Annotated in this window: 115 protein-coding genes, 1 tRNA gene, 1 pseudogene and 1 riboswitch (2 of these 118 cut by a window edge); of the genes and pseudogenes, 45 read left to right on the top strand and 72 right to left on the bottom strand. The window is 66.7% G+C overall.

Going from position 1 to position 111,647, the window contains the following annotated elements; genetic code table 11:
- On the top strand, positions 1-105 hold the final stretch of the coding sequence (locus K1T73_RS12280; RefSeq protein WP_220600981.1) for a DUF3726 domain-containing protein. 543 nt of this gene lie to the left of the window's left edge; 105 of the gene's 648 nt are visible here — the last part of the coding sequence; its start codon lies off the left edge, out of view; it ends in the stop codon at positions 103-105.
- A 100-nt stretch (positions 106-205) separates the two neighbouring features.
- Positions 206-1,273, top strand: coding sequence for a phosphatase PAP2 family protein (locus tag K1T73_RS12285; protein WP_220600982.1), 1,068 nt, complete (start codon positions 206-208; stop codon positions 1,271-1,273).
- Positions 1,274-1,281: 8 nt separating this feature from the next.
- Here the strand turns inward: K1T73_RS12285 and K1T73_RS12290 are convergent, their stop codons facing one another.
- Positions 1,282-1,869 (bottom strand): riboflavin synthase, encoded by a 588-nt coding sequence (locus K1T73_RS12290; RefSeq protein WP_220600983.1) that lies wholly within the window; start codon positions 1,867-1,869, stop codon positions 1,282-1,284.
- A 125-nt stretch (positions 1,870-1,994) separates the two neighbouring features.
- Between K1T73_RS12290 and K1T73_RS12295 the strand changes: the two genes are divergently transcribed.
- The 3 genes from K1T73_RS12295 to K1T73_RS12305 all read left to right on the top strand — a co-directional run bounded on the left by K1T73_RS12295 (position 1,995) and on the right by K1T73_RS12305 (position 6,549).
- Positions 1,995-3,287, top strand: coding sequence for a capsule biosynthesis protein (locus K1T73_RS12295; protein WP_220600984.1), 1,293 nt, complete (start codon positions 1,995-1,997; stop codon positions 3,285-3,287).
- A gap of 146 nt (positions 3,288-3,433) precedes the next feature.
- Positions 3,434-4,534: a polysaccharide biosynthesis/export family protein gene (locus K1T73_RS12300; RefSeq protein ID WP_220603731.1), complete on the top strand. Its 1,101-nt coding sequence runs from the start codon at positions 3,434-3,436 to the stop codon at positions 4,532-4,534.
- Complete coding sequence (locus K1T73_RS12305; protein ID WP_259400242.1) at positions 4,531-6,549, top strand: capsular polysaccharide biosynthesis protein; 2,019 nt, start codon at positions 4,531-4,533, stop codon at positions 6,547-6,549. The genes K1T73_RS12300 and K1T73_RS12305 overlap by 4 nt, the downstream gene beginning before the upstream one ends.
- Here K1T73_RS12305 and ribD read toward each other — a convergent pair.
- From ribD to K1T73_RS12325, 4 genes are all read right to left on the bottom strand, one after another.
- On the bottom strand, positions 6,546-7,646 hold the full coding sequence (gene ribD / locus K1T73_RS12310; RefSeq protein WP_409077706.1) for a bifunctional diaminohydroxyphosphoribosylaminopyrimidine deaminase/5-amino-6-(5-phosphoribosylamino)uracil reductase RibD: 1,101 nt from the start codon (positions 7,644-7,646) through the stop codon (positions 6,546-6,548). The two genes, K1T73_RS12305 and ribD, sit on opposite strands and share 4 nt — an antisense overlap.
- Entirely contained in the window at positions 7,643-8,125 is a 483-nt protein-coding gene (gene nrdR / locus K1T73_RS12315; RefSeq protein WP_220600986.1) for a transcriptional regulator NrdR, read from the bottom strand. The genes ribD and nrdR overlap by 4 nt, the downstream gene beginning before the upstream one ends.
- Before the next feature lie 147 nt (positions 8,126-8,272).
- On the bottom strand, positions 8,273-9,823 hold the full coding sequence (locus tag K1T73_RS12320) for an amidohydrolase (RefSeq protein WP_220600987.1): 1,551 nt from the start codon (positions 9,821-9,823) through the stop codon (positions 8,273-8,275).
- The gene (locus tag K1T73_RS12325) at positions 9,820-10,248 is read right to left on the bottom strand and encodes a secondary thiamine-phosphate synthase enzyme YjbQ (protein WP_220603733.1); all 429 of its coding nucleotides are present in this window, start codon (positions 10,246-10,248) and stop codon (positions 9,820-9,822) included. The genes K1T73_RS12320 and K1T73_RS12325 overlap by 4 nt, the downstream gene beginning before the upstream one ends.
- A 185-nt stretch (positions 10,249-10,433) precedes the next feature.
- Between K1T73_RS12325 and K1T73_RS12330 the strand changes: the two genes are divergently transcribed.
- Entirely contained in the window at positions 10,434-12,260 is a 1,827-nt protein-coding gene (locus K1T73_RS12330; protein ID WP_220600988.1) for an aminopeptidase P family protein, read from the top strand.
- A gap of 44 nt (positions 12,261-12,304) precedes the next feature.
- Positions 12,305-12,646: a DUF427 domain-containing protein gene (locus K1T73_RS12335; protein ID WP_220600989.1), complete on the top strand. Its 342-nt coding sequence runs from the start codon at positions 12,305-12,307 to the stop codon at positions 12,644-12,646.
- 95 nt (positions 12,647-12,741) lie between these two features.
- On the opposite strand, the gene K1T73_RS12340 is transcribed toward K1T73_RS12335, so the two are convergent.
- Positions 12,742-14,430 (bottom strand): chloride channel protein, encoded by a 1,689-nt coding sequence (locus K1T73_RS12340; RefSeq protein WP_220600990.1) that lies wholly within the window; start codon positions 14,428-14,430, stop codon positions 12,742-12,744.
- Positions 14,431-14,507: 77 nt separating this feature from the next.
- Between K1T73_RS12340 and K1T73_RS12345 the strand changes: the two genes are divergently transcribed.
- Positions 14,508-15,884: an FAD-binding oxidoreductase gene (locus K1T73_RS12345; RefSeq protein WP_220600991.1), complete on the top strand. Its 1,377-nt coding sequence runs from the start codon at positions 14,508-14,510 to the stop codon at positions 15,882-15,884.
- A 14-nt stretch (positions 15,885-15,898) separates the two neighbouring features.
- Here K1T73_RS12345 and K1T73_RS12350 read toward each other — a convergent pair whose 3' ends face one another.
- Positions 15,899-16,441, bottom strand: coding sequence for a hypothetical protein (locus K1T73_RS12350; RefSeq protein WP_220600992.1), 543 nt, complete (start codon positions 16,439-16,441; stop codon positions 15,899-15,901).
- 145 nt (positions 16,442-16,586) lie between these two features.
- Between K1T73_RS12350 and K1T73_RS12355 the strand changes: the two genes are divergently transcribed.
- The 12 genes from K1T73_RS12355 (at position 16,587) to K1T73_RS12410 (ending at position 27,610) form a co-directional block, all read left to right on the top strand.
- Positions 16,587-17,030, top strand: coding sequence for a TerB family tellurite resistance protein (locus tag K1T73_RS12355; RefSeq protein ID WP_220600993.1), 444 nt, complete (start codon positions 16,587-16,589; stop codon positions 17,028-17,030).
- A complete protein-coding gene (locus tag K1T73_RS12360) occupies positions 17,030-17,473 on the top strand; it encodes a TerB family tellurite resistance protein (protein ID WP_220603734.1) in 444 nt (147 codons plus the stop codon). The genes K1T73_RS12355 and K1T73_RS12360 overlap by 1 nt, the downstream gene beginning before the upstream one ends.
- A complete protein-coding gene (locus K1T73_RS12365) occupies positions 17,470-18,219 on the top strand; it encodes a phosphate/phosphite/phosphonate ABC transporter substrate-binding protein (protein ID WP_220600994.1) in 750 nt (249 codons plus the stop codon). Before K1T73_RS12360 ends, K1T73_RS12365 begins: the two co-directional genes overlap by 4 nt.
- 135 nt (positions 18,220-18,354) lie before the next feature.
- A complete protein-coding gene (locus tag K1T73_RS12370) occupies positions 18,355-19,131 on the top strand; it encodes an ABC transporter ATP-binding protein (protein ID WP_220600995.1) in 777 nt (258 codons plus the stop codon).
- Between the two features lie 44 nt (positions 19,132-19,175).
- Positions 19,176-19,889 (top strand): transporter substrate-binding domain-containing protein, encoded by a 714-nt coding sequence (locus K1T73_RS12375; RefSeq protein ID WP_220600996.1) that lies wholly within the window; start codon positions 19,176-19,178, stop codon positions 19,887-19,889.
- A 56-nt stretch (positions 19,890-19,945) separates the two neighbouring features.
- Positions 19,946-20,830 (top strand): ABC transporter permease, encoded by an 885-nt coding sequence (locus tag K1T73_RS12380; RefSeq protein WP_220600997.1) that lies wholly within the window; start codon positions 19,946-19,948, stop codon positions 20,828-20,830.
- A 1-nt stretch (position 20,831) separates the two neighbouring features.
- On the top strand, positions 20,832-21,638 hold the full coding sequence (locus tag K1T73_RS12385; RefSeq protein WP_220600998.1) for an ABC transporter permease: 807 nt from the start codon (positions 20,832-20,834) through the stop codon (positions 21,636-21,638).
- A 95-nt stretch (positions 21,639-21,733) separates the two neighbouring features.
- A complete protein-coding gene (locus K1T73_RS12390) occupies positions 21,734-23,047 on the top strand; it encodes a glutamine synthetase family protein (protein ID WP_259400243.1) in 1,314 nt (437 codons plus the stop codon).
- Positions 23,048-23,117: 70 nt separating this feature from the next.
- On the top strand, positions 23,118-23,795 hold the full coding sequence (locus K1T73_RS12395; RefSeq protein ID WP_220600999.1) for a type 1 glutamine amidotransferase: 678 nt from the start codon (positions 23,118-23,120) through the stop codon (positions 23,793-23,795).
- A complete protein-coding gene (locus tag K1T73_RS12400) occupies positions 23,795-25,153 on the top strand; it encodes a glutamine synthetase family protein (protein WP_220601000.1) in 1,359 nt (452 codons plus the stop codon). Before K1T73_RS12395 ends, K1T73_RS12400 begins: the two co-directional genes overlap by 1 nt.
- Positions 25,154-25,262: 109 nt before the next feature.
- The gene (locus tag K1T73_RS12405; RefSeq protein ID WP_220601001.1) at positions 25,263-26,309 is read left to right on the top strand and encodes a hypothetical protein; all 1,047 of its coding nucleotides are present in this window, start codon (positions 25,263-25,265) and stop codon (positions 26,307-26,309) included.
- Positions 26,306-27,610 carry an FAD-binding oxidoreductase gene (locus K1T73_RS12410; RefSeq protein WP_220601002.1) on the top strand — a complete coding sequence of 435 codons (1,305 nt, stop codon included), beginning with the start codon at positions 26,306-26,308 and terminating at the stop codon, positions 27,608-27,610. Before K1T73_RS12405 ends, K1T73_RS12410 begins: the two co-directional genes overlap by 4 nt.
- A gap of 9 nt (positions 27,611-27,619) precedes the next feature.
- On the opposite strand, the gene K1T73_RS12415 is transcribed toward K1T73_RS12410, so the two are convergent.
- Positions 27,620-27,940 (bottom strand): antibiotic biosynthesis monooxygenase, encoded by a 321-nt coding sequence (locus tag K1T73_RS12415; RefSeq protein ID WP_220601003.1) that lies wholly within the window; start codon positions 27,938-27,940, stop codon positions 27,620-27,622.
- Between the two features lie 111 nt (positions 27,941-28,051).
- On the opposite strand from K1T73_RS12415, the gene K1T73_RS12420 reads away from it, so the two are divergent.
- Positions 28,052-28,702 (top strand): hypothetical protein, encoded by a 651-nt coding sequence (locus tag K1T73_RS12420; RefSeq protein ID WP_220601004.1) that lies wholly within the window; start codon positions 28,052-28,054, stop codon positions 28,700-28,702.
- Here the strand turns inward: K1T73_RS12420 and K1T73_RS12425 are convergent.
- From K1T73_RS12425 to proS, 7 genes are all read right to left on the bottom strand, one after another.
- Positions 28,699-30,990 carry a glycosyl hydrolase family 28-related protein gene (locus K1T73_RS12425; protein WP_220601005.1) on the bottom strand — a complete coding sequence of 764 codons (2,292 nt, stop codon included), beginning with the start codon at positions 30,988-30,990 and terminating at the stop codon, positions 28,699-28,701. The two genes, K1T73_RS12420 and K1T73_RS12425, sit on opposite strands and share 4 nt — an antisense overlap.
- 117 nt (positions 30,991-31,107) lie before the next feature.
- Positions 31,108-31,512, bottom strand: a complete 405-nt coding sequence (locus tag K1T73_RS12430) for a DUF4864 domain-containing protein (protein ID WP_220601006.1) — start codon at positions 31,510-31,512, stop codon at positions 31,108-31,110.
- A gap of 232 nt (positions 31,513-31,744) precedes the next feature.
- A complete protein-coding gene (locus K1T73_RS12435) occupies positions 31,745-32,722 on the bottom strand; it encodes an Ldh family oxidoreductase (RefSeq protein WP_220601007.1) in 978 nt (325 codons plus the stop codon).
- A gap of 25 nt (positions 32,723-32,747) precedes the next feature.
- Positions 32,748-33,431: an ABC transporter ATP-binding protein gene (locus K1T73_RS12440; protein WP_220601008.1), complete on the bottom strand. Its 684-nt coding sequence runs from the start codon at positions 33,429-33,431 to the stop codon at positions 32,748-32,750.
- Entirely contained in the window at positions 33,424-34,713 is a 1,290-nt protein-coding gene (locus K1T73_RS12445) for a lipoprotein-releasing ABC transporter permease subunit (protein ID WP_409077707.1), read from the bottom strand. The genes K1T73_RS12440 and K1T73_RS12445 overlap by 8 nt, the downstream gene beginning before the upstream one ends.
- A gap of 158 nt (positions 34,714-34,871) precedes the next feature.
- Positions 34,872-35,384, bottom strand: a complete 513-nt coding sequence (locus K1T73_RS12450) for a DUF2937 family protein (protein ID WP_220601009.1) — start codon at positions 35,382-35,384, stop codon at positions 34,872-34,874.
- 100 nt (positions 35,385-35,484) lie between these two features.
- Positions 35,485-36,843: a proline--tRNA ligase gene (proS, locus tag K1T73_RS12455; protein ID WP_220601010.1), complete on the bottom strand. Its 1,359-nt coding sequence runs from the start codon at positions 36,841-36,843 to the stop codon at positions 35,485-35,487.
- 157 nt (positions 36,844-37,000) lie between these two features.
- Between proS and K1T73_RS12460 the strand changes: the two genes are divergently transcribed.
- The 4 genes from K1T73_RS12460 to K1T73_RS12475 are packed head-to-tail and all read left to right on the top strand — an operon-like array spanning position 37,001 to position 42,551.
- Entirely contained in the window at positions 37,001-38,071 is a 1,071-nt protein-coding gene (locus K1T73_RS12460; protein ID WP_220601011.1) for an AI-2E family transporter, read from the top strand.
- On the top strand, positions 38,071-38,745 hold the full coding sequence (locus K1T73_RS12465) for a chromosomal replication initiator DnaA (protein WP_220601012.1): 675 nt from the start codon (positions 38,071-38,073) through the stop codon (positions 38,743-38,745). The genes K1T73_RS12460 and K1T73_RS12465 overlap by 1 nt, the downstream gene beginning before the upstream one ends.
- 49 nt (positions 38,746-38,794) lie before the next feature.
- The gene (locus K1T73_RS12470) at positions 38,795-40,969 is read left to right on the top strand and encodes an RNA degradosome polyphosphate kinase (RefSeq protein WP_220601013.1); all 2,175 of its coding nucleotides are present in this window, start codon (positions 38,795-38,797) and stop codon (positions 40,967-40,969) included.
- A gap of 52 nt (positions 40,970-41,021) precedes the next feature.
- Positions 41,022-42,551 (top strand): Ppx/GppA family phosphatase, encoded by a 1,530-nt coding sequence (locus K1T73_RS12475; protein ID WP_220601014.1) that lies wholly within the window; start codon positions 41,022-41,024, stop codon positions 42,549-42,551.
- A gap of 14 nt (positions 42,552-42,565) precedes the next feature.
- Here K1T73_RS12475 and K1T73_RS12480 read toward each other — a convergent pair whose 3' ends face one another.
- From K1T73_RS12480 to ftsW, 19 genes are all read right to left on the bottom strand, one after another.
- Entirely contained in the window at positions 42,566-42,931 is a 366-nt protein-coding gene (locus K1T73_RS12480; RefSeq protein ID WP_220601015.1) for a hypothetical protein, read from the bottom strand.
- 178 nt (positions 42,932-43,109) lie between these two features.
- A complete protein-coding gene (locus K1T73_RS12485; RefSeq protein WP_220601016.1) occupies positions 43,110-44,114 on the bottom strand; it encodes an endonuclease/exonuclease/phosphatase family protein in 1,005 nt (334 codons plus the stop codon).
- A complete protein-coding gene (locus tag K1T73_RS12490) occupies positions 44,095-44,793 on the bottom strand; it encodes a molecular chaperone DjiA (RefSeq protein ID WP_220601017.1) in 699 nt (232 codons plus the stop codon). The genes K1T73_RS12485 and K1T73_RS12490 overlap by 20 nt, the downstream gene beginning before the upstream one ends.
- A 79-nt stretch (positions 44,794-44,872) precedes the next feature.
- Entirely contained in the window at positions 44,873-45,361 is a 489-nt protein-coding gene (locus K1T73_RS12495; RefSeq protein WP_310794392.1) for a GNAT family N-acetyltransferase, read from the bottom strand.
- Entirely contained in the window at positions 45,358-45,969 is a 612-nt protein-coding gene (locus K1T73_RS12500; protein ID WP_220601018.1) for a VOC family protein, read from the bottom strand. The genes K1T73_RS12495 and K1T73_RS12500 overlap by 4 nt, the downstream gene beginning before the upstream one ends.
- Before the next feature lie 212 nt (positions 45,970-46,181).
- Complete coding sequence (locus K1T73_RS12505) at positions 46,182-46,688, bottom strand: MAPEG family protein (RefSeq protein ID WP_220601019.1); 507 nt, start codon at positions 46,686-46,688, stop codon at positions 46,182-46,184.
- 3 nt (positions 46,689-46,691) lie between these two features.
- A complete protein-coding gene (gene recN, locus K1T73_RS12510) occupies positions 46,692-48,341 on the bottom strand; it encodes a DNA repair protein RecN (protein ID WP_220601020.1) in 1,650 nt (549 codons plus the stop codon).
- 42 nt (positions 48,342-48,383) lie between these two features.
- Entirely contained in the window at positions 48,384-49,235 is an 852-nt protein-coding gene (locus K1T73_RS12515) for an outer membrane protein assembly factor BamD (RefSeq protein WP_220601021.1), read from the bottom strand.
- 215 nt (positions 49,236-49,450) lie between these two features.
- Entirely contained in the window at positions 49,451-50,371 is a 921-nt protein-coding gene (lpxC, locus tag K1T73_RS12520; protein WP_220601022.1) for a UDP-3-O-acyl-N-acetylglucosamine deacetylase, read from the bottom strand.
- A 221-nt stretch (positions 50,372-50,592) separates the two neighbouring features.
- Positions 50,593-52,248, bottom strand: coding sequence for a cell division protein FtsZ (gene ftsZ, locus K1T73_RS12525; RefSeq protein ID WP_220601023.1), 1,656 nt, complete (start codon positions 52,246-52,248; stop codon positions 50,593-50,595).
- 174 nt (positions 52,249-52,422) lie between these two features.
- The gene (ftsA, locus tag K1T73_RS12530) at positions 52,423-53,754 is read right to left on the bottom strand and encodes a cell division protein FtsA (protein WP_220601024.1); all 1,332 of its coding nucleotides are present in this window, start codon (positions 53,752-53,754) and stop codon (positions 52,423-52,425) included.
- Entirely contained in the window at positions 53,751-54,626 is an 876-nt protein-coding gene (locus K1T73_RS12535; protein ID WP_220601025.1) for a cell division protein FtsQ/DivIB, read from the bottom strand. Before K1T73_RS12535 ends, ftsA begins: the two co-directional genes overlap by 4 nt.
- Positions 54,614-55,492 carry a D-alanine--D-alanine ligase gene (locus K1T73_RS12540; RefSeq protein WP_409077708.1) on the bottom strand — a complete coding sequence of 293 codons (879 nt, stop codon included), beginning with the start codon at positions 55,490-55,492 and terminating at the stop codon, positions 54,614-54,616. The genes K1T73_RS12535 and K1T73_RS12540 overlap by 13 nt, the downstream gene beginning before the upstream one ends.
- A 141-nt stretch (positions 55,493-55,633) precedes the next feature.
- Entirely contained in the window at positions 55,634-56,560 is a 927-nt protein-coding gene (murB, locus tag K1T73_RS12545) for a UDP-N-acetylmuramate dehydrogenase (protein WP_220601027.1), read from the bottom strand.
- A gap of 67 nt (positions 56,561-56,627) precedes the next feature.
- Positions 56,628-56,912 (bottom strand): hypothetical protein, encoded by a 285-nt coding sequence (locus K1T73_RS12550; protein WP_220601028.1) that lies wholly within the window; start codon positions 56,910-56,912, stop codon positions 56,628-56,630.
- Between the two features lie 13 nt (positions 56,913-56,925).
- Positions 56,926-57,171, bottom strand: coding sequence for a DUF2484 family protein (locus tag K1T73_RS12555; RefSeq protein ID WP_220601029.1), 246 nt, complete (start codon positions 57,169-57,171; stop codon positions 56,926-56,928).
- Positions 57,168-58,574, bottom strand: coding sequence for a UDP-N-acetylmuramate--L-alanine ligase (gene murC / locus K1T73_RS12560; RefSeq protein ID WP_220601030.1), 1,407 nt, complete (start codon positions 58,572-58,574; stop codon positions 57,168-57,170). Before murC ends, K1T73_RS12555 begins: the two co-directional genes overlap by 4 nt.
- Positions 58,571-59,677, bottom strand: coding sequence for a UDP-N-acetylglucosamine--N-acetylmuramyl-(pentapeptide) pyrophosphoryl-undecaprenol N-acetylglucosamine transferase (locus K1T73_RS12565; protein ID WP_220601031.1), 1,107 nt, complete (start codon positions 59,675-59,677; stop codon positions 58,571-58,573). Before K1T73_RS12565 ends, murC begins: the two co-directional genes overlap by 4 nt.
- Positions 59,674-60,840, bottom strand: a complete 1,167-nt coding sequence (gene ftsW, locus K1T73_RS12570; RefSeq protein WP_220601032.1) for a putative lipid II flippase FtsW — start codon at positions 60,838-60,840, stop codon at positions 59,674-59,676. Before ftsW ends, K1T73_RS12565 begins: the two co-directional genes overlap by 4 nt.
- A 205-nt stretch (positions 60,841-61,045) precedes the next feature.
- On the opposite strand from ftsW, the gene K1T73_RS12575 reads away from it, so the two are divergent.
- Positions 61,046-62,125: a Hint domain-containing protein gene (locus K1T73_RS12575; protein ID WP_220601033.1), complete on the top strand. Its 1,080-nt coding sequence runs from the start codon at positions 61,046-61,048 to the stop codon at positions 62,123-62,125.
- Between the two features lie 31 nt (positions 62,126-62,156).
- A complete protein-coding gene (locus tag K1T73_RS12580; protein ID WP_220601034.1) occupies positions 62,157-63,365 on the top strand; it encodes an NAD(P)/FAD-dependent oxidoreductase in 1,209 nt (402 codons plus the stop codon).
- Positions 63,366-63,384: 19 nt separating this feature from the next.
- On the opposite strand, the gene map is transcribed toward K1T73_RS12580, so the two are convergent.
- On the bottom strand, positions 63,385-64,278 hold the full coding sequence (gene map, locus K1T73_RS12585) for a type I methionyl aminopeptidase (protein ID WP_220601035.1): 894 nt from the start codon (positions 64,276-64,278) through the stop codon (positions 63,385-63,387).
- 155 nt (positions 64,279-64,433) lie between these two features.
- On the opposite strand from map, the gene K1T73_RS12590 reads away from it, so the two are divergent.
- Positions 64,434-65,285, top strand: a complete 852-nt coding sequence (locus tag K1T73_RS12590; protein ID WP_220601036.1) for a mechanosensitive ion channel family protein — start codon at positions 64,434-64,436, stop codon at positions 65,283-65,285.
- A gap of 14 nt (positions 65,286-65,299) precedes the next feature.
- Here the strand turns inward: K1T73_RS12590 and sfsA are convergent, their stop codons facing one another.
- Positions 65,300-66,007, bottom strand: coding sequence for a DNA/RNA nuclease SfsA (gene sfsA, locus K1T73_RS12595; RefSeq protein WP_220601037.1), 708 nt, complete (start codon positions 66,005-66,007; stop codon positions 65,300-65,302).
- A 53-nt stretch (positions 66,008-66,060) separates the two neighbouring features.
- Between sfsA and K1T73_RS12600 the strand changes: the two genes are divergently transcribed.
- Genes K1T73_RS12600 through K1T73_RS12615 form a run of 4 tightly spaced genes read left to right on the top strand, consistent with a single transcriptional unit; the run spans position 66,061 to position 69,090 of the window.
- On the top strand, positions 66,061-66,783 hold the full coding sequence (locus K1T73_RS12600) for a molybdopterin-binding protein (protein WP_220601038.1): 723 nt from the start codon (positions 66,061-66,063) through the stop codon (positions 66,781-66,783).
- A 5-nt stretch (positions 66,784-66,788) separates the two neighbouring features.
- On the top strand, positions 66,789-67,529 hold the full coding sequence (locus K1T73_RS12605; RefSeq protein WP_409077709.1) for a GNAT family N-acetyltransferase: 741 nt from the start codon (positions 66,789-66,791) through the stop codon (positions 67,527-67,529).
- The gene (locus tag K1T73_RS12610) at positions 67,526-68,092 is read left to right on the top strand and encodes a peroxidase-related enzyme (RefSeq protein WP_220601040.1); all 567 of its coding nucleotides are present in this window, start codon (positions 67,526-67,528) and stop codon (positions 68,090-68,092) included. Before K1T73_RS12605 ends, K1T73_RS12610 begins: the two co-directional genes overlap by 4 nt.
- Positions 68,089-69,090, top strand: coding sequence for an OmpA family protein (locus K1T73_RS12615; RefSeq protein ID WP_259400244.1), 1,002 nt, complete (start codon positions 68,089-68,091; stop codon positions 69,088-69,090). The genes K1T73_RS12610 and K1T73_RS12615 overlap by 4 nt, the downstream gene beginning before the upstream one ends.
- 3 nt (positions 69,091-69,093) lie before the next feature.
- Here the strand turns inward: K1T73_RS12615 and K1T73_RS12620 are convergent, their stop codons facing one another.
- The 3 genes from K1T73_RS12620 to K1T73_RS12630 are packed head-to-tail and all read right to left on the bottom strand — an operon-like array spanning position 69,094 to position 71,344.
- On the bottom strand, positions 69,094-69,921 hold the full coding sequence (locus tag K1T73_RS12620) for a substrate-binding domain-containing protein (RefSeq protein WP_220601041.1): 828 nt from the start codon (positions 69,919-69,921) through the stop codon (positions 69,094-69,096).
- Entirely contained in the window at positions 69,918-70,643 is a 726-nt protein-coding gene (locus tag K1T73_RS12625) for an ATP-binding cassette domain-containing protein (RefSeq protein WP_220601042.1), read from the bottom strand. The genes K1T73_RS12620 and K1T73_RS12625 overlap by 4 nt, the downstream gene beginning before the upstream one ends.
- The gene (locus tag K1T73_RS12630; RefSeq protein WP_220601043.1) at positions 70,640-71,344 is read right to left on the bottom strand and encodes an ABC transporter permease; all 705 of its coding nucleotides are present in this window, start codon (positions 71,342-71,344) and stop codon (positions 70,640-70,642) included. Before K1T73_RS12630 ends, K1T73_RS12625 begins: the two co-directional genes overlap by 4 nt.
- A gap of 251 nt (positions 71,345-71,595) precedes the next feature.
- Here K1T73_RS12630 and argE point away from each other — a divergent pair, with 251 nt between their 5' ends.
- Positions 71,596-72,753 carry an acetylornithine deacetylase gene (gene argE / locus K1T73_RS12635; protein WP_220601044.1) on the top strand — a complete coding sequence of 386 codons (1,158 nt, stop codon included), beginning with the start codon at positions 71,596-71,598 and terminating at the stop codon, positions 72,751-72,753.
- 9 nt (positions 72,754-72,762) lie between these two features.
- Here argE and K1T73_RS12640 read toward each other — a convergent pair whose 3' ends face one another.
- From K1T73_RS12640 to miaB, 10 genes are all read right to left on the bottom strand, one after another.
- Positions 72,763-73,488 (bottom strand): tRNA (guanosine(46)-N(7))-methyltransferase TrmB, encoded by a 726-nt coding sequence (locus K1T73_RS12640; RefSeq protein WP_220601045.1) that lies wholly within the window; start codon positions 73,486-73,488, stop codon positions 72,763-72,765.
- Between the two features lie 59 nt (positions 73,489-73,547).
- Complete coding sequence (locus K1T73_RS12645; RefSeq protein ID WP_220601046.1) at positions 73,548-74,378, bottom strand: DUF1353 domain-containing protein; 831 nt, start codon at positions 74,376-74,378, stop codon at positions 73,548-73,550.
- A gap of 103 nt (positions 74,379-74,481) precedes the next feature.
- Positions 74,482-75,648 carry a methionine adenosyltransferase gene (metK, locus tag K1T73_RS12650; protein ID WP_220601047.1) on the bottom strand — a complete coding sequence of 389 codons (1,167 nt, stop codon included), beginning with the start codon at positions 75,646-75,648 and terminating at the stop codon, positions 74,482-74,484.
- A gap of 5 nt (positions 75,649-75,653) precedes the next feature.
- Positions 75,654-75,703: riboswitch (SAM-SAH riboswitch) on the bottom strand.
- A 30-nt stretch (positions 75,704-75,733) separates the two neighbouring features.
- The gene (gene lnt, locus K1T73_RS12655; protein WP_259400245.1) at positions 75,734-77,236 is read right to left on the bottom strand and encodes an apolipoprotein N-acyltransferase; all 1,503 of its coding nucleotides are present in this window, start codon (positions 77,234-77,236) and stop codon (positions 75,734-75,736) included.
- Entirely contained in the window at positions 77,229-78,119 is an 891-nt protein-coding gene (locus tag K1T73_RS12660) for a transporter associated domain-containing protein (RefSeq protein WP_220601048.1), read from the bottom strand. Before K1T73_RS12660 ends, lnt begins: the two co-directional genes overlap by 8 nt.
- Positions 78,120-78,157: 38 nt before the next feature.
- A complete protein-coding gene (gene ybeY, locus K1T73_RS12665) occupies positions 78,158-78,649 on the bottom strand; it encodes an rRNA maturation RNase YbeY (RefSeq protein ID WP_220601049.1) in 492 nt (163 codons plus the stop codon).
- A 24-nt stretch (positions 78,650-78,673) separates the two neighbouring features.
- Positions 78,674-79,687 carry a PhoH family protein gene (locus K1T73_RS12670; RefSeq protein ID WP_220601050.1) on the bottom strand — a complete coding sequence of 338 codons (1,014 nt, stop codon included), beginning with the start codon at positions 79,685-79,687 and terminating at the stop codon, positions 78,674-78,676.
- Positions 79,688-79,834: 147 nt separating this feature from the next.
- Positions 79,835-80,134 carry a hypothetical protein gene (locus tag K1T73_RS12675; protein ID WP_220601051.1) on the bottom strand — a complete coding sequence of 100 codons (300 nt, stop codon included), beginning with the start codon at positions 80,132-80,134 and terminating at the stop codon, positions 79,835-79,837.
- Positions 80,135-80,145: 11 nt separating this feature from the next.
- A complete protein-coding gene (locus K1T73_RS12680) occupies positions 80,146-80,715 on the bottom strand; it encodes an OmpA family protein (RefSeq protein WP_220601052.1) in 570 nt (189 codons plus the stop codon).
- Between the two features lie 221 nt (positions 80,716-80,936).
- Positions 80,937-82,259, bottom strand: a complete 1,323-nt coding sequence (miaB, locus tag K1T73_RS12685) for a tRNA (N6-isopentenyl adenosine(37)-C2)-methylthiotransferase MiaB (protein WP_220601053.1) — start codon at positions 82,257-82,259, stop codon at positions 80,937-80,939.
- Positions 82,260-82,370: 111 nt separating this feature from the next.
- On the opposite strand from miaB, the gene K1T73_RS12690 reads away from it, so the two are divergent.
- The gene (locus tag K1T73_RS12690; protein WP_220601054.1) at positions 82,371-83,240 is read left to right on the top strand and encodes a glycosyltransferase family 2 protein; all 870 of its coding nucleotides are present in this window, start codon (positions 82,371-82,373) and stop codon (positions 83,238-83,240) included.
- Positions 83,241-83,274: 34 nt separating this feature from the next.
- Here the strand turns inward: K1T73_RS12690 and K1T73_RS12695 are convergent, their stop codons facing one another.
- The 5 genes from K1T73_RS12695 to fabA form a co-directional block, all read right to left on the bottom strand.
- Positions 83,275-84,576 carry an aminomethyltransferase family protein gene (locus K1T73_RS12695; RefSeq protein ID WP_259400246.1) on the bottom strand — a complete coding sequence of 434 codons (1,302 nt, stop codon included), beginning with the start codon at positions 84,574-84,576 and terminating at the stop codon, positions 83,275-83,277.
- 26 nt (positions 84,577-84,602) lie between these two features.
- Positions 84,603-85,271, bottom strand: coding sequence for an FAD-binding oxidoreductase (locus K1T73_RS12700; RefSeq protein WP_220601055.1), 669 nt, complete (start codon positions 85,269-85,271; stop codon positions 84,603-84,605).
- A gap of 136 nt (positions 85,272-85,407) precedes the next feature.
- Complete coding sequence (locus tag K1T73_RS12705; RefSeq protein ID WP_220601056.1) at positions 85,408-86,196, bottom strand: enoyl-ACP reductase; 789 nt, start codon at positions 86,194-86,196, stop codon at positions 85,408-85,410.
- A 22-nt stretch (positions 86,197-86,218) separates the two neighbouring features.
- A complete protein-coding gene (fabB, locus tag K1T73_RS12710; protein ID WP_220601057.1) occupies positions 86,219-87,448 on the bottom strand; it encodes a beta-ketoacyl-ACP synthase I in 1,230 nt (409 codons plus the stop codon).
- Positions 87,449-87,614: 166 nt separating this feature from the next.
- Positions 87,615-88,124 carry a bifunctional 3-hydroxydecanoyl-ACP dehydratase/trans-2-decenoyl-ACP isomerase gene (gene fabA, locus K1T73_RS12715; RefSeq protein WP_220601058.1) on the bottom strand — a complete coding sequence of 170 codons (510 nt, stop codon included), beginning with the start codon at positions 88,122-88,124 and terminating at the stop codon, positions 87,615-87,617.
- 157 nt (positions 88,125-88,281) lie between these two features.
- Here fabA and irrA point away from each other — a divergent pair, with 157 nt between their 5' ends.
- Entirely contained in the window at positions 88,282-88,701 is a 420-nt protein-coding gene (gene irrA / locus K1T73_RS12720) for an iron response transcriptional regulator IrrA (RefSeq protein ID WP_220601059.1), read from the top strand.
- Positions 88,702-88,710: 9 nt separating this feature from the next.
- Entirely contained in the window at positions 88,711-89,697 is a 987-nt protein-coding gene (locus tag K1T73_RS12725; protein ID WP_220601060.1) for an NADPH:quinone reductase, read from the top strand.
- Positions 89,698-89,761: 64 nt separating this feature from the next.
- Here K1T73_RS12725 and K1T73_RS12730 read toward each other — a convergent pair whose 3' ends face one another.
- The gene (locus K1T73_RS12730) at positions 89,762-90,190 is read right to left on the bottom strand and encodes a peptidylprolyl isomerase (protein ID WP_220601061.1); all 429 of its coding nucleotides are present in this window, start codon (positions 90,188-90,190) and stop codon (positions 89,762-89,764) included.
- A 215-nt stretch (positions 90,191-90,405) separates the two neighbouring features.
- On the opposite strand from K1T73_RS12730, the gene K1T73_RS12735 reads away from it, so the two are divergent.
- From K1T73_RS12735 to K1T73_RS12755, 5 genes are all read left to right on the top strand, one after another.
- On the top strand, positions 90,406-91,092 hold the full coding sequence (locus tag K1T73_RS12735) for a haloacid dehalogenase type II (protein ID WP_220601062.1): 687 nt from the start codon (positions 90,406-90,408) through the stop codon (positions 91,090-91,092).
- Positions 91,092-91,931 (top strand): alpha/beta fold hydrolase, encoded by an 840-nt coding sequence (locus tag K1T73_RS12740; RefSeq protein ID WP_220601063.1) that lies wholly within the window; start codon positions 91,092-91,094, stop codon positions 91,929-91,931. Before K1T73_RS12735 ends, K1T73_RS12740 begins: the two co-directional genes overlap by 1 nt.
- Positions 91,928-92,905 carry a threonine/serine dehydratase gene (locus K1T73_RS12745; RefSeq protein WP_220601064.1) on the top strand — a complete coding sequence of 326 codons (978 nt, stop codon included), beginning with the start codon at positions 91,928-91,930 and terminating at the stop codon, positions 92,903-92,905. Before K1T73_RS12740 ends, K1T73_RS12745 begins: the two co-directional genes overlap by 4 nt.
- A gap of 107 nt (positions 92,906-93,012) precedes the next feature.
- Positions 93,013-94,095 (top strand): Zn-dependent alcohol dehydrogenase, encoded by a 1,083-nt coding sequence (locus K1T73_RS12750; RefSeq protein ID WP_220601065.1) that lies wholly within the window; start codon positions 93,013-93,015, stop codon positions 94,093-94,095.
- Positions 94,096-94,207: 112 nt separating this feature from the next.
- Complete coding sequence (locus K1T73_RS12755; protein WP_220601066.1) at positions 94,208-95,446, top strand: mandelate racemase/muconate lactonizing enzyme family protein; 1,239 nt, start codon at positions 94,208-94,210, stop codon at positions 95,444-95,446.
- A gap of 142 nt (positions 95,447-95,588) precedes the next feature.
- Here K1T73_RS12755 and K1T73_RS12760 read toward each other — a convergent pair whose 3' ends face one another.
- The 7 genes from K1T73_RS12760 to K1T73_RS12790 all read right to left on the bottom strand — a co-directional run bounded on the left by K1T73_RS12760 (position 95,589) and on the right by K1T73_RS12790 (position 102,134).
- Entirely contained in the window at positions 95,589-96,518 is a 930-nt protein-coding gene (locus K1T73_RS12760) for an AEC family transporter (RefSeq protein ID WP_220601067.1), read from the bottom strand.
- 11 nt (positions 96,519-96,529) lie between these two features.
- A complete protein-coding gene (locus tag K1T73_RS12765; RefSeq protein WP_220601068.1) occupies positions 96,530-97,330 on the bottom strand; it encodes an MBL fold metallo-hydrolase in 801 nt (266 codons plus the stop codon).
- Positions 97,327-98,130, bottom strand: a complete 804-nt coding sequence (locus K1T73_RS12770; protein WP_220601069.1) for a TatD family hydrolase — start codon at positions 98,128-98,130, stop codon at positions 97,327-97,329. The genes K1T73_RS12765 and K1T73_RS12770 overlap by 4 nt, the downstream gene beginning before the upstream one ends.
- 20 nt (positions 98,131-98,150) lie before the next feature.
- Positions 98,151-99,266 (bottom strand): DNA polymerase III subunit delta', encoded by a 1,116-nt coding sequence (locus K1T73_RS12775; RefSeq protein WP_220601070.1) that lies wholly within the window; start codon positions 99,264-99,266, stop codon positions 98,151-98,153.
- On the bottom strand, positions 99,263-99,913 hold the full coding sequence (gene tmk / locus K1T73_RS12780; RefSeq protein ID WP_220601071.1) for a dTMP kinase: 651 nt from the start codon (positions 99,911-99,913) through the stop codon (positions 99,263-99,265). The genes K1T73_RS12775 and tmk overlap by 4 nt, the downstream gene beginning before the upstream one ends.
- Positions 99,910-101,094 carry a D-alanyl-D-alanine carboxypeptidase family protein gene (locus tag K1T73_RS12785; protein WP_220601072.1) on the bottom strand — a complete coding sequence of 395 codons (1,185 nt, stop codon included), beginning with the start codon at positions 101,092-101,094 and terminating at the stop codon, positions 99,910-99,912. Before K1T73_RS12785 ends, tmk begins: the two co-directional genes overlap by 4 nt.
- A 143-nt stretch (positions 101,095-101,237) precedes the next feature.
- On the bottom strand, positions 101,238-102,134 hold the full coding sequence (locus K1T73_RS12790; protein WP_220601073.1) for an SPOR domain-containing protein: 897 nt from the start codon (positions 102,132-102,134) through the stop codon (positions 101,238-101,240).
- Positions 102,135-102,380: 246 nt separating this feature from the next.
- Between K1T73_RS12790 and K1T73_RS12795 the strand changes: the two genes are divergently transcribed.
- From K1T73_RS12795 to K1T73_RS12805, 3 genes are all read left to right on the top strand, one after another.
- Positions 102,381-102,470: transfer RNA gene (locus tag K1T73_RS12795), tRNA-Ser, on the top strand.
- A gap of 535 nt (positions 102,471-103,005) precedes the next feature.
- Positions 103,006-103,296 carry a hypothetical protein gene (locus tag K1T73_RS12800; RefSeq protein WP_220601074.1) on the top strand — a complete coding sequence of 97 codons (291 nt, stop codon included), beginning with the start codon at positions 103,006-103,008 and terminating at the stop codon, positions 103,294-103,296.
- Positions 103,268-103,900, top strand: coding sequence for a hypothetical protein (locus K1T73_RS12805; RefSeq protein WP_220601075.1), 633 nt, complete (start codon positions 103,268-103,270; stop codon positions 103,898-103,900). Before K1T73_RS12800 ends, K1T73_RS12805 begins: the two co-directional genes overlap by 29 nt.
- 175 nt (positions 103,901-104,075) lie before the next feature.
- Here K1T73_RS12805 and K1T73_RS12810 read toward each other — a convergent pair whose 3' ends face one another.
- The 10 genes from K1T73_RS12810 to K1T73_RS18080 form a co-directional block, all read right to left on the bottom strand.
- The gene (locus K1T73_RS12810; RefSeq protein WP_220601076.1) at positions 104,076-104,459 is read right to left on the bottom strand and encodes a hypothetical protein; all 384 of its coding nucleotides are present in this window, start codon (positions 104,457-104,459) and stop codon (positions 104,076-104,078) included.
- Positions 104,459-105,196: a recombinase family protein gene (locus K1T73_RS18020; protein WP_310794393.1), complete on the bottom strand. Its 738-nt coding sequence runs from the start codon at positions 105,194-105,196 to the stop codon at positions 104,459-104,461. The genes K1T73_RS12810 and K1T73_RS18020 overlap by 1 nt, the downstream gene beginning before the upstream one ends.
- A 9-nt stretch (positions 105,197-105,205) precedes the next feature.
- Positions 105,206-105,784, bottom strand: a complete 579-nt coding sequence (locus K1T73_RS18025; protein WP_310794394.1) for a recombinase family protein — start codon at positions 105,782-105,784, stop codon at positions 105,206-105,208.
- Positions 105,781-106,278 carry a DUF2924 domain-containing protein gene (locus tag K1T73_RS12820; protein WP_220601077.1) on the bottom strand — a complete coding sequence of 166 codons (498 nt, stop codon included), beginning with the start codon at positions 106,276-106,278 and terminating at the stop codon, positions 105,781-105,783. Before K1T73_RS12820 ends, K1T73_RS18025 begins: the two co-directional genes overlap by 4 nt.
- Positions 106,275-106,493: a hypothetical protein gene (locus K1T73_RS12825; protein WP_220601078.1), complete on the bottom strand. Its 219-nt coding sequence runs from the start codon at positions 106,491-106,493 to the stop codon at positions 106,275-106,277. Before K1T73_RS12825 ends, K1T73_RS12820 begins: the two co-directional genes overlap by 4 nt.
- A gap of 137 nt (positions 106,494-106,630) precedes the next feature.
- Positions 106,631-107,638, bottom strand: a complete 1,008-nt coding sequence (locus tag K1T73_RS12830) for an O-methyltransferase (protein ID WP_220601079.1) — start codon at positions 107,636-107,638, stop codon at positions 106,631-106,633.
- Positions 107,635-109,044: an ATP-binding protein gene (locus K1T73_RS12835; protein WP_220601080.1), complete on the bottom strand. Its 1,410-nt coding sequence runs from the start codon at positions 109,042-109,044 to the stop codon at positions 107,635-107,637. The genes K1T73_RS12830 and K1T73_RS12835 overlap by 4 nt, the downstream gene beginning before the upstream one ends.
- A complete protein-coding gene (locus K1T73_RS12840; RefSeq protein WP_220601081.1) occupies positions 109,041-109,466 on the bottom strand; it encodes a very short patch repair endonuclease in 426 nt (141 codons plus the stop codon). The genes K1T73_RS12835 and K1T73_RS12840 overlap by 4 nt, the downstream gene beginning before the upstream one ends.
- Before the next feature lies 1 nt (position 109,467).
- Entirely contained in the window at positions 109,468-110,544 is a 1,077-nt protein-coding gene (locus tag K1T73_RS18075; protein WP_220601082.1) for a DNA cytosine methyltransferase, read from the bottom strand.
- A gap of 13 nt (positions 110,545-110,557) precedes the next feature.
- Positions 110,558-110,767 (bottom strand): MerR family transcriptional regulator, encoded by a 210-nt coding sequence (locus tag K1T73_RS18080; RefSeq protein WP_220601083.1) that lies wholly within the window; start codon positions 110,765-110,767, stop codon positions 110,558-110,560.
- 360 nt (positions 110,768-111,127) lie between these two features.
- Between K1T73_RS18080 and K1T73_RS12855 the strand changes: the two are divergent.
- Positions 111,128-111,647: pseudogene (locus K1T73_RS12855) on the top strand (glycoside hydrolase/phage tail family protein); its annotated part runs 1,820 nt beyond the window's last position; the annotation flags it as partial.

Genomic DNA, 111,647 nt, shown 5'->3' on the forward strand with positions numbered 1-111,647 from the left:
GATACCGCCCGGATCCTCGGCGATTTCGCCCGCCGCACCTACGCGCCCGAAACCGACGCGCGCCGCATGGCCGGCGCCGGCGCCGGGCTTACCGACAACGACTGACCGAGGCCGATTTCACCTAATGGAACGCGAATTGCCCTAAAACGGCCCGGTTTCGACGCGATCCCGTCGGAACAAGAACCGAGGAAAAAGGGCAGACAGCATGACCATGCAGGCCGAGCCGCTCTCGCGGGCCGCGCTCTCGACCGAACCGCTTCTCGACGCCCTCCGGGTGAACCGCGTGCTCCTGGTGATCGTGGGCCTGCATGTCGCGGCGGCCCTCGTCGTGTCGCACCTGACCGCCACGCCGTTCCAGTCCACGACGAACGGCATTCTGGTCACCGCGCTCCAGGTGCTCATCCCCGCGTTCCTCGTGGCGCTCTTTCTCATGCGTTTCGTCTGGATGGCGGTCGCGGTGCGCCCGCGCAACCCGACCCGCTGGTTTCTCGCCGATATCCGCGCGATCGTTCTCGATGCCGACCGGCTTCTGACCGGCATCGTCGCCTTCGCGGCCGTCTCGGTCATGTGCGGCACCTTCGCCTATCTCAAGGACATGATCCCCCACCTCCTGCCGTTTGCATGGGACGAAACCTTTGCCGCGTGGGACCGTGCGCTGCATGGCGGGGTCGATCCGTGGCGACTTCTCGTGCCTTTCTTCGGCACCCCCGGCACCACGGCAGGCATCAACCTGGCCTATAACCTGTGGTTCCTGCTGGTCTATTTCTCGGCCTTCTACGCCTGTTTCGACACCCGCAACCGGGCGCGGTCGATGACCTTCCTCATCGCCTTCGTGCTCTGCTGGATCCTGGGCGGGAACCTTCTGGCCACGCTGCTGTCGTCGGTCGGGCCCGCATTCTACGCAGATTTCGGCTATGGCGACCTCTTCGCGCCGCAGATCGCGATGCTGAACGATTTCGCGCAGACCCACGCTGTCTGGGCGCCCGAAACCCAGCGGATGCTGCTCGACGGCTTCCACGGCGGGAGCGAGATCAAGGGCATTTCCGCCATGCCCTCGATGCACGTCACCATCGCGGTCCTCGTCGCGATCTACGGGTTCGCGATCCGGCGCTGGCTCGGGCTCGTCCTCGCGCTCTACGCGGCGGTGATCATGGTGGGTTCCGTGCACCTCGCCTGGCATTACGCGCTCGACGGCTATCTCGGCGCGGTCATCGCCTTCGCCTGCTGGTGGATGGGCGCACGGCTACAGCGTCGGTTCTGCCCCGAAGGCTAGCCCGGGCCTCACCCCCACTCGCGCAACCGCGCGACGTAGCGCGCCAGCGTGTCGATCTCGAGATTGACCCGATCCCCGACCGCGACGCGGCCCCAGGTCGTGACCTCCTTGGTGTGCGGAATGAAGTTGATGCCGAAATCGCACCCATTCACCTCGTTCACCGTCAGCGACGTGCCGTTCAGCGCCACCGACCCCTTGGGCGCCACGAACCGCGCCAGCGCCTCGGGCGCACGCAGGGTGACGCGGGTGCTGTCGCCCTCGTCCTCCACGGCGATCACCTCGGCCACGCCATCGACATGACCCGACACGATGTGCCCGCCCAGCTCGTCCCCGACCTTCAGCGCCCGCTCGAGATTGACCGTCCGGCCCGGCGCCCAGGTGTCGAGATTGGTCTTCGAGACGGTCTCGGCGCTCACATCCACCTCGAACCAGTCCGGCCCGATCTCGACCACGGTGAGACACACGCCATCGCAGGCGATCGACGCGCCCAGTTCGACCGTGCTCATGTCGTAGCCGCACTTGATCCGAACGCGCAGGTCGCCGCGCGTCTCGACGGCCTCGATACGGCCTTGGTCGGTTATGATGCCGGTGAACATTCGCCTCTCCCCTTTACCACTTCTTTGGACTATCCGGCCCATGCTCGCAAGGCGGCGTATATCATGTCTTAATTTCGCCCGAATTTCGCGGTAATTTCAACCGAATGGCTCGGAAGTCCAGGGTGATGTCAGAGGCCGCAGGCAAAACACGGGTGTTCCTGTTTCTCCAGGGACCGCACGGGCCGTTCTTCGGACGGCTCGCGCGGATGTTGCGTCGTGCAGGGGCCGAGGTCTGGCGCGTGGGCTTCAACATGGGCGACCGCGTCTTCTGGCCCGACGGGGCCAGCTACATCGCCTTTCGCGATGCTCCCGACACTTGGCCGGAAACCTTCGCGCGCATCGCCGCGGAAAAAGGCGTGACCGACATCGTCCTCTACGGCGACACCCGCCCCATCCACACCGCCGCCGTCGCCGAGGCGCGCAAGCGCGGGCTGACCGTGCATGTCTTCGAGGAAGGCTATCTTCGCCCCTACTGGGTCACTTACGAACGCGGCGGCTCGAACGGCAATTCGCGTCTGATGGAAATGACGGTCGAGGACATGCGCCGCGATCTCGAGATGTCGGACATGGACACGGCACTGCCCCCGGCCAGCTGGGGCGACATGCGCCAGCATATCTTCTACGGCGCGCTCTATCACTGGTTCGTGCTCTTCCTGAACCGGGGGTATCGCGGGTTCCGACCCCATCGCGCGATTTCCGTCGCCGCCGAGTTCCGGCTGTATCTCAAGCGGCTCGCCTTCATGCCGTTCCAGGCGTTCGAGCGGCGCATCGCCACATGGCGGATCCGGCATGGCGGCTTCCCCTATCACCTCGCGCTCCTGCAGCTCGAGCATGACAGCTCGTTCCAGACCCACTCGCCCTTCTCGACGATGACCGAGTTTCTCGAGATGATCGTCGCCGGCTTCGCGCATGGCGCGCCGACGCATCATCACCTGGTGGTCAAGGCGCACCCGCTCGAGGACGGGCGCGTGCCGGTCCGCCGCACGCTGCGCCGCCTCGCCGAGGCGCACGGGGTGGCCGACCGGGTGCACTACGTGCGCGGCGGCAAGCTCGCGAAGCTTCTCGACGAGGCCCGCAGCGCCGTCACCGTGAACTCCACCGCCGGTCAGCAGGTGCTCTGGCGCGGAATTCCGCTCAAGACATTCGGGGCGGCGGTCTATGCCAAACCCGAATTCGTCTCGACCAAGCCCCTGCGCGACTTCTTCGCCGGGGCCGAACGCCCCGACCGTCGCGCCTATGCGGATTATCGGCGATATCTGCTGGAAACCAGCCAGATCGCGGGCGGTTTCTACTCCGCGCGCGGGCGCCGGCAATTGCTGCGGCAGGCGGTCGACATGATGCTGAGCGGCGATGATCCCTATGACGCGCTCCGCCGCGGCACCGCGGCGCCTCGGCAACAGTTGCGCGCGGTGACATGACGGGCAACGGCCGTAGCGCTGGATTTAGCATATGGATTCAGCTACGTTAGCTGAAAAACCTGAGGCAGAATAATAATACAGGTCGAGGAGACCGGGCAGTGAAACTCAAGACAACTCGATGGGCGAGGTCCGTCGCGCTTCTGGCCATGGTGGGGATGGTATCCTCCTGTGGCCTGCCGCGTGTCGGTCCCAACAAGAAGGAAATCTACGCAGGCTCCGTGCAACGCTCGGGCGACGCCTTCGTGATTTCCGTCAACGATCGCGTGACGCGCGCGACGGCGGTTCAACCCGCGCTCGGCTTCTCCGAGGAATTCCGCAATGCGGGCCGCCTCGGCTCGGACACGATCCGCCCCGGCGACACGCTGGGCCTCACCATCTGGGAAAACGTGGATGACGGGCTTCTCGCGGGCGAGGGCACCAACCAGACCATCCTCGAAGAGGTGCAGGTCGACGGCGCGGGGTTCATCTTCGTGCCCTATGCGGGCCGCATCCGCGCGGCGGGCAACACGCCCGAACGTATCCGGCAGATCATCACCGCCAAGCTCGACGAACAGACGCCCGACCCCCAGGTCCAGGTGCGCCGCCTCGCGGGCGACGGTGCGACCGTCTCGCTCATCGGGGCGATCAACGGGCAGGGCGTCTACCCGATCGAACGTCCGACGCGCACGCTCTCGGCGATGATCTCGGCGGCGGGCGGCATCGGCATCCCGCCCGAGGTGGCCCAGATCACCGTGATCCGCGGCAACATGCGCTCTAAGGTCTGGTTCCAGGATCTCTACAAGCACCCCGAGTTCGACATCGCGCTGCGCGGCGGCGACCGTATCCTCGTCGAACAGGACACCCGCGCCTTCACGGCGCTCGGCGCCACCACCGGCCAGGCCCGCGTCCCGTTCGAGACGCAGACGCTAAGCGCGGTCGAGGCGTTGGCCCAGGTGGGCGGGCTCAACTCCGGCATCGCCGACCCCACGGGCGTGTTCATCCTGCGCAACGAACCCGCCGCCATCGCCAACCAGGTGCTGGGCCGCGACGATCTCGTCGGGGATCAGCGGATGGTCTACGTGCTCGACCTGACCAAGCCCAACGGCATGTTCATGGCGCGCGACTTCTCGGTGCGCGATCAGGACACGCTCTACGTGACCGAGGCGCCCTTCGCACAATGGAGCAAGGTGATCGGCGCGCTGACCGGCACGCTCGGCGTGGTAGGCTCGGTTTCGACCGCCTCGGACACGCTCTCCGGCGGTTCATGACGCCACACGACCGCGACGACAGGCCCGCCGACTCCCACCCGGATCGGCGGGTTCGTTATTTCAACGCCGGATTTCTGCGCCAGCGTCGCGTGCGCCGGATCATGGAACTCGCCGGCTATCCGCTCGCAATGGGACGTCCGCGCGCGGATGACTGGATCGCGGTCTGGGGCCACTCTCCCTATGCCGCGCGGGGCGAGGCGGTCGCGCAACGGACCGGGGCGCCGCTCGTCCGGGTCGAGGACGCCTTTCTGCGGTCGCTGCATCCCGGCCGTGGCGGCGAGCCGCCCCTCGGGCTGGTCATCGACCACACCGGCGCGCATTTCGCCGGCGCCGCGCCGTCTGACCTCGAAACGCTGCTCGCCACGCATCCGCTCGACGATACCGCGCTGCTCGACCGCGCCCGCGCCGCCATCGCCCGCCTGCAAGAGGCGCATCTCACGAAATACACCGGCTTCGACCCCGACACGCCCTGTCCCGATCCGGGCTACGTGCTCGTCATCGACCAGACGCGCGACGATGCCTCCGTGATCCGGGGCGGCGCCGACGCCAACACCTTCCGCGAGGCGCTCTACTACGCGCAGGAGGAAAATCCCGGCGCGCGCATCCTCATCAAAACGCATCCCGAGACCGTCGCGGGCCACCGCGCGGGCTATTTTTCCCCCGCGGACATCTCGGGTCGCATCACGCTCTTCTCCGACGCGGTCAGCCCGTGGCACCTGCTCGAGGGCGCGGTCGCGGTCTATACCGTCTCCTCGCAACTGGGGTTCGAGGCCATCCTCGCCGGCCACCGCCCCCGCGTCTTCGGGCAACCTTTCTATGCCGGCTGGGGCCTGACCGACGACCGCCACCCGCTCGCCCTCTCTCGCCGGGGCCGCGCGCTGACCCGTGCGCAGCTCTTCGCGGCGGCGATGATCCTCTATCCCGTCTGGTACGATCCCTATCGCGACCGCCTGTGCGACCTCGAGGACGCCATCGCGACGCTCGAGGCGCAGACGCGCGCCTGGCGCGAGGATCATCGCGGCTGGTCGGCCCATGCCATGCGCCTCTGGAAACGCAAGCCGCTCCAGGGCTTCTTCGGCCGCCATCGCCGCATGGTCTTCGACCGCGCGGCCCCCGATCGGCGGCACATGGTCTGGGCCGCGCAGGCCGACCGCGCACCCCATGCCGATGTCCGGATCGAGGATGGCTTCCTCCGGTCCCGCGGTCTCGGCGCCGATCTCGTTCCGCCGCTGTCGCTCGTGGTCGACGATCTGGGCATCTACTACGATCCCACCGCCCCCTCGCGGCTCGAGGACTGGATCGCCCGCCGCGCCACCCTGCGCCCCGACCAGGCGCTGCGCGCCGAACGACTCGTCAAGGCGATCACCGATCGGGGGTTGTCGAAATACAATCTCGGGCAGGCAAAGCCCGAACTCCCGGCGGGCCGCCGCATCCTCGTGCCGGGGCAGGTCGAGGACGACGCCTCGATCCGTCTCGGCGCCGGCGAGGTCAGGACCAACCGCGCCCTGCTCGAGGCCGCGCGCGCCGCGAATCCGGACGCGATCGTCCTCTACAAGCCCCACCCCGATGTCGAGGCGGGCCTGCGCGCGGGTGCGGTCCCGGCCGATGTCGTCGCCACGCTGGCCGATGCCGTCCTGTCCCGCACCGACCCCGCGCAGCTCCTGCACGAGGTCGACGAGGTCTGGACCATCACCTCCCTCATGGGGTTCGAAGCGCTCCTGCGCGGGGTCGAGGTCACGACGCTCGGTGCCCCCTTCTACGCGGGCTGGGGTCTCACGACCGATCTCGGCGCGGTCCCCGCCCGCCGCACGGCGCGGCCGACGCTCGACGGTCTGGTGCATGCCACGCTCATCGACTACCCGCGCTACCGCGATCCGGTGACGGGCATGCCCTGCCCGGTCGAGGTGATCGTCGACCGGCTCGCCTCTGGCACGATCCCGCGCCCCGGCCCCGCCAATCGCCTTCTCTCCAAGCTCCAGGGCATCTTCGCGACCCACGCCGCGCTCTGGCGTTAGACCCGGACGCGCTCCCAGCGGTGCATGATGTCCCCGCCGACCGCTTCCGCACTGACAAGCTGGAACCGCGGCGCCGCGCCCAGCCGCTCGAGACCCAGCGCGCCGATGGCGGGCGTGCCTTCCGCGCCGATCACCATGCCCGCGGTGAAGCAGACAAGCTCGTCCACGAGCCCCGCCTGCAAGAGCGACGCGGCCAGCGCGCCACCGCCCTCGCACAGAACCCGCGTCAACCCCTGATCCCCGAGGCTGCGCAAAACGGATGCCATATCCATGTGCTGCCCCCGAAGCCGCGCGGGCAGCAGCGTGGCCCCCAGGCCCTCCCAAGCCTGGCACAGCGCGGCGTCGGCACCGGGGTCGTGACACATCCAGACGGGTACCTCCCGCGCCGTGCGCGCCAGTTGCGACATGAGCGGCACGTCGAGCCTGCGCGACACCACCACGCGCACCGGCTGCCGCGGCACCTCGCGGTCGCGCACGGTAAGCTGCGGATCGTCCGCACGCGCCGTGCCGGCCCCCACCATCACCGCGTCGTGACAGGCGCGCATCCCCTGGACCCGCGCCCGCGCCTCGGGCCCGGTGATCCACCGGCTTTCCCCGGTCGCGGTCGCGATGCGCCCGTCAAGCGACGTGGCAAGCTTCAAGGTGAGCAGCGGCCGCCCCTCCGTCAGCCGCAGGAAGAACCCGGCGTGATCGCGCGCCGCCTCCTCGGAAAGCACGCCCTCGACCACCTCGACACCCGCCGCCCGCAGCATGGCAAGCCCCTTGCCCGAGACACGCGGATCGCTGTCGGGAATGGGCACGACGACACGCGCCACGCCCGCGCGGATCAGCGCCTCGGCACAGGGCGGGGTCTCACCGTGATGCGAACAGGGTTCGAGCGTGACATAGGCCGTCGCGCCTTCCGCCGCGCCCCCGGCCTCGGCCAGCGCCACGGCTTCCGCGTGCGGGCGCCCGCCGGGCCGCGTCCAGCCACGCCCCACCACCCGGTCGCCCTGCACGATGACACAGCCCACCGCGGGGTTGGGCCAGGCGTTGCCCATCGCGCGCCGGCCCAGTTCCAGCGCCTCGCGCATGTATCTGGTATCGGCGTCGCTCACGCGCCGGTCTTGTCATCCGTGACCGCTTCGCCGGGACGAAGCTCGCTCACGAACTTGTCGAAATCATCGGCCGCCTGGAAATTCTTGTAGACGCTGGCAAAGCGCACATACGCGACCGTATCTATCCGGGCGAGGCTTTCCATCACGATCTCGCCCACGGTTTTCGACGGAATATCCGTCTCGCCCATGCTTTCGAGCCGCCGCACGATGCCGGAAATCATCTGCTCGACGCGGTCGGGCTCCACCGGGCGCTTCTGGAGCGCGATGCGGATCGAGCGTTCGAGCTTGTCGCGGTCGAAATCCTCGCGCCGCCCGTTCGACTTCACCACCACGAGATCGCGCAACTGCACGCGCTCATAGGTGGTGAAACGTCCGCCACAGGCGGGGCACAGCCGCCGCCGCCGGATCGAGACATGCTCTTCCGCGGGCCGCGAATCCTTCACCTGCGTTTCGATATTTCCGCAAAACGGACAGCGCATGGGCTTGCCCCCTTCTCTTCTCTGCCTCTCGGGTCGTGGGTCTTTCGCCCCCCGTGTCCACAGCCACTATAGGGCGTCCGCAAAGTTTTGGGTAGCCACGAAAGCCGCGCCCCAGATGATGCGGCCCGAAACCGTTGCAACGCGGACTCAACCCGGCAGATGCCAGTGCCGCCCGCGCACGGTCTCGACATATTCGGGCCATCCGAACCCCGTGGGCGGGTCATAATCGCACAGCGGCGCCATCCATGTCTCGCCGCCCACACCGCCGCCGGTCCGCGCCTCGAACTCCGCGCGCGCGGCCTCCCGCGCGGCGTCGTCCTCAAGCAGCCGCAACGCCGCCCGTGCAAGCACCTTCGCGGCCACCTGCACCATCGGGTCGATCGTCGCCGGAATGCCGCCCAGCGCGTTCATCGCCCAGGGCGGATACGGCCCGCCCCTCAGCGCGGGCCGCGCCACGTAGAACCGGGCGAGCGGCGCGTGCCAGCTCATGTCGGTATAGTCGTCCGAGGTCGAATGCGCCTGCGCCGGCGGCAATGCACGGCGCAGTTCCGCCTCGGCGTCCCGCGGCGCCACGAGACGCGTGCAGGCGTCGATGAGCGGCTCCTCCATCGCCTCTTCTCCACAGGCCCGCTGCACCTTGCGCATGATGTCCCGGGCCGCCTCGTCCCAACGCGGTGCGCCCACCGCCTGCATCTCGCGCCAGACCAGCTCGGCCATCGCGTGATTGGTGAGGCCGGGGCGCGACTTGCTCACCCAGTGCCGCTCCCACGTGCAGCCGGTCAGCGCGGCCGCGGCCTCCGCGATCCGGTCAAGCTGCGCGGTCACCTGCTCGGCCTGCGCCACCTCCGGCACGCGGATCATGTATTGCAGGTCGGCCTGAACCGCCGGCAGGTTGTCCGCCGTCGCCTGCCCCGCGTCCAGGATCGCCTCCGAGATCGACCAGCCCCCCGCATGGGGCAGCATCGCGTCGCGGTGCTGGCGGGCCATCTGGTACATGGTGACGAGCGCGTCATTGGCCCCCGGCGCGCGGATATCGGAATGCGATTGCGGGATCGGCGCCCCGTCCCGCGCCCCCCATGCCTGCGGCGCGTCACAGCGGAAGCGGTAGATCATCGCGTAGGCCGCCCCGCATTGCGTGTCCCAGCGCACCGTGTTGCAAAGTGGCAGCATGTAGAACGGATGGAACGAGAGCATCGCGGCCAGCCCGTCGTAATAGCCCTTCGCCGCGTGCAGGGGCTTCGAGCCGCGGACCTTCTCGGCGGGCTCGCCGGTAAAGCGCAACCCGCCCGCGATCCCGTGCCGCTCCATCGCGGCTTTCGCGGCCAGCACACCGCCGAGCCCGGCCATGCCGAGCGCCGAATGCGGATCCGTGTGCCCTGCCGCGAGAAACCCCAGGCCCTCGCGCGGCGCCCGCTCCGGTGCGGCGGCCTGGCAATTGCCCGGCACCGCGTCGTATTCGGCATACATGCCCACGACCGGCCCCTCACCCTGCCGCCATTCTGCGCAGAAGGCCGTGGGCATCCCGCCCGACCCCTCCTCGACGGTGAACCCCTCAGCGCGCAGCCGCTCCACGTACCACGCCGCCGAGCGGTATTCCCGCCACGCGGGCTCGCCGAAGCCGAAGATCGTCGCGCATCCCTCCGACAACTCGCGCGCATGCGCTGCGACCCACGCCTCCGCCGTGACGACCGCGCTCATGACCGCGCGCCTTGCAGATGTGCCACCACCTCGCGCCGGCGCGGCCGGTCGCGATGCTCGAACACGTAGATGCCCTGCCACGTCCCCAGCATCATCCGCCCCTCCGCCACCGGGACGGACAGCGACACGGGCATCATCGCCGCCTTGATATGGGCGGGCATGTCGTCCGGGCCCTCGTTCGTATGCCGCAGGTATGCCATCCGGGGGGTATCCGAAGGCGGCACCAACCGGCCGAAAAAGGCGTGCAGGTCATGCTGCACGTCGGGGTCGGCATTCTCCTGGATGAGAAGGCTTGCCGAGCTATGGCGGATGAAGAGCGTCAGAAGCCCCGTCTCCACCTTCGCGCGCGACAGCCACGCCGCCACGTCCCGCGTGATTTCGTAAAGGCCCTGGCCCTGCGTCTCGACGGTGATGATCTCCTGCATGCTCCACTGATCCCGCAGGACCGCGCCGCCGTCAAGCGCACCGACGCGATACCGACGTGGATACCGACGTCCGAAATGCCCCCTGCCCGGCTTCCCGAAACCCGGCCGGCGGTTCGGCATTTCGGGGCTTTCCAGCATCTTCCCGCCGTGCCAGTCTCCGCCCGTCGCCACCAAGAAGGGTCCGCATGTTCCAGAGCTTTTCCGAATCTGCCCATCCCGAACAGGGTCCTCCCCGCCTTGCCGCGCTTCGCGAGGTCATGGCCGACGCGCGCCTCGACGGCTTCATCGTCCCGCGCGCCGACGCCTACCAGGGCGAATACGTGGCACCCTGCGACGAGCGGCTGGCCTGGCTCACGGGTTTCACCGGGTCGGCCGGGTTCTGCATCGCGCTTCGCGACAAGGCCGGCGTCTTCGTCGATGGCCGCTACCGCACACAGGTGCGCAGCCAGGTGGACCTCGCGCATTTCACCCCCGTGAACTGGCCCGAAACGGCTCCCGCCGACTGGCTCGCGCAGGAACTGCCCGAGGGCGGCCTCGTCGGGTACGATCCATGGCTCCACACCCCGCGCGAGATCGAAACCCTCACCAATGGCCTGCGCGACAGCGGCGTGACGCTCAAGGCGACCGACAATCTCGTCGATCGCATCTGGCCGGATCGTCCCGCGCCCCCCATGGGCCCGATCCGCGCCTACCCTGCCGAACTCGCCGGGCTTACCCACGCGCAGAAACGCGCAACCCTCGCCGCCGAGCTGTCGGCAGGAGGCCACGACGCGGCGGTGCTGACGCTGCCCGATTCGATCGCATGGCTGCTCAACATCCGCGGCTCCGACATTCCCCGCAACCCGGTGCCCCACGCCTTCGCGATCCTACACGCCACGGCGAAGGTAACGCTCTTCGTCGAAGCGGAGAAGCTCGACGGCACGCTGCGCGCACATCTGGGCGATGACGTGATCGTCCGCCCGCCCTCCGCCTTCGGCCCGGCCCTGCACAGCCTCACCGGACCCGTGCGTCTCGACGCCAGAAGCGTTCCCGTCTGGGTCATGCGCGAGCTCGACCAGGCAGGCGTGCCTCGCGTCTGGGGCGATGATCCCTGCGTGCTGCCCAAGGCCTGCAAGACCGATGCCGAGATCGCGGCCACCCGCGAGGCACATCTGCGCGACGGCGCGGCGCTCTGCGAGTTTCTCGCCTGGTATGACGAACAGGCGCCCGGCTCGATCAGCGAGATCGACGTGGTCCGCCGGCTCGAGGAGTGCCGCCGCGCCACCGGCGCGCTGCTCGACATCAGTTTCGACACGATCGCGGGCTCGGGACCGAATGGCGCGCTCGCGCATTACCGCGTCTCGACGGCCTCCAACCGCATCCTGGCGCGCGGCGACCTGCTGGTGCTCGATGGCGGCGGACAATATCTCGACGGCACGACCGACATTACCCGCACCCTGCCGGTCGGAGAGGCCGCCGACATCGGCGCCGATGAACGCGCGGCCTTCACCCGCGTGCTGCAAGGCATGATAGCGATGAGCCGCGTCCGCTGGCCCGCCGGCCTCGCGGGCCGCGATCTCGACGTGATCGCACGTTATCCGCTCTGGCTCGCCGATCAGGACTACGCGCATGGCACCGGCCATGGCGTCGGCGTCAATCTCTGCGTCCACGAAGGCCCGCAACGCCTGGCCCGCATCTCCGAGGTGCCGCTGCGCGCCGGCATGATCCTGTCGAACGAACCGGGATACTACCGCGAAGTCGCCTTCGGTATCCGCATCGAGAACCTGCTCGTCGTGCAGGAGGCCGAGACGCTGCCCGGCGGCGACGCCACGGGCAAGCTCTGCTTCGAGACGCTGAGCTTCGTGCCGATCGACCGCCGCCTCATCGACGCATCGCGCCTCTCGGACGACGAGCGTGACTGGCTCGACGGCTACCACGCGCTCTGCCGCGACCTCGTCGGCCCGCGCGTGGCGCCCGCTGTCCGCGCCTGGCTCGACCAAGCCACCGCGCCCCTCGGGGACGCCGGAAAATAACACCGATACGCCCGCCAACGGGCACCCAACAGGAGACTTCGCATATGACCAAGATCACCATCCGCAACGCCCCGGGCAAATGGGTCGTGCGCGCCGGCGGCGCCGTTCTGGGCGAGACCGACAACGCGCTCGAACTGACCGAGGGAGAGTATCCGCCCGTCATCTACTTCCCGCGCGGCGACATCGCCATGGCCTTCCTCGACGCGAACGCGCATGCCACGCAATGCCCGCACAAGGGAACGGCCAGCTACTACGACATCGTGACCAAGAGCCAGACGCTCGAGAACGCCGCCTGGAGCTACGAGGACCCGCTCGAGAACGTGGCGCGGATCAAGGACCACCTCGCCTTCCACCCCGGCGACTACGTCACGGTCGAGCAGGTCTGAAAAGCGCCCCGCGCCCTTCTTCTTGCCCGAAATATCCTGGGGTGAGCGCGGAAACCCCGCGTTTCCGCGCGAGGGGCAACGCCCCTCTCCCGGTCTCAGCTGTGCTCTTCCTCCGAGACCGCTGCCAACGCGCGGTTATGCGCCTTGAGCGCATCCACGTGGAACAGCGCGCCCCGCAACTCCGGCGCCGCGCCTTCGCGGCCCAGCGACACCACCGGCACGAATAGCACGCCCGCCCGGTCGAAGATCGGCATCGCGGTCTCGAGCGTGGCGCTCACATCCACGTAGACCCCGTCCTCGATCAGCGTCCAGCATTCCGCCTCCGACGCCGCGCGCGGGTTGTCGGGTGTGCGCATCAGGCTTTTCACCGACTGGATCGACAGCAGGTAGGCATGCGGCCCCGCCGCCAGGTGGACACCCCGCCGCGCCAGTTGCGTGAGGAAGAAGGACCGCTTCACCATCCGCGCCGACAGCGCCGTCGAGGTCGAGACCGCCACCATCACCGCAAGGCCCGTCTGCCAGTCGCCGGTCAGTTCGAACACGATGAGTGTGGTCGAGATGGGCGCGCCCAGCACCGCCGCCGCCACCGCGCCCATCCCCGCCAGTGCGTAGAGCGTGTGCGAGCCCGAGACGTCGGGAAAGATCGACGTGGCGATGAGCCCGAAGGCCAGCCCCGTCAACGCGCCCAGCATCAGCGAGGGCGAGAATACCCCGCCTCCCATCCGCCCGCCCAGCGTGACGGCCACGGCCGCCGTCTTGAGCATCGCGAAGACGATCGCCTCGTGCAGCACCAGGCTGCCGGTCAGCGCGGCCGAGGTCGTCTCGTATCCCACGCCGATGATATGCGGAAAGCCCAGCGCCATGACGCCCAGCATCACACCCGCCAGCGCGGGCCTGAGCCAGCGCGGCAGATGCAGCACCGACTGCACCCAGTCGCCCACATCCTCGGCGAAGAAGATCGACCGCATCAGGATCGTCGCGACGACCCCGCAGACAAGACCCAGGATCAGGAAGGCCGGCAGTTCCACGTAGAATTCGAAGACCGTGGACGAGGGCAGCACGAACTCCGTCACGTCGCCGAATTCCAGCCGGTTGATGACCGTTCCGGCAACGCTCGCGATGACGATGGGCGCGAAGGCATGGAGCGCGAAATGACGCAGGATCACCTCGAGCGCGAACAGCGCGCCCGCGATGGGCGCGTTGAACGAGGCCGAGACCGCCGCCGCCACGGCGCAGCCCAGAAGATCGCGCCCGGTGATGCCGTCCGCGTTGATCCGCCGGCTCACCCAGCCCGAGATGAGCCCCGCGATATGCACGACCGGCCCCTCGCGCCCCGACGAGCCGCCGGTGCCGAGCGTGATCATCGCGGCCAGCGCCGAGGCGAGCCCGGCGCGCCGTTCGACACGGCCGTCGCGCAACGCCGCGCCCTCGATCACGTCCGCGACGGTGCGCGCCCGCCCGTCGGGCGTGAAGCGATGCAGCAGCAGCCCCACCGCCAGCCCGCCCAGTGTCGGCACGAAGACGATCCAGTACCACTCGAGCTCGACGATATGCGAATGCAGAAGCGACGGGTCGTCCGTGCCATAGGCGAGCCGCTCCAGCGCCTCGATACCCTTGCGGAAGAACAGCGCCGCGAACCCCGCCGCAATCCCGATCATCAGCGCGATGACCCAGAACTGGAACTTGCTCGGCCCCCGTGTCAGCAGGATGTGCCAGCCGCGCCTGACCTGCGCGCGCGCCCCGTCCCACGCGGCGCGCAGCGGGTGATCCGAGGTGTCAGGCATGTTTCCGCCCCATCCCCACCTTTCCCGTGAGCCGCGTTTGGCCTAGGTTTCGCGGGATCTGGCAAAGTGAGGGCGACATGGACACCGGCGCGGTTATCGAGGCATTGAGCTCATCTTTAGGACAACGGGTATCGCGGTCCAAGTCCGATCTCGACCTGCACGGCGCGAGCGAGACGCATTTCCCCCCGATGCCCCCCGATGCGGTGGTCTATCCCGAGACAACCGCCGAGGTGGCCGAAGTGGTGCGCATCTGCGCCGCGCATCGCTGCCCGGTGGTGGGCTGGGGCATCGGAACCTCGCTCGAGGGGCACGCGCTGGCGGCGCGCGGCGGGGTGACGGTCGATTTCAGCCGCATGAACCGCGTGCTCGAGGTCCGTGCCGACGACATGGACGTCACGGTGCAACCGGGTGTCACGCGCGAGGCGCTCAACACCGAACTGCGCGCGACCGGTCTTTTCTTTCCCGTCGATCCCGGCGCCAACGCCTCGCTCGGCGGCATGGCCTCGACCCGCGCGAGCGGAACGACCGCCGTGCGCTACGGCACCATGCGCGATCACGTGCTGGCGCTCGAGGTCGTCACCGCCACGGGCGAGGTCATCCGCACCGGCACCCGCGCGCGCAAATCGAGCGCGGGCTACGACCTGACCGGGCTTTTCGTGGGCGCCGAGGGCACGCTCGGGCTCATCACCGAACTGACGCTCCGCCTGCACGGCCAGCCCGAGGCGATCGCCGCCGCCGTCTGCGCCTTCGACGACGTGGCGGGCGCCGTGGCGGCCACGATCGACGCGATCCAACTGGGGCTGCCCGTGGCACGGATCGAGCTTCTGGACCGCGCGAGCGTCGCGGCGGTCAACGCCTATGCCGGCTCCACGCTGCCCGAGAAACCCCATCTCCTGCTCGAATTCCACGGCTCCGAGGCAGGCGTGCGCGAAACCGCCGAGACCTTCGGCGAGGTGAGCGAAAGCCACGGCGCCAGCGGCTTCGACTGGGCCACGCGCCCCGAGGACCGCAGCGCGCTCTGGTCGATGCGCCACAACGCCTTCTACGCGATCCTCGCCTCGCGGCCCGGCGCGCGGTCACTGGTGACGGATGCCTGCGTGCCGATCTCGCGCCTTTCCGAGGCGATCGAGGCGACCCAGGCCGATTTCGCGCAGCACGGCATCACCGGCCCAATCCTAGGCCATGTGGGCGATGGCAACTTCCACGCCATCGTGATGTTCGACGACACCGACGCCGAGGCCGTCACCCGCGCCCACGACGCCGCGCACCGGCTCGCGCTGCGCTCGCTCGACATGGGCGGCACCTGCACCGGCGAACATGGCATAGGCATGGGCAAGATGCGCTACATGGAACGCGAGCACGGCCCGGCCTGGCGCCTGATGGGAACGATCAAGCACGCCCTCGACCCCGACGGGATCATGAACCCCGGAAAGCTCGTGCCGCCCTGCAACTGACACCCGGCGCCGGTTCAGCGCACCTCCTGCGGCCGGAACATCTGCGCGAACCATCCGGCTGGCCGCCGTGCCGCCGGGGCCGCCCTGTCCGCCGTCGCCTCCGGCGGGGGCGCGGGCGACGCGCCCGGCGGCGGCGCCACGATCGCCTCGTCCAGAACCCATCTGCCGGAACTGCCTTCGCGCCGGTCGATCTTCTGCACCGCAAGCCACTTGGCAAGCCGCGCACCGGCGCCCGGCAAGCGATCCTCGCGCGCCAGGTAGAAGCCGCAGTTGATCCGCAGGCAGATGTTGTCGAGCACGCGGCACGCGCCGGTGAACTCGGGGGGAACGTCGCGCTTGTGGAGATAGTTGAACCGCTCGGGCGCCCCTGCGAAGAACGTCGCCAGCGCGGTATCGAGATCGATGCTCTTCTGTGCCATCACCCAGCCCAGGACCGTCTCGGGGTACCGGCCCCAGTCGTAATCGCGCGCGACCTTCGCAAGCGCATCGCCGTCAAGCCCCCTCACACGGGCAAGGTGGGTTCGGGCGCAGCCCTGCGACCAGTCGTAATCTGCCATGTCATCTCCTTCGGCACTACTCGTTACACTCCCCGTCATGGCGCAAACTGCTCCCCGATCTGGCGTTTTCTTTGGAACAAATGTGACCCTCTCGCGGCGTGCGAGACCTCTTGTGCCGGCAGGGCCGCCCGCCTAATGTCGGACCATGCTTTCAAGACTTTTCTCCTTCATGGCCGACCCCGCCAAGGCCGAGCTTCCCGAACCCGACGAGAAGATCGCGCTCGGGGCGCTGATGGTGCGTGTCGCGAAATCCGATCACGATTACAAGTTCGAGGAAATCAGCGCCATCGACCGGATGCTGGCGCGGATATTCGGCCTGAACCCGGTCGAGGCCGCCAAGCTGCGCGCCACCTGCGAGAAGGTCGAGGCGCACGCCCCCTCGACCGAGGAATTCGCCGACATCGTGCGCCGCAACGTCGCCAACGATCACCGCATCATCGCGCACGAGGCGCTGTGGCAGATCATGCTCGCCGACGGGGAGAGCCGGGACGAGGAAATGGAGATCGTGCTGCGCTCGCGCGAGATGCTGGGACTTTCCGACGAGGAATGCGCGGCCGCCCGCGCCCGCGTGACAGGGGCGCCCGCATGATGTTCGGCCGCCTGCTCGACGCCCTCGCGGCCCCCGATCCCAAGCCGCTCTCGCACGACGATGCGCGGCTCGCCCTCGGCGCGCTGCTGGTCCGCGTCGCGCGCACCGATGGCAGCTACGACGCCGAGGAGAAGCGGCGAATCACCCGCATCCTCGCCACCCGCTACAACCTCGACGAGGCCGGGGCCGAGGCGCTCAAATCCGACGCCGAGGCGCTCGAGGCCGAGGCGCCCGACACCGTGCGCTTCACCCGCGCGATCAAGGATGCCGTGCCCTATGACGACCGCATCGCGGTGATCGAGGCCCTGTGGAAGGTCGTGCTGGCCGACGGCGTGCGCGACGACGAGGAAAACGCGCTGCTGCGCCTCGTGGCGAGCCTCCTCGGCGTCAACGACCGCGACAGCAACATCGCCCGCAAACGGGTCGAGGACGGCAGCGGGTGATCGCCAGCCTGCCGATGTATGACCGGCCCGAGACGGCCGCCGCCAACGATCGCCTCTGGAGCGAGATCGCCGCGCGTCTCGAGGAGGCGCCCGAGGCGCTCACCCGCGGCGGCGACCCGTGGGAGCACTGGCTTTCCCCCGATCTCGTCTTTTCCCAGACCTGCGGATTCCCCTATCGCGCGCGGCTTCACGACAAGGTGACGCTGATCGGCACGCCAGATTACGACCTGCCGCACTGTCCGCCCGGCCATTACAACAGCGTCCTCGTGATACGCGCCGACGACCCGCGCGAGACGCTGGCGGAGTTCTCCGACGCGCCCTTCGCCTATAACGACGCGATGTCCCAAAGCGGCTGGGCCGCGCCCGTGACCCACGCGGCGAACGAAGGCGTCACGCTCTCGCCCGCGCTCGAGACCGGCGGTCACGCGGCCTCCGCCGCCGCCGTGGCCGAGGGGCGCGCGGACCTCGCCGCCATCGACGCCCTGTCGTGGCACTACATGCTGGCCTACGGGGATTTCACCGGCAAGCTGCGTGAACTCGCCCGCACCGAACCCACCCCGGCCCTGCCCTATATCGCGGCGAAAGGCGCCGATCGCGACGCGCTCTTCGCCGCTGTCTCGGACGCCATCGCGGCGCTGCCCCCCGACCTGCAACAGACCCTGCACCTTACCCGCCTGGTCGAGATCGCGCCCGACGATTACCTCGCCGTGCCGACGCCCGACGCGCCTCCCGACAGGCGGGGTTGAGCTTCCGTTCCGTCACGAAATCGCGCCGTATCGGAACCTACCCGACGGAAACCCGCGTTTTGGAAGTTGCATTGTGACAGAATTTGCGCCCTATTGAGTGTCGGACCGCTGCCTGCCTACCCGACTGGACACCCATTGACCGACACGCCCCCCGTCATCGAAATCCGCGACCTGCACAAGGCTTACGGCGCGCTCGAGGTCATCAAGGGCGTCGACATCAAGGCCCGGAAGGGCGACGTGGTCTCGCTGATCGGATCGTCTGGCTCGGGCAAATCCACCATCCTGCGTTGCGCGAACCTCCTCGAGGACAGCCAGCAGGGCGAGATCATCTTCAAGGGCGAGCCGGTCAAGTGGCGTGGCGAAGGTCTGAACCGGCACCCCGCCGATCCCAAGCAGGTGCTCCGCATCCGCACCAATCTCAGCATGGTGTTTCAGCAATTCAACCTCTGGGCGCATCTCACGATTCTCCAGAACGTGATGGAGGCACCCGTCACCGTGCTGGGGCGCGACCGCGCCGAGGCCGAGGAGGCCGCGCGCGGCTATCTCGACAAGGTGGGCATCGGCGACAAGTGCGATGTCTACCCCGCGCAGCTTTCGGGCGGCCAGCAACAGCGCGCCGCCATCGCGCGCGCGCTCTGCATGGAGCCCGAGGCGCTCCTGTTCGACGAGCCCACATCTGCGCTCGACCCCGAGCTCGAGCAGGAGGTCGTCAAGGTCATCAGGGATCTGGCCGGCGAAGGTCGCACCATGATGATCGTGACGCACGACATGAAGATGGCCCGCGACGTGAGCAACCACGTCATTTTCCTGCACCAGGGCCTCATCGAGGAAGAAGGCGATCCCGATACCGTATTCGGCGCCCCGAAATCCGAACGCCTGCAACAGTTTCTCAGCTCGACCATGGCTGACTGACGCGGGCCGACGGCCAAACCACCAGAACCAAGGGAGATACCAACATGAAGAAAATCCTTCTCACCACCGCCGCGCTCGCGCTCACCGCCGGCATCGCCGCGGCCGAGACGATCCGCATGGGCACCGAGGGCGCCTACCCTCCGTACAACTTCATCAACGATTCCGGTGAGGTGGACGGGTTCGAGCGCGAGCTGGGCGACGAGCTCTGCAAGCGCGCCGAACTGACCTGCGAATGGGTGACGAACGAATGGGATTCGATCATCCCGAACCTCGTGTCGGGCAACTACGACACGATCATCGCGGGCATGTCGATCACCGACGAGCGTGACGAGGTCATCGACTTCACCCAGAACTACACGCAGCCCGATCCCTCGGCCTATCTCGTCGCGTCCGAAGACGTGGATCTCGAGAACGGCATCATCGCGGCACAGACCGGCACGATCCAGGCGGCCTTCATCGCCGATTCCGGCGCCACGCTCGTCGAATTCGCGACGCCCGAGGAAACCATCGCGGCCGTCCGCAACGGCGAGGCCGACGCGGTCCTGGCCGACAAGGCCTATCTCGCGCCCGTCGCGGCCGAGGATGACGGCCTGATGCTGCTCGAGCAGGAAGAGATGATCGGCGGCGGCATCGGCATGGGCGTGCGCGAAAGCGATACCGAGCTCAAGGAGAAGTTCGACGCCGCGATCCAGTCCATGAAGGACGACGGCTCGCTCAACGCGCTGCTCGAGAAATGGGAAATCGGTCCGGGCTTCTGATCCGGCCGTGACCACGGGGGCGGGTTCCATCCCGCCCCTTTTTTCAAGGGGCGCACATGTTTTCCTACTGCACCGATCCCAGCACGCTCGAAGGGCTCACCTGGCTCTCGTGCTACCTGACGACCGGCAAGCACATGTCGCTCTACTACTCGCTCGGGGTGGTGCTTCTGCTCCTGGCGATCACGGCGCCCACGGCGCTTCTTTTCGGGTTCTTCGGCGCCATGGCCGCGCGGTCGCGCTTCACGCCCCTGTCGTGGCTGGGCAAGCTCTACATCGCGATCGTGCGCGGCGTGCCCGACATCGCGTTCTTTCTCTTCTTCGTCATCGCGCTCGACCAGATGTTCGAATGGACACGCCATCAGGTCCTCTGCCCGGACTGGAACCAGCCCATCCGCATCGGCAATGACTTCGTCGTCTGTCCAGAGGCCAAGCTGCCGCTCGGCACCGCGCCGCAATGGGTGCACGAGACCTACGGCTTCACGCTCGCGGTGCTGACCTTCGCCATCGTTTTCGGCGCCTTCGCGGCCAACGTGCTGTTCGGCGCGATGCGCGCCGTGCCGCGCGGACAGATCGAGACGGCCGAGGCCTACGGCATGACCCGCGCGCAGGCGTTCCGCCGCATCCTCGTGCCCCAGATGTGGATCTATGCGCTACCGGGCCTCTCGAACCTCTGGATGGTGCTCATCAAGGCCACGCCGCTCCTATTTCTTCTGGGGGTCGAGGATATCGTCTACTGGGCGCGCGAACTGGGCGGCACCAAGACCGGACGCTTTACCGAGTATCCGCATGGCGACTGGCGCATGTGGTATTTCCTGGCGCTGCTGGTCTTCTACCTGATTTTCACCCGGATATCCGAGATTTATCTCGAGAAGCTGACCCAGCGCCTCAACCACGGCCAAGCCACCACCGGCGGCGAAGCGCAGCGAAAGGCGGGTGCCTGACATGTCCTGCCTCCAGACCATCCAGGACTACGGCCTGCGCGCCATCGGCATCGGCGAGCGACTCCTGCCGCGCGAGAATTTCACCCTCTGCGAGCAATTCACCCTCATCGGCTCGGGGATGATCTGGAACATCTATTTCGGCGTCTGCGCGCTCGTGGCGGGGTTCTTCTTCGCCAACGCCCTCGCCGTGGCCAAGGGATCGCGCCACGCGGTGCTGCGCAAGCCGGCCGAATGGTTCATCTTCGTCTTCCGCGGCTCGCCGCTCTTCATTCAGTTCTTCTTCGGCTATTTCTTCTTCCTCACGCTCAAGCAATCCTACCCGGTTTTCGAACCCTTCACTGCCGCGTGGCTGGGGGCACTGGTCGTGTTGTTTTTGAACACGGCCGCCTACTCGGGCGAAATTTTCTATGGCGCGCTGCGCTCGATCCCCAAGGGCGACGTGGAAGCTGCGGACGCCTATGGCTTCTCGGGCTGGCCGCGCTTTCGCCGGATCGTCTGGCCCACGATGCTACGGCTCGCCTGGCCCGCCTACACGAACGAGGCGATCTTTCTCTTCCACTCCACCGCTCTGGTGTTCTTCGCAGGTTTTCCCACGTGGCAACAACGCGGCGATGCCCTCTACTATGCGAACTATTTCGCGGACAAGACATTCAACCCGTTCGTGCCCTACCCGATCCTCGCGATGTATTTCATCCTGCTCACGCTCGCCGTCATCGCGATCTTCGGCTTCATCAACCGCCGCCTGAACCGGCACCTCCCGCAGGAAGCGCGGCGCAAGATGAAGCTCGGCGTGAACCTGTTTCGCTGAGCAGGACGTCGCCCCCGGTCTTTTGATCAAATCCAGTTGCCTTGGTCGCGATCCCCGCCTAGGGTCGCGCCAGATCAGCAACGAACGGGGCAGAGATGTCCAGCCACCCCCAGACCATCCGGGTCGCCATCAGCGACCTCAACGGTGTCATGCGCGGCAAGCGCCTGCCGGGCGACTATGCCCTGAAGCTCGCCAAGGGCGCAGTGCAACTGCCGCTGTCGGTCATCAACGTGGACGTGACCGGCGCCGATATCGAGGACAGCCCGCTCGTCTTCGAAACCGGCGACGCGGACGGCATCCTCGTTCCCACCGGGCGAGGCCCGGTGCCGCTCCCCTGGCTCGACAGCGATCAGCCGCTCTATCCGATGGAGCTTCGCCGCAGCCGCGACACCCCATTCGAGGCCGACCCCCGCACCGCGCTGCGATGGGTTCTCGAGGGGTTCACCCGGCACGGCTGGACCGTCCAGGCCGCCACCGAGCTCGAATTCACCCTTGTGGATGACGCCGGTCATGCGCTCGGGCCGGTGCGCAACCCGCTCAACGACCGGCCCGTCGAGATGGCCGAGATCCTCGCGCTCGGGCACATGGACGCCTTCGACAGCTTCCTGACCGACCTCTATACCGGCGCGCAGGAGATGGGCATCCCCGCCCAGACCGTCACCTCCGAATCCGGCATCGGCCAGTTCGAGATCACGCTCCACCACCAGGAGGCGCTGCGCGCCGCCGATGACACCTGGCTCTTCAAGGAACTGATCCGGGGCATGGCACGGCGGCACGGCATGGCCGCGACCTTCATGGCGAAACCCTTCGAGGACGATGCGGGCAACGGGATGCATGTGCATTTCTCGATCTGGGATGCCGACGGGCGCAACATGCTCGACGAGCGCACACCGGAGGGACAGGCGCGGCTCGACGGGGCCATCGCCGGCAGCCTCGCGGCGATGGAGGGGGCGACGCTCATCTACGCGCCCCACGCCAATTCCTACGCCCGGCTCGTCCCCGGCGCCCACGCGCCCACCTCGATCTGCTGGGGCCATGACAACCGGACAGCGGCGTTGCGCATCCCGCGCGGCGGTCCCGAGACGCGGCGCCTCGAACATCGCGTGGCCGGCGGCGACACCAACCCCTATCTCGTGATGGCGGTGATCCTCGGCGCGGCGCTGCATGGCATCGACAAGGGCCTCACCCCGCCCGAGCCCATCACCGGCAACGCCTATGACCAGGACTGCCCGCAGCTCGCACCCGACTGGGCCACGGCGATCGAGAGATTCGAGACCTGTCCGATCATGGCCGAAATATTTCCGCCGCTCCTGCGCGACTGCCTCCTGCGCTGCAAGCGGCAGGAAATGGAGGTCATGGACGGCATCGACCCCGATGCCCATTGGAAGACCTATCTCGACACGGCGTGACATGCCGCGCTAGGCTTGCGCGCGGGCGGCCGCATCGCTAGACTGAATTTGATCAAATTATGGTGCATCAGTGAAAATCGGCATACTCCAGACAGGGCACGGCACGCCCGAGATGATCGCGGCCCAGGGCGACATGGACCAGCTGTTCATGAAACTGCTCGACGGGCACGGGTTCGAATTCAAGACCTACTCGGTGGTCGACGGCATCTTCCCCGACAGCATCGAGGCGGCGGATGGCTGGCTCATCACCGGCTCCAAGCACGGTGCCTACGAGGATCACCCCTGGATCCCCCCGCTCGAGCAGTTCATCCGCGATGTCCATGCCGACGGTCGCCCCATGATCGGCGTCTGTTTCGGACACCAGATCATCGCGCAGGCCATGGGCGGCAAGGTCGAGAAGTTCGGCGGCGGCTGGTCGGTGGGGCACCGGGACTACGAGATCGACGGCGAGACGTTCTATCTCAACGCCTGGCACCAGGACCAGGTGGTCGAGGTGCCCGAGGGCGCCGAGGTGATCGGGCACAACGATTTCTGTGCCCACGCGGCCATGCTCTACGATGACCGCATTCTCACGATCCAGCCCCACCCCGAGTTCAACAGCGAGGTGATCGACATCCTCATCCGCACGCGCGGCGCCGGTGTCGTTCCCGAAGAGCTTCTGGAACGCGCGAAATCGCGGCTCGACAAACCCTCCGACAGCGCGCGCTTCGCCGATCGCATGGCGGCCTTCTTCAAACGAGGTTCCTGATGTCCGACTGGACCGACCAACTCCCAGAGGCCGCCCGCGCCTATCTCGAGGGGCGCCGCCTCGACGAGGTCGAATGCATCATCTCGGACCTGCCCGGCATCGCGCGCGGCAAGGCCGTGCCCGCGTCGAAATTCGCGCGGCAGGATTATTTCCACCTGCCCGATTCGATCTTCTACCAGACCATCACCGGCGACTGGGGCGAGGCCGCGGGCGAGGACGGCTTCATCGAGAAGGACATGGTTCTGCGCCCCGACATGGCCACGGCGACGGCCGCGCCGTGGACCGGCGACTGGACCCTTCAGGTCATCCATGACGCCTTCGACAACAAGGGCGATCCGATCCCCTACAGCCCGCGCAACGTGCTCCACCGCGTCGTCGGTCTCTATCGCGAAATGGGGCTCGTGCCGGTCGTGGCCCCCGAGATGGAATTCTTCATCGTCGCGCGCAACACCGATCCCGCGAAGGAGATCGAGCCGATGATGGGCCGCTCGGGCCGTCCCGCCGCCGCGCGCCAGGCCTATTCCATGACCGCCGTGGACGAGTTCGGCCCCGTGATCGACGACATCTACGATTTCGCCGAGGCGCAGGGCTTCGAGATCGACGGCATCACGCAGGAAGGCGGCGCGGGTCAGCTCGAGATCAACCTCAACCACGGCGATCCCGTGGCTCTCGCCGACGAGGTCTTCTACTTCAAGCGGCTCATCCGCGAGGCCGCCCTGCGTCACGGTGCCTTCGCCACCTTCATGGCCAAGCCCATCGCGGACGAGCCGGGAAGCGCCATGCACATCCACCATTCCGTTCTCGACGCCGAGACCGGAGAGAACATCTTTTCCGACAAGGACGGCGGAGAGACGGACGCCTTCCGCCACTTCATCGGCGGCATGCAGAAACACATGCCCTCGGCCATTGCCGTCATCGCGCCCTACGTCAACAGCTATCGCCGCTACGTCAAGGACCACGCCGCGCCCATCAACCTCGCCTGGGGGCGCGACAACCGCACCACCGGCATCCGCATCCCGATCTCGGGCCACAAGTCGCGCCGCGTCGAAAACCGTCTCGCAGGGATGGATTGCAACCCCTATCTCGGCATCGCGGCAAGCCTCGCCTGCGGCCTTCTGGGCCTCAAGAACAAGCTCGAGCCCGACGCCGAGTTCAAGGGCGACGCCTACGAGGGCGACGAGGACATCCCCCGCGAACAGGGCGAGGCGCTGAGCCTTTTCGACGAGGCGACCGAGCTGCACGAGATCCTGCACCCCGAATTCGCGCGCGTCTATTCCATCGTGAAATACGCCGAGTATGACGAATTCCTCCAGGTCATCTCGCCATGGGAGCGCGAGCATCTCCTGCTGAATGTCTAGGCGCGCGACCATCGCCGTCGCGGCGCTTGTCCTCGCCGCAGGCCTCTTGTGGGCATGGGGGGGCCTTGACCCCACGTCGGACGCGCCCCCTTCCGCGAACGAGGGCGACGTGGCCAACGAGCGAACCGAGGAGCGGGTGGACCTTCTGGCGGGTATCGAATTGTCGGCCGGCGACACCGCGCTGGTTCTCCACGATCTCGCCACGGGCAACGGCGAGCGGATCGTGACCGACCCGGACGTTCTGGCGCGGGCGCAGGGCCGCGCCTTCTACACCGACGACCCAGCCGCGGCGACAAGGCTCGCGCTTCTCTCCATCCTCTTCCTCAGCCCCTCGTCGCGATCCCCTCACGCCCCGTTCGCGACGGTCCTGCGCGACGGTGAGACGCTCGAACGCTATACCTGTTTCACGCTTCATTGCCGGGGGGAGGGCGAGCACGGTCGAAATCATCGGCGCGACCTCGCGGGTCTTCTCGAAGCCTCCCGCCCCGCCACTCTCGAACTGGCAAGCTTCGACACGCCCGAGGAGGCATGGCGCAGACTGGACGAGTTGCGCGCCCGCGCCGACATCATCCTCGCGGAACCGCCGGATTGGCCCGACGCCGACGCCCCCTGGCTGTCGCGTCGCGTCTACCTCGCCCCTGCTGCGGTCATCGTCAGCCATGATCCGACGGCGGACGCTGCACCCCTGATCGACGAGGCCGCCTACAAGGCACGATTCCGCGACGCCTTCACGCGCGCCTTCCCGCCCGGGTCGCATGACTATCACCTGAACCACATGAGGTTCTCCTCCCATTACCCGCCCGAATCCGGGTGGCCCGTGACCGACTCCGACGGCACGCCCATCGAGATCGACGGCCAGCCGCTCCACCTCGCGGGATACGCGTTCGTCCAGCCCGGCGTGACACTCCACACCGACCCCGCCTTCGCCGCGCAACTCGGCCGGAAGGGCGCGCTTGATGCCCTGCCCGACATGGGCGACGAACCCCCTGCCCTCGCCCGCGACCTTGCCGCGTTGGCCGAGAGCCACGGTGCCTGCGCCTCCTGCTACCGCGTCAGGCTTCCGGCGACGTCAGTTGAAGGCATCGCCTTTCAGGGCACCGAACCGCGACGGCTTCACCTCTCCTATTACCTGATCCAAGCGGAGCAAGACCGATGAACCTTCTCCACGTCAACGACCGCCCCGGCCGGCATCCCGAAAGCTGGTATGCCGCGACCTCCGAGCCGCTCGAGGACTTTCCCGTTCTCAAGGGCGAGACGCGCGCCGATGTCTGCGTCGTGGGCGCGGGTTTCACCGGCCTGTCTGCGGCGCTGCACCTGGCCGAGGCCGGGCTCGACGTCGTGCTCCTCGAAGCGCAGCGCGTGGGCTTCGGCGCCTCGGGCCGCAACGGCGGACAACTCGGCTCGGGTCAGCGCCAGGACCAGCGCAGCCTCGAGAAGATGATGGGCCGCGACGACGCGGCGAAGCTCTGGGATCTCGCCGAAGAGGCCAAGGATCTCGTCAAATCGCTCGTCACCCGTCACCGGATCGACTGCCATCTCAAACCCGGCATCGCCCATGCCTGCTTTTCGGCCTCCGAGATGGAGGAGGAACACGCCGACGCGCGCCATCTTCGGGAGCGGTACCGCTATGACCAAATCGAGCTGCTCGACGCCGAGGCTTTCCACGCGCTCTGCCCCTCCCCCGCCTATCACGGTGGCACCCTCGACATGGGCGCGGCGCATCTTCATCCCCTGCGCTTCGCGCTCGGTCTGGGACGCGCCGCGCGCGATGCGGGCGTGCGCATCTTCGAACGCGCCGAGGTTCACGACATCGCCGAAGGCAGTCCTGCCACGATCCGCACGGCCCAGGGCAGCGTCACCGCCGATCACGTGATCCTCGCCTGCAACGGGTATCTGGGCGGTCTCAACCGTCAGGTCGCGGCGCGCGTCATGCCGATCAACAATTTCATCATCGCCACCGAACCGCTGGGCGACGAAGCCGCGCGCGTCCTCACCCGCGACGTGGCCGTGGCCGACACGAAATTCGTGGTGAACTACTTCCGGCTCAGCCACGACAAGCGCCTGCTTTTCGGCGGTGGCGAGAGCTACGGCTACAGGTTCCCCCGCGACATCCGCGCGACGGTCATGAAACCGATGCTCGAGATCTACCCCCACCTGCGCGACGTGCGCGTCGATTACGCCTGGGGCGGCACGCTCGCCATCACGATGAAGCGCCTGCCCTACCTCACGCGGCTCGCACCCAACATGCTGAGCGCCTCGGGCTATTCGGGCCACGGCGTCGGCACTGCCACCCATGCGGGCCGGCTCATGGCCGAGGCGGTGCGCGGCCAGGCGTCGGGCTTCGACACGATGTCGCGCCTGCCGGTGCCGCGCTTCCCCGGTGGCTCGGCCTTCCGTTCACCGCTCCTGGTGCTCGCGATGAGCTGGTATGCGATGCGCGACCGGCTGGGGATCTGACGCGCCCGTTCAGTCGAAGGTCGCCGCCACGTCATACATGACCGGCTCGAAACTCCGGCACAGGCTGTGGATCTCCCGGTTGCGCCGCCGCATCTCCTCGCTGCGCAGCATCGCCTGGAAATCCTCGCGCCGTTCCCACTGGGAATAGTTCGCGATCCGCGTCTGCGCGTCGTTCACATGCAGGCCCGCGGCGATGAATCCCGGCTGCTTCGAGATGAAATTCTCGTAGGCGTCGGTCAGGGCATCGAGAAGATCCTGGCAGGTGCCGGGCGTCATCTCGAAGGTTGTGATCACGGTCTGGTGGCTGGGCTGTTTGACGATATGCGGCATGGCGTTACTCCCTTTCGACCCCGAGCCTAGCATCCCCGGCCCCGCCCGCAACAGGGGCGCCTTAACCCTCCGTTTACCCTTTTGGCCGAAAGCTGTGGCGGGACAGGTGACATGTGGCGCATATTTCTCTTGCTGATCTTCCTCGCCGGGCACGCACAAGCCGGCGCGTGGCTGCGCCCCGAGGGCGCGGGTTTCCTGTCCTTCTCGACCCATCTCAAGAAGCCCGAGACGCTGACCGATCCGGCGATGTATTCCGCGATCTATGCCGAGTACGGCGCCAAGCCCCGCCTCACGCTGGGGATCGACGCGGGCTATGACGACCTTGGGCAATACAAAGCATTCGCGTTCCTCGTCCGCCCGATCGAGCGGCGCGGCGACACCTGGCGGCTCAGCTACGAGCTCGGCCTCGGCGCGATAAACTCCGACCTGGCGCTGCGCCCCGGCCTGGCCATCGGGCGTGGCTTCGCCATCGGCGAAACCCCCGGCTGGGTCTCGGTCGAAAGCCGGGCCGAGATCGTGCCGGGCGACGGCGCCGTGACGCTTGCCACCGACGTGACACTCGGTCTTTCGCCCTGGGATCGCTCGAAACTCATTCTGCAGCTACAGGCGGGCGGCACCCTCGAAAGCCCCCCCTGGCTCCGTATCGCCCCAAGCTACGTCCGCCGGATGAAGAAGGGCCGCCACCTCGAGATCGGGGTGACGGCCGGTCTTTCCAACGCCGAGAGTTTCGGCGTCAAGTTCGGGGTCTGGCGGGAATTCTAGGCCAGATCGTCCATCCGAACCCGCATCGAGACGGTCCCGCGCACCGGCTCGGGCCAGCGCAGGCGGATGCGATCACGGTTCGTCCCCTGTTTCGCATGGTAATAGGGCGTGGCGAACACCACCGACCCGCCCGCGGAACGAAGCGGCCCGGCGGCCAGCACGGTCTCGACGGTCTGCGCCCAGCCGTTGAAGGGCAGCCGGTCGGCGAAGTCGATGGTCCAGTCATCCGACGCCGAATTCTCCTCGTGCTCTATACTGAGCGGGCTCGCCACGGGCTTGTAGATGTTGTTGAACGTGTTGCCCTGGAAATTGATCCCCTTGAAGCGATTGTAATCGAGATCGGCAAAGCTCGTGTCCACGTAATCCACCCGGTCGATCGGGTCGTCGATGATGCGGAAGGAGTTGTTCGTGACATTGAGCCCGTTCAGGTAATGCCCCGCCCCGTGCGGCTTCACCACGAGAAAGCCGAACCACGGCGCCACGTTGCCCGCAAGGAACACGTTCCCCGAGATGTTGAGCGCGCTGAACGAGAATTCCGACGAGAAGTCGGGCGCGCTGTCATGCTCGTTCGACCACTCGATGAAGCAGTTGTCGACATAGTTCGAGGTGATGGTCGAGCGTGAGTTGGTCCGCGTGAGGACGAGTCCCGCCGTCCGCCCCGAATCGTTCGACGTGTCCCCCTGGAACCAGTGATTGCCCGTCACGATATTGCTCGATCCCGCGAGGATGGCGAAATGCCGGAAATGCGTGATCCGGTTGTCGCGCAGCTTCACGTCGTTCGCGTTGGCGTTGAGCGCGATCGAGCTTCGGTTGACGGCCAATTCGGGGCTTTCGTCCGACAGGAACTGGCACCGGTCCACGATCATCCCCTGGTCGCCCTTGAAATAGCTCGAGATGCCCCGGTCCTTCGGCCGCGAGATGAAGCAGTCGCGGAACTGGAAACTGGTGGCCGTCCCGGGAAGCATCACGCCGCTGCAATCGCCGCCGCACTGGAACTCGATATTCACCAGCGAGAATTTCGACAGTTTCGTGAAGCCGCTGAAATCGAGCAGATACTTGAACCGCCGGAAGGTGAAGGTCTGGGTTCCCGCGGCATCGTAAAGCTGCTGGCTGAGCGTGATCTCCTGCGCACCCACGTCCACCGCGGCGACGTAGACCTCGCGCCCGACACCGTTGCCCTCGACGAGACTGCCCAGCGGAATGTTGGCCACGTTGGCCACGTTGGTCAGCTTGAGGCTGTTCGACGGCGAATAGGTGGCCTGCGAGGTCACGACGGTCGTGTCCCAGTTGCCGTTGCCATGCGCGTAGAGTTGCCCGTTCTTGATGTAGCGCCGCTGCGAATAGGTGTTGCGGTTGTTGACCGCCGCCTGCATGTCCACCGGCTCGGTCAGCGTGATGAGCCGCCCGCACAGGTCGAGCGATTCGTGGCCCGAATTGTTCAGAAGCGCCTGGAACGCCTTGCGCAGCGCCACCTCCTCGTCACCGAAGGCGTCGATATAGGCCTGTAGGTTGTAGTTCTCGGTCAGCGACAGGATCTTGTCGTCGGCCATGGTGACGGTCCCCTCGAACCGCACGCGGCTCTGGAAGGTCACGCTGTCGCCGAGGCGGAACACCCCCGCCGGGATCAGGACATCGCGGCCATTGGCGGCGGCATCGGCGGCCTCGAAGGCGGCGTGATCGTCCGTGACGCCATCGCCCTTCGCGCCGTAATCGCGCACATCGACCCAATCCATGCTCTGCGCGAAGAAGACCGAGGTGACATCCTCGATGCGGATATCGTCGATGCGCACCACACTGCCGTTCGGCCCGGTCACATCGAGGCCGAAATGCCCGTAAAGCGCGTCGCGCCCCCAGGCCATGTCGACGCCGCTGCGATTCCCGGTGCCCACGATCGCGCTCACCTCCACGACCTCGCCATAGGTTTGAAGCTGCACCTCCGGCCCGCGCTCCGTCACGCCCGGGATATGCGCGCCCCCCGCGCCACCGGCCCACCCCGCGATGCGCACGGTGGGCAGGTTGCCCGAGATCACCTTGACCCGCGCGCTCACCCGCAGGTAGCAGCCGGGCAGGATCGGCGTCTCGCCCATGTAGCGCAGCTTCTGCACGGTCTGCGTCTTCTGCACTTCCAGCGCGCCACCGAAATCCTGGTCGGCGGCGACAAGCCCCGCGTTGGGCGCGCCCAGGTAGGTGTCGGATCCCGGCGTGCCGTCGCCGCTCGACCAGACGTCCAGACCGCCCGCAAAGGCAGGCGGCATGAAGACCACGCCATCGGTAATCGCTTTGTTCATGAGGTTCCCTTTCGTTTCCGCTGGCCAGGCAGACGCCCGGATCGGAAAGGGAGATATCGCTCGGGGATTAACGGTTTCCGGCACCACCGTCACGGTGCCTCACGGTGCCTCGATCGCTCAGGCCGTGCCATCTGTGGCGGGCTTCATCCGCACGCCGTTGATCTTCCAGCCGCTCTCACCCTCGATCATCTCGTATTCGAGGATATGCAGCCGCCCTTCGGAATCGCGGATCATCACGTCCTGGATCGTGGCGCCGCCCCTCGCCTCCGCCCCGAGAAAGCGCACCTCGTCGGGGCGCCACACCATCGGGTAACCGCGCCGCACCATCTGGCCGAAATTCTCGGATGTGCCGAAGATGCGCCGGATCGTCGGGCTGGCATGGGTGAAGGCCTGCTCGAAATCGTCCCGCTGGAACGCCTCGATCTGGGCGGTTATGACCGACTGCGCGTCGGTCTCCTGCGCCTGCGCATCGTGGGTGATCAGGCTCGCGGCGAACGCGGTGAGGGCAAGGCTGGGACGCATGGGCAAATCCTCCTGCCCGAGGATCTAGGTCTCGCACCCGGCCGGTCAATTCTCTCTCGGCACCGGACCGAGGCCGCGGGGCCACAGGTGTCACCGCGCCGCCACGCACGTTGTGTTAACCCGGCGGACCCTCCACAAGCCACGCACCGACACGATACCGACGTGGATACCGACGTTGTGTTCGGTCCGTTAACGACCACAATTTAACCTTTGGGAACGGGGGCTTAACCCCTCATCCGGCAAGCTGCTGCAACTGCGCCCACACCGGCTCTTCCAACACCACCGGATCGCGCTCCGCCTTGCCCTGTCCGGGCATCCGCGCGCCCTCGTCCAGCGCGACGCCCGCCGCCACCTGCGCCAGCCGCCCGGCGAACGCGTCCGAGGTCGTGGGGTCGATCAGCAGGTAGAACTGCCCTAGGTCATGCGGCGGCCCCTCGGGCGCCTTGAGCGGGTTCACGTCGCGGCTCACCACGCCCCCGGTCATGCCCGCGGCAAGGATCTCGACCATGAGGCCCAGGCCCCAGCCCTTGTAGCCGCCCATGCTGACAAGCGACCCCTTGAGCGCCTCCTCGGGATCCGTCGTGGGCCGTCCCTCGGCATCCACGGCCCAGCCTTCGGGAATGCGCTCGCCCGCGGCCTTCGCCATGGTGATCTTGCCCAGCGCGACGGTCGTCGTGGACTGGTCGAACTGCATGGCAACACCCCCCTCGCCATCCGGCACCGAAAAGGCGAACGGGTTCGTGCCCAGCACCCGCGTCTTGCCGCCCGGCGGCGCCACGATGGGCGAGGCGTTCGTCATGCCCATTCCGATCATCCCCGCTTCCGCGATCTGGCGCGTGAAATATCCCAGCGAGGTGCAGGTATGCGCGTGCCCCACGGCAAGGCTCGCCACCCCGCACTCCCGCGCCGCGTCCAGCGCCTGCGGCAACCCGCGCGCGAATGCCGGCTGAGCGAAGCCATGGCGCGCATCGACCTTGACCGTGCCGGGACGCGGACGCGTCACCTCGGGGTCCGCATCGCCCTTCACGCGCCCCGAGCTGAGCTGAAGGCAATAGCTCTCGAGGTAGTAGAGCCCGCAGATCTTGTTGCCCACCGCCTCGGCCCGCGCGATCGCGTCGGCCACATGCGCCGCCACCCACGGCGCGGCACCGTGATTCTCCAGCGCGCGTTTCGACAGGCGTTCGATCTCGGAGAGGGATACTTCGGGCATGACGCCTCCTTCTTTCGTGTCTCGTTCAGGCCGGCACGACCGCGCCGGCCTCGAGGCGCACCACGCGATCCATCCGTGCCGCCAGCTCGAGGTTATGCGTGGCAATGAGTGCCGAAAGCCCCGTCTCGCGCACCAGCCCCATCAGCCGGTCGAAGACCCGGTCCGATGTGGCGGGGTCGAGGTTGCCGGTCGGCTCATCGGCCAACAACAGTTTCGGCGCATTGGCCAGCGCGCGGCAGAAGGCGACGCGCTGCTGTTCGCCGCCGGACATGGCCGAGGGACGGTGATCGGCGCGCTCTTCGACGCCCACCTGGCCCAGAAGCTCGCGCCCCCGTGCCTCCGCAGTGCGCCGCGCGATCCCGTTGGCAAGCTGCGGCAGCACCACGTTCTCGAGCGCGGTGAACTCGGGCAGCAGGTGATGGAACTGGTAGACGAAGCCCACGTCGCGCCGCCGGGCCACCGTGCGCCGCCGGTCGCCGAGTCCGGTCATGTCCACGCCGTCGATCTCGACGCGGCCCGCATCGGGCGTATCGAGAAGCCCCGCGATATGCAGAAGCGTCGATTTTCCGGCCCCCGAGGGGGCGACAAGCGCCACGATCTCGCCCCGCTCGAGGGTGAGCGCCGCCTCTCTCAGAACCGTGACCTCGTTCTCGCGGCCCTTGTTGTAGGTCTTGGAAACTCCCTCGAGGGTCAGCACGACGTCACTCATAGCGCAGCGCCTCCACGGGGTTCATCCGCGCCGCGCGGCGGGCGGGAAAGATCGTGACGATGAAACTCAGCCCCAGCGACAGCGCCACCGCCGACATCACGTCCCAGAATTCGAGCTTCGCCGGCAGGTAGTAGATCCCCCTGATCGCCGGGTCCCATGCCTCGCCCCCGGTCGCGCCGTTAACCAGTGCGAAAATCGGATCGATGTAAATGGCAAAGAGACAGCCCAGGATGACACCGCAGATCGTGCCGATGATCCCCGTGAACGCGCCACAGATGAAGAACACCCGCAGGACCGAGCTTTCGGTCAGGCCCATCGTGCGCAGGATGCCGATGTCGCGCCCCTTGTTCTTGACCAGCATGATGAGACCGCTGGTGATGTTCATCGCCGCGATGAGTACGAGGATCGACAGGATCACGAACATCACCCGGTCCTCGATGTCGAGCGCGTCGAGAAACCCCTTGCTCGCGTCCCGCCACGTCCAGAGCAGCGCACGGTCGCCCGCCGCCGCGATCAGCGCGTCACCCAGCGCATCCACATGATCGGGATCGGCCACCATCACCTCGAGCTCGTCGGCCCGCCCCTCGCGGTTGAAGAAGGACTGCGCCTCCTCGAAGGGCATGTAGACCCGCACCTTGTCGATGTCGTACCGCCCGGCCGAGAAGATATAGGTGACGGGATAGCTCGACACCCGCGGCGACGAGCCGAGCGCCGTCTTGACGCCGCCGGGCAGGATGATCTTGACCGTATCGCCCAAGCTCACACCCAGTTCGCGCGCCACGCCGCTGCCGATGGCGATGCCCTCGCTGAAATCCTCGATGTCGCCGGTCGCCGTCTCGGGATCGGCCACGCGCGGGATGGTCTTGAGGTTCTCCTCGGTGATGCCGAACACCTCGACGCCCGCGTTCCGGTCGCGCACATTGGCCAGAAGCTGCCCCCGCACCAGCGGCGCCACGCGCGTCACGCCCTCGACCTCGCGCAGGCGCGCGGCCATCTCCTCGTAATCGGCGATGGTCCGGTCGATCCGCCCCGTCTGCGCATCCACCTCCCCCGCGCTGTAGACGGTCACATGCGCGTTGGCACCGAGGATCGTATCCACGAACTCCGCGCGAAACCCCGAGCGCACGGCAAGCGTCACGATCAGCGCGAAGACGGCCAGCGTGATGCCGATGAGGCTGATCCAGGTCATCGTGCTCACGCCGCCCTCGGCCCGCTTGGCCCGCAGGTAGCGCCAGGCGATCATCCATTCGAAAGGGGCGAAAGGGGCGGTATTGCCTGCCATGTCATCATCCAAGCCGCGATTTTCGGCGGACATTGGTGTGCCGGCGCCCGAAGGTCAATGCCGCAGGCTTCATCCGTCCCTCACCGCGTCCCTGCTCACCGATGCGAGAGGCCCCGCCGGCACGCGGCAGGGCATGACACCCCTCACGCGCCGTCCAGTCAGACGCCCTTCGCCGCCCGCCGCGGCCGTCGCCCGACCAACGCGCGCAAGAGCGCCCAGAGCGTGCCGACCACCCCGAGCCCGAGCACGAAGCCCGTGCCACCGAACACCGCGCCCTCGAAGGTAAGCGGCATCGCCGGCCGGTAGTCCCGCCACGCCGCCTCGGCGATCTCGGCATCGGTCAACCGCGCGGCGTGGTAAGCTCTCGTGAACGGTCCCGCATCGCGCAACGCCGCGAGGTCGCTGCGCAGCCGCTCATACCGCGCGATGGTGGTCTCCATCCGGTCCGCCCGCGCCGTGGCCATCTCGCCCCCCGACCGCAGATCGGCAAGCGCGTCCTGCCGGTCGAGGCCCAGCGCCGCGGCATCCTCGTCGAACCCGTCCACGAACCGTGCAAGCTCATCGACGGCCCCGCCCAGCCGTTGCACATATTGCTGCGAGAACTCGGGAAATTGCGAGAACGCGGCCGCGCCCGTCAAACCGGCCGCAAGGCCCAATGCCCTGCCCAACATCTGCCCTAACCTCTGTCTGCTCTTTTGACCGAAGGATACCGCGCACCCGGAATTTCTCCAAATTCCGGGTCGTTCTCCGCGGCGGAAAACGGCTCAGGCGTCAGACGCCCTTTCCCGGCAGGTCGATCTCGGCATAGATCGCCGCCATTTTCTCGATCGCGGCCTCGGGCGACAACTCCTCGCTCTCGCCCGTGCGGCGGCAGGTCAGCTCCACCACCCCGTTCTTGAGGCCCCGCGGCCCCACCGTGATCCGCCAAGGCAGTCCGATCAGGTCCATCGTGGCGAACTTGCCGCCCGCCCGTTCGTCGCGATCGTCGTATAGCGGTTCGAGCCCGAGCGCGGCCAACGCCGCGTAGAGCGACTCGCAGGCGCCATCGGCCTCGGCGTCACCTTGCTTGAGGTTGACGATCCCCACGTGGAACGGCGCCACCGCCTCGGGCCAGATGATGCCCCTGTCGTCATGGCTTGCCTCGATGATCGCACCGACAAGACGGCTCACCCCGATGCCGTGACTGCCCATGTGGACCGGCACGGGCTTGCCATCGGGGCCCTGCACCGTCGCGCCCATCGGCTCGGAATACTTGGTGCCGAAATAGAAGATCTGCCCCACCTCGATCCCGCGTGCGCGGCGGCGGCGCTCCTCGGGGATCTGGTTGAAGACCGCCTCGTCATGCGTCTCGTCGGTGCGGGCATAGCGCGAGGTGAACTCCTCGAGAACGCTCTGGCACGCCGCCCGGTCGTCATAGTCGATCTCACGGTTGCCAAAGGTCAGATCGGTGATCTCGGCGTCATAGAACACCTCCGACTCGCCCGTCTCGGCCAACACCAGGAACTCGTGCGTGTCGTCGCCCCCGATAGGGCCGCTGTCCGCGCGCATGGGGATCGCCTGGAGGCCCATCCGCTCGTAGGTCCGCAGGTAGCTCACGAGGTGGCGGTTGTAGGCGTGCAGCGCGTCATCCTTCGTCAGGTCGAAATTGTAGCCGTCCTTCATGTAGAACTCACGCCCGCGCATGACGCCGAAGCGCGGGCGCATCTCGTCACGGAATTTCCACTGGATGTGATAGAGCGTCAGGGGCAGATCACGGTAGCTTCCGACATGCGCGCGGAAGATGTCGGTGATCAGCTCCTCGTTCGTCGGACCGTAAAGCAGGTCGCGGCCCTGGCGGTCGGTGATGCGCAACATCTCGTCGCCGTAGTCGTCATACCGCCCGCTCTCGCGCCAAAGCTCGGCCGATTGCAGCGTCGGCATGAGCATCGGGATATGACCCGCGCGCTGCTGTTCCTCGTGCACGATATTCTCGATGTTCTTCAGAACCTTGAAACCCAGCGGCAACCACGAGTAGATGCCCGCCCCCGCCTGCTTGATCATGCCGGCGCGCAGCATGAGACGATGGCTCACGATCTGCGCCTCCGCGGGCGTCTCCTTGAGGACGGGCAGGAAATAGCGGCTGAGGCGCATGGGGCGGAACCTTCCGGCTTGGTTGGCGAAACTGCGTTCGCGCGCAGGTCTATGCCAAAGCCCGCGGCGGGGCAAGCGACCGGGCGTCGGGCGAAAAGCCTTGAAACGACCGCCGCGATGCGCAATCTCGGTGCGATGCGATGAACGGAGCGATCACTTGGGCCTGCCAGTCGGAACTCAGCTTAGATATTGGGGCTTGGCCGCCCTCGTCTTCTTCATCGTCCTGTGGTTTCTGGGCGATGTCATACTGCCGTTCCTGCTCGGCGGGGCCATTGCCTATTTCCTCGATCCCGTCGCCGACCGGCTCGAGCGGCTGGGCCTTTCCCGCGCGCTTTCGGTGGCGACGATCACGCTCTTCGCGATCCTGATCTTCATCCTGATGGCGCTCCTTGTCGTGCCCACGCTGATAAACCAGGCCGTCGCGCTCTTCGACACCGCACCCAAGCTCGCGCATGATCTACAGGAATTCCTGACGCGAAGCTTTCCGCAACTCGGGGATACCGAAAGCACGCTGCGCAAATCGCTGATCCTCGTGGGCGAGACGATCCAGTCCAAGGGTGGTCAACTGCTCGAGACCGCGATCGGCTCCGTTTCGTCGCTCATCAACATCGTTCTGCTCTTCGTCATCGTACCGGTCGTTGCGTTTTATCTTCTTTACGATTGGGACCGTATGGTCGCTCAGGTCGACGATCTGCTGCCGCGCGATCACGCCCCGACGATCCGGCATCTCGCTTCCGAGATCGACCGCACGCTCGCCGGGTTCATACGCGGGATGGGCACGGTCTGCGTGATCCTCGGCACCTATTACGCCGTCGCGCTGATGGCGGTCGGGCTGCAATTCGGGCTCGTGGTGGGCGCGATTGCGGGGCTGATCACCTTCATCCCCTATGTCGGGGCGCTGGTGGGCGGCGTGCTCGCGATCGGGCTGGCACTGTTCCAGTTCTGGGGCGACTGGGTGTCGATCGGGCTGGTCGCGGGCATCTTCGCCCTGGGGCAGGTGATCGAAGGCAACGTGCTCACGCCCAAGCTCGTGGGCGATTCGGTCGGGTTGCACCCGGTCTGGCTGATCTTCGCGCTCTCGGTTTTCGGGGCGCTCTTCGGGTTCGTGGGTATGCTCGTCGCCGTGCCGGTGGCGGCGGCTCTCGGTGTGCTCGCACGGTTCGCCGCGCAGCAGTACAAGCACAGCCTGCTCTACCGCGGCGTGACAGATCACGGCGACGGTGCCTGATGGCCGACCAGCTGAGTTTCGATCTCCCGGCCCGTCCCGCCATGGGGCGCGATGCGTTCTTCGTCTCGGGCTCGAACGCGGCCGCCGTGGCGATGATCGAAGGCTGGCAGGACTGGCCCGCGCGCAAACTGATGCTCCGCGGGCCGGAAGGGTCCGGCAAGAGCCACCTGGCGCATGTCTGGGCCGGTCTCTCGGGCGCCAGCATCGTCGCGTCCACGGACCTCGCCAAGGCCGACATACCCGCGCTCGCCCAGGCTTGCGTCGCGGTCGAGGATATCGGCATGATCGCCGGCGACGCCGACAGCGAACGCGCGCTCTTCCACCTTCACAACCTGGTGCTCGCCGAGGGCCACTCCCTGCTTCTCACCACGCGCGGGGTCGTCCCGCTGAGCGGGATCGTCCTGCCCGACCTCGCCAGCCGTCTCGAGGGCACACCCGAGATTCGCATCACCGAACCCGACGACGATCTCCTGGCCGCCGTCTTGATGAAACTCTTTTCCGACAAGCAGTTACGCCCCGCCCCCGAGACGATTCCCTACCTCGTGCCACGCATCCCCCGCAGCTTCGCGACCCTGCCCGCGCTCGTCCAAAGGCTCGACCGGATGGCCCTCGACACGGGTCGCCCCATCAACCGCCGCCTCGCGGCGCACGCTCTGGACAATTGGGCGCAATAGTCTGAGACTCCGTCAACTTCCCGTTGCACCGACCCCGTATAGGCGCCGCATGACCCACGCCGATTTCCTGAGTTCCGATTTCGCGCCCCCCCAGCGGATCGACGATCTGGACCTCACGGGTCCGGGTCGTTTCTTCAATCGCGAACTGAGCTGGCTCGGCTTCAACTGGCGGGTGCTTGAGGAAGCGCAGAATCCGAAGGTGCCGCTGCTCGAGCGGCTTCGTTTCCTGTCCATCTCGGCCACCAATCTCGACGAATTCTACAACGTGCGCGTCGCCGGCCTTCGGGAGCTCGCACGGGCCGGAAACACCACCCCTGCCGCCGATGGGCTAAGCCCTGCGGAACAGCTGGTCCTGATCAACGAAGACGCTCGTAACCTGTTGACAAAACAGCAGGAAACCTACCAGTCCCTGCGCATCGAGATGGAGCGGGAAGGCATCCTGATCCTTGATCGGTCGCAGCTTGACGACGAGGATCGTGCCCATCTCGAGACGGTGTTCATGCAGTCCGTCTTTCCGGTGCTGTCGCCGCTCGCCATCGACCCGGCGCACCCGTTTCCCTTCATCCCCAATCTCGGCTTCTCGCTCGCACTTCAGTTGGAACGGCAGGCGGACAAGCGGACGCTTCAGGCGCTCTTGCCCATTCCCCAACAGATCGCGCGCTTCGCGCCGCTTCCTCCGCGGGACGGTGCCGTCCGGTTCCTGCCGCTCGAGGAACTGTTGCTGGAGCATCTGGGAAGTCTGTTTCCCGGATATTCCTACAAGGGTCACTGCGCCTTCAGGGTGCTTCGGGACAGCGATCTTGAAGTCGAGGAAGAGGCCGAGGATCTCGTCCGGGAGTTCGAGGTTGCGTTGAAACGGCGGCGCAGGGGCGAGGTCGTCCGCATGAAAATATCGGCTCAAGCCCCTGAAAAACTTAGGCGTCTCGTGATGAGTGAGCTTCACGTCAACCCGGACGAAGTCGTCGAGGTTGACGGGCTTCTCGGGCTGGCCGACCTCAAGGAACTGGTGCTTGAATCGCGGCCAGATCTTCTCTGGCCGCCCTTCACCCCGCGGGTTCCGGAGCGTGTCCAGGATCACGACGGCGATATGTTCGCGGCGATCCGGCAGAAGGACATGCTTCTGCACCATCCCTACGAGACCTTCGACATGGTCATCCGGTTCATCGCGCAGGCCGCGCGCGATCCGGATGTCGTGGCGATCAAGCAGACGCTCTACCGCACTTCGAACGACTCGCCCATCGTGGCGGCATTGTGCGAGGCGGCGGAAAACGGCAAGTCCGTCACCGCGCTTGTCGAACTCAAGGCAAGGTTCGACGAAGCCGCCAACATCCGCCAGTCACGCAGGCTCGAGCGCGCGGGCGCGCATGTCGTCTACGGATTCCTCAACCTCAAGACCCATGCCAAGATCAGCACCGTTGTGCGCCGCGAGGGCAATGCGCTTGTCACCTACACACATTACGGCACCGGAAATTACCATCCGATTACCGCACGGATCTATACCGACCTTTCGCTCTTTACCTGCGATGCGACGCTCGGCCGAGATGCGACCAAGGTTTTCAATTACTTGTCGGGCTATGCTCAACCGGATCATCTTGAGAACCTGGCGATTTCACCGCTGACCCTCAAGCCGCGCCTGCTCGAGATGATCGCCGAGGAGAAGGCCCATGCAGAGGCCGGCCGGCCCGGGGCGATCTGGGCCAAGATGAATGCGCTGATCGAACCGGGGGTCATCGACGCGCTTTACGAGGCGAGCCAGGCGGGCGTGAAGATCAGCCTGGTGGTGCGGGGCATCTGCGGGCTTCGTCCGGGAATCGAGGGGCTATCGGAGAATATCCGCGTCAAATCCATCGTAGGGAGGTTCCTGGAACACTCGCGCATCGTCTGTTTCGGGAACGGGCACGGCCTGCCGCACAAGAAGGCCCGCGTCTTCATCAGCTCCGCCGACTGGATGGGGCGGAACCTCAACCGGCGCGTGGAGACGCTGGTCGAGATCGAGAACCCGACCGTCAAGGCGCAGATCACGAGCCAGGTGATGGCGGCCAACATGGCGGATACCGCACAAAGCTGGGTGATGGCGCCCGATGGCAGCTTTACCAGACAACCTATTGAAGAAGGCGTATTTTCTTTCAGTTGCCATCGCTTCTTCATGGAGAATCCCTCCCTCTCGGGCCGGGGTTCGGCGGGGGCGGCGGATGTGCCCAAGCTCACGCATACCGACGATTGACCGGCCAAGACCGCTTGGCGCATAAGAGGGCGACACAGGCGCCGGGGGATACATGACAGACGCGCGGACCGTCGAAAGCAATCCGTTTGGCAGACCCTTGTTCGACAAGCCCTCGGCGCGCGCCCTGCGGCGCGTGGGAGTCGTGGACGTGGGCTCGAACTCGGTCAGGATGGTGGTCTTTGACGGCGCGGCGCGGTCCCCGGCCTATTTCTATAACGAGAAGATCATGTGCGCCCTGGGGGCGGGCATGTCCGAAACGGGGCATCTCAACCCCGAGGGCCGCGTGCGCGCCCTTAACGCCTTGAAAAGGTTTCGCCGCCTCGCCGAAGGGATGGGCACCGGCCCGCTTTACATCGTGGCGACAGCAGCCGTGCGCGAAGCGCGCGACGGGCAGGACTTCTGCGACGAGGTGCTGGCGCAGACCGGGCAGAAGATCTGGGTGATCGACGGGCGCGAGGAGGCGCGACTCTCGGCGCAGGGCGTCTTGCTGGGATGGCCGGGATCCTACGGGCTTGTCTGCGACATCGGCGGATCTTCCATGGAGTTGGCCGAGATCCAGCGTGGGCGGGTCGGCCGGCGCGTGACCTCGCCGCTGGGGCCGCTGAAGCTTCGGGACATCAAGGGCGGAAAACGCGAAAGGTCGAGATATATCAAGTCTGTCATCTCCAATCTTCATGTCGAGATGGGTGACCAGAACGATCGCCTGTTCCTTGTCGGCGGGTCGTGGCGGGCCATCGCGCGGATCGACATGGAGCGGCGCGGATATCCGCTCCACGTGCTGCACGAATATCGCATGACAGCCAAGGCGGTGCGCGAGACCGCGAAATTCATCGCCGAACATGACCCGGAGGCGCTTCGGCAGCGCTGCGGCGTGTCGTCGTCGCGCATGGCCCTGGTCCCGATCGCCATCGAGGTGTTGAAAGAAGTCGTCCGCACGTTTCGCCCCCATGACATCGCGATCTCGAGCTACGGGCTTCGCGAGGGGATGCTCTACGAGCAGATGCCCCAACGGCTCAAGGATCGCGACCCGCTGATCGAGGCCTGCCGCTTTGCCGAGCACAAGGATGCGCGCGTGCCCGGATTCGGCAAGGTCGTCTACAACTTTATCCATCCATTGGTTAAGGAATGGCCAAAGGAGCGTCGCCGGTTGATCAAGGCGGCATGCCTACTGCATGACGTGAGCTGGCGGGCGCATCCCGACTATCGCGCCGAGGTCTGTTTCGATAACGCGACCCGTGCGAACCTTGGCGGGCTGAAACATTCCGAACGCCTCTTCCTGGCGCTCGCGCTCATGTACCGATATTCAAGCAAGCACGAGAAAACGAAGTTCGGTCTTTTCGCCGACCTCATCCCGGCACGCGACCGGCTCGAGGCCGAGATCATCGGCAGGGCCATGCGCTTTGCCGCGATGCTGTGGCTTGAAAAGGACGCGGACCCCGGCGAGTTGCGGTGGTTTCCGCGAAAGAAGCTCCTGGAACTGAACCTCGCCCCGGAAGCGGTCGATCTCTACGGCGAAGTGGCGCAGGCGCGCTTCGAGGCGCTGGCCAAGACGCTGGGGGCGCGCACGAAGGTCGTCACGTAAGCCCCTGTCCGGTATCAGATTTCGATATCTTCGCCCGGCTCCGGCTCGACCATCTCGGCGGGGGTCTTCTTGCGGATGATGATGTCGCCATTGGGGAGCATCTCGGGCGGATGGTAGTTCGACAGATCCTCGATCCGGCCCATGATGTCGGCCAGCGCCGGCCCCATCTCGCGAACGAATTCGCGCATCCCCGGCTCGAGGTTCCGCGCCAGTTCGCGCAGGTCCTTCATGGCCGGCTCCATCTCCTGCGCGAGCCCTTCGAATAGGAGGCGCGCGCCTTCCTCCATGAGCGACAGGCCGTCGCCCTCCTTGTCATCCTGTGCAAGGGCAGGGCCGGAAAGACCGACAGCAAGGGCGGAGGTGAGGATGAGATGTTTCATGACCTAAAATATAGGCGCATGTCGCGGGTTGTGAAGGCAGGGCGTGTTCATCTTGGCGAAACTTCGGTTAACGCCCTTATTTTGCGGGATTTCGACGTCGGTATCCATGTCGGTATCCACGTCGGTATCACGTCGGTGCGACCGCGCGTTGCGTTAGGGGGTTAACGAAGCGCGCGGGTCAGATATCGATGTCGAGCGTGACCGGAAAATGATCGGACGCGGTGAGCAGCGCCTCGCGCAGTTCGGGCACGCGCCAGCAGTCGGGATCGTCGAAAGGGTGCCAGATCCGCCAGTGCGGCGCCTTCGCGCAGAGATCGGGCGAGACCATGATGTAGTCGAGCAACGCCTGCATGTAGCGCCTGGTATCGGCGAGGTAGAAACGCGAGGTGCTGTGCCGGGGTCCGATGCGGCGGGTGAGCGCATCGCGGGCATGGGGGTCGAAAAGCGCGTCCTGCCCCTCGCCCATCACGATCTCGACCGAGGAGCGCCCGAAGAGGTTTTCGTATTCGTCGAGGCCGGGACCGTCGTTCAGGTCGCCCATGAGGATCACCGGCTCGCCCAGCGCGAGATGTTCGGCCACCCGGGCGCGCAGCCAGATCGCCTGCGCCAGCTGTTTGCGGCGGTTGGCGATGCCGATACGCATGAGCGCGGCCTCGGTCGTGGCGCCGTGTGGCGCCTTGGACTTGAGGTGCACGCCGATCATGCGGATCGCGGTTCCCGACGCGGTGCGCGCGGCAAGCTCGAGCGGCGGCTTGGAGAAGGTCACGACATCCTCGGTGGCGTCGATGTCGAGGTCGATGCGGAAGGAGCCGTCGAAACGTGGCGCGGCGCCGGCGCCGCCTTGCGGATCATGCGCGACCGAGAGCGCGTCCGGATCGTGGAGCATCGCGATTTCCTGCTGGGTGTCGTTGGGAAACCCCAGCACCGCGGCACGGGCACGCAGCCCCATGGCGGCCGCGAACCCCTCGAGCGCGCGCACGGTTGAGCGGCGGCTGTTCTGGTCGGGCGCCTCGATCACCATGATCGCATCCGCGTCGAGCGCGGTGAGAACTGTGCCGATGGCGGCGATCTGGTCGGAGCGCGTGACGTCGCGGCGCGCGGACCAGCCGCCATCGTCGAGCAGCCTGCCGGCGTCGTCGAAGAGCGCGTTGAACCATTCGATGTTATAGGTCGCGATCCGCATGGTCCCGTGCCTCGTTGATCTCTTCCCACGCGCGGTTGATGGCCACCATGCGTTTCTCGGCGAGCTTGATCGCCTCCTCCGGCACCCCGCGCGCGAGCATCCGATCGGGATGCGTGTCCCGAACCTGGCGGCGCCAGGCATCTCGGATCTCGTCGAGAGGCGCATCGCGAGAGACGCCGAGCACGGCGTAGGGATCGCGCGGGGCGCCTTCGACGAAACGGGCGCGGATGGCGCGGAAGTCGGCTTCGGGCAACTCGAAGAGCTCGGCCACCCGTTCGAGGAACAGATCCTCGTTGGGATGATAGACCCCATCCGCCATGGCGATGTGAAAAAGCCCCTCCATGAGATCGCAAAGCGCCGCGCGCTCGCCCGCGAACATGGTGCGGATACGCGCGGCATATTCCTCGAACCCCGCCACGTCCTGCCGGGCGAGGTTGAAGACCCGCGCCGCGCCGGGCTCGTCGTCACGGGCGATCTGGAACACCTCGCGGAAGGCCGTCACCTCGTCACGGGTCACGAGCCCGTCGGCCTTGGCCATCTTGGCCGAGAGCGCGATGACCGCGATGGTGAAGGCCACCGTCCGCTCGGGCGGGGTGCGCAGGCGGTCGAAGACGACCGTGAGGCTTTCGCCGGCGGCGAGCGCGGAGATGGCGTCGGAGATGCGGGACCAGAGAGACATGGAACGGATGATAGAGGGTTTCGGGCACGGTGTGGATGGGCGAATGGGCGCGCTCGGAAGTGACGGGCAAAGTCGAGCGTCAGAGGGAGCGGTGGAGGAGCAGGAGGTCGATCTCGCGGTCGAACTTGTAACCGGCCTTCGGGATGACACCGGCACGGGTGAAGCCCATGCGCTCGTGAAAGGCAATGGCACCCGGGTTCTCGGCGCTGATCCCGGCAACAAGGCCGCTTACCCCCGCCGCCCGAGCATGCTCGATCAATGCCGAGAGAAGCGCCCGGCCCCTGCCCTGACCACGGTGATCTGGCGCGAGAATGATCGTGTGCTCCATCGTGCGGGCGTAGCCCGCGCCGGGGCGGAACTGTGCGTAGGTCGCGAAGCCTGCAAGCGCGTCGGCATGCTCGGCCACGAGGAAGGCGTGTCCGGCCACCGATTTCGCCACGATGTCGGCCGCGATGTCATCGGCGGTCCTGGGTGTCGCGGTGAAGGTGAAGGGGGTGTCGCGGACAACCGGCGCCCAGAGCGCCGCGATGGCGGACGCGTCGTCGGGCGTGGCTGCCCGGAGCATCATGCGAGCGCGCGTGGCCCCGACGGCGTGTCGATGATGGCCGATAGGGCGACGGGGCCTTCTTGGTAGCGGACAAGCGGGGTCTGAAGGAGCGGGGAGAGCCGGGCGCGCAGGTCGCGGGCCTCGGGGTGGGTCACGACGAGTTCGCGCAGGGCGCACCCGGCCTCGGGGAGCCGCGCGGCGGGATGCGCCTCGCAATCCCACTGCATGATCGCGGGGTGGCAATCGTTGAAGGGCAGGATGCCGGTGTCGGGCACCGCCATGCGCCATGCCAGATCGCCCCGGGTGAGCGAGACGGGCGTGCCCGCGCCGGGAAGCCGTGCGAGATCGGCGTCGAGATCGGTCGAACGGCAGATCCAGTTGCCGAGGCGCGGCGGGCCGCCGAAACTGTCGAGATCGAACCACCGCGGCTGTTGCGCGCCGGTCGCCTCGGGGTCGATGGCGATCACCTCGAGATAGAGGCCGTCCGCCAGCCCCAGAAGCATGTTGTGCGTCCCAAACCGCGCGTGGCGGCCGCCCGGCACCATCTCGACACCGAGCAAGCCCTCGACCCAGCGGCGCCCCTCGTCGAGGGTCTCGCAGGCGACAGCGATGTGATCGAGCGCGAGCATGTCGTTTTCCTTGTGAAATGGGTGGTTTCGATAGTGCACAGGCGTCCGGTTGCGCCACTTTCGTAGCAGATTGAAACAAACCGAGAAGGATGACAATGCTCCCGCGCGCGATGGGCCGCTTCGAATTAGGGCTTCCGGCCGATCCATGACGCGACGGCGTGGCCTGCCCTGCCCGAGGAGATCGAGGGGGCCGGGACGGAGACGCAGGCAGCCTAGATCGCGGTGCGGATCAGCGCGGCGATCGCCCAGAGAGCGACGGCGACGGTCGGATAGAAGGTCGCCGCGAAGCCGAAGGCGCGGAGCGGCGGGGCCAGATGATACCCCAGCCAGAAGAGAAGTCGCGCCATGGCGAAGCCGAGACCCAGTGTCACGATCATGCCCGGCCCCCGAGCGCCGAGGAGCACCGCGGCGGCGGGCCAGATGGCAAGTGCAAGGGCCAGTTGCTCGACCGTGTTGGAGATGACGCGGAGGTCGATCGCCGCCGGGTGGTCGGCGGGGGGCGCGTCGCCGTCGATCAGCGTTTCATCGAAGAACCGTCGCGCGGCCATGCGGCCCAGCATGAGCATCAGGACCAGGCCGGGTGCCAGGAACGCGGTCATGATGACCGGCATCAGGGTGAAGACCGGGAGGGTGATGACCCATCCGCCGATCCAGAGAAGCGCCATGGTCCAGAGCGCACCACCCGCCATGCCGAGCATGATCCGGTTGCGCGCGCGCATCTCCTACCCCGCCATGAGCGACGTGGCCGCCGCGCGCGCCTCGTCGGTGATGCGGTCGCCCGAAAGCATGCGGGCGATCTCGTCCACGCGGTCCGGTGGCGCGAGGGGAATGACGCGCGAGAGGGTCTCGTCGCCCGTCGTGCTTTTCTCGACGCGCCAGTGGTGATCGGCGAGCGCGGCCACCTGCGGAGAATGCGTGACGACGAGGACCTGTCCGTTCGCCGCCAGCGCCGCCAGCCTGCGCCCCACCGCATCCGCCGTGGCACCGCCCACGCCGCGGTCGATCTCGTCGAAGATCAGGGTGAGGCCCGAGGCTTCGCCCACCAGGCAGACCTTGAGCGCGAGGAGAAAGCGGCTGAGCTCGCCGCCCGAGGCGATGCGGTTGAGCGGACCGGACGGGGCGCCGGGGTTGGTCGCGACCTCGAAGGTCACGTCGTCCACGCCGGTGGGGCCAGGTTCGGCCGGTGTGATGCGGGTGGTGAATACCGCGCGCTCCATCCTGAGCGGGGCGAGCTCGGTCGTGACGGCGCTGTCGAGGCGGGCGGCGGCCTCGGTCCGCGCCGCGGTGAGGCGGGTCGCGGCGTCGGTATAGGCGGTGTCACGCCCGGCGAGGTCGGCGCGCAGGGCCGCCACGCGATCGTCGCCCTGATCGAGGGACGCAAGCCGCGTGCGCAGATCTTCGGCGAACTGCCCCAGGTCATCGGGAGCGACATCGTGCTTGCGCGCCAGCGCGCGGATGGCGAAGAGCCGTTCCTCGCAGGCCTCGAGCTCGTTGGGGTCGAAATCGAGCGCATCGAGACAGGTGGCGATGCCGCGCGCGGCCTCGTCCAGCTCGACCATGGCGCGGCCGAGCGCGGCCATGGGCTCGTCAAGCTGTCCCTCGGCGCGGTCGGCCACGCCTTCGAGCCAGCGCAGCGCATCCGCGGAGGCACCTTCGGCGCCATCGGTGCCGATGGCCTGCGCGGCGCGGGCGATGTCCTCGCGGATCTTCTCGGCGCCCTGCATCAGGCGGCGGCGGGTGTCGAGCGCCTCGTCCTCGCCCGGCTGCGGGTCGAGCGCGTCGAGCTCGGAGACAGCGTGGCGCAGGAAGTCCTCCTCGGCGCGCATGGCCTCGAGCGCCGCCTCCGCCTCGGCAAGCGCGCGGGCGGCGGCGGCGCGGGCGCGCCACGCGTCGCGCAGGGCAGCGAGGAGCGGCTCGTGCTGGCCATACTGGTCGAGAAGCGCGCGGTGGCCGCGCGGGTTGAGAAGGCCGCGGTCGTCATGCTGGCCGTGTAGCTCGATCAGCGTGTCGGACAGCTGTCGCAGCACCTCGCCCGAGCAACGGCGGTCGTTCACCCACGCGGTCTTGCGCCCGTCCGCAGTGTTGACGCGGCGCAGGATGAGCGTGTCGTCCGCCGGCAGGCCCGCCTCGGCCAGGACCGCATGGGCGGGATGATCGGCAGGCAGATCGAACTCGGCCACGACCTCGCCCTGAGCGACCCCCTGGCGGACAAGCTCGGCCCGACCGCGCCAGCCCAGCACGAATCCGAGGCTGTCGAGCAGGATCGACTTGCCGGCGCCCGTTTCGCCGGTGAGCACGTTGAGGCCGGGCCGGAACTCGAGCTCAAGCCGGTCGATGATGAGCATGTCGCGAATATCAAGACTTCGCAGCATAGAGCGAATCCCGTCCGGGCGGGCCCTACCCCGCCGCCGTTGTCAGAGCCATTCGCCCTTGATCATCTGGCGATAGATCTTGCGCAGCCAGTTGTCGCCCGCGGGTTCGGGCCGCAGTCCGCGTGCGGTGAGAAGCGCGTAGCTGTCCTCGTACCACCGGGTGGCGCGGAAGTTGTGGCCCAGGATCGCGCCGGCGGTCTGCGCCTCGTTGTTGAGGCCAAGCGAGAGATATGCCTCGACCAGCCGGTGCAGCGCCTCGGGCGTGTGCGAGGTGGTCTGGAAATCCTCGACCACGACGCGGAAACGGTTGATCGCGGCGCTGAAATGGTCGCGCTTGAGATAGTAGCGGCCGACCTCCATCTCCTTCGACGCGAGATGATCGAAGGCGAGGTCGAATTTCAGGATCGACGAGCGCGCATATTCGCTGTCGGGATAGATCTCGATCACCTTGCGCAACTCCTGGAGCGCGAGGAAGGTCAGGCCCTGGTCGCGGCCGACCTCGTCGATCTGGTCATAATAGCTGAGCGCGAGGAGATACTGCGCATAGGCCGCATCCTCATCCGTGGGATAGAAGTCGATGTAACGCTGCGCGGCGGCGCGGCTCGCCTCGTAATCCTTGTCGAGGTGATGGGCGTAGGCCTGCATGATCACCGCGCGCTTGGTCAGGTTGGAATAGGGATAGAGCCTCTCGACCTCGGCGAAGCTCTGGGCGGCGAGATCGGGATTGTTGTTCGACAGGTCGTATTCGGCGCGTTCGAAAATCTGCTGGGCGGTGTAATTCTCGTAATCCAGCTCGCCCCGCTCGACCCGGCCGCGGATGGTCGAACACCCGGCCACGAAGGCCACGAGGACAAGGGATCCGATCAGCTTTGTCCGGAAGGTGCCGAAAGTCATACTGGATGCGTCCCCAAATCCACGTCGCTAGGCGATGTTTACCGCATCGCCCGACACGGTGCTAGCATAGAAATCCCCGGTGCAAAACGGGGGCCGTGCATTTTGTCATCCATGCCGCATGGCGGGTGTGGCACAGGCGCAAGGCACGGAGATTCATCGAGGGTTTTGGACGAGATGAGAGTGCCGCCACCGCCTTCGGCAGGGGCGCGCCGGTATCACGCGACCTTGGGAATCTCGCCCCAGTGGACGCCGGCGCCGGGCAGCTTGGCCGCGAGACGATCGTCGCATTCCACCCATTCGACAGCGCCGGGCGTCGCGAAGAGAACGCGCAGCAATTCGTTGGTCAGCGCGTGACCCGCGCGACTTCCCTCGTAATGGCCGAGGATGGGCGCACCGGCGAGCGCCAGGTCGCCCAGGGCGTCGAGCATCTTGTGGCGCACGGCCTCGTCGGCGTGGCGCAGGCCGCCGGGGCTCAGCACCTTGTCGCCGTCGAACACCACCGCGTTGTCAAGCGTGCCGCCCCGTGCGAGGCCGTTGGCGAGCATCGTGTCGATATCGGCCTTGCGGCAGAAGGTGCGGCTGTCGGAAAGTTCGCGCACGAAACTGCCGTTGGACATGTTCAGGCGTTTCTTCTGAACGCCGATGGCCGAATCGGCGAAGTCGATGTCGAATTCGATGAGAAGCGCATCATGGGGCGAGAGACGCGCGCGGGCCGCGCCGCGCGCGACCTCGACGGGTTTCAGAACCCGGAGCGCGAGGACCGGCGCATCGAGACGGGTCAGACCGGCGGTGAGGATGCCGCGCACGAAGCTGATCGAGCTGCCGTCGAGAATGGGCACTTCGGGACCGTCGACCGTGACCAACGCGTTGTGGATGCCGCAGCCCATGAGCGCGGCCATGACATGCTCGACCGTCGAGACCGAGGTGCCGTGTTCGTTCTCAAGCCGGGTGCAAAGCGGGGTCTGGACGACATGATCCCAGAGCGCCGGGATATCGGCCGCCTCTGCCGCCACGTCGAGCCGGCGAAACCGGATGCCCGCGCCCGCCGCGGCCGGATGGATACAAAGGCGAGCCGGGGCGCCGGAATGGAGCCCGATCCCTTCGAATTCGGCGATTTGTCCGATCGTTGTCTGCACGGTGTCCTCGACAGCCCGACGGGGCCTGTTGCCCGCATGGTTCGTTAACGAGGGGTTTAAGCGGGGGTTCCGAAACCCTCAACTCAATCTTTGCGACGATTTGTAACATGCCCGCGAAAGGTGGCGGCAGGTATTCGCCGATGCACCCAACCCCTTGATCTCAAAAAAGAAACGGCCGCCCGTGGGCGACCGTCAAACTCACCTGACTAGGCAGGTTTATGTCAATTCGCCTGCCTGCGGAGGAAGGCCGGGATCTCGATCTGTTCATCCTGTTCGGGCTCTGGCTCGACCGGGGCCGGCTGCGACTGGCGCGCCTGAAGGGTCGGCTGATGGCGCGGCGCGCGCTGAGGCTCATGCTCGGCCGCGTGACCGGTCATCCGGTTGAGCAGCGAGTTGATGCCGAAGCGCGGGCGATCGGATTGGGCGGCCTCGGGCTGCGGTTTCGGCTGGGTCGGCGCGTCTTCGGAGACCTGGCGGTTCTGCTGACCGGGCGCGCGGCCGACGGCGGCGTGGAGCCGGGCCATCGCCTCGGGCGAGGGCGTGCCGGGTGCGGGTGCCTTGGGGGCGACGAACGCTTCGAGTTCGGGTTCCGGCACATGCTCGGGCTCGGGGGCCGGACGGTAGGCCGGCGGCGGCAGGTCGTCGGCCGCGTCGTGTTCGGCCGCGTCCGCCTCGAATATGTCTTCCATCTGGTCCTCGGCGGCGGCGCGCTCGGCCTCGAAGCCACCGAAGAGCGAGGGCTCGTCGGCCTGGTGCGCCTGGGCGGCCACCTCTTCGCGCGCGGGCTCGGGCTGCGGCGCGGGAGTGTCGGCAACGGCCGCCACGGGCTCTTCCGGCGTTTCGAAGGAGGTGGTGGTGGCGAGGGGCTGCGCCAGCGAGCGGCGCGGCACCGGGATGTCGGACTTGTCGGCCGATGCGTCGATGCCGGTGGCCACGACGCTCACGCGCATCGCGCCTTCCATGGCGGTGTCGAGGGTGGATCCGACGATGATGTTCGCCTCGGCGTCCACTTCCTCGCGGATGCGGTTCGCGGCCTCGTCCAGCTCGAAGAGGGTGAGGTCATGCCCGCCAGTGATGTTGATGAGCACGCCCTTGGCGCCCTTGAGGCTGATCTCGTCGAGGAGCGGATTGGCGATGGCCTTCTCGGCGGCCTGCACGGCGCGGTCTTCGCCCTCGGCCTCGCCGGTGCCCATCATCGCCTTGCCCATCTCGTCCATCACGGCGCGCACGTCGGCGAAGTCGAGGTTGATGAGACCGGGGCGGACCATCAGGTCGGTCACGCCCTTGACGCCCTGGTAGAGCACGTCATCGGCCATCGAGAACGCTTCGGTGAAGGTCGTCTTCTCGTTGGCGAGGCGAAAGAGGTTCTGGTTGGGGATGATGATGAGCGTATCGACGACCTTCTGGAGGGCATCGACGCCATCCTCGGCCTGCTTCATCCGCTTGCCGCCCTCGAACTGGAAGGGCTTGGTCACGACGCCGACGGTCAGAACGCCCAGTTCGCGCGCGGCCTGCGCGATGATCGGCGCGGCCCCGGTGCCGGTGCCGCCGCCCATGCCGGCGGTGATAAAGCACATATGCGCACCCGCGAGGTGATCGACGATCTGCTCGATGCTCTCCTCGGCGGCGGCGGCGCCGATGGATGCCTTGGCGCCCGCGCCGAGCCCTTCGGTAACCTTGACGCCAAGCTGGATGCGGCTTTCGGCGTTCGACTGGCTGAGCGCCTGCGCGTCGGTGTTCGCGACGACGAAATCGACGCCGTCGAGCTCCTTCTCGATCATGTTGTTGACGGCGTTGCCGCCTGCCCCGCCCACGCCGAAAACGGTGATCCGGGGTTTCAGTTCTTCACGACCTGGCACGGTAAGGTTCAATGTCATCGCTCTGTCCGCCTGATGTTGCGCCCGTGTGCCGGGCCGTTTTTCTGCCTGATTAACCGCGATCTTAACCGTCACGAGCCGCAACGTCACCCAAAAATTGCGAAAAACACACAAAATATGGCCACTTTTTCGGCCCTTTTCGCGGGATTTCGCCGATTGCACGACATGTTGCGGTTACCAGTTGTCCTTGAACCATTTCACCGCGCGCTTGAGGGAGCGCGCCGGGTAGCGGTCGGCGGGCAGTTCGAAGTCCCACCATTCGTCCTGTGGATTGGCCGCGAAGAGGCAAAGGCCCACCCCGCTTGCGAAGCCCGCACCGGTCGCGGCCTGCGGCAGGCCGTTGACGCGCATGGGCCGTCCGAGGCGCACCTGCTGTCCCAGGATCCGGCTGGCCAGCCCATCGAGACCGGGGATCTGGCTGCCGCCTCCGGTCAGCACGATCTGCTGGCTGGGCAGGTGATCGAAGCCCGCCGCGTCAAGCCGGGCGCGCACCTCCTCGAGGATCTCCTCGACGCGGGGGCGCATGATGCCGATCAGCTCGGCGCGGCTCACGGTGCGGCGGTCATGCTCGTAGTCGCCGGTGTCGCCGCCGATCTCGATCATCTCGCGGTCATCCATGCCGGTAGCAACGACACCGCCGTAAAAGGTCTTGATCCGTTCGGCCGTAGCGGTGGGCACCGAGAGGCCCATCGAGATGTCGCCGGTGACATGATCGCCGCCCATTCGCACGCTGTCGGCGTAGATCATGTGTTTCTTGATGAAGATCGAAATCCCCGCCGTGCCGCCGCCCAGGTCGATGCAGGCGGCGCCGAGCTCCTGCTCATCCTCGACCAGCGACGAGATGCCCGAGACGTAGGCCGAGGAGGCGATACCGGCGAGTTCGAGATCGCACCGCTTGACACAATGCGCGAGGTTCTGGATCGCGGCCGCATCGACGGTGAGCATGTGCATGTCGGTCGCGAGCGTCTGTCCCAGTTGGCCGCGCGGGTCGATGAGGCCGGAGCGGTGATCGAGCGCGAAATTTACGGGCTGCGCGTGCAGCACCTCGCGCCCCTCGCCGTAATCCGGCACGTCGCAGGCAGAGAGCACGCGGCTGATGTCGTGCTCGGTCACCACCTGCCCCTCGATCTCGACGGATCCGGCAAGACCGTAGGAGCGCGGACCTGCGCCGGAGAAGCAGGCGATCACGTGATCCACGCGGATATTGGCCATCTTCTGGGCCGCCTGCACGGCGGTGCGGATGGCGCGCTCGGTCTCCTGCATCGCCGAGATCTCGCCAAAGCGCACCCCGCGCGAGCGGGTCGTCGCCGCGCCGATCACACGGAAGCCCGCCTGCCCCGCCATGGAGCCGATGCCATCGGCCTCGAGCCGGTCGGTGCCGTCGAACCGCAGGACGAGGCACGCGATCTTTGACGTGCCCACGTCGAGCACCGCCACCACGCCCCGTTGCATCGCCGCCTTGCGCATGTTGCGCATGGCCCGTTGGGTTTCATAAAGCTCGATCATTCCGTTTCCACCCCTGCACTCGAATTGCGCACCTGCCACCAGGCATCGACGGCGCGCTCCCTCATCCTGATGGCGGGCCGTTCGGCCAGCCGCATGTCCACGACCGCGATGTCGCGCTCGAGCATGTCCTGCGTTTCGTCGAGCACGATCACCCGCTCGAGCGCGCGCACCGGCGCGGCCTCGGGCAGAAGGATGCGCTGGTCGCGGTCCAGCACGACATCCCAGCGCCGCTCGCCCATCCGCACGAGACCCAGCATCCGCCCCTGAAGCGGGCCCGCCGCCGCGTCGAGCGCGAGCGCTTCGGCCACGTGCTTGCGGGCGCCCTCGCCCGTGATGAGAGGCATGGACATGAAATCGGCCAGCCGGTCGACCTCGGCTATGGAGACGCCCTCGATGTCGATGAGGCTCAGCCCCTTGCGCGTGCGCAGGATGGCGACCGGCTCGCGCTCGGTCACGCGCAGTTCCAGTACGCCGCCCTGCCGCAGATGCACGGCGGCACTTGCCACGGCGGGAAGATCCTCGATCGTGCGCCGGATCTGGTCGAGATCGAGGTCGAACGAGCTTGCCGGGAGCGGCATGGGAAACACGTTGCGGATGTCGGCGGCCACGTTGTCGCTTGCGCCTTCGACCTCGAGCAGGCGGACCATGAATTCGGGCCGCTCCTCGATCTGCTGGCGCAGGTCGAGCGCGGTGGTGACGACCTTCTGCTGCACGTCCGGGTCGGAAAGCCAGAAGCTCGCCGCCGCGAAGCTGATCCCGAAGGGCAGACCCACGCGCAGGAGCCGCCGGAAGAGCGGCGTCAGCATGAGCCGCTGCATCCGGTAGCTGAGCCGCGACGGGGCGGGGTCGTTCAGGGACTTCACCGGTCGCATGACGCGTCCTCCACGATCCAGCGGCAGAAGGCGCCGAAGCCGATCCCCGCCGCCTGCGCCTGTTCGGGGCTGAGCGAGGTTGGGGTCATGCCGGGCTGGGTGTTCGTCTCGAGCAGGATGAGACCGGCGAGGCCGCGCCCCTCGTCCCAGCGGAAATCGGTGCGGCTGAACCCGCGACAGCCAAGCGCGTCATGGGCACGGCGCGCATAGTCGAGGCAGGCGTCGAATATCTCGGACGGTATCTCGGCGGGGACCACGTGGCGCGAGCCGCCGACCGAATACTTGGCGTGGTAGTCATACCAGCCGTCGGTGATGATGTCGGTCACGGTCAGCGCGCGATCCCCCATCACGGTCGTGGTGAGTTCGCGGCCCGGCGCGTAAGTCTCGACCATCACGCGCTCGGGCATGTCCGGCGAGAGCGTGGGCGGGCCGTTCGCGGCCTCCCGCACGATGTAGACACCGACCGAGGACCCCTCGTTATAGGGCTTCACCACGTAGGGCGGTGTCATGGCATGGGCCGCCTCGACCGACGCGCGGTCGGTCAGGATGCTTTCCATGAAGGGAAGGCCGGCAGCGGCATAAACGTCCTTGCAGCGCTGCTTGTCCATGGCGAGCGACGAGGCGAGGACTCCGGAATGTGTATAGGGAATGCGCAGCCATTCGAGCATGCCCTGCACGCACCCATCCTCGCCCCAGCGACCGTGGAGCGCGTTGAAGACCACATCGGGAGATATCTCGACGAGACGCGATGCGAGGTCGTGGCCGGCATCGACCTCGACCACCTCGAATCCTTCGTCCCGCAATGCGGCGGCGCATTCGCGTCCTGATGACAGGGAGACCTCGCGCTCTGCCGAGGGCCCGCCCATGATAACCGCCACTTTGGGGGTGCTGCTGCTCGCGTGACCCACCTTGTGCCTCAATGTCCCGGACCGTTGTCCGGCCCTGTTCCTTGGTTTCCGGGTCCTTGGAGACCCCTTTTTATGAGATGGCCAACCGGCCTGAACTGCCTATTCCGGGGCCGTTTCGCCGACCCTCATGATTTCCCACTGTAACTCTATTCCACTGGTTTGGAAAACCTTTTTTCGCACCTCCTCGCCCAGTCCTTCGAGGTCGGCGGCCGTGGCGGTGCCGGTGTTGACGAGGAAGTTGGGATGCTTGGGGCTCATCTGTGCGCCGCCGCGCGTGGCACCGCGCATCCCCGCGTCGTCGATGACCTTCCACGCCTTGAGCTCGTGGGTGTCGTCGGCGCGGCCGGTGCTGGAATGGCCCGCCGGGTTGCGGAAGGTCGAGCCGGCAGTGCGATCCTTCGTTGGTTGCGTTTCGTCGCGCTTCCGGAGTTGCGCGGCCATCCGCTCGTGCAGGGCCTCGGGGTCGCCCCGCGGGGCATCGAAGGTGGCCGAGGTGATGACGGCACCCTCGGGCAGGTCGGTCTGGCGGTAGCGGAAATCGAGGTCGGACGCTCTGAGCGTGACCGCCTTGCCTGCGCGTGTGATCGCGGTGGCCGAGACGAAGTGGTCTGCGGTATATGTGCCGTAGCAGCCCGCGTTCATCCGCACCGCGCCGCCGATGGCGCCGGGGATCGTGCGCAGGAAGGTGAGGTCCAGCCCGGCATCGGCAGCCTTGCGCGCGACATGGGCGTCGAGCGCGGCGGCCCCGGCAGTGACGCGGGTGCCCTCGATCTCGATCCCGTTGAAGCCGCGCCCGAGGCGAATGACCACCGCGCGCAGTCCGCCGTCGCGCACGATGAGGTTCGAGCCGACGCCCATCGGGAAGACTGCGACGGCAGGGTCGAGATCGCGCAGGAAGGCGGCGAGATCCTCGTGATCGGCAGGCTGGAACAGCCAGTCCGCCGCGCCCCCCACCCGCAACCAGGTGAGATCGGCGAGCGGCCGGTCGGGCGTGAGCCTGCCGCGCGTGTCGGGAAGTTGGGGCATTGGCGCTGCCTCGGGATTGGTCGTCTTCGCCCTCGCTTAGCGCAGTCGGGGGCCGAAGGGAATCCCCCTATCGGTGCCGGATCGCCCCGGCAATGGCCCCCGCAAGCGCCCCGAGAACGCCGGCCGGGTAGAGGATGAAGAGGACGGGAAAGGTGGCGGGCGGCAGAAAGCCCAGGAGCGCGAGGCCGCAGAGGAGCACGCCCACGACCAGCGCGGCGAGAAGGCGGAGGAGTTGGCCGCCGATCTCCTCGACCTCGGCCTCGCCGTGGAACACCCAGGCCAGGAAGCCGAACAGCACGATGCCGCCCGTGGCCCAGGGCAGCATGTCGTCAAGCCAGATCGTCCCACCCATCGGGGGTCACGCCTCAGGTCACGCGGTCGCGCAACCAGCGGCCGAGATAGATCACCGGCCAGCGCAGCATCGACATCCCCGCCCCCAGGACGAAGAGGCCGACCCACGGCCCGTTCTGGTAGGTCACGAAACCCACGATCGGGACACCGAGCGCGATCAGGACGTAGGCCGCGCGCCAGTAGTTGTCGCGGCTGGGCAGCATCGCCAGGAGATTGGCGACGAGCGCCCAGAGACAGGCGAGGATCAGCGAGACGCTCATGCCGCCGCCCCCCGAAGCCGGTCTGGAAGGCCGTTGGCCCAGCCCGAGATCGACCCCGCGCCGAGGCAGACGACCATGTCACCCGGTCGCGCCTCGTCCCGCACGAGGCGGGCAAGATCGTCTTCCCCGTCGATCGCCAGCGCGTGCCGGTGTCCATGCCGGATGAGACCCTCGACAAGATCGTCGCGGCTCGCGCCTGCTATGGGTTCCTCTCCGGCGGCAAAGACCGGGGTGATGGCCACCACGTCGGCCTCGTTGAAACAGGCGCAGAACTCCTCGAAATGGTGGCTGAGCCGGGTATAGCGGTGGGGTTGATGCACCGCGATCACGCGGCCCCGCGTCGCGTGGCGCGCGGCCTTGAGGACGGCGGCGATCTCGGTCGGGTGGTGTCCGTAATCGTCGATGATGGTGACGCCATCCACCTCTCCGACGCGGGTGAAGCGGCGGTTGACACCGCGGAATCCGGCGAGCGCGTCGCGGATCTCGGATGTCTTCATCCCGAGATGTCGCGCCACGGCGACGGCGGCCAGCGCGTTGGACACGTTGTGATCGCCCGGCATCGGCAGGACGCAACCGTCGATACGAGCGTCCTCGGCCTGGAGGATCACGTCGAAATGCGCCTGCCCGTTCTCGTAGCGCAGGTTGACCGCGCGGATGTCGGCCTGGGCGTTGAAGCCGTAGGTCACGACGCGGCGGTCGGTGATCTTGCCGACGAGCGTCTGGACATCCGCGTCATCGGTGCAGCAGACGGCAAGGCCGTAGAAGGGGATGTTCGAGACGAATTCATAGAAGCCGCGATGCAGGTTTTCCTCGGTGCCCCAGTGCTCCATGTGCTCGGGGTCGATATTCGTCACGATGGCGATGGTCGCCGGCAGCCGGTTGAAGGTGCCGTCGCTTTCATCGGCCTCGACCACCATCCACTCGCCCGCGCCGGTGCGCGCGTTCGAACCGTAGGCGTGGATCACGCCGCCGTTGATCACGGTCGGATCGAATTTCCCGTGGTCGAGCAGTGCCGCCACCATCGTCGTCGTGGTCGTCTTGCCGTGGGTGCCGGCCACGGCGACGTTGTATTTGAGCCGCATCAGTTCGGCCAGCATCTCGGCCCGGCGGACGATGGGAAGGCCGCGCGCGCGGGCGGCATCGAGCTCGGGGTTGCCGGGCTTGATCGCCGACGAGATCACCACGACCTCGGCCTCGTCGATGTTCCGCGCGGCCTGCCCCTCGAAGATGAGCGCGCCGTTGGCGGCGAGGCGATCGGTGATCGGCGTACGCTTGAGGTCGGAGCCCTGCACGACATAGCCGTGATTGAGCAGCACCTCGGCGATGCCCGACATGCCGATGCCGCCGATGCCGACGAAATGGATGGGGCCCACGTCCCCGGGCAGCTTGGTTGCGGCATTCATGTCGGCTCTCCTTTCCGGGCAAGCTCCTCGACCAGGGCGGCAAGACGCTCGGTCGCGTCGGGCATGGCACAGGACAGTGCGGCGCGCGACATCTGGAGCGCGCCGTCGGGATTTTCCAGCACGATCTGGATCTGCTCCCTCATCGCGTCGACCGTGAGGCGGCTTTCGGGGATGAGGATTGTTCCACCCGCCTCCTTCAGCGCGCGGGCGTTCACCGTCTGGTGATCGCCGGTCGCGGCGGCGAAGGGGACCATGATCGAGGGACGGCCTATGACGGATATGTCGGCGACCGACGAGGCCCCTGCCCGGCTGATGACGAGCTGCGCCTCGGAAATGCGGCGCGGCACGTCGCGGAAGAAGGCTTGCACGTCGGCGTCGATGCCGTTCTCGGCATAGAAGGTCGCGACGCGCTCGGCATCCTCGTCGCGGGCCTGGTGGCTCACCCGGATATTGCGCAGGAGCGGCATCGGCAGGTTCGCAATGGCGGGCGGCACCACGTCGGACATGATGCGCGCGCCCTGGCTTCCACCCATCACGACGATGGACATCGGGTAATCGCCCGGCGGGATGTAACCCGCGCCCGCACGCTCGAGCACGGCCGCGCGGACCGGGTTGCCCACATGCACCGCTTCCACACCTTCGGGCATCTCGGTCGGCCATGTGCCGCAGGCGACCCTCGCGACCCGCTTGGCGAAGGCGCGATTGACGCGGCCCAGAACGCCGTTCTGTTCGTGGACCATGGCCGGCACGCGCAGCAGACGCGCGGCGCTCAGTGCGGGGATCGTGGGATAGCCGCCGAAGCCCACCACCACGTCCGGGCGGTCGCGCATCATCCGCGTGGCCGCACCCATGACGCCGCTCGCGATGCGAAACGGCACGAGCGCCTTTGCCGCGACGTTGCCGCGCGCGAAAGTGGCCGAAGCGATCTGTTCGATATCGACCGAATGCGGGAAACCGCCCGTGTAACGCGCCCCGCGCGCATCGGTCGAGAGCTTCACCCGCCACCCCTTGCGCAGCATGTGCTCGGCCAGGGACTGGGCCGGGAACATGTGCCCGCCCGTGCCGCCGGCGGCCATGAGGAGAAGGGGCGCGCCATCGCTCATCGCAGGCGTCCGCGCAGGATGTCGCGGATCTCGCCCTGCGGGCGCGACCGGGTGAAGGCGAAGAGCATCCCCACCGCGATGCCACCCGCGATGAGCGACGAGCCGCCGTAGCTCACGAAGGGGAGGGTCATGCCCTTGGCCGGCAGCAGGCGCACCGCGACGCCCATGTTGATCATCGCCTGGACCCCGAACATCGCCGCAAGGCCCGTGCCCGCCAGCCGGATGAAGGGATCGCGTTCGCGCATCAGCCGCACCAGCGAGCGCACCACGATCATGCAGTAGACGACGATGATCGCGAGGACGAGGACCAGCCCGTATTCCTCGGCGGCGACCGCGATGATGAAATCGGTATGGGCGTCGGGAAGCGACCATTTCACGGTCCCCTCGCCCACGCCCACGCCGAAGAACCCGCCCTCGCGGATGGCGTTCGTGGCAAAGCCGAGCTGCGTGGTGGGGTCGACCTCGGGGCTGAGGAAGCCGTCGATGCGGCGCGCGAAATGTTCGGAATTGGCATAGGCGAAGGTGCCCGCCATGACCACCGCGCCGGCCATACCCAGAAGCAGGAATATCGGCGCCCCGGCCACGAAATACATCACGCCCCAACCGAAAAGCACAAGCGCCGCCTGCCCGAAATCGGGCTGCATGGCGAGGAAGGCCACGACGAGAAGCGTCAGGACAAAGGACATCAGGAGACCCGGAGGCCCATTGATCTCGCGGCTGGCGGCGATCATCCAGGCGGCCACCACCACGAAGCCGGGCTTGAGGAATTCCGAGGGCTGGATCGAGGCGAAACCGAGACTGTACCAGCGCACCGCGCCCTTGCCGAAATCGGTGCCGAACATCGGCAGGAGGACAAGCGCCACCAGCGTCACGATGAAGCCGAGCACCGCGAGACGGCGCACGACGCGCGGGCTCATCATCGAGGTGAGCAGCATCGCCACCATGGCGAGCGAGCCGAAGAACATCTGTCGCTGCACGTAGTGAAACGGGTGAAACCCGTTCTTCTCGGCCAGCGGCGGCGAGGCCGCGAACCCCAACAGAAGCCCGATCGCGAAGAGGATCAGGACCCCCGAGATGGCCCATTTGTCGATCGTCCGCCACCACTTGGGGAGGATCGGCTCACCGTCCCGCTGGGGAACGGCTCCATACACCATTTCCGTCATGTCACCGCCACGTCTGCCTCGTTCATGTCCCGTTTTCGGGATCTTAGAGTGAAGGATAACAGGTTTGCGTCCCCCTGCAAAGCGCACAATCGGCGCTTGCGCGACGAGCGGCGCGCGCGGTCATGTCCCGACCGCAATTCGGCTGGAATCTCGCCATCTCGCCATGCGACAAGGCAAGGTGACCACGGATCATGCGCGGACCCCGATGCCTTTTCTCTATATCTATTCACCCTCGGACTTCGTGGGCGGTCTTCCCGCCGAACAGGGCGCGCAGGCCGCGGGCACGCCCGTCTTCACCCTGCAGCTGAGGCCCGGCGCGACCGGGCAGCGCATCGAGGTGAGCGACAACGAAAGCGTTTTCGACGAGGTGGACGCGACGCAGGGTCTTGCCGCGGCGGCGACGGTCGATGGCACGACCTGGGCCGCGGGCACGACGATCAACACGGCCTACGACCTCATCAATACCGCCAACGGGCACAAGGTCACGAGCTTTCATTTCGGTGGCGACGGATACCAGCAGGGCGCGGTACATGGGCTTGTGTCAACCGTTCCGCTGCAACCGGGGCAGTCCTACACGTTCAACACCGAACGGACATCGCATCGGCAGAACAACCTCTATGACGATTACGTCGCCTGCTTCACCCCCGGCACCATGATCGACACGCCGGACGGCGCGCGCGCGGTCGAGACGCTCGAGCCCGGCGACCTGGTGCTCACGCGAGATCACGGAGCGCAGGTGCTCAGGGCGCGGCCGGAACGGTGGCTTTCGCCCGAAGAGCTGGCCGCGCGGCCCCGGCTTCGGCCGGTGCGGATCGGGCGCGGAAGTCTCGGGGCCGGCCTGCCACGGCGCGACCTGCTTGTCTCGCCGCAGCACCGGATGATGGTCGCCTCGCACGTGGCGCGCCGCCTCATCGGCACGGGCGAGGTTCTCGTTCCCGCCTGCAGGCTCGCGGGCCTGCCCGGGATCGAGGTCGAGCTCGCGCCGGACGGCGTGACCTACACCCATCTCGTCCTCGACCGGCACGAGATCGTCGCGGCCGAGGGCGCCCCGACCGAGAGCTTCTATCCCGGCCCCGTCGCGCTCGCTGCGCTGCCGCCGGAGCTGCGCGCGGAGTTGGCGACGATCTTTCCCGACCTCGCGTCGTGGGAAAAAGACGCCATCGCCCCGCGGTCGCGGCCATTCGCGAACGGGTACGAGGGGCGCGCACTCGTGAAGCGGCATCGCAAATCCGCCCGCCCGCTCCTCGAGACATTCGCGAGCCTGCCCGCGCAGCGGAGCGCTTGACCGGCCGCGCGCTTTGCGGCATCGGCGGGCCATGCAGATCGACACCCTGATCCTCGGCGCCGGCGCCGCCGGAATGATGTGCGCGGCCCATGCCGGGGGGCGGGTCGTCTGTGTCGATCACGCACGCGCGCCGGGCGAGAAGATCCGCATCTCGGGCGGCGGGCGGTGCAACTTCACCAACCTGCATTGCGGCCCCGAGGCATTTCTGTCGCGCAATCCGCATTTCTGCAAATCCGCGCTCAGCCGCTACACGCAGTGGGATTTCATCGACCTCGTGGACCGGCACGGTATCGCCTGGCATGAAAAGACGCTCGGTCAGCTTTTCTGCGACGGCAAGGCGACGCAGATCGTGGACCTGCTGCGCGGGCTGATGGCCGCGGCGGGTGCGGAGCTGTGGCTCGGGACCGAGGTGGTGGAGGTCGGGCGCGATGGCGGGCTTTTCAAGGCGCGGCTCAGGCGCGAGGGACGGAACGTGTCGGTCTCGGCGCGCAACCTCGTCCTCGCGACCGGCGGCAAGTCGATCCCGAAAATGGGCGCGAGCGGGCTTGCCTATGACATCGCGCGGCAATTCGGCCTCGAACTCACCGAGACGCGGCCCGCACTGGTGCCATTCACCTTTTCGGACAAGCGCTTCGCCCCGCTGGCGGGTGTGGCGGTGCCGGTGCGGGCCGAGGCCGGCACGGGACGTTTCGAAGAAGCGATGCTCTTCACCCATCGCGGGCTCTCGGGGCCGGCGATGCTCCAGATCTCGTCCTATTGGCGGGAGGGCGAGGAAATCGCCATCGACCTGACCGGCGGCCGCGCGGTGCAGGCCGCGCTGCGCGCCGCGCGGGGCGAACGCGGCCGCGTGAACCTGGCGACCGAACTGGCCCGGCACCTGCCCCAACGGCTCGTGGAGGCGTTACCGGGGATGATGGGCGCGGACCTGGCCGGCAAGCTCGCCGATCAGAGCGACGCGCGGCTCGCCGCGCTTTGCAACGGTCTTGCCGATTGGCGTCTCAAACCCACCGGGACCGAGGGCTATCGCACCGCCGAAGTGACGCTGGGCGGGGTCGACACGGACGGGCTTTCGTCGAAGACGATGGAGGCGCGCACCTGTCCCGGCCTTTACGTGATCGGAGAAGCGGTCGATGTGACGGGCTGGCTCGGCGGCTACAATTTCCAGTGGGCGTGGGCCTCGGGCATGGCGGCGGCGCGCGCCATTGCAGAAGCCGGGCGCGATGGGAGCGCAGCCGGCTGAAGACCGCGCGGGTCGTGCGTCATGTCCAAGTGGGATGGAACCGGCCGGCCGGGGACAGGGTGAAGATCTCGCATCCATCCTTCGTCACCCCGATCGAATGCTCGAACTGCGCCGAGAGCGACTTGTCACGGGTGATGGCCGTCCAGTCATCGGCGAGCACCTTGGTCTCGGGGCGGCCGAGATTGACCATCGGTTCGATGGTGAAGAACATCCCCTCCTCGAGCACCGGGCCGGTTCGGGGCCGGCCGTAATGAAGCACGTTGGGCGGCGCGTGGAAGACACGGCCGAGACCGTGGCCGCAGAAATCGCGCACGACGGACATGCCCTGCGCCTCGACATAGGACTGGATCGCGTGACCGATGTCCCCGAAGGTGTTGCCCGGGCGCACCGCCTCGATCCCCTTCATGAGCGAGGTGTAGGTCACATCCATGAGCTTCTCGGCATATGGCTTGGGGCGGCCGGCCACGAACATGCGGCTCGTGTCGCCATACCAGCCGTCGACGATGACGGTCACGTCGACATTGAGGATATCGCCCTCGCGCAGCGTGTCATCGGACCGGGACGCCGTGTCGTTCTTCCACTTGCGGATCTTGTCACCCGGAATGCCGTGGCAGACCACATGGTTGACCGAGATGCAGGAGGCATGCCGATAGCCCTTGTAGCCGATGGTCGCCGAACGCGCGCCCGCCGCCTCGACCCGCTCTTCGATCAGGCGGTCGATCCCCGAGGTCGTCTGGCCCACATGGACGTTGTCGGCCACCATGTCGAGGATCTCGGCCGCGAGCCGTCCCGCCGCGTGCATTCCCGCGAAATCCGCCGCCTCGTGAATGCGGATGCCGTCCTTCGTCAATCTTCCGCGATGCTGTTCGTTCACGATCTGCCTCGAACCTCCGGGTCGCCCTTGTCGTTTCATCGCGCCTTATCTAGGGCCTATGCGAGAAAAGGGCCAGTGCCGGACGGAAATTCCTGTCCCGGTCAACCGCCGGAACCGAACGGCGGACGGGTCGTTTAAACTGTGACATAGCGGCTTCGGGGCCGCAGCAATGAAAAACGGGAGCCGCATCAGACATGGACGCACTCAAGGACCTCATGAACAGGGAAATCTACAACGGTCAGTCGCTGGCCGATCTCGTGACGCTGGAAACGCTCACGCAGCTTCTCGGCAACGTCGTCGCGGCGCTGGTGATCCTCGTCCTCGGCTTCGTGATCGCGGGCTGGGCCAAGCGGCGCATCGTGAACATGCCCGACCGCCATCACAGGTTGGATCAGACGCTGTTCCAGTTCCTGGGCGATATCGCGCGCTACACGATCCTGGCCTTCACCTTTCTCTTCGTACTCAACACGTTCGGGGTGCAGACCACCTCGATCATCGCGGCGATCGGTGCGGTGGGCCTTGCCATCGGCCTCGCCTTGCAGGGGACGCTGTCGAACGTGGCGGCGGGTGTGATGATCATCCTCTTCCGGCCCTTCCGCACCGGCGACTTCATCGAGGTGGCGGGCGAGATGGGCACCGTCAAGGAGATCACGCTCAACTACATCGAGCTGGCGAGCCTGTCGAACGTGCAGGTCATCATCCCCAACGCCGAGGTGTGGGGCAACGTGATGACGAATTACTCGGTCTATGACACGCGCCGGGCGGAATGGACCTTCGGGGTGGGCTATGGCGCCAATCTCGCCAAGGCAGAGGAGGTGATCCGCGACACGATCATGTCCGATCCGCGGTCCATGACCGACCCCGAGCCGTTCATCCAGGTGAACAATCTCGGCGACAGTTCGGTGGATTTCCTCGTCCGGGTCTGGGTCAGTTCGGGCGATTTCTTCCAGTACCAGGCCGACATGAAGCGCAAGGTGAAGGAGGCGCTGGACGCGGCCGATATCGACATCCCCTTCCCCACCCGCACGATCGTCAACGCCGCCTGAGCGCCGCCGCGCGGTCAGGCGGCGACGACGGGCAGTCGGTCGCGCAGCGAGATGCCCTCTGGCGTGATCGCGCAGTCATAGGCGATGACCTCGACCCCGGAGGCGCGCGCGGCCGCACAGGCGGCGGCATAGGCCGGGTCGAGATCGGCGGCGAGGGTCATCCGCGTGCAATCGGTGCGCTGGACGAGATAGAACATCACGGCGCGCTGCCCCGCCCCGGCCACGCGCGCCAGTTCCGCCAGATGCTTCGCGCCCCGCGCCGTGACGCTGTCGGGAAACTCGGCCAGGCCCGCGCTGCGCGAAAGGGTGACGGATTTCACCTCGACATAGGCGTCGGGCAGGCCGGGGCCGCCCAGGAGGAAGTCGATGCGGCTCTTCTCGCCATATCGCTGCTCGGGGCGGATCGTGTCATAGGCACGAAACTCGGGCACCTCCCCCGCCACGAGGGCCGCGCGCAGGGCGCGGTTGGGCAGGCCGGTGTCGACGCCCGTGAAGTGGCCGTTGCCGTGATCCACGAGGCGCCAGCCGAAACGAAGTTTCTTGCGCGGATCGTCGTTCGGCTCGACCCAGATGCGCGTGCCCGGTTCGGCAAGCCCCATCATCGAGCCCGGATTGGCGCAATGCGCCGTCACCTCGCGCCCGTCCTCGAGCCGGATATCGGCGAGGAACCTCTTGTAGCGGCGGAGCAGCGTCGCGGGCACAAGATCGGTTTGAAAGCGCATGGCGCGCGGCCTATACCGAAGGTCAGACGCAATCAACCCGGGACGTCCACGCGATGCCGAACCCTACCGCCGCCATGCTCGTCATCGGAGATGAAATCCTGTCGGGCCGCACCCGCGACGCCAACATGCACCACCTTGCGCAGGCCCTGACCAGGCATGGCATCGACCTGTGCGAGGCCCGCGTCGTCAGGGACCGCGAAGAGGCGATCGTGGACGCCGTGCGCGCGCTGAGCGGAGCCTTCGATCACGTCTTCACGTCGGGCGGCATCGGACCCACGCATGACGACATCACCGCCGATTGCGTGGCGCGTGCCTTCGACCGCGCGATCGACGTGCGCGACGATGCGCGCGCGATCCTCGAGGCGCATTACGACCGCCAGCAGACCGAGCTCAACGAGGCCCGTCTGCGCATGGCACGCATCCCCGAGGGGGCCACGCTCATCGACAACCCGGTGAGCGCCGCGCCGGGCTTCACGCTGGAGAACGTGCACGTGATGGCAGGGGTGCCCGCGATCTTCGAGGCGATGGTGGCAAGCGTCCTGCCCACCCTCACGGGCGGCGCGCCGATGCTGTCGCAATCGCTTCAGATCTTCCGTGGCGAGGGCGACGTGGCCGGACCGTTGCGGAAGCTCGCCGAGGCGTATCCCGACCTTTCCTTCGGCTCCTACCCGTTCCAGCGACAGGGCGCCTACGGCTCCAATGTCGTGGTTCGGGGGCAGGATCCGGGCCGCCTTGACGAGGCCATGGCGGAACTGCACCGGCTTTTCCCCGGATGAACCCCGTGCCGGATGGATTGCCGGGCATCTCGATACTTTACGAGGTGATCGAGCACACCTGGCCGCCGGCGCGCATTTTCGAACTCCCTCCCTGGACCGTCCGCGACGGGGCCGGTGGCGGCAAGCGGGTCTCGTCGGCGATCGCGCGGGGTCCGGTGCGCGCCGAGGACCTGCCGCTGGCCGAAGATGCGATGCGCCGGATGGCGCAGACCCCGCTCTTCATGATCCGCGAGGATGACGACGCGCTCGACCGGCTCTTGGGCGATCTTGGCTATGCCATCGTCGATCCGGTGCAGGTATGGGCCTGCCCGACCGCGCATCTGTGCGAAGAGGCGCCGCCGCGCACTGCGAGCTTTCACATCTGGGAGCCACTGGCGATCCAGCGCGACATCTGGGCCGACGGCGGGATCGGGCCCGAGCGTATCGCGGTGATGGAGCGGGCGAGCGCACCCAAGACATCGCTGTTCGGACGCCATGACAATCGCCCCGCGGCCACCGGCTTCGTGGCCGTTCACAAGGGGGTCGCCATGGTGCATGCCATCCACGTGGTGCCCGGACACAGGCGGGCCGGGATGGCGCGATACCTGATGATCGAGGCGGCGCGATGGGCCCGCGCGCAAGGCGCCCCGCATCTCGCCGTGGTCTGCGCGTCGGCCAACACCGCGGCGAACGCGCTCTACGCTTCCCTCGGCTTCACGCTTGTGGGACACTATCATTACCGTATCCAGAAGGAGCCAAGCGTATGAGTGACAGCCCGACCGCCCTCGACCTGCCGATGGTCGACCCGCTTCCCGAGGCGACGCGGAAATACTTCGACATCTGCCAGGAAAAGCTCGGCATGGTGCCCAACGTGCTGAAGGCCTACGCGTTCGACATCGACAAACTCGATGCCTTCACCGCCATGTATAACGACCTGATGCTGGCCGAGAGCGGGCTCACCAAGCTCGAGCGCGAGATGATCGCCGTGGTGGTCAGCTCGATCAACCGGTGCTGGTATTGCCAGGTCGCCCACGGGGCGGCGGTGCGTGCCCTTTCGGGCAGACCGGAACTTGGCGAGGCGATGGTGATGAACTGGCGCATGGCCGAACTCGACGCGCGGCAGACGGCGATGCTGGGCTTTGCCGAGAAAGTCACGCAGGAAAGTGCCAGGATCACCGAGGACGACCGCCAGGCACTTCGTGATGCGGGGTTTTCGGATCGCGACATCTGGGACATTGCGAATGTCGCGGGTTTCTTCAACATGACGAACCGCGTGGCGAGCGCGACCGCGATGCGACCCAACGCGGATTATCACGCGCAAGCACGGTGACCGCGCGGAGCCGGATCGCGGCGATAAGCGCGGGGGTCTTGATCCTCTGGGCGGGACAGGCCATCGCGCTCGACCTTCGCCTTCCGGGCAGCGCCACGCTCACGCGCGAGATCGACCGCAACCCCGAAAGCTATGACGTGCCCATCGGTCCCTGGGAGGAGGGTGTGGTTCCCGCGATCCCGGTGAAGGGCCAAGTGACGTTCCAGACCTGGCGGCTGGCCTCGAACAACCGCACCACGCTCAGCATCATGGGCGACCTCGTCGCGCAGCTCGATGCCGCGGGCTACGAGACGCTCCTGCGCTGTGCCGGCCGCGATTGCGGCGGGTTCGATTTCCGTTTCGGGATCGAAGTGCTTTCGGCGCCGGACATGTTCGTCGACCTGTTCGATTACCGCTTTCTCTCGGCCCGGCGCAACGGCGGCCCGGGCGAGCGATACGTGACCCTTCTGGTCAGCCGCTCGGACCAGGATGCGTATATCCAGATCGTGCTTGCCGATCCGCAGGGCAAGACCGCGCTCAGCGTCGAGAGCGACGGCACGGTCGCGACGTCCGAGCCCGCCCGCAGCGATGCCGGAGCCGGCGCGGCGGATGGCGGGAACGTGGATGGCGGTCCCGCGCCTTCGGACCCGGCCCGTGCATTGGTCGAGCGCGGGCATGTCGTGCTGGGCGATCTGGATTTCGGCACGGGGGCGGCGGAACTCGGGGAGGGTCCGTTCGGATCGCTCGAAAGCCTCGCGGCGTTCCTGAAGGCGGATCCGTCCCGCCGCGTGGCGCTCGTCGGGCATACCGATGTCACCGGCAATGTCGACCTCAACATCCGCCTTTCGCGCGAGCGGGCGCGCGCGGTGCTCGAGCGGCTGGTGGAGCGCCACGGCGTGCCCCGCGGACAGCTCGAGGCGGAGGGGATGGGCTATCTCGCGCCCATCGCGCCGAACCTGACACCGGCGGGCCGCGAAGCGAACCGCCGGGTCGAAGCGGTCCTTCTCAACACCGAGTGACCCTTACTCCGCGGCCTGCGCGGGGGCCGTCCGTTCCGCGTTGAAGGTGAAGAGCGTTTCGCCATTGATCGTGTAGCCATTGATCAGCGCCTCGGCGCGCTCGGAGACGAACCACTCCTCGACCCGCATCGCGAGATCGGCTTTCACATGCGGATGCGCTTCGGGGCTCACCGGCAGGTAGGCATACTGGTTGAAGAGCACCGGATCGCCCGCGAAGAGCAGCGCCAAATCGCCCTTGTTGCCGAAATTGAGCCAGCTCGCGCGATCGGACATGATATAGGCATCGAGCCCCGATGCAGTGTTGAGCGCCGCGCCCATGCCGGCGCCGACCTCCTTGTACCACTTGCCGAATTCCTCCGGGTCGAGATCGGCGCCGGCCCAGAGGCTCAGCTCCTTCTTGTGGGTGCCGCTGTCGTCGCCGCGGCTGACGAAGGGGGCTTCGGTCCCGGCGATGCGACCGAGCGCGCTTGCCGCGTCGGGGGCGGATGCCACGTCGGCCGGGTCGGCCTCGGGTCCGATGAAGACGAAATCGTTATACATGATCTCGCGCCGGTGCGTGCCATGGCCGCCCGCCAGGAACGCCTCTTCGGCCTTGCGCGAGTGGACGAGGATCGCGTCCACGTCGCCCGCCTCGCCAAGACGGATGGCCTGCCCGGTGCCCACGACCAGAAGCTGCACCTCGATGCCGGTATCCTCCTTGATCGCGGGCAGGAGGATGTCCGACAGGCCCGAGTTATGAAACGAGGTGGTGACGGCTATTTTCATCTCGTCCGCGTGGCCGGCGGTGGCCGCCACGAGACAGGCGAGTGCTGCGATGATGCGATGTTTCATTCCACTATGTCTCCTTTCAGGAAGGCCCGCGCCTGCGGGCTCTGGGGGTGGGTGAAGAAGCTCTGCGCGGCGGCGTGTTCCTCGATCCGGCCGCCGCGCACGAACAGGACGTCATCGGCAAGGCGCCGGGCCTGTCCCATGTCATGCGTCGACATGATGAGGCGCGTGCCCCCGGCGCGGGCCTGCACGAGAATTTCCTCGATCTCGCGCGTCGCCCGCCCATCGAGCGAGGCGGTCGGCTCGTCAAGGAAAAGGACGTCTGGCCCGCCGATCAGCGCCCGCGCGAGCGCCAGTTTCTGCCGCTCGCCCCCCGAGAGGACCGGCGCGGGGCGGCTTATCATGTTCCCCAGGCCCACGCGCGTGGCCCAGTCCTCGGCCCGGGCGCGGGCCTCGGCGCGGCGCAGGCCGGAAAGGCGCAGCGGATAGGCGATATTGTCGCGCACCGACCGGCGCAGCATCACGGGCGTCTGGAAGACGAAGCCCTGCCGTGCGCGTGCCTCATCCTCGGGGCAGGCCCAGCGCACCTCGCCCTCCTGCACGCGTGCGATCCCGTGCAGCATCTTCAGAAGCGTCGTCTTGCCCGCGCCGTTGGGGCCGATGACAACGGTGACGCCCGCGCGGCCCAGTTCCAGGTCTATGGGCCCGACGATGACGCGGCCGCGCACGCGGGCCACCGCGCCACGCGCCACCAGCGGGAAGAGATCGGGGGCCTGCCTGCTCACCACCGCCCCTCCCTCTCGGTCCGGCCCAGCCAGTGGATCGCGAAGTTCACGCCGATCGCCATGGCGATGAGCACGAAGCCCAGCGCCAGCGCCAACGCGAAGTCGCCCTTGCCGGTCTCGAGCGCGATGGCGGTCGTCAACACGCGCGTCGCGTTGTCGATATTGCCGCCCACGATCATGATCGCCCCGACCTCGCCGATGGCGCGGCCGAACCCGGCGAGCGAGGCGGTCAGCAACGCGCGCCGCCCGTCCCAGATGAGCGCCGCCATACGCTGCCGCCTGGTCGTGTTGAGCGAGATCAGGAGGTCATGGTATTCGGCCCAGAGCTCGCGCAGCGCCTGGTGCGCGATGGACGCGATGAGCGGCACGATGATGATCACCTGCGCGATGATCATCGCGGTCGGCGTGAAGAGAAGACCCAGCACACCGAAGGGCCCCTGCCGCGACAGCAGCACGTAGACCACGAGCCCGACCACCACGGGCGGCAGCCCCATCAGCGCGTTGAGCACCGCGATGGTGGCGCGACGGAAGCGGAACCGCGAGATGACGAGAAGTGCCGACAAGGGGAGCGCGATGGTGCAGGCGATCACGAGCGCGCTCAGTGTCACACGGAGCGAACGGAGCGTGATCTCGACCAGATCCGCATCCAGCGTCGCCACGAGCCACACGGCCTGTGCCAATCCATCCCAGAGATCGCCCACGTCCCACGCGCCCCCGCGCCAGAAAACTCGCCATCACAGACCACACTCGCGCCCGAAGGGAAAGGGGCGGTCCTTCATCCTGCCGAAAATATCCTCGCCGAAGGCACGGAAAAATCTGCGGATTTTTCCGATCGGCGATCGGCCTCCACCTGCGGCGCCGTCTCTGCACGGATCGGCGACGAAACGGCGCTTGACCCAACGGGGTGCATGATCGCAAGTTCGGGCGACCGCTCCGTTACGGGACAGCTCGCATGGCCACATATCTCGACCGCACCACCGACATCCTGGGCAGGCTGATTTCCTACCCGACCATCTCGGACCAGAGCAATCTCGACATGATCGCGGAGTTGCGCGACCGGCTCGAGGACGACGGCGCGCGGGTCGATGTCTGGTATGACGAGACGGGAGCCAAGGCCAACCTCTTCGCCACGCTCGGACCCGAGGGCGACGGTGGCATCGTCCTTTCCGGTCATACCGACGTGGTGCCGGTGGCCGACCAGGACTGGACCACCGACCCCTTCCTGTCCGATATCCGGGACGGTCGGGTATATGGGCGCGGCAGTTGCGACATGAAGGGCTTCATCGCCGCCTGCGTGGCGCTTGCGCCGCTGTTTGCGCGGAAGGTCGCACGCCGGCCCGTGCATTTCGCGTTCACCTATGACGAGGAGACGGGGTGTTTCGGCGGGCAGGCCCTGATCGAAAGCCTGCGCGCCAAGGGTCTGCGCCCCGGCCTCGCGCTCATCGGAGAGCCCACGTCGATGCGGGTGATCGAAGGCCACAAGGGCTGCTACGAATACAGCACCCATTTCCACGGGCTGGCCGGGCACGGCTCGGACCCGGAACGGGGTGTGAACGCGGTCGAATACGCGGCGCGCTACGTGGCGCGGTTGCTCGAGTTGAAGGATGCGCTGCGCGAACGTGCCCCGAGGAACGGCAAGTTCGATCCGCCCTGGACCACGATCAATACCGGCGCGCTGAATGGCGGGGTGGCGCATAACGTGATCCCCAGCTCGGCGCGCGTCGACTGGGAGATGCGGCCCGTGCAGGCGTCGGATGCGGATTTCGTCAAGGACAGCCTTCGGGACTATTGCGAGGATGTCCTCTTGCCCGCGATGCAGGCCGTCGATCCCATGGCCCGGATCGACACAGAGATCATCGCCGAGGTCAGCGGGCTGGAACCCGCCGAGGCGAACGAGGCGCGGGCGATTATCCTGGAACTGACCGGCGCGGAACATTCCGAACTGGTGGCGTTCGGCACCGAGGCCGGTCTTTTCCAGCAATACGGGATGTCGGCCGTCGTCTGCGGACCGGGATCCATCGAGCATGCGCACAAGCCCGACGAGTTCGTCTCGCTTGAGCAGTTGTCGCAATGCGTCGGGATGCTGGAGCGGCTGGCAGAGACGCTGTAGATCAGGACGCTATTGCCGCCTGAAAGTCAGATAATGCGGCACCCGGCCCTCGCGCAGGGCCTTCTTCTCGTAGCGGGTGGAGATCCAGTCGTCCCAGGGCGCGCGCCAGTCCGATGGGCGCTCGGCCAGCCAGTCGAAGCCCTGGCGCGGCACCTCCTCGAGCGTCTGGCGAACGTAGTCGGGGATATCCGTCGCCACCCGCAGGATCGCGCCGGGTTTCATCACGCGCGCCAGCGGTTCAAGATGCTCCGGCGTGACGAAGCGGCGGCGATGATGGCGTTTCTTCGGCCATGGATCGGGATAGAGCAGGAACGCGCGCGAAATGCTTGCCCGCGGCAACACGTCGAAGAGATCGCGCACGTCGCCGGGGTGAACGGAAAGGTTTTCGACGCCCGCACGCCGGATCTTGCCCAGCAGCATGGCGACACCGTTGATGAACGGCTCGGCCCCGATGATCGCCACGCCGGGATGCGCCTGCGCCTGGTGGATGAGGTGTTCTCCGCCGCCGAAACCGATCTCGAGCCAGACGTCGCGGTCGCCGAAACGGGCATCGAGATCGAGCGGCGTGCGATCGGGGTTCTCGTCCCATCCGACAGGTCCGGGCGACAGCGCGGCAAGGTCCTCGTCCAGATACCTCTGCTGGCTTGGCTTCAACGCCTTGCCCTTGAAACGACCGTAGAAGTTTCGCCAGGGCGCGCCCGAGGCATGCGTGGCCGGTTTGTCATCCTTGCTCATGGCGCTGGCATTTAGCGCCGCCGCGTCGGCGGTGCAATCCGTTAGCTTGAACCCGTCCTTCAGTCGCCGTTCGATACCTGGCCGGCGCCGAACCCTCGCCCGCCTGCCGCCTCCGAGCCGCCGCCCGGGGCACCGCCGGCCGCCGTGCTTGATCCGGCGGCAAGGCCGTTTTCCTCTTCGGTGATGAAGGCCACAAGCGATTGAAGATCGGGATTGGTCTCCTCTACGAAAGTTCTGATCCGGCGCATGGCGGCCTGCATTCGGGCCGGGTCATGTGCTCCCGGCCGAAAGCCCGGCGTGCCCGCCACGTTCCGGGCCGCGGCGAAAGCAAGCGCGGGCTGCGCCGGTTGCCGCGTCCCCGCCCAGCGTGGACCGCCAAGCCAGACGGCGGCGAACATGACCTTCGCCTTGATCTCGGGCACGCCGCCCACGCGCAGCGCGTCGTAGAACATCACGTGCACGTCATGCCATGGTGCAGCGTGGTAGTTCGGCCCGCTCTCGTTGCCGATGCCGCAATAGGCGTCGTGGAGCGCCGCCGCGTTGGTGAAGTCCTGCGACGTCGGCTCGCCGACGATGCCGACGAAGATCTGCGGGATGGAGGCGCCGTCGGTGATGATCCCTTCGTGGGCGATCCACCGTTGCCGCCCGCCATCGAGGAACTGAAGCTCGTTGAGCGTGGGATAGAACGCCGCGGTGCGGGACGGGATGCGCGTGGGCCGCGAGCGGTCCACCTGAACCGGGCTGTTGATGAACCGGCAATTGGCATCGCCGCGCTCACAGGTCGCCGCCACGGCAGGCACATCCGGCTCGGACGGGCGCACCGACAGCACGTCGCAGGCCATCAGCGAGAGGCTCGCGCCGGCGACCAGGAGAGGAAACAGGGCCTTCATGCCCGGCCATGGTCGGCAAATTGCACGGTCGTGTCAAATCCGCGCGACCCGCGACCGCAGCGACGGGGCGCGCGCAGGCCCCGCCGTTGCGATGCGACTGGCCTCAGACTTCCTTCCTGAGCGTGTCGACGAGATCCAGACGCTCCCAGCTGAACCCGCCGTCATCCTCGGGTTCGCGACCGAAATGGCCGTAGGCGGCGGTGCGCTCGTAGATGGGCTTGTTGAGGTCGAGCGCCTCGCGGATACCGCGCGGTGTGAGGTCCATGGACTTGCGGATGGCCTTCTCGATATCCGCCGGATCGACTTCGCCAGTGCCATGCGTGTCCGCATAGATGGACAGCGGTTTCGACACGCCGATCGCATAGCTGAGCTGGATCGTGACGCGCTCGGCCATGCCGGCGGCGACGACGTTCTTGGCAAGATACCGGGCGGCGTAGGCCGCGGAGCGGTCCACCTTGGTCGGGTCCTTGCCCGAGAAGGCGCCGCCGCCATGGGGCGCCGCCCCCCCGTATGTGTCCACGATGATCTTGCGCCCGGTGAGGCCCGCATCGCCATCCGGCCCGCCGATCACGAATTTCCCGGTCGGGTTCACATGCCACTCGGTCTCCTCGGTGAGCCATCCGTCGGGCAGCACCTCGCGGATATAAGGCTCGACGATGGCGCGGATGTCATCGCTTTCGAGACTTTCATCGAGATGCTGGGTGGACAGCACCAGCGAGCTCACGCGCACCGGCTTGCCGTCCTCGTAGACGACCGAAAGCTGGCTTTTCGCATCCGGGCCGAGCACGGGTTCCGCGCCGCTCTTGCGCACTTCGGCGAGGCGGCGCAGGATCGCGTGGCTGAACTGGATGGGGGCCGGCATATAGGCGTCGGTCTCATTCGTGGCGAAGCCGAACATGATGCCCTGATCGCCCGCACCGTCCTTGTCGACGCCTTGCGAGATATGCGCCGACTGCTCGTGCAGGAAGTTCAGGACATGGCAGGTGTTCCAGTGGAACTTCTCCTGCTCGTAGCCGATGTCCTTGATGCAATCGCGCGCGATCTGGTTGACGCGGCCCATGAAATCCTTGAGCCGTTCCTCGCAGGACAACCCGATCTCGCCTCCGATCACCACGAGGCCCGAGGTCGCGAAGGTCTCGGCCGCGACACGTGCCGTGTCCTCCTTGCGCAGCAATGCGTCGAGGATCGCATCCGAGATCCGGTCACAGACCTTGTCCGGGTGCCCCTCCGACACGGATTCGGAGGTGAAGATGTAGTTGTCTCTTGCCATGGGAATGCTCCATTAAGGGTTACCCCGTCACGCCAGGAAGCCGTTGTGACAGTTGTTTCTCCGTTACGCGCAGGCGGCGCGGGGGTCAATCACGAAGAGCGGCCGCACGCGGCCCGCGTGTCAGGAAAGCGGCAAACAGGCTCAAAAGCGCCACACCGAAGAGCGGCCAGTCGCCCCAGCGGGCATAGGGCGTCGCGGGGCGCGCGCCGGGCAAGATCGCGTCGATATACCCGGTTTCACCCAGGCCGAGCCGCGCCGTCACCGCGCCTTGCGCGTCGATCATCGCCGAGATCCCGGTATTCGCGGCACGGATCATCGGCAGGCCGGTCTCGATGGCGCGCATACGCGCATGATCGAGATGCATGTAGGGCATCGTGAGCTGACCGAACCACGCATCGTTGGTGACGAGCACGCTCCAATCCGCACGCCCCTCGAAACCGCGCAGGTCATGGGGAAAGATGCCCTCGTAGCAGATGAGCGGCAGGCCCTGCCCCAGCTCGCCCAGGTCGAGAAGCGGCTGCTCCCAGGGACCGGGCGCATAGCCGTAGCCCTGTGCCGAGGCGAGATGCGTGATGCCGAGCCGACCCAGCGCGTCGCCGAAGGGAACATATTCGCCGAAGGGCACGAGATGGCGCTTGTCATAGACCTGCAGCCCCTCGTCGGTCAGCGCGGCGAGCGAGTTGTAGTAGAGCAGCCCCTCGTTGCGCTGCACGCCGAAGATCAGGGGGGCGCCTCGGGCCGCGTCGCTCATTTCGGCGACGAACGCCCCTGCCCGATCGAGGAGCGCGGGCACCGAGGTTTCGGGCCAGACGACGAGATCGGGCGCGCGCCCCGCCGCACCCTCCTCCGCCGTGAGATCGAGCGCGCGCTCGAAGAAACGGATCATGTGATCGGGATGCCACTTGAGGTGCTGCGGCGCGTTGGGTTGCACGATCCGCACGAGGTGATCGGTGGGCTGGGGCCCGCCCGCCTGGCGCTGCGCGCCCCAGAACCATGCGCCGCCGACGAGCAGTGCAAGCGCCACGAAGGCAACCACCCGCGCGCGACCCGATACGGCCATCATCGCCGCGACCAGTCCGAGCGACAGGAAGGTCAGGCCGTGGACACCCCCCAGGGCCGCGAGTTGCGCCACGGGAGTTTCAAGCCAGAACGATCCGATGGGCGACCAGGGAAACCCCGTGAGCGCGTAGGCACGGAAGAACTCGGCCAGCATGAAGGACGGCACGAGCGCCAGCGCGATGCGACGCTGCTCCCCGGCCAGCCAATGCGCAAGCAACGTGGCCGTTCCCCAGATGAGGGACATGCCTCCCGCGATACCGAGCACCGCGAAGGGGGCCATCCAGCCGTGTCGCACGGGATCGACGAGAAACGGGTCGACGATCCAGAAATGGGTCGCCGTGAAATAGCCCACCCCCCCGATCCATCCGCGCCAGAACGCGGCACGCAGGCGCGAAGCGGGTTGCGAGAGAGCCCACAGAAGCAGGACGAACGCCAGCGCGGCAAGCCACCACAGCGAGAACGGCGCCTGCCCCGTGCCCATCGCCGCGCCGGTCCCGAGGCAGAGCCAGCGCAGTCGACCTTCACTCACCCGCGATGTCCGTGAGGCGCACGCGGAGCCGCTTGACGCGTCTCGGATCGGCCTCCAGCACTTCGATCACCGCGCCGGTCGGGTGTTCGATCACCTCGCCGCGAACCGGCACCCGGCCCAGCATCATGACCACCAGCCCGCCCAGCGTGTCGATCTCCTCTTCGTCGACATCCTCCATCTCGGTGAGCGAGAGACCGGTTTCCGCCTCGAATTCGTCAAGCGGGGTCTTGGCCAGGGCGATGTAACAGCCCGGTTTTTCCTCGGTCCAGTAGTTCTCGTCGTCGATGTCGTGCTCGTCCTCGATCTCGCCCACGACCTGCTCGATCAGATCCTCGATGGTCACGAGCCCGTCGACACCGCCATATTCGTCGATGACAAGCGCCATGTGGCGTCGTTCGCTCTGCATCTTGGCCATCAGCACGCCGATCGGCATCGAGGGCGGCACGTAGAACATCGGGCGCAGCAGACGCTTGAGCGAGAAGCGCGCACCGGTGCCGTTGAACCCGTGCTTGAGCGCGAAATCCTTGACGTGCACCATGCCGAGGGGCGTATCGAGCGTCCCCTTGTAGACCGGCAGGCGCGAAAGCCCGCTTTCGCGGAAGACCTCGACGAGCTCGTCCTTGGTGATCGTGCTCGGCACGCTCACGATGTCGGCCTTGGGAATCGCCACGTCCTCGACGGTCTTGCGGCTGAGATTGACCATGCCGGGCACGTCGGAGGCATGGGGGGCGCTCGATGCGGCCGCGTCCTCGTCCTCGGAGTCGCCCGGAACGAACGAGCCGAAAATGCGCGAAAAGAATCCGCCCCGCTCGTCGTCATCTTCCGGCCTCGTGTCCTGCGCGCGCTGCGCCGCCGTAGAAGACCCGTCTGTGCTCTCGCCCATCTTTCTCTTTCCGTTTGCGCGGACCTTTCCGGCCCGCCTCAGATGTAGGGGTCTGTTATCCCCATTTCACCCAGTATCGCAACCTCCAGCCGCTCCATCAAGGCGGCATCCCGCGCGTCCTCGTGGTCGTAGCCCAAAAGATGCAGCGTCGCGTGCACGAGCAGGTGGGTGACGTGATCGGCCAGTGGCCTGCCGGCGCCGTCCGCCTCGCGCGCGCAGGTGTCGAAGGCGATGGCGATGTCGCCCAGCTCCGTGTCGCCTTGCGGATCGGGCGGATCGGGCGCCTTGCCGGGCGTCGCTGCCGCGCGTTCCTCGCTGGGCCAGCTCAGCACGTTGGTCGGCCGGGGCTTGTCCCGGAAATCGGCATTCAGGACGGCGATGCGGGCGTCGTCACAGCCAAGCACGCTTACGTGCCACTCGCCGGGATCGAGACCCAGATGCGCGAGCGTCGCGGCCGCCGCCCGCTCGGCCAGCGCGGCAAGCCCCGCCTCGTGCCAGCGGACATCCTCGATCAGTGTTTCGGTCGGCATAGGTCGGTGCGCGAGCCCCTTCGGTCAGGCCGGGTTGTCCGCGTCATAGGCCTCGATGATCGCTGCGACAAGCGGGTGGCGCACGACGTCCTTCGCGGTGAAGTAGTTGAAGCTGATCCCCTTGATCCCGCCCAGCAGACGCTCGGCATCGTGCAAGCCGCTCGTCACGCCGCGGGGGAGGTCCACCTGGCTACGGTCGCCGGTGATGACCATCCGGCTCCCCTCGCCCAGTCGGGTCAGGAACATCTTCATCTGCATCGAGGTCGCGTTCTGCGCCTCGTCGAGCACCACGAAGGCGTTGGCAAGGGTCCGGCCCCGCATGAAGGCGAGCGGCGCGATCTCGATCTTCTTCTCCTCGATGAGCTTCGCAAGCTGCTTGCCCGGAAGAAAGTCGTTCAACGCATCGTAGAGCGGCTGCATGTAGGGATCGACCTTGTCCTTCATGTCGCCCGGCAGGTAGCCCAGCTTCTCGCCCGCCTCGACCGCCGGGCGGCTGAGGATGATGCGGTCCACCTGGCCCTGGATGAACATGCTCACCCCCACCGCCACGGCAAGATAGGTCTTGCCGGTTCCGGCGGGGCCGATACCGAAGGCCATCTCGTTGTTGAAGAGCGAAAGCACATAGGCCTTCTGGGCATCGGTGCGCGGCTCGACAAGCTTCTTGCGGGTCTTGATCTCGACCGGACCGCCCTTGAACATCTCGAGCTGATCGCCATTCTCGCCGCCCGGCGACGCATCGCCGCCGCCCATGCGCAATTCGCGGTCGACATCGCCGCGTTCGAGGCTCTTGCCCCCTTCGAGCCGCGCGTAGAGCGACCGCAACACCTCGAGCGCCTCGGCCCGCTGCTCCTCCTCCCCGAAGATCACGAGGCGATTGCCGCGGCGGAGTATCTGAACCCCGGTGGCGCGCTCGATCTCGGCGAGATTGCGGTCATGCTCGCCACAAAGGTCGATGAGCAGGAAGTTGTCGGGAAACTCGATGACCTCCTCGCGGTCGGAGGTCTGCTCGGTCTCGGGCGTCAGGGCGGTGGGAGGCAATCAGGGCTCCTGCGAAGAAGGTTCGGACTATCGTGCCGTGTCACTGCGCGCGGCGCAAGTGCGGGGCGGGCACGGGAGCGGCGATACGCAAAAAAACCGCGGGCCTCGTGACCCGCGGTCTCAGCTCGGCGGACTGCCGATGCGGCATCAGATCGGGTCGGAAACAGGCGAGCCCTGGTTGTAGGGGCCGACCGCGGTGTTCGGCGGCGCGACGCCCGAGCAGACCGGTTTGCCATACTTGTCGAGCCGCTGCGAGAGATAGCCCTCGATCCCGTCGTCGATGATCCAGTGATCGCAGCCATTGGGATCGACCCAGATGCCGGCCTTGAGCTGGCTCAGGTGCTTGCTGTCGAACCCTCGGTCCACGGTCTTGTCGGTCTTTTCGCCATCGCAAGCCGACACGAGAAGCGCGGCCGTCAGGGCGAGCGTGATATGTGCAATTTTCATGATCGCCCCCTTCAGCGAATGCAGATGATTTCGACGCGGCGATTGGCCTGCATGCCGGCGGCGGTGTTGTTGGACGCTTTCGGCATCCGTTCGCCATAGCCGCGCACGTCGGCGATGCGCGCCCCCGACGCCTGCGCCACGCGCGCAACCGCGTTCGCGCGCCGCAGCGACAGGTCCATGTTGTAGCTGTCGGATGCGCGGCTGTCGGTATGGCCGGTGATGATGTAGGACACCGCGTTCGCCTTGCGGAAGAAATTGGCGAGATGCTGTCGCGCCGAGGCCCCGAGCCGCGCGCTGTCGGTCGCGAAGAGCTGATCGGTGTTTATCACACCGCAGACATTGCCGCGCCGGCAGACCGGGATGCCCTGCCGGTTCACATGCGGCGTCATGTAGCCCTCCCAACCGTCATCCATGACCCAGTGCTCGCACCCGTCCGGGTCGACCCAGATGGTCGGCGTGTAGTTACTGCCCTGCTGCTGGGCCGCGGCGGGCCCTCCGCTCACGAGCAGCGCAGCACCGAGAGCGACGGCAGCCAGGCCGCTCGCGAGGTTGCGCAATGACGTCGAAAATCTCCCCGTCACGGTCGTTATCCTTCTACTGTTCCCCCAAGGACCCCCCGGTTTGGCAGCTGGGCGGGTCACGAAATTATCGTTCAACCTTAGCAGCTTTGCAGAAGTTGTGAAGAAAAAAGAGGGCACGCGGCCCCGCGCGGACGGCAATTGCCGGACAAGGTGACGGAGCGGCAACCGAAAGACGGGCATCGCCGGGGGCGGAGCGAAAGGGAATCGCCGGGTGGGCCCCGTCAGGCAAGCTCTCCGGCGAGCGAGTTCGATCCGCTCTCGACGATCCGGACACGCCGCAGATCGCCCACGGCCACGTCGGCATCACGCACGTGCACCGCGTGAAGATGGTCCGACTTGCCGGCCATCTGCCCCGGCAGGCGGCCGGCCTTCTCGAACAGCACGCCGACCTCGCGCCCGACCATGGCGTCCTGAACCTTGCGCTGCTGGCGGGTGATGAGGTCCTGCAGGCGGTGCAGGCGCTCGGTCTTGACGTCCTCATCGATCTGCGCGCGTTCCGCCGCCGGGGTGCCGGGCCGCGTGGAATACTTGAAGGAGTAGGCATAGCCGTATTCGACCGTTTCGACGAGATCGAGCGTCGCCTGGAAATCCTCTTCGGTTTCCTCGGGGAAGCCGACGATGAAATCACCCGACATCAGGATGTCGGGGCGCGCGGCGCGGATGCGCTCGATCAGGCGCAGGTAGCTTTCGGCGGTGTGGCTGCGGTTCATCCGCTTGAGGATCCGGTCGCTGCCCGACTGGACGGGAAGATGCAGGTAGGGCATGAGCTTGTCGCAGTCGCCATGCGCCGCGATCAGGTCGTCGTCCATGTCGTTCGGGTGAGAGGTGGTGAAGCGGATCCGCTCGAGCCCGTCTACCTTGTCGAGCGCCCAGATGAGGCGGGCAAGGCTCCATTCCTCGCCGTCGGGGCCTGCGCCGTGATAGGCGTTGACGTTCTGACCCAGAAGCGTGATCTCGCGCACGCCGCGCTCCACCAGGTCGCGCGCCTCGTCCAGAACCGCCTCAACCGGGCGGCTGTATTCGGCGCCGCGCGTATAGGGAACGACGCAGAAGGCGCAGAACTTGTCACACCCTTCCTGCACGCTCAGGAACGCGGTCGGACCGCGCGCGGCCTTGGGACGGCCCTTGAGCCTGGCGAACTTGTCCTCTTCGGGAAAGTCGGTGACGAGCGCCTTCTTCCCCTCGCGCGTCCGCGCCTCCATCTCGGGCAGGTGATGATAGCTCGACGGCCCGACAACGAGGTCCACCAGCGGCTGGCGGCGCATGATCTCCTCGCCCTCGGCCTGCGCCACGCAGCCCGCGACGCCGATCTTGAGATCGGGCCGGTCCGCTTTCAGCCCCTTGAAGCGGCCGAGTTCGGAATAGACCTTCTCGGCGGCCTTCTCGCGGATGTGGCAGGTGTTGAGAAGGATCATGTCGGCATCGTCGGGCGTCTGCGTCTCGACATAGCCCCGACCGCCCAGCGCCTCGACCATGCGCTCGCTGTCGTAGACGTTCATCTGACATCCATAGGTCTTGATGTAGAGTTTCTTGGGCTCGGACATGGCGCGTGCTCCGGGATCGGGGTCGGGCGCCTGCTATAACAGGTCGCCGCTCACTTGCAATAGAGGCGCTTTTCGCACACCCTGCGGGGAAAAGACCGGGGCAGACGACGGATGCAGTATTCAGACCTCACCGATTTCCTTTCGACCGGGGCCGCGGCCCTCGCGAAGGGGCCCATCGCGATGGTCTTCGCCGAGGATCCGGTCGAGCTCGACTCGACGCTCCGCCATCATCTCGACGCGGGATTCCGCGCGGTCCTCGTCTTTGCGCCGGAAAACTTCACGCTCGCCGCCGACGTGGTGGACGAGGTGCATCGCGTGGGCTTCGACCGGGCGCGCGGCGACCTGCTCACCGATCACGTGAACCGCGTGATCGCGGCGGCGCCGGGGCAATGGCTCTATTACTGCTACAACGCCGAATACCTGTTCTACCCGTTCTGCGAGACGCGAACGGTGGGCGAGATGCTGAGTTTTCATGCCGAGGAACGGCGCGACGCGATGCTGAGCTACGTGATCGACCTCTACGCGGGCGATCTCGGGCGCTATCGGGACGCGGTGTCGATCGAGGATGCCTATCTGGACCGGACGGGATATTACGCCCTTGCCCGGCCCGACCCCGCCAACAACAACTATCCCAAGGAACGGCAGCTCGATTTCTTCGGCGGGCTGCGCTGGCGCTACGAGGAACATATCCCCCCGCCGCGCCGCAAGATCGACCGCATCGCGCTTTTCCGCGCGAAGGAGGGTTTGACCCTGCGCGAGGATCACACCTTCTCCGACGAGGAATACAACACCTACGCCTGCCCGTGGCACAACAACCTGACCTCGGCCATCGTCTCGTTCCGCACGGCGAAGGCGCTCAAGCTCAATCCCGGCTCCACCTTCGATATCGAGACGTTCAAGTGGCATAATTCCACCCCGTTCGAGTGGCATTCGCGCCAGTTGCTCGACCTCGGGCTTATGGAACCGGGACAGTGGTTCTGAGCAGCTAAAAAGCCGCTCGCGCAGATCGCGGCGTTCAACCGCCGCTCTTGCGGCGCTCGCGCGTGCTGGGATGTTCCGAAGGCTTGAACGGAACCTCGCAGACCTCGGCGGGAACGGGGCCGTCGCCGTCGGAATACGGCTGCGGCAGTTCGACGCGCAGCTTCGTGCCCACGTCCGACTTGTCCCACGGCACGTAACCCAGCGCGATGTTGGTGCCCAGTTCGGGCGACCACCAGGGCGAGGTGACGTAGCCGCAGCGCGTGCCCGCCTCGTCGGTGATGAGCCAGAAATCCGGCGCGTAATCGGTGATCGGCTCACCGCCCAGCGTCATGCCCACGAGGCAGAGCGCGAAGGGCGGCTCGCCTGCGTCGATGGCGTCGCGTTGCGCCTCCAGCGCGGCGCGACCGATATAGTCGGCCTCCTTGTCGCGCGGCACCTGGAAGGCAAGGTTCACCTGGAAGGGCGAGGTTTCCGCATCCATGTCCTGGCCCCAGCTCAGGATGCCCGCCGCGATGCGCCGGTGATGGCCCGGCGCGATCACCCGCAGGCCGTGGCACGCCCCGGCGGTGCGGATCGCGTACCAGACTGCCTCGGCATTGCGGGACGCGTCCCGAACGTAGACCTCGTACCCCTTCTCGCCGGAGAACCCGGTCTGGCTGATGAGCACCGGCACGCCACCGATCCGGGCTTCCATCAAGCCGTAATAGGGCACGTCGCGCACCTCGCTCCCCACGAGATCGACCATCAGCGCCTCGGATTTCGGACCCTGCACCTGCAACGGGGCCACGTCGATCTCGGCGATGTCCACATCGAACCGGCGCGGCGTGTTCACCCCCTGGAGCCAGAGCATGAGGTCGCTGTCGGAGAGCGAGAACCAGAATTCATCGTCGCCGGGCCTGAGCAGGACCGGGTCGTTGAGAATGCCGCCGGCCTCGTTGCAGAGGATCACGTATTTGCCGTGCATCGGCTCGATCTTCGTGGCGTCGCGCGTGATGACATGGTTGACGAACGCCTCGGCCTCCGGCCCCTTGACGCGGATCTGCCGCTCGACCGAGACGTCCCACAGCGTCACGGCGTTGACCAGCGCGTCATACTCGGCCATCGCGCCGCCCTCCTCGGGGCGGACGTAGCCGCGCGGGTGATACATGCGGTTGTAGACCGTCGCGCGCCAGCATCCGGCCTCGACGGCCAGATGCCAGAAGGGCGATTTGCGCACCCGCGTCGAGATCAGCATCTCGACCGGCGTTCGGCCCGACTGGCGCAGGTTGCGCGGCACGAGACGGTCGGATTGATCCACCTCGGGCACGTTGGGATGCGTGTCGTCGCGTTGGCTCATGTCCGTGGCTCCTCGGTCAGTCGGGATCAGCCCATGTCTTCCTCGATCAGCCGGTCGTCCTTGACGCCGATCTCATGGAGCGCTTCGCGCACCGCGTCCATCATCGGCGGCGGACCGCAGAGATAGCAGCGCGACTCCGGCTCCACGAATTGCCGCAGGTAATCGCGCGTCAGGCGCTGCTGCGGCACGTCGCCGCCCGGTTCATCGACGACGAAGGCGCAGGTCAGCCCCTCCATCGCCTCGAACTTGTCGCGCCAGATGATGTCGTCCACCGTCTTGTTGGCGAAGACGAGCGTGGAGCCTTCGAGCGTGCCGTGATCGCGCAGCCGCTTTCGCAGGACGGCGATCATCGGCGTGACGCCCGCTCCGCCCGCGATGAAGACGCCGGGGCCTTCGTCCGAGATCGCGCCGAAAGGCCCCTTGATCCGCACCTTGTCACCCGCGCTCATCTTGCCGATCTGCTCGGTCACGCCATCATGGTCGGGATAGGACTTGATCACGAATTCCAGCGTGTCCTCGTCCGGCAGGGTCACGGGCGTGAAGGGCCGGCCCTCGTCCTCCCAGCCATCCTTGAGCAGGTGAAGTTCGACACCCTGCCCCGGTTCGAAGTCGAACCCCTCTGGCCGGTCGAAGACGAGATGGTGAGTGTCGTGGGTAACGGGTTCGATGCTCTTGAGCGTGAGTTCGTGCGACATGGGCGGCACCTCCTTTTCACCGCCCAACGCAGCCCCGGCCCGTTACGTTCCGCCGCACGGGGCGGATGGCCGCCCGTCTGCTGGTCGTGATCAAGATACGCGGGAGCGCGGCCCGTCCGCACCGCTTCCCGGCGTGTCAGAGGTTCTCGGCCTGCGGCATCCCGAGGATGTGGAATCCGCCGTCAACGTGGATGATCTCGCCCGTGGTGCAGGCGCCCGCGTCGGAGGCGAGATAGACCGCGGTGCCGCCCACCGCCTCGAGCGTGGCGTTGGCGCGCAGGGGCGCGTTCTGGTCGCAATGCTTGTAGGTGCGCCGCGCGCCGCCGATGGCCGCGCCCGCGAGCGTCTTCATGGGGCCGGGCGAGATCGCGTTCACGCGGATCCCGTCGGGACCGAGATCGTTGGCCAGGTAGCGCGTGGCCGATTCGAGCGCCGCCTTGGCCACGCCCATCACGTTGTAGTTCGGCACCACCTGGTTCGAGCCCTGGTAGGTGAGGGTCAGAAGCGTCCCGCCCTTCTCGGTCATCAGCGGGTGGGCACGGCGTGCCACGTCGATGAAGCTGTAGGCCGAGATGTCGAGCGAGTTCTTGAAATTGGCGCGGCTGGTGTTGAGAAACCGGCCCGTCAGTTCGGACTTGTCCGAAAAGGCGATCGCGTGGACCACGAAGTCGATCGTCGGCCAGCGTGCCGCGAGACCCTCGAAAGCGCTGTCGAGCGAGGCGTCGTCGGTGACGTCCACGTCTACCATGAAATCCGACCCGACGCTTTCGGCGAGCGGCCTGAGACGCTGGCCGAAGGCCTCGCCCTGGTGCGTGAAGGCCAGTTCGGCCCCCGCCTCGTGCATGGCTTTGGCGATGCCCCACGCGATGGAGCGGTCGTTCGCCACCCCCATGATCAGGCCCCGTTTGCCCTGCATTGCGCCCATGATCCCGTCCCGTCCGCTCTGGTTAATCTTTGTACTTGCTGAGAAGCATCGACCCGTTCGTGCCGCCGAAGCCGAACGAGTTGGTCATCACCGTGTCCAGACCGGCCCCGTCCACCCGCTCGGTCGCGATCTCGGCCGGATCGAGCGCGGGGTCGAGGGTTTCGACGTTGATCGAGGGGATGATGAAATCATGTTCGAGCGCCAGCAGGCAGTAGATCGCCTCCTGCGCGCCGGTCGCGCCCTGGCTGTGGCCGGTCATAGACTTGGTCGAGCTGATCGGCGGGGTGGAGCCCTGGCCGAAGACGCGGCGCACGGCCTCGACCTCGCCCACGTCGCCCACCGGGGTGGATGTGCCATGGGCGTTGATATAGCTCACGCGGCGGCCCTCGGGCAGGGTCGAAAGCGCCACGCGCATCGCCCGTTCGCCGCCCTCGCCCGATGGCGCGACCATGTCGGCGCCGTCCGAGGTCGCGCCGTAGCCGGTCACCTCGGCATAGATCTTCGCCCCGCGCGCCTTCGCGTGCTCGAGCTCCTCGAGCACGATCATGCCGCCGCCGCCCGAGATCACGAAACCGTCGCGGTCGGCGTCGAAGGCGCGGCTGGCGCGTTCCGGCGTGTCATTGAATTTCGACGACATCGCGCCCATCGCGTCGAAGAGGCACGAGAGCGTCCAGTCGAGCTCTTCGCCGCCACCGGCGAACATCACGTCCTGCTTGCCCATCATGATCTGCTCGGCGGCGTTGCCGATGCAATGCAGCGAGGTCGAGCAGGCCGAGGTGATGGAATAGTTGATCCCCTTGATACGGAACGCGGTCGAGAGGTTCGCGCTCACCGTCGAGCACATGCATTTCGGCACGGCGAAGGGGCCGACCCGCTTGGTGCCCCCGGTCTTCAGCACGGTCTGGTGCGCGGCGAGCATGGCGCTGGTCGAGGGGCCGCCCGATCCGGCGACGAGACCCGTGCGCGGGTTCACCACGTCGCTTTCCTCGAGGCCGGCATCAGCGATCGCCTGGCTCATCGCGATATGCGCGTAGGCCGCGCCCGGCCCCATGAAGCGCAGCGTGCGCTTGTCGACGTGATCGGTGACGTCGATGTCGATCGCACCCGCCACCTGGCTCCGGAACCCGTGTTCCGCCATCTCCTCGTTGAACGAGATGCCCGACCGGCCCGCCTTGAGCGAGGCCAGAACCTCCTCGGCATCGGTGCCGATCGAGGAGACGATCCCCAGACCTGTGACGACAACGCGGCGCATGAGCGTGCCCCTCCCCCTACGGTTTGCACCCTTGTGTAATTCAACGCGGGCAAGCGGGGCAAGCAGTTAACCGGAGGTCCGGCCGTCGACCCCGCGACCCCGCGACCGGCCCCGCGAGCGCGCGCGACGTGAGCGTGATGCCCGACCAGCGCGCCCGCCGGCGGCGTCAGCTTTCGCTCAGCGCCACCTTCATGTCCTTGACCTGGTAGATCACTTCGCCGTCGGCCTCGACCCGGCCGTCGGCCACGCCCATGGTCAGCCGCCGTGTCTGAACCGCCTTGGTGAAATCGACGTAATAGGTCAGCATCTCGCGGTCGGGGCGCACCATCCCGGTGAGCTTCACCTCGCCCACGCCGAGCGCATAGCCGCGCCCCTGCCAGCCGCGCCAGCCGAGGTTGAAGCCGGTCAACTGCCACAGCCCGTCGAGGCCAAGGCAGCCGGGCATGATCGGGTTGCCGGGGAAATGGCACTTGAAGAACCAGAGATCGGGGGTGATGTCGAACTCGGCCACCACGTGGCCCTTGCCGTGCGCGCCGCCGTCCGCGGACACCTCGGTGATCCGGTCCATCATGAGCATCGGCGGCTCGGGCAATTGCGCGTTGCCCTCGCCGAACAGCTCACCGCGTGCGCATTTCAGCAGATCGTCCTTGTCGAAGCTGCTCGGGTAATTGGCCATTAAGGCAGTCCCTTTCCGGTCATCATCCTTTGTTCCCCTCTAACACCGGGCCGCGCGGCCATGCAAGCGCACTGGCCGGTGGTCCATTGCGGAAATCTGTTTGAAATTCCCCCGCTTCGCCCCCTATATTCCCCTGAAGACCCAACCCGAGGCACCCATGACGTCGCAAGCGACAGAGCGCGGAACCGAATGGCTCACGAATGCAGGGCTTCGCCCGACGCGGCAGCGTGTCGCGCTGGCGGCGCTGCTCGTGGGCGACGGCAAGCACCGTCACGTGACCGCCGAGAGCCTCTTCGCCGCCGTCCAGGGCAACGGCGACAGCGTGTCGCTCGCCACCGTCTACAACACGCTGCGCGCGTTCTGCGACGCGGGCCTCATGCAGGAGGTCATGGTGGACGGGGCCAAGAGCTATTTCGACACCAACACCCATGACCATCCGCATTTCTACTGGGAGGACGAGCAGCGGCTTTCGGACGCGCCCGCCGACCAGCTCGAGATCCGGCAGCTTCCCGACGCGCCGGCGGGGGCCGAGATCGCCAAGGTCGACGTCGTGATCCGCCTGCGCAAGAAAGCGTGAGGCGGGGTCTTGCGCGCGATCATCTACAGTGAGTTCGGGCCCGCGGCCGATGTGCTGCAGGCCCATGACCTGCCCGATCCCGAGGCCGGTCCGGGCGAGGTCTTGGTGCGGCTGGCCTATTCCGGGGTCAACCCGTCGGATGCCAAGGCGCGCGCCGGGTCCCGGCCCGGGGTGACGAAGCCCGCCTTCGAGCGTATCGTCCCCCATTCGGACGGGGCGGGCGTGATCGAGGCGGTGGGCGACGGGGTCGATCCGGGCCGCGTGGGCGAACGGGTCTGGATCTGGAACGGCCAGTGGCAGCGCGCCTTCGGCACCGCGGCCGAGCTGATCGCGCTTCCCGCCGCGCAGGCGGTGCCGCTGCCCGAGGGTGTGTCGCCCGAGACGGGGGCCTGTCTCGGCATTCCGGGCCTCACGGCGGCGCATACGGTCTTCGGCGGCGGTGACGTGAGCGGGCAGACGCTGCTGATCAGCGGCGGCGCGGGCGCAGTGGGGCACAATGCCGTTCAGCTTGCCAAGTGGGGCGGCGCGCGGGTGATCGCCACCTGCGGCGAGGCCGGCATGGAGCGGGTCCGCGCGGCGGGGGCCGATGCGGTGTTCGACTACGGCGATCCCGACCTGGCCGAGAAGATCGCCGAGGCGAGCGGGGGCAATGGCATCGACCGTGCCGTCGAGGTCGAATTCGGCCAGAATGCCGCCCTCCTGGGCGAGGTCATGCGCCCCAATGGCACGATCTGCGCCTACGGGTCCGGCAAGGAGATGACGCCCACCCTGCCCTTCGGTCCCTACCTCTTCAAGGCCCTGACGCTCGACATCGTGCTGATCTACATCCTCGAGGATGCGCGCCGCGACGCGGCCATCGCGCGGCTGCACGACGCGCTCACCGCCGGCGCGCTCAAGCCCGCGATCGACGCCATCCATCCGCTCGAGGACTGCGCCAAGGCCCATGACGCTGTGATGACGCCGGGGCGCAACGGCGCGGTTCTCCTGAAGCTCTGAAACGAGAAAGGCCCCGCGGCGGCTGTCGCCCGGGGCCTTTCGGTGTCACGTCAAGGGTCGCGCGTCACGCGATGGCGACAAGCTCCACCTCGAAGGTCAGGTCCTTGCCGGCGAGCGCGTGGTTCGCGTCGAGCGTCACGGTCTCGTCGGTGACGTCCACCACGGTCACGGGCAGCACCTGACCATTCTCGGTCTGGACCTGCAGCTGCGTGCCGGGGTCGAGCGGGATGTCGGCGGGGATGCCCTCGCGCGGCACCTCCTGCCGGGCGTTGGGATCGACCTGGCCATAGGCCTGATCGGCGGGCACCTCGACGGTTTTCGTATCGCCCACGCTCATGCCGGGCATGGCCTGGTCGAGGCCGGGGATGATCTGGCCCGAGCCGACCTCGAAGGCGAGCGGGTCGCGCCCCTCGCTGCTATCGAAAACGGTGCCATCGGCAAGGGTGCCCTTGTAATGGATATGGACGGTGTCACCCGATTTCACTTCGGTCATGAAAAGCTCCGATCTTGTAGGGGAATTCTGGTGGTTCGTGTGTGGCAAGGCCGCGCGTCACGTCGGCGCGCGGGTGCTTGGGCGAATCTGTCGCAAGCGTAACAAGCCGTTCCCGGCGTTGCAAACAGGCGCCCCGTGGCGGGATTGGGGCCTTTTCCCTCCCGCGCATCCGTGACACTCTCGCCCCCGGACAGCATCAGCCGGAGGGGCCGCCCTTGCCCGTCACCACCTGCATCTTCGACGCCTACGGCACGCTTTTCGACGTGGCCGCCGCGGCGCGCCGGGCAGCGGGCGAGCCGGGGCGCGAGGCATTTGCCGAGCACTGGCCTTCCATCGCCGAGGCCTGGCGGCTCAAGCAGCTTCAATACAGTTGGCTGCGCGCCATCACCGGAGAGCATACGAGCTTCTGGCAGGTGACACGGGACGCGCTCGACTGGGCGCTCGAGGCGCAGGGGATGGAGGCCGACGCGGAGCTGCGCGAGCGGCTCCTGCAACTCTACTGGGAACTCGAGGCATATCCCGAGGTGCCCGACATGCTGTGCGCGCTCAAGGAGGCGGGGTTCGCCACGGCGATCCTCTCGAACGGCTCGCCCGACATGCTCGAAGGCGCGGTTTCGTCGGCGGGCCTCTCCGGGCATCTCGACGATTGCCTCTCGGTCGAGGCGGTGGGGGTCTTCAAGCCGCACGCCTCGGTCTATGATCTCGTGGGCAAGCGGTTCGGCTGCGACCGCTCCGACGTGCTTTTCGTGTCGTCGAACGGCTGGGACGTGGCGGCGGCGGCGGGCTACGGTTTCCGCACCGTATGGGTCAACCGCGCGGGCGACCCGGTGGATCGCCTGCCGGCGCGGCCCGACGCGGTGCTGCGCGACCTGACCGCCATTCCCGACATGGCGGCGCGCTGATGCCGCGCTTCACGACGCAAGACGGGCTGGGCCTGCATTTCGAGGAAGAGGGCGACGGCCTTCCGGTGCTCTGCCTCGCCGGTCTCACCCGAAACGGCGGCGATTTCGAGTTCCTGATGCCGCATCTCGATCTGGCGCATGTCCGCGCGATCCGCATGGATTACCGTGGCCGGGGACAGTCGGATCACGCGGCCGACTTCATGACCTATTCGATCCTGCAGGAGGCGCAGGACGCGGTGGCGCTTCTCGATCATCTCGGGATCGAGCGCGCCGCGATCATCGGCACCTCGCGCGGCGGGCTTATCGCGATGGTGCTGGCCGGGCTGCACCGCGATCGCCTGGCCGGGGTGGTCCTGAACGATATCGGGCCGGATATCGCGCAGGTGGGGCTGGCGCGGATCATGGACTACGTCGGACGCGCGCCGAGTTTTCCCGATCTCGATGCGGCGGGCCACGGGCTTCACGCGCTCTACGAGGCCGATTTCCCCGGTGTCCCGGTCGAACGGTGGCGCCGGCAGGCGGAATTGATGTGGTATGAAAAGCCCGGTGGCGGGCTTGGCCTGCGCTATGACGCGCGGCTGCGCAACGCGATGATCGCCCAGGCCGAGGCAGGCCCCACCCCCGACCTCTGGCCGCTTTTCGACCAGCTCGCCACGGTCCCGCTCTGCGCGTTGCGGGGGGCCAACTCGGACCTGCTGACGCCCGAAACGCTCGACCGGATGCAGGCGCATATCCCCGGAATGGCCGCCGTGACCGTCGCCGACCGCGCCCATGTGCCCTTCCTCGACGAGCCCGAGGCCGTCGCCGCGATTCACGCCCTGCTGGAGCAAGCCCGATGACCGACATCACCATGATCCGCGCCGCCGCCGCGCGCCTCGAGGGCCATGCGCGGCGCACGCCGCTCCTCAATTCCCCCTTCCTCGACGAGATCGCGGGGCGGCCCGTCTGGATCAAGCCGGAGTGTTTGCAACATACCGGCAGCTTCAAGTATCGCGGCGCGCGCGCGGCGCTCTCGGCGCTCGATCCCGGCACACGGAACGAGGGGGTGATCGCCTTTTCCTCGGGCAACCATGCGCAGGGGATCGCGCGCGCGGCGCAGGAATTCGGCGTCCCGGCGGTGATCGTCATGCCGAGGGATGCCCCGGCGCTCAAGATCGCGAACACCCGCGCCATGGGCGCCGAGGTGGTGCTTTATGATCGCGCCGCGGGCGAGAGCCGCGAGGAGATCGGCGAGACGCTGATGCGCGAGCGAGGCCTCACGCTCGTGCGCCCCTATGACGAGCCGGAGGTCATCGCCGGTCAGGGCACCACGGGGCTCGAGATCGCCGAGCAGGCCCGCGAGGCGGACATCGCGGCGGCGGACGTGCTGGTCTGCTGCGGCGGTGGCGGCTTCACCTCGGGCATCGCGCTGGCGCTCGAGGCCGAGGCGCCGGGGCTGCGTGCCCGGCCGGTGGAGCCGGAAGGCTTCGACGACGTGGCGCGCTCGCTCGTCTCGGGTCGGATCGAGCGCAACGCGGCCCCCGCCGGGAGCCTCTGCGACGCGATCATCACCCCTGCCCCCGGCGAGATCACCTTTCCCATCATGCGCCGACTCTGCGGCCCGGGCATCGTGGTGAGCGACGAGGACGCGCTGCGCGCCATGGCGCTCGCCTTCCAGCGGCTCAAGCTCGTGGCGGAACCGGGCGGCGCCGTGGCTCTGGCGGCCGCGCTCTTCCATGCCGACGAGATCGAGGCGCCTGCCGTGATCTGCACGATCTCGGGCGGCAATGTCGACCGGGTGATCTTCGAACGCGCGCTCGCGACCCTCGGCTGAGGCCCGCCGCCCGCACGCGACAGGCGGGGCCGGACCCCGCACGAAATCCGGGGGTTGATCGTTCGCGCGAATGCGGTCAGCGTCGGGAGACCGGGGAAAGGAACGCCATGCCAAGGATCAGGGCCGCCATCTGCCACCGTTTCGGTGCGCCGCTCGAGATCGCGGAGGTCGATCTGCGCGACCCGGGGCCCGGCGAGGTCATGGTCGACCTGCACGCGGTGGCGATCTGCCATTCGGATATCTCCTACGCGGACGGCGCCTGGGGCGGGACGCTCCCGGCGGTCTATGGCCACGAGGCCGCGGGCCTCGTCGCGGCGGTGGGCCCCGGGGTCACGGGCCTGCGCACCGGCGCGCGGGTGGTGGTGACGCTGATCCGGGCTTGCGGGCAATGCGCAAGCTGCGCGGCGGGCGCGCCGACGCGCTGCGATACGGCGCAGCCGGAGGACGGCCCGCTCACGCGGATCGGGGGCGGCGCGCTGCATCAGGCGATGGCCTGCGGGGCCTTCGCCGAGAAGGTCGTCGTGCACCAGAGCCAGCTTGTCGAGTTGCCAGAAGGGATCGCGATGGATACCGCCTCGCTCCTGGCTTGCGGGGTGATCACCGGGGTGGGCGCGGTGGTCAACGCGGCGCGACTGCGGCCCGGACAGGACGCGGTGGTGATCGGCGCGGGCGGCGTCGGGCTCAACACCATCCAGGGCGCCCGCATCGCCGGGGCTCGGCGCATCGTGGCGGTCGACCTCACCCGAGGAAAGCTGGACGTCGCGCGCGAGTTCGGCGCGACCGACACGGTGCTGGCCACCGATGCCAAGCCGTGGCGCGCGGCCAAGGAGGCGCTCGGGCGGGGCGCGGACGCGGTCTTCGTCACGGTGGGCGCGATCGCCGCTTTCGAGACGGCACCCCGCTACCTCGCGCCGGGCGGGCGTGTCATCATGGTCGGCATGCCCCCCTCGGGCGCGGCCGCAAGCTACGAGCCGGTCAATTTCGCGGCGAGCGGCCAGGGCCTCGTCGGTTCCAAGATGGGCGACGTGGTCATCCGCCGCGACATCCCCTGGATGGCCGATCTCTACCTCCAGGGGCGCCTGAAGCTCGACGAGCTGATCTCGGGGCGCTGGCGCCTCGACCAGATCAACGAGGCCATCGCCGACACGAAATCCGGCACGGCGAAGCGCAACGTGATCATCCTTCAATGAGGGCATCCCCTTCTTCTTGCCGGAAACATCCCGGGGAGCGCGAGGGGCTGGCCCCTCGCCCCCGTCGGATCGTGCCAACCATGCGACATTGACCACGAGAGGTTAACATCCCATGAAACTCGCGGACCTCGACATCATCGTGACCGCCCCGCCCGCGCCGGGCTGGGGCGGGCGCTACTGGATCCTGGTCAAGCTCACCACCGACACGGGGCTGACCGGCTGGGGCGAATGCTATGCCACCGCCATCGGCCCCGGGGCGATGCGCGCCGTGATCGGCGACGTGTTCGCGCGGCACATGGAGGGCGAGAGCCCCGAGAATATCGAGCTGATGTTCCGCCGGGCCTATTCGGCAGGCTTCACGCAGCGGCCGGACCCCACGGTCATGGGCGCCTTCTCGGGGCTCGAGATCGCCTGCTGGGACATCCTGGGCAAGGCGCGCGAGCGGCCGGTCTGGGCGCTTCTGGGCGGACGGATGAACGCGCGGGTGCGCGCCTATACCTATCTCTATCCCCTGCCCCATCACGACGTCTCGGCCTTCTGGACCTCGCCCGAGATGGCGGCGGAGTCGGCCGAGGCCTGTGTAAGCGCCGGATATACGGCGATAAAGTTCGATCCGGCCGGCCCCTACACGATCCGGGGCGGACATATGCCGGGACGGCGCGACATCGCGCTGTCGGTGGCGTTCTGCAAGGCCATACGCGAGGCGGTGGGCGACCGGGCGGACCTGCTTTTCGGCACGCATGGGCAGTTCACCACCGCAGGCGCGATCCGCCTCGGGCGGGCGATCGCGCCCTACGATCCGCTCTGGTACGAAGAGCCCATTCCCCCCGACAACGTCGCCCAGATGGCCGAGGTCGCGCGCGCCGTTCCGATCCCGGTCGCGACCGGCGAACGCCTTGTTTCCAAGGCGGAATTCGCGCCCGTGTTGCGGGCGGGGGCGGCGGCGATCCTGCAACCGGCGCTGGGGCGCGTGGGCGGCATCTGGGAGGCAAAGAAGATCTCCGCCATGGCGGAGGCCTACAACGCGCAGGTGGCGCCGCATCTCTATGCGGGGCCGGTGGAATGGGCGGCCAACATCCACCTCGCCGCCTCGATTCCGAACCTCTTGATGGCCGAGACGATCGACACCGGGTTTCACCGCAGCCTCATCCGGCAAAGTATTGAAATGGATGGCGGATTCGTCATTCCACCCGAGACGCCGGGTCTCGGGATCGAGGTGGACGAGGCGCTGGCACGGGCGCATCCCTACGAGGGCACGGGGCTTCATCTCGAGATGCAGGAGGCGCCCTGCGACTACGAGCGCGGCAACGCGTTCCAGGGCGGCGCGGCAGAGACATCGGCCAAGGGTTAACGGGCCGCACCCCACGTCGGTATCCATGTCGGTATCCACGTCGGTATCGCGTCGGTGGAGGGTGAGTCGCGGCAATCGTTAAAGGGGCGTGCGCAGGACGGCGACGGACCGGACCGATCTCGCGGCCCTTTTGGGGGTGATTTCAGGGCAGGAGCCCCAGCCAGAGCCAGGCCGTGAGCGGCGTGACGGCGGTGGCGAGCAGCACGCTCGAGGCCGCGACCTTGCGCGCGCGCCCATACATGTTGGCGAAGATGTAGCTGTTGACCCCCGGCGCCATCGCCGCCGTCACCACGGCCGAGCGCGTCGCCGCATCGGGCAGCTCGAGAAGCGCCGCGAGCGCGCGGGTGATCGCCGGGTGGACCAGGAGCGAAAGCGCCATCACGCAGGCGATGAGGCGCAGATCGCCCTGTGGCTTGTATTGCACGAGCACCCCGCCCAACCCGAAAAGCGCCGCCGGCAGCGCCGCCCGCGCCAGAAGCGTCACGCCGTCCCAGAGCGGCGCGGGCACGGCGAGGCCCGAGAGGTTGACCGCGAAACCGAGCCCGATCCCGATGATGAGCGCGTTCGAGAACATCGCGCGCCCGACGCGCGGCAGGAAGGCGAACCGTCCGGCGCCGCGGGCACGGGCCAGTTCCATCGCGGTGATCCCCACGCCGTAGCAGAAGGGCGAATGGACGGCGATGATCGCGTAGTTCGCCACCAGTGCCTCGGGCCCGTAGGCGCGTTCGGTGATCAGGAGGCCCAGCAGCACCGAGTTGGAGAAGAGACAGCAGAAGCCCACCGCGATCGCCTCTTCGAGCTCGCGCCCGAAGAGGCGCAGCGCGATGAAGGTGCCAGCGAGGAACGACAGGAAGGCGCCCGAATAGAAGCTGAGCAGCAACCGCCAGTCGAACCCCGCCCCGAGGTCGAGCCGCGCGATGGCCGAGAAAAGCAGGCACGGGATCGCGAAGTTCTGCGTGAACCGCATGAGACCGTCCACGTGGACCTGGGCGAACCAGCCGCGCCAGACCGCGAGATAGCCGAAACCGATGACGCCGAAGACCGGCAGGATGACCTCGACCAGCGCCTGCATCGCGGCGGCGCTCAGACCGTCTGGGTCAGCACCATGCCGTCATGGGCGGGCGTGATCCAGTCGGGCAACTCGGCGACGAGCGTGTCGTAATCCATGTCGATATGCATGTTGGTGAGCACGCCCTGCCGCGGTCGCGCGCGGTGCATCCATTCGAGCGAGCGTTCGAGATGGGCATGTGTCGGATGCGGGGTGCGCCGCAGCGCGTCGAGGATCCAGATATCGAGCCCCTCCAGCACGGGCCACGAGGTCTCGGGGATCTCGGCCACGTCGGGCAGATAGGCAAGATCGCCGACGCGGAACCCCAGCGCCTCCATCGAGCCGTGGTTCACCTCGAAGGGTGTCAGCACGACGTCGCCGCCCGCCCCCGAGATCGTGATGTCGCCGTTGATCGTATGCATGTCGAGGATCGGCGGATAGGGCGAGCTTGCGGGCTGGATGAAGGCATAGGCGAAACGGCCCAGAAGCGCGTTCTGCGTGTCGCCGTCGGCCCAGACCGGCAGACGTTCGCGGCGGTTGAAAACGACGACGCGCAGATCATCGAGCCCGTGGACGTGATCGGCGTGGCTGTGGGTGTAGACCACGGCGTCGAGCACGCCCACGCCCGCGTCGAGCAGTTGCGCGCGCAGATCGGGCGAGGTGTCGATCAGCACGCGGGTGGTCCCCCTCTCGCCCTCCTGTTCGATCAGGAGCGAGCAGCGGCGGCGCGTGTTGCGGGGATTCGCGGGGTCGCAATCGCCCCAGTGCCCGCCAAGGCGCGGCACCCCGCCCGACGAGCCGCATCCGAGGATGGTGAAGCGGCGGGTCTTGCTCATGAGGCGGCCTCGAAGGCCGGCACCTTGCTGAAAAGGCGCGCGAAATTCGCCTGCGTCTGTGCCGCGAAATCGGGCCAGTCCATGCCGAAGACCTCGGCGCCCACCTGCCCGGTATGGACGGTATAGGCGGGCTCGTTGCGCTTGCCGCGATGGGGCGGCGGCGCGAGATAGGGCGCATCGGTCTCGAGCAGGATGCGCTCCACGGGTGCGCTCGCGAAGATCTCGCGCAGTTCGGACGAGCGCGGGAAGGCCGCGATGCCCGACATCGAGAGGTAAAACCCGAGATCGAGCGCCGCGCGCGCCAGCCCCGCGCCCGACGAGAAGCAGTGCATCACGCAGGAATAGGCGCCGCGCCCGTGTTCCTCGGCCAGGATGCGGGCCATGTCGGCATCCGCGTCGCGCGCGTGGATGATGAGCGGCAGTCCCGTCTCGCGCGCGGCGGCGATATGGATGCGCAGGCTCTCCTGCTGCGCCTCGGCGCTTTGGGACGTGTAGTGGTAGTCGAGCCCGGTCTCGCCGATGCCGACGCATTTCGGGTGTTCGGCTATGGTCAAAAGCTCATCGAGCGTGGCCATGGGCTCGTCCGCCACGGACATCGGGTGCGTGCCCGCCGCGTAGAAGACGGGCGCATGCGCCTCGGCCAGCGCGCGCACGGCGGGTTCGTTGCGGAGCCTGGTGCAGATCGTGACCATGCGCGTGACGCCGGCGCGCAGGGCACGGGCGATCACCTCGTCGATCTCGTCGTTCAGTTCGGGGAAATCGAGGTGGCAATGGCTGTCGGTGATCTCGACGCGGCTCATGGGGCCTCCGGGAGGGTCGTTCAGGCGGTCTCTTTCAGTCTGAACACCGTATCAAGCACGAGCGCGGCAGGGTCAAGGTTGACCGCGCGGGCGTGGCGGGCGCGGGCGCCGATCTCGGCCGCGCGGTCGGCCCAGGCGCGGGCCGCGGACGGATCGGGGGCGAGGCGGGCGAGCGTTTCTGCCTCGCCGGGCGCGGCGGGGGGATCGGGGGGCGTGCCCGTGGCGCCGGTGCGCGCGAGCCGTGCGAGCAGCACGTCGAGCAGCGAGAGCAGGAGGTCGAGACGGTCCTCGGCCCCGCGCGCCGCCACCGTGTCGGCCAGCGCGAGCGCGCGGGGCCGGTCGAGGCGCGGCAGGCTTCCGACGATGGCCAGCAGTTCGGCATAGAGGTCGAGCCCGCCCAGGTTCGCGAGGCGCACCGCCTCGCCCACCGATCCGGCGGCCAGCGCCGCGAGCGCCTCGGCGCTGTCGGTCTCGACCCCCGCCTGGGCGAGGGCGCGCGCCATGTCGTCGGGCGAGAGCGGCAGGAGGCGCAATTCGCGGCAGCGCGAGCGGATCGTCGGCAGAAGGCGCGCGGGCGCGTGGCTCACGAGGAGAAGCGTGGTGCGTGCGGGCGGCTCCTCGAGCATCTTGAGAAGCGCGTTGGCGGCCTGCACGTTCATCTCGTCGGCGCTGTCGATGATGACGACGCGATGACCGCCCTCGGTCGAGGAAAGCTGGAGGAAGCGGTTCAGGTCGCGCACGTCCTCGGCCACGATCTGCGCGCGCAGGCGGTCGGTCTTGGGGTTCACGCTTCGCGTGATGTGATAGAGCCCCGGGTCCGAGCCCGCGCGGACGCGGGCGGCGACGGGGTGGTCGCCGGGGATCGCGAGCGTTTCGGGCCGGGGCGGCGCGCCGAAGAGCCCGCCGTCACCGCCGGGCGCGGGTGTTGCCAGAAGGAAGCGCGCGATCCGCCAGGCGAGCGTCGCCTTGCCCACGCCGCGCGGCCCCGTGAGAAGCCAGCCGTGATGCAGCCGCCCGCCGGTGAAAGCGTCGAGAAAGGCCGCCTCGGCAGCGCCCTGCCCGATCAGCGCGGGCGTGTCGCGCGGATGCGGCGCGCCTTCGACGCGGTCCGGCTGGGGGGTGGCGGCATCGCTCATGCGAGGCGCTCCCGCACGATGCGGGCCACGTCGGCGGCGACCTCCCCGGCGTCGCGCGCGCCGTCGATGACGGCGATGCGGTCGGGGTACTCGCGCGCGAGGTCGAGGAATCCCGCGCGCATCCGCTCCTGCCAGTCGAGGCCCATCCGCTCGAACCGTTCCTCGCCGCCCGCGCGGTCCAGCGCGCGCTCGAGGCCCAGGGACGGGTCCATGTCGACCAGCAGCGTGAGGTCGGGCTCGCGCCCGATGACGAGGCGGTGCAGCGCATCCACCATGTCGCGCAGGTCGGGCCGCGCAAGGCCCTGGTACATGCGCGTGCTGTCGGAGAAACGGTCGCAGATCACCACCTCCCCGGCGGCGAGCGCGGGGGCGATCACCCGCTCCATGTGATCGCGGCGCGCGGCGGTGAAGAGCAGGATCTCGGTCTCGGGCGACCAGCGATCGGCGGCGCCCTCGAGCACCAGCGCGCGGATCTCCTCGGCGCCCGGCGAGCCGCCCGGCTCGCGCGTGAGACGCAGGCGGCGTCCCTCGGCACGCAGCGTGTCGGCAAGGCGGCGCGCCTGCGTGGATTTGCCCGACCCGTCGATGCCCTCGAAGGTGATGAAAAGGCCCGGTCTCGAACTGTCGCGGGCCGCGCCCTGGCTCAACTCGCCTCCTCCGCGGCGCTCTCGGCCTCGGGGCCGCGTTGCAGGCGGGTGAGCAGCAGCGACGAGACGGTCTTGATCCGGTTCACGAAGCCGCCGCGCGCCACGTCCGACGCCGCGACGAGCGGCACGCGCGTCTCGGGCAGGCCCTCGGGCGCGAAGACCAGCTCGGCCAGTTCGTCCCCTTGCGAGATCGGCGCCTCGATGGGCCCCTGGTAGACCACCTCGGCCTTGAGCGGACCGGCGGACATGGCGGGCATCAGCGTGCTCACGTCGTCGCGCGCCATGAGGCCCACGCTGGCCGTCTCGCCCATCCAGACATCGGCGCGCGCGACCTCGGTTCCGCCCGCGACGACCTGGCGTTCGGCGAACTGGCGGAAGGCCCAGTTGACGATGGCCTCGGCCTCCTCGGCGCGGGCATCGGCGCTGGCCAGGCCCGAGATCACGAAGATGACACGCCGACCGCCCTGCACCGCCGACCCGGCGAGGCCGTAGCCTGCCTCCTGCGTATGCCCGGTCTTGAGCCCGTCGGCCCCGATCCCGAGGGTCAGCAGCGGGTTGCGGTTGTAGCGGTTCTGCGCCTCCTTCTCGTCGAAGAGGAACTCGGTCTCGGCGAACATCGGATAGTATTCGGGGAAATCCTGTATGAGCTTGCGCGACACCAGCGCGAGATCGCGCATGCTCATCCGGTGGCCCGGTGCGGGCCAGCCGTTCGAGTTGGTGAAGGTGGAGTTCGTCATCCCCATGTTCTGCGCGCGGCGCGTCATGAAACGCGCGAACCCCGCCTCGGTGCCATCGGGGCTGAGCGCCTCGGCGATGACGGCGCAGGCGTCGTTGCCCGACAGCACGATGATGCCGCGGATGAGATCCTCGACCGTCACCCGCTCCCCGGGCTGGAGAAACATCGTCGAGCCGCCATATTGCGCCGCGTGCTGCGAGACGGGCAGTTCCTCGGTCATGGCAAGGCGTCCGTCGCGGATGGCCTCGAACGCCACGTAGAGCGTCATGAGCTTGGACATCGAGGCGGGCGGCAGCGGCTGATCGGCGTTCTTGGACAGAAGCACGGTGCCGGTGCCCACGTCGACCACGAAGGCCGCCGTGGCGCGCGTGTCGAAAGCGCGCGCGGGCAGCGCCATGGCCAGGGCCAGCAGGGCGGAAAGGGCGATACGGGTCAAAACAGTCATTGGCAGCGGTCCGTCTTTTCGTTGCGTGCAGGGCCCCCGGGGGCCGGCGGGAGCGGGTCGCGCCCCTCGCGGTCGCGCGATCCGTCATATCCTTCTTCGCTCCGGCGGTGCGCCGGAAGGGTCCCGCGATCCTGGCGCGGACCCTAGTTCGTCACGGCGTAGGCATCGTCGAAGCCGATGCCCTTGATCTTGTCGAGAAGCGCGGCCCGTTCCGAACGGGTTGCGGCCGGTCCGACGATCACGCGCCAGAAGGTCTTGCCCGCCGAGCTCTGCTCGAGCACCGTGGGCACCATGCCGGCGCGCCGCATCGCGGTGGCGGTGTTCTCGGCGTTCTGCTCGACGCTGAAGATGCCGATCTGGATGTAGGGTTTGTCGAGCGCGCTTGGCTGGACGGCGGCCGCGGCGGGTTTCGGCGCGGGCGCCGTGGCGGCCGGTGCGGGCGCGGCCGCGGTGTCGGTTCCGGCCTCGGCCTCGGCGGCGTCGATGGCCGCGGCGGCACCCGCGACGGGATCGAGCGTCGTGGTCTCGACCGCCTCGGGCGCGAGTTCCGCGGCGGCGGCATCGGGCGTGCCCGCCGCGTCGGGCTGTTCCTCGCGGCGCAGGGCGGTCACGTTGAGCCTGGCGGGGGCGCCGGCCAGCATTTCGAGCGCCGCGGCGGCATCCGACGAGACCTGGAGCACGGGGCCCGGATTGGCCCGCTCGCGCCGGAACAGCGCGCCGATCACGAATTTGCCGTTCGCGGTATTTCGGATGATGACGCGCTCGGGCTCCTTCACGTCGGGATGCGCGACCCAGACGCCGCCCAGCGACGGGCGACCGTCCCAGAGGCCCTGGTCCGTCACCTGGAACACATCGGGCGCCTCGACATCGCGCTCGACCAGCCGCACGGAGGACGCCGCCTCGGGCGCGCTTTCGGCCGTGTCGGGGCGTGCCTTGAACGGGTTCACGCCCCCTTCGCAGCCCGCAAGCGTCAGCCCGGCCACACCGGCCACGATCACCGCCCGTCCGCCGCGATGCACGCATCCCAGAAATTCAATCATGGCTCACCGCCCCTAGCCTGTCGCGGCGGGCGCAACGGCCCGCGTGCCTCGAGTCTCATGTCCTTGCCCCGTTACCGCCGGGATCGGTCACGCAAAAGGCGCGGTCGTTGCCGCGCGCGGGAAGTGTAGCGAATGCGGACCTGCGAGAAAAGTGCGCAAACGGCATTTCGGCGGATTTCCCCATGCGCGGGAGTTGGATTTGCCGTCTTTCAGAATCGTGACCGCCGGTGTAGGCCCCTTCGGGCCGGAGGAGTGGCAGAGTGGTCGAATGCACCGGTCTTGAAAACCGGCGTGGGTTCACGCCCACCGTGGGTTCGAATCCCACCTCCTCCGCCACCATCACCCTTTCGAACCTATTCAGGCCGCCCGGCCGAGGCGGATTTTCTTCTGTTTTCAAAGGGGTTTGCCGTGTGGGTGCGAACCGCTGAGACGGCGGCGCGCAGCGATTTCCGTCTCTGAATGGCCTTTAGTCTCTGGTCGGGCGAACCGCGCCGATTCCGGTTCGGTCGATATTTTTCTTGCCTTTCCAATGGCCTGACTCGCAACCCCGCCAAAACTGCGCGCCCTGTTTCCATCGCTATCGAGCGGAACGGAGATCGAACAAGCAGGAGGCGTAGCCGATGGGTGCGCTGGCAGAACGGCGCGTAGCGGTGGCGGATCAATCGGCTGCGGCCTTCGCGAAGCCATTGATGACAAACGCACATCGCGCCTCTAGCCTGGCGGCATGGCGAGTGGCCCCTGGACCGATGAAGAGAACGATCTGATCGTCGCGGATTACTTCGCGATGCTGGCTGATGCCATCTAACAGACGTTGATCTTGATCCTGCCCCACAATCCAAACTAGCCTCGACCGTAAGGAACGAGGTTGGTGATGAAGCGCATTCTTACAACAGGCATTTTCTGTCTCGCAGCATCGATGGCCGGTGCCGAGGTGCCACAGGAAGTTATTGATGAGTGCAACGAGGTGAACTCCGACTCATACAACAACATGCCAGAGTGCTTGAAGGAAGGCGTGGTCGCCTATGAGATGCTGCAAACGGCGATTCAGGATGAGTTCTACGGACCGAGCGCTCACCGCGTAATTGATGGATGCAGGGAACGCAATGAGACCTATGAAAAGGTTTGGATCTGCTTTGAGCAGTGCTGCCGAACAAGCCGCTGAAACACGAGGAATGATTGGCGTCGAAAACATGAAAGACGCGTGTTTTGCGTCGATATCTGACCCCAGCATCTACGACCGGATTGTGGAAGTGAACAAGAAAGCGCGCCGCAAACATATCGGCGAAGAGTATTTCTATGGCGGGCAGAGGTATTTTCCCTTCAAAGGTTGCCCCCAAGAAGTTCAGACAGCGCCGAAGCCCGCCAACTCAGGAAGCGATGGAAAAGATGATGGTTTGAGTGTGCAAGCCTGCTCCGTCTACCGAGACTTCGAACAAGTTCTTTCTACGAACAGTGCTGCTGACTTGGAGGCAGCCTTTTCTGCGGCAGAAGCGCTCCCCGAAGATGAGCGTTTGAGCAGTGTCTTGGCGCTTGGCGTGTCTCAGTCCTCTATCGATTTCTTACAGGCAGGGGATGAAAAGCAGGCGATGGGCACCGCTTTCATCCTCGCGGCACTCATGAACAAGCATCATCCGGATTTGCTAAAGAGGTTTATGGAAAGCGACGAAATGAACTCGAATCCAAACTTGGATGCTTTGGGAGATCAAATGATTGAGGGGTTTCTCAGTATGGCGCTGGAGGGGTATCAAGAGCAGTGCGCGAACTAGCGGGGATGCGAAGTCTCCCAAAATATTCGCTGCACGCTTGCTCCTGCCCAAACGCATGAAAATTCGGCACCTTCCTTCCGGCTGGTTCCGTCTTCTTGGGTTAAAACGGCGGCAAAGCTCGATCGAAATGCCAGCGCTCCGCGATTGGAAGCAATACTGAACCCGAACGGTTGGCTCAGTCGAACACCCGCGCCGGCTGCTCGTCCCACGGCATGGACGCAACAAAGCACAGGTCGTAGAGGCTGATCGCGCAGGGTTCGCGGCGCACGACCAGTCGCTCGAGAACCTCGGGCGCCAGCCAAGCGAGGCGCAGGAGGCGGCTGACATAGCGATCGGAGAGACCTTCTTCGGCGGCGAGATCGGCGATGGTGGTGATCTCGCCGCGCGCCATCCGCTGCCTCCACGCCCATGCTCGACCGATGGCGCGCAGCACGCGGGGATCCTGTCCCGGCGGCGGGTCCGACGCCTCTACGACCTTCGGCGGCAGGATGCGCGGCCGGCCGCCGCGTTTGCGGACCGTGAGCGGGATGTGGACGCGGATCGTGTCGTTTGCGGGCATCAGGCAGCGTCCTCCTGCGCGGGCGTCATCAGGCTCGCCAGCGCGCCGAGGCCGTCATGGCGGAGATCGATATCGAGCCCGTCCTCGCCCACGGTCACGCGCGCCACGAGCAGTTGGATGACGCGTGCCTGCTCGGCCGGGATCAGCGCCTCCCAGAGATCGTCGAACTGCGTGAGCGCCGCGGTCACGGTGCCCTCGTCTAGGTCGGGCCGCTCTTTCTTTAGCGTGCGGGCGGTGCGCGCGATGACCTCCGGCGTGCGCAGCCGCCGCCGGATCTCGCCGATGACCGCTTTCTCCACCATGGCCGTGGGGAGCCGCTGGGGCCCGCGCAGCTCGGCCGTCGGCCGTTTCTGGATCACATCCATCGACACGTAATAGCAGTACCGCCGGTTGCCCTTCTTCGTGTGGTGCGGGGTCATCGCGGCGCCGGTCTCGGTGAAGATCAGCCCGCGCAGCAGCGCCGGCTCGGTGCTCCGCGTGCGCCCGGCCCGCTGGTTGCGGTTGCCGGCCAGCACGGCATGGGCGGCATCCCACAGCTCCGCATCGACGATGGGCTCGTGCATGCCGGGATAGGTCTCGCCCTTGTGGGTGATCTCTCCACGGTAGATGCGGTTGTGCAGAAGCTTGTAGAGCGCCCCGCGGTCGATGGGCCGGCCGCGCTTCGACCGGATGCCGCGGGCGTTCAGCTCCCGGATAACGGCCGCAGTGGAATCGGACCGCGCGAAGAGTTCGAACATGGTCCGGACCTACGCCGCCTCGGCCTCGTTCACGATCAGCTTGCGGTCAACCACGTCGTAGCCGAGCGGCACGTAGCCGCCCATCCACATGCCCTTCTTCTTCGAGGCGGCGACCTTGTCGCGGATCCGCTCGCCGATCACCTCGCGTTCGAACTGGGCGAAGCTGAGCAGGATGTTCAGCGTCAGCCGACCCATGGACGTGGTCGTGTTGAAGGACTGCGTGACGGATACGAAGGTCACGCCGTGGCGGTCGAAGATCTCGACCAGCTTGGAGAAATCCATCAGCGCGCGGCTGAGACGGTCTATCTTGTAGACCACGACCACGTCGATCAGCCCGTCCTCGACATCGGCGATCAGCTGCTTGAGCGCAGGGCGGTCCAGTGTGCCGCCCGAGACGCCGCCGTCGTCGTAGCGTTCCCGCAGACAGGCCCACCCCTCCGCGCGTTGGCTGGCGATGAACGCCTCACAGGCCTCGCGCTGCGCGTCGAGGCTGTTGAACTCCATGTCGAGCCCTTCCTCGCTCGACTTCCGGGTGTAGACGGCGCAGCGAAGGCGTCGCGCCGGTTCGGTCTGGGACTTTCTGGTCATCGGGCGCCTCCGGTCTGGTCGAGGCCGAAGAAGCGCCAGCCATTCCAGTGCGCCCCGGTGATCGCACGGACCGCGGCCGACAGAGACTTGAAACGCCGGCCCTGCCATTCGAAGCCATCCGCCAGAACGGTGACCATGTGCTCTTCGCCGCCCCACTCGCGGACGAGCTTTGTGCCGGGCGCCGGCTTGCGCGGGTCCGCCACCATGCCGCCCAGCTTGCCGCTCATGACCTCGGCGGCCAGCGCATCGAGCGTCCGGCGCGTCTCCCGGCGCAGCCCGCCATGGGCCAGTTCCTGGATGCGGTAGCCAAGCCTAAGCTCAAGGTTGCCGCGGCTGGCATTCGGCGCGCGTTCCCCGAAGATGGCCTGCCACTTCTCCTGGAGCTCGGGCACCGTCATCGCCTTCAGCGCCGCCAGTTCGGCCAGGACGTCGATCCCCGCCGTCTGGTGCGTGCGCGCGGCCTTCGCGCCTGATTTCCTTGTAGTTTTTCTCATGCGTCGTCTCCAACTCGGTTGCGAACCTGTCTCCGACGACGGCGTCTGAGTGCGAGAATGTCCAGCGAACTGTCTCCGTCGAGCGGCGAATTCTCGTTCGTTGCCAGTGGGTTGGTGCGCGTGATGGCGCCGGCGAGGATGGCGGCCAGTTCTGCCAGCCGCTCATCGGTGGTAAGAGTGTCGGCGTGCGGCGCGAAGATGATGTCGTTGGGCATGGGGAGCGAACCTCCTGAGGCGGTTTGCTCCGTGTTCGCCGCGCGCGGCGAGGGATTTCAAGTGAAAACAACAGGTTGTCGTAATAGAAGGAAGTTGATCGAAGCTAGAAGCTTGCTCATGGCCTGGATTTACAGACTCAGTCGACAACGAGCACATCCGGATAGAATCTCAACAAGTCTTGATACTTCGAGAAGTGCTCCGCAATTTGGGCGCGGCTCATCGTGCCGTCGAAAGGATCAAAAGGCAAATCGCTGGCCAGCTTTTCCGGACGTAGAGACGGCACGAGTCGTGCTACCAAATCGCGTTCTCGCGACGTCAGAGCGGCAATCTTGATCGGATGAATTTCAGACCATGTAGAAGAAAGAAGCGACCAGGCACGAAGCTTTCCCAGTTCGATCGGCCTTTCCGGATCGCCTTTGTCAACAATCATCGATGCCGCGAACATCTGCTGACCATCAGCATACCTTACCAACGAAAGCGGTCGAACAGTTTCGTTGCCCAGAGCGTCAGCAGCAGCCGCACGAATGATCCGCGCCAAAAGTGCTGGGAATCCGATCTCAGTTAAATCTACCGGCTTGGCGTCCTCGGGAATGTATTGTCCGACTTCGCTCTCAAGCCAAGCGAAGCGACGAGCGAGCTTTTCCGCTTTTGATAGTTTGTCAGACCCGCCTTTGATAGCTCGTTCGTTGGCATTCAACGTAATCCGAATTATATCCCCGTGGTCGCATGCGGCGAGGAGCCGTACGAACTCCTCCACATTCTGACCAAGCTCACCGGGCCTCGTATAATCCAACCAGACAATCTGCCCTTCCCAGTCCAAGATCCCCGCCCTTCGATAAGCGTATGCTGGATCAGATACGAACTCCTCTGTAGTCAGTTCGGCGCACTTACAATCTGGAATCGGCTTGTTGAACTTCTGACGGGCTACCGTCTTCGGGTCTTCGTCGAAACAGAAAAGGCGCTTTATTCCCAGAACCCGATGCACACGGTGATGATCGGCCATGGGGTAGCCCCCCATGGAGGCATAGACGTAATCGTCGAGTCTTCGCACGCGCTCCAAGCGCCGAAGGAGCTCCACAAAAAAGCTCCGATCGGCCATCTTGGCTGTGCGGAGGTGGTAAGGAATGGACGCGCCGCCGCTCATGGGCCCTTGTACCCTGCGGTTTCCAAGGCGAATTCAAAAGCTGAGCGACCGACTTCGTTGTCAGTAAGGCCGTCGTCCTCGAAGAAGTCTTTCAATGCGCCAATCTCTCCGCGTGAGGCTTCAAAGGTCACGCGCGGATTGCGCTTCTTCTTGACTGGCCTCGGAAGGTCAGGCGTAAGGACTTGAAAACCCTTTAGAGTACCCCTTTGGACGCTGGTCAGACCATCGAAGGAACGCAGCTCGGCCAACGTCCGTTTTGGTGCATCTTCCAGAATTTCACGTCGATCTTCATCTGTCTTGTATGCGTTGGTGAAAGCAGTCAGCTTTTTTGTAGCATCTCGCATGATGTCGAGTGTGCGGGCGTAAACAGCCGATGAACCATCTAGCCCCCGCTTGGTCGTCGTGAGGGGCAACTTCTCTACGTCGTCGGCATAAAGTAGCGCTATTCCTGCAATGACTGAGTATTGACCATGATATTGGGCTACGCCGCCCGTTCCCCATCCGGTCAAGAAAGTACGATCACGCGAGACAACGACACGATCATTGCAGGCAATTGTCCAGCCAGCGAGGGACCTCTCCGCGTGTTCGTTTTCTGCCTCTTCAATCTCTTTCGCATTTAAGGGCTTTCGAAGTAAGCCCGCTACTATATGAACTGATACTCCATCAACCTCGCCGCGATAGATAAAAGGCTGAACCCCGCCCCCGCCGAGGTCGCCTGTAACTGCAAGCGCGAACTCAGCGGACCGAATGGGTTCTGAAGAAATGCCGTCGGCGATGACACTAACCTCAAAACCCTTCGAAATTATAAGCGCGTAGTGATTTGCGATGTACCTTTTGAATTTCTCGATCCAATCCTTTGAGCTCAGGTCTCGTTTTACGGTTTCATAGAGCTCACCAACGGACACGGTCGTACCTGAAGGTGAGTCGCTATCGGGCGCGTATTCAGCTAGCTCAAGTGGCTGCCAATCGTCAGAGCTCAGCCATTGGTCGTCGATTACCACCTGAAAGGGGTCTTCGCCGTTCGAGTTAATCTTTGCGTTGCGACCGAGCTTAAAAATAGCGCGCTTCATGCCAATTCCGTAAACTCCTACGGTCTTGCCATCTGCATCTGTATGGTCTTTTCCCGGTGGGCGTCCTAGCCGAAACGCGCGATGTCTTGCTGTGCCAATAGGGATGCCTCCGCAGTTGTCCTCTAAGGAAAACCAATCAGCCGACAGAGTGAGTTTTGCCCAGTATCCATCATATGGGCGCTCCGGATCACCCTTTGCTTCCCCGCTACGAACTGCACCGTCGATACAATTGTCGAGAAGATCGAGTATCGCATCCCGGAGATCGATGTCTCGCGTAAGCATAGATACGAAGAAGGATTTCGATGGCTTTGTTTCTGCCTCTCGCTTCTCCGTCATGTGCGAACTCCCCTTGGTCCATTAGTTATTTCACGAAGGATGTCGGATATGGTTTGGGAATCCTTCGTCTGACACTCCCATATTGTTTCAACGCGCCAACCGTTTGCCTCAAGCTTAGCCCGGTTTCTTCGATCACGTTCAGTGTTTTGAGAGAACTTTTTTGCCCAATAGTCGGTTCGCGATTTCGGCATGGTTGCTTTTTTGCATCCAATGTGCCGATGCCAAAAGCATCCATGGACGAAAAGGACTAGTCTATATTTTGGAAATACAAGGTCCGGCGTCCCTGGCAGATCCCTCCGGTGAAGTCGAAACCGAAGGCCCAACTTATGTGCGATGCTTCGGACAATCATCTCGGGGCCAGTGTTTTTGCTTCGAACATTAGCCATGAGGGCAGATCGACGTTCAGGTGAGATGCGGTCCATATTATTCTGCGGCCACGCTTGAGCTTCCCTGGTTAAATGTCGCCTGGCCAATTGAGCGGAGTACCGCGGCAGCCATCGGGGGCGGCACGCTGTTTCCAATCATTCTGAAACTATGCCAGATCGTACGATGGAAACGGTGCCGGTCAGGGAAGCCTTGGAGTCTCGCAGCTTCTCTCACAGTAATTACTCTGGGCTGTTCAGGGTGGAGTGGCCGCACAGACTGATAGGATCCACGATCTGACCCAGTGCCTGCGCGGAGAGTTGGGCACAATCCATCCCAACTCAGTCTCTGGTGCCTGCCTACGGGGTCCGTTCTTCCTGGTTCAATTCCGGCGAAGCGCGTTTGAACTTTAGGTGAATGTGCAGTTCGTAGATTTCCTGTTGAAAGGTTGCCTTCTGCGCGAAGATCTGCCGCGTAGGCACTTGGAGGGGAATCATCAACAATCTCGAAAGTGTCGAAGCCCTCATTGTCTAAGCCAAGAGGACGGATGGACATGAGATCTTGAATCGCATCCCGGACGGTCACGCTTTGGGAACACTTGCAGATGCCCTGTAACGGAGGGTCGCAATGTTCCCTCAAGAATCCAATTACAAAGCAACGACGCCGGCTCGTTGGCAGGCCGAAATCTGCCGAGTGGAGGATTTGCGGGCCCACAATATCGTAGGAGTCTGGCAGCCTACCTATTCCGGCTTCTAGAACGCTGGCGGCATTGCCCTGCGTTAGGCCGACCACGTTTTCCATCACAAAAAAGGAAGGTCGCACCTCTGCGACTATGCGGAAAAAGTGCTCCACAAGCCGACTTCGTGGGTCAGCAGCATCGCGCTTACCGATCGAACTGAAGCCTTGGCAGGGCGGCCCTCCTATTATCCCATCAATACGTTGGCCAGCGAAAGACTTCAGATCACTGCCCGACAAAGAGGCTATGTCCGCGAGCAACAGGCGCCCGTTTGGAAAGTTGTGTTTGTATGAGGATGTGAGAACCTGATCGACATCAACTGATGCCGCAACTTGGAATCCAGCTTGCTGAGCACCAAGCGAGAAGCCTCCCGTTCCACAGAACAAGTCGACAACCCTCATGGGGCATTCCAAGTCAGGTCATTCCGGTGCTGGTTCTGTCGGCGCATGAACGAATTTCCTCAACATCTCGCACCGAGAAGATGCGCCAACCATTTCTGTCCCGTCGCGGTTCGGACACTCTGCCATCGCGAAGCCACCTGTGCAGCGTCGCCTTCGAAACGCCAACTTGCGCCGCAACTTCGCCGATCGAGAAAACCTTCTCGCCTGCAACGCTTCTCGGCATGAATTGGCTCCCAGAGCGTATGTTCGACTATACTTGACCATAGTTGCCAAGGGGCGTCAATCTCTGCGCCGACCGCATGAATACGACGAAAGTGATTTTTCGGATCGACGAGGGGCGCGTGGGCCCAGTTGAAGAGCAAGTCTCTTATGGCACACCCCTGCGCTGAGTCGGCATCGTCAAGCTCCCTGAACGCGATCACCTCAGATCTCCCGCGCGAACCAACGGATGCGGCCGACGATGTGGATTTCGTCGGCCGTTCGCTCGTAGGGGCTGTAGAAGCCGTTGTCCGAGATGACTCGGACCGCGGGCGGGTCGCTGTTCGGGATGTGCTCGAGCCGCTTGGCCACCAGCCCCATGCCGTCGGAGATCGATTTCGTCGGTATCGACAACTACATGCCGCTCTCCGACTGGCGGGACGGGTTCGAGCACGCCGACGCGGCCGAGGACTGGCCCGCGATCTACGACCGGGCCTACCTGCAGGCTAACATCGCAGGTGGCGAGGGCTTCGACTGGTTCTATGCCAGCGCGGCCCACCGCTCGGCGCAGGTCCGCACCGCGATCACGGACGGCGCCTCGGGCAAGCCGTGGGTCTTCCGCTACAAGGATCTACGCAGCTGGTGGTCGAACCAGCATTACGATCGCCCGGGCGGGGTGGAGAGCGGGACGCCGACCGCATGGGTGCCCGAGTCCAAGCCGATCTGGTTCACCGAGCTCGGCTGCCCCGCCATCGACCGTGGAACGAACCAGCCCAACGTCTTTTTCGATCCGAAATCCTCCGAGAGCTTCGTGCCGTACTTCTCCCGCGGCTGGCGGGACGACGCGATCCAGCGGGCATATCTCGAGACGACGTATCTGTTCTGGGGCGAGACCGCGAACAACC

The sequence above is a fragment of the Roseovarius sp. SCSIO 43702 genome, assembly GCF_019599045.1.
Lineage (GTDB): Bacteria > Pseudomonadota > Alphaproteobacteria > Rhodobacterales > Rhodobacteraceae > Roseovarius.

Coding starts and splice junctions, on each gene's coding strand:
- K1T73_RS12645 (WP_220601046.1), bottom strand. CDS start 74,378: ATGAAGGCCCTGTTTCCTCTCCTGGTCGCCGGCGCGAGCCTCTCGCTG.
- K1T73_RS12610 (WP_220601040.1), top strand. CDS start 67,526: ATGAGTGACAGCCCGACCGCCCTCGACCTGCCGATGGTCGACCCGCTT.
- K1T73_RS12580 (WP_220601034.1), top strand. CDS start 62,157: ATGCAGATCGACACCCTGATCCTCGGCGCCGGCGCCGCCGGAATGATG.
- K1T73_RS12465 (WP_220601012.1), top strand. CDS start 38,071: ATGGCCGACCAGCTGAGTTTCGATCTCCCGGCCCGTCCCGCCATGGGG.
- K1T73_RS12290 (WP_220600983.1), bottom strand. CDS start 1,869: ATGTTCACCGGCATCATAACCGACCAAGGCCGTATCGAGGCCGTCGAG.
- K1T73_RS12750 (WP_220601065.1), top strand. CDS start 93,013: ATGCCAAGGATCAGGGCCGCCATCTGCCACCGTTTCGGTGCGCCGCTC.
- K1T73_RS12305 (WP_259400242.1), top strand. CDS start 4,531: ATGACGCCACACGACCGCGACGACAGGCCCGCCGACTCCCACCCGGAT.
- K1T73_RS12295 (WP_220600984.1), top strand. CDS start 1,995: ATGTCAGAGGCCGCAGGCAAAACACGGGTGTTCCTGTTTCTCCAGGGA.
- K1T73_RS12840 (WP_220601081.1), bottom strand. CDS start 109,466: ATGGACCGCATCTCACCTGAACGTCGATCTGCCCTCATGGCTAATGTT.
- K1T73_RS12775 (WP_220601070.1), bottom strand. CDS start 99,266: ATGAGCGATGCCGCCACCCCCCAGCCGGACCGCGTCGAAGGCGCGCCG.
- K1T73_RS12410 (WP_220601002.1), top strand. CDS start 26,306: ATGAACCTTCTCCACGTCAACGACCGCCCCGGCCGGCATCCCGAAAGC.
- K1T73_RS12700 (WP_220601055.1), bottom strand. CDS start 85,271: ATGTCGCACGAACTCACGCTCAAGAGCATCGAACCCGTTACCCACGAC.
- K1T73_RS12730 (WP_220601061.1), bottom strand. CDS start 90,190: ATGACCGAAGTGAAATCGGGTGACACCGTCCATATCCATTACAAGGGC.
- K1T73_RS12765 (WP_220601068.1), bottom strand. CDS start 97,330: ATGAGCAAGACCCGCCGCTTCACCATCCTCGGATGCGGCTCGTCGGGC.
- K1T73_RS12660 (WP_220601048.1), bottom strand. CDS start 78,119: ATGGGCGAGAGCACAGACGGGTCTTCTACGGCGGCGCAGCGCGCGCAG.
- K1T73_RS12790 (WP_220601073.1), bottom strand. CDS start 102,134: ATGATTGAATTTCTGGGATGCGTGCATCGCGGCGGACGGGCGGTGATC.
- fabB (WP_220601057.1), bottom strand. CDS start 87,448: ATGCGCCGCGTTGTCGTCACAGGTCTGGGGATCGTCTCCTCGATCGGC.
- K1T73_RS12830 (WP_220601079.1), bottom strand. CDS start 107,638: ATGAGCGGCGGCGCGTCCATTCCTTACCACCTCCGCACAGCCAAGATG.
- proS (WP_220601010.1), bottom strand. CDS start 36,843: ATGCGCCTCAGCCGCTATTTCCTGCCCGTCCTCAAGGAGACGCCCGCG.
- K1T73_RS12590 (WP_220601036.1), top strand. CDS start 64,434: ATGGACGCACTCAAGGACCTCATGAACAGGGAAATCTACAACGGTCAG.
- K1T73_RS12285 (WP_220600982.1), top strand. CDS start 206: ATGACCATGCAGGCCGAGCCGCTCTCGCGGGCCGCGCTCTCGACCGAA.
- K1T73_RS18020 (WP_310794393.1), bottom strand. CDS start 105,196: ATGTTCGAACTCTTCGCGCGGTCCGATTCCACTGCGGCCGTTATCCGG.
- K1T73_RS12820 (WP_220601077.1), bottom strand. CDS start 106,278: ATGAGAAAAACTACAAGGAAATCAGGCGCGAAGGCCGCGCGCACGCAC.
- K1T73_RS12505 (WP_220601019.1), bottom strand. CDS start 46,688: ATGCGCGCGCGCAACCGGATCATGCTCGGCATGGCGGGTGGTGCGCTC.
- K1T73_RS12810 (WP_220601076.1), bottom strand. CDS start 104,459: ATGCCCGCAAACGACACGATCCGCGTCCACATCCCGCTCACGGTCCGC.
- K1T73_RS12480 (WP_220601015.1), bottom strand. CDS start 42,931: ATGAAACATCTCATCCTCACCTCCGCCCTTGCTGTCGGTCTTTCCGGC.
- K1T73_RS12515 (WP_220601021.1), bottom strand. CDS start 49,235: ATGACTTTCGGCACCTTCCGGACAAAGCTGATCGGATCCCTTGTCCTC.
- K1T73_RS18075 (WP_220601082.1), bottom strand. CDS start 110,544: ATGAGGGTTGTCGACTTGTTCTGTGGAACGGGAGGCTTCTCGCTTGGT.
- K1T73_RS12835 (WP_220601080.1), bottom strand. CDS start 109,044: ATGACGGAGAAGCGAGAGGCAGAAACAAAGCCATCGAAATCCTTCTTC.
- K1T73_RS12440 (WP_220601008.1), bottom strand. CDS start 33,431: ATGAGTGACGTCGTGCTGACCCTCGAGGGAGTTTCCAAGACCTACAAC.
- K1T73_RS12825 (WP_220601078.1), bottom strand. CDS start 106,493: ATGCCCAACGACATCATCTTCGCGCCGCACGCCGACACTCTTACCACC.
- K1T73_RS12760 (WP_220601067.1), bottom strand. CDS start 96,518: ATGCAGGCGCTGGTCGAGGTCATCCTGCCGGTCTTCGGCGTCATCGGT.
- miaB (WP_220601053.1), bottom strand. CDS start 82,259: ATGTCCGAGCCCAAGAAACTCTACATCAAGACCTATGGATGTCAGATG.
- K1T73_RS12785 (WP_220601072.1), bottom strand. CDS start 101,094: ATGACTGTTTTGACCCGTATCGCCCTTTCCGCCCTGCTGGCCCTGGCC.
- ftsA (WP_220601024.1), bottom strand. CDS start 53,754: ATGATCGAGCTTTATGAAACCCAACGGGCCATGCGCAACATGCGCAAG.
- K1T73_RS12745 (WP_220601064.1), top strand. CDS start 91,928: ATGACCGACATCACCATGATCCGCGCCGCCGCCGCGCGCCTCGAGGGC.
- K1T73_RS12770 (WP_220601069.1), bottom strand. CDS start 98,130: ATGAGCCGCGTCGAGATCACCGACAGCCATTGCCACCTCGATTTCCCC.
- K1T73_RS12470 (WP_220601013.1), top strand. CDS start 38,795: ATGACCCACGCCGATTTCCTGAGTTCCGATTTCGCGCCCCCCCAGCGG.
- recN (WP_220601020.1), bottom strand. CDS start 48,341: ATGCTGCGAAGTCTTGATATTCGCGACATGCTCATCATCGACCGGCTT.
- K1T73_RS12540 (WP_409077708.1), bottom strand. CDS start 55,492: ATGGGCGGGCCCTCGGCAGAGCGCGAGGTCTCCCTGTCATCAGGACGC.
- K1T73_RS12450 (WP_220601009.1), bottom strand. CDS start 35,384: ATGTTGGGCAGGGCATTGGGCCTTGCGGCCGGTTTGACGGGCGCGGCC.
- K1T73_RS12445 (WP_409077707.1), bottom strand. CDS start 34,713: ATGGCAGGCAATACCGCCCCTTTCGCCCCTTTCGAATGGATGATCGCC.
- ybeY (WP_220601049.1), bottom strand. CDS start 78,649: ATGCCGACCGAAACACTGATCGAGGATGTCCGCTGGCACGAGGCGGGG.
- K1T73_RS12565 (WP_220601031.1), bottom strand. CDS start 59,677: ATGAGCGATGGCGCGCCCCTTCTCCTCATGGCCGCCGGCGGCACGGGC.
- map (WP_220601035.1), bottom strand. CDS start 64,278: ATGAAACGACAAGGGCGACCCGGAGGTTCGAGGCAGATCGTGAACGAA.
- K1T73_RS12380 (WP_220600997.1), top strand. CDS start 19,946: ATGTTTTCCTACTGCACCGATCCCAGCACGCTCGAAGGGCTCACCTGG.
- K1T73_RS12435 (WP_220601007.1), bottom strand. CDS start 32,722: ATGCCCGAAGTATCCCTCTCCGAGATCGAACGCCTGTCGAAACGCGCG.
- K1T73_RS12420 (WP_220601004.1), top strand. CDS start 28,052: ATGTGGCGCATATTTCTCTTGCTGATCTTCCTCGCCGGGCACGCACAA.
- K1T73_RS18025 (WP_310794394.1), bottom strand. CDS start 105,784: ATGACCAGAAAGTCCCAGACCGAACCGGCGCGACGCCTTCGCTGCGCC.
- K1T73_RS12400 (WP_220601000.1), top strand. CDS start 23,795: ATGTCCGACTGGACCGACCAACTCCCAGAGGCCGCCCGCGCCTATCTC.
- K1T73_RS12550 (WP_220601028.1), bottom strand. CDS start 56,912: ATGGGTGGGACGATCTGGCTTGACGACATGCTGCCCTGGGCCACGGGC.
- K1T73_RS12425 (WP_220601005.1), bottom strand. CDS start 30,990: ATGAACAAAGCGATTACCGATGGCGTGGTCTTCATGCCGCCTGCCTTT.
- sfsA (WP_220601037.1), bottom strand. CDS start 66,007: ATGCGCTTTCAAACCGATCTTGTGCCCGCGACGCTGCTCCGCCGCTAC.
- K1T73_RS12695 (WP_259400246.1), bottom strand. CDS start 84,576: ATGAGCCAACGCGACGACACGCATCCCAACGTGCCCGAGGTGGATCAA.
- K1T73_RS12335 (WP_220600989.1), top strand. CDS start 12,305: ATGACCAAGATCACCATCCGCAACGCCCCGGGCAAATGGGTCGTGCGC.
- nrdR (WP_220600986.1), bottom strand. CDS start 8,125: ATGCGCTGTCCGTTTTGCGGAAATATCGAAACGCAGGTGAAGGATTCG.
- K1T73_RS12490 (WP_220601017.1), bottom strand. CDS start 44,793: ATGTCTCTCTGGTCCCGCATCTCCGACGCCATCTCCGCGCTCGCCGCC.
- K1T73_RS12340 (WP_220600990.1), bottom strand. CDS start 14,430: ATGCCTGACACCTCGGATCACCCGCTGCGCGCCGCGTGGGACGGGGCG.
- ftsZ (WP_220601023.1), bottom strand. CDS start 52,248: ATGACATTGAACCTTACCGTGCCAGGTCGTGAAGAACTGAAACCCCGG.
- K1T73_RS12755 (WP_220601066.1), top strand. CDS start 94,208: ATGAAACTCGCGGACCTCGACATCATCGTGACCGCCCCGCCCGCGCCG.
- K1T73_RS12430 (WP_220601006.1), bottom strand. CDS start 31,512: ATGCGTCCCAGCCTTGCCCTCACCGCGTTCGCCGCGAGCCTGATCACC.
- K1T73_RS12385 (WP_220600998.1), top strand. CDS start 20,832: ATGTCCTGCCTCCAGACCATCCAGGACTACGGCCTGCGCGCCATCGGC.
- K1T73_RS12345 (WP_220600991.1), top strand. CDS start 14,508: ATGGACACCGGCGCGGTTATCGAGGCATTGAGCTCATCTTTAGGACAA.
- K1T73_RS12495 (WP_310794392.1), bottom strand. CDS start 45,361: ATGATGCTCCGGGCAGCCACGCCCGACGACGCGTCCGCCATCGCGGCG.
- K1T73_RS12740 (WP_220601063.1), top strand. CDS start 91,092: ATGCCGCGCTTCACGACGCAAGACGGGCTGGGCCTGCATTTCGAGGAA.
- ftsW (WP_220601032.1), bottom strand. CDS start 60,840: ATGACGGAAATGGTGTATGGAGCCGTTCCCCAGCGGGACGGTGAGCCG.
- metK (WP_220601047.1), bottom strand. CDS start 75,648: ATGGCAAGAGACAACTACATCTTCACCTCCGAATCCGTGTCGGAGGGG.
- K1T73_RS12675 (WP_220601051.1), bottom strand. CDS start 80,134: ATGAAAATTGCACATATCACGCTCGCCCTGACGGCCGCGCTTCTCGTG.
- K1T73_RS12390 (WP_259400243.1), top strand. CDS start 21,734: ATGTCCAGCCACCCCCAGACCATCCGGGTCGCCATCAGCGACCTCAAC.
- K1T73_RS12705 (WP_220601056.1), bottom strand. CDS start 86,196: ATGGGCGCAATGCAGGGCAAACGGGGCCTGATCATGGGGGTGGCGAAC.
- K1T73_RS12690 (WP_220601054.1), top strand. CDS start 82,371: ATGCAGTATTCAGACCTCACCGATTTCCTTTCGACCGGGGCCGCGGCC.
- K1T73_RS12360 (WP_220603734.1), top strand. CDS start 17,030: ATGTTCGGCCGCCTGCTCGACGCCCTCGCGGCCCCCGATCCCAAGCCG.
- K1T73_RS12355 (WP_220600993.1), top strand. CDS start 16,587: ATGCTTTCAAGACTTTTCTCCTTCATGGCCGACCCCGCCAAGGCCGAG.
- K1T73_RS12300 (WP_220603731.1), top strand. CDS start 3,434: ATGGTGGGGATGGTATCCTCCTGTGGCCTGCCGCGTGTCGGTCCCAAC.
- K1T73_RS12330 (WP_220600988.1), top strand. CDS start 10,434: ATGTTCCAGAGCTTTTCCGAATCTGCCCATCCCGAACAGGGTCCTCCC.
- K1T73_RS12555 (WP_220601029.1), bottom strand. CDS start 57,171: ATGAGCGTCTCGCTGATCCTCGCCTGTCTCTGGGCGCTCGTCGCCAAT.
- irrA (WP_220601059.1), top strand. CDS start 88,282: ATGACGTCGCAAGCGACAGAGCGCGGAACCGAATGGCTCACGAATGCA.
- K1T73_RS12475 (WP_220601014.1), top strand. CDS start 41,022: ATGACAGACGCGCGGACCGTCGAAAGCAATCCGTTTGGCAGACCCTTG.
- K1T73_RS12575 (WP_220601033.1), top strand. CDS start 61,046: ATGCCTTTTCTCTATATCTATTCACCCTCGGACTTCGTGGGCGGTCTT.
- K1T73_RS12800 (WP_220601074.1), top strand. CDS start 103,006: ATGAAGCGCATTCTTACAACAGGCATTTTCTGTCTCGCAGCATCGATG.
- K1T73_RS12640 (WP_220601045.1), bottom strand. CDS start 73,488: ATGAGCAAGGATGACAAACCGGCCACGCATGCCTCGGGCGCGCCCTGG.
- K1T73_RS12535 (WP_220601025.1), bottom strand. CDS start 54,626: ATGCGACCGGTGAAGTCCCTGAACGACCCCGCCCCGTCGCGGCTCAGC.
- K1T73_RS12415 (WP_220601003.1), bottom strand. CDS start 27,940: ATGCCGCATATCGTCAAACAGCCCAGCCACCAGACCGTGATCACAACC.
- K1T73_RS12620 (WP_220601041.1), bottom strand. CDS start 69,921: ATGAAACATCGCATCATCGCAGCACTCGCCTGTCTCGTGGCGGCCACC.
- K1T73_RS12325 (WP_220603733.1), bottom strand. CDS start 10,248: ATGCAGGAGATCATCACCGTCGAGACGCAGGGCCAGGGCCTTTACGAA.
- murC (WP_220601030.1), bottom strand. CDS start 58,574: ATGAATGCCGCAACCAAGCTGCCCGGGGACGTGGGCCCCATCCATTTC.
- K1T73_RS12485 (WP_220601016.1), bottom strand. CDS start 44,114: ATGCGGATCGCGACCTATAACATCGAATGGTTCAACGCGCTCTTCGAC.
- K1T73_RS12600 (WP_220601038.1), top strand. CDS start 66,061: ATGCCGAACCCTACCGCCGCCATGCTCGTCATCGGAGATGAAATCCTG.
- K1T73_RS12500 (WP_220601018.1), bottom strand. CDS start 45,969: ATGCTCGCGCTCGATCACATCGCTGTCGCCTGCGAGACCCTCGACGAG.
- K1T73_RS18080 (WP_220601083.1), bottom strand. CDS start 110,767: ATGCCGAGAAGCGTTGCAGGCGAGAAGGTTTTCTCGATCGGCGAAGTT.
- murB (WP_220601027.1), bottom strand. CDS start 56,560: ATGCCCCAACTTCCCGACACGCGCGGCAGGCTCACGCCCGACCGGCCG.
- fabA (WP_220601058.1), bottom strand. CDS start 88,124: ATGGCCAATTACCCGAGCAGCTTCGACAAGGACGATCTGCTGAAATGC.
- K1T73_RS12350 (WP_220600992.1), bottom strand. CDS start 16,441: ATGGCAGATTACGACTGGTCGCAGGGCTGCGCCCGAACCCACCTTGCC.
- K1T73_RS12320 (WP_220600987.1), bottom strand. CDS start 9,823: ATGAGCGCGGTCGTCACGGCGGAGGCGTGGGTCGCAGCGCATGCGCGC.
- K1T73_RS12375 (WP_220600996.1), top strand. CDS start 19,176: ATGAAGAAAATCCTTCTCACCACCGCCGCGCTCGCGCTCACCGCCGGC.
- argE (WP_220601044.1), top strand. CDS start 71,596: ATGGCCACATATCTCGACCGCACCACCGACATCCTGGGCAGGCTGATT.